The sequence below is a fragment of the Halobacterium sp. DL1 genome, assembly GCA_000230955.3.
GTDB lineage: Archaea > Halobacteriota > Halobacteria > Halobacteriales > Halobacteriaceae > Halobacterium.
The window spans coordinates 2,660,445-2,772,647 of sequence record CP007060.1; the positions used below are offsets into that span (position 1 = coordinate 2,660,445).

The following is a 112,203-nucleotide window of genomic DNA, read 5'->3' on the forward strand; positions in this document are numbered from 1 at the left end:
ATCGGCATCGAGGACACCGTCGCGGACAACGCCTCGAGTGCGCTGTTCGCGACCGGCGAGTCGACGCACCCCGTCGAGGGCCGGGACCTCTCGCTGGAGGCCGTGAAGCTGTACAAGAACGGTGAGGTCGTGGACTCGGGGGCTGGTGCGGCGGTGCTCGGCCACCCGGCCCGGGCCGTCGCGTGGCTGGCCAACACGCTCGAGGGCGTGGACGACCGACTGACAGCGGGCGAGGTCGTTCTCAGCGGGTCGATAACGCCCGCGGTGGACGTCGAGGCGGGCGACGTCGTGACTGCGGAGTTCGGGAGGACGGGGACGGTCACGCTCCGTGTGGCGTGAATTCACGCCCGTGAGGTGATGAATCGACTGTCCTGCCCGGGAAAGGAGGCAGTAGGTATAAGTGAACGACCGTGAATGTTACAGTCGCGCATGCCAGTTAGAACCAAGGAGGAGTACCGACAAGGTCTCCGAGACGGCCGAGAGGTCTACTACAAGGGTGAACTCGTCGAGGACGTCACGGAGCACCCGGCCACGCGGGGAATGGTCGAGACGCAGGGCGAACTGTTCGACCTGCAGAGCGACCCCGAACACGAGGACCTGCTCACGTTCGAGTCGCCGTCGACCGGCGACCCGGTTCCCATCTTCTACAAGAAGCCGATGTCGGAGGCGGACCTCGAGCAGCGCCGCAAGGCGTCGAAGCTCTGGATGGACTACACCTGCGGGATGTCCGGGCGTGCCAACGATTTCCTCGCGAACGGCGTGACGGGGATGGCCATCGGCCGTGAACTGTTCGCCGACGAGGACGCCGACCACGACTTCGCGCAGAACGTCGAGGACTACTACGAGTACTGCCGCGAGAACGACGTCTGCCTCACGCACGCGCTCATCGACCCCCAGATCGACCGCTCGGAGGCGTCGTCGTTCCGCCTCGAGGACGACAGCGCCGACCGACCGGGCGCGGTCCGGAAGGTCGAGGAGGACGACGACGGCATCGTCGTCAGCGGCGCGCGCATGCTCGCCACGCTCGGCCCACAGGCCGACGAGATCCTCCTCTACCCGTTCGGCTACTACGGCGAGGGTGAGGAGGACCAGGCGCTGGCGTTCGCCGTTCCCGCCAACGCCGACGGCGTCCGGCAGATCTGCCGGCCACAGCTCTCGCGCAACGACGAGCGCAACCACCCGCTGTCCAGCCGCTTCGACGAGATGGACACGTTCGTCGTACTCGACGAGGTCCACGTCCCGTGGGAGCGCGTGTTCATCGACGGCAACATCGAGGCCGCGAACGCGTGGCGGGACAAGACCGAGACCGCGTACGCGGGGCTGACGTACCACCAGACCGCCATCAAGGACCTCGCGAAAGCGGAGTTCGCGTTCGGCGTCGCGACGATGCTCGCCGAGAGCACGGGCATCGAGGAGTACTTCCACGTCCAGGCGAAGCTCGGCGAGATCTCGACGATGGTCGAGCAGATCCGGGCCTGCGTGCAGGCCTCGGAGGCACAGGCGTACGAGTTCGGCGACTGCCTCATCCCGGAGCCGCGCCCGCTGTTCGCGGTGACCGCGTCGTTCCCCGACCAGTTCCCGCGCATCGTCGACATCATCCGGGACCTCGGCGGGAGCGGCCTCATCGGCGTCCCCCACTGGGAGGACCTCGAGGCGGACGATCCGCTGGGCGGCGACGTGGAGACGTACTTCCGCGGGAAGGACATCGAGGCCAACGAGCGCCTCGGCGTCCAGAAGCTCGCCTACGAGATCGCCATCGGCTCGCTGGGTAGCCGCGAGGAGCTGTACGAGCGGTTCTACACCGGCGGCCCGATGCGCGTGAAGTCGAACATGTGGAAGAACCACCCGGACAAGGAGGCACTGAAAGAGCGCGTCAGGGAGTACGGACTCCAGGGCGCCGACGAACCTGCGGCGTCCGCCACCGAGCAGTCCGCCGCGGACGACGACGACTGATACCCCACGAATGTCACAACTGAGCGCAGCAATCGTCGGTCCCGGCAACATCGGGACCGACCTGATGTACAAGATACTCGACCGCGGTGAACGCGTCGAACTGGAAGCGATGGTCGGCATCCTCCCCGTCGAGGAGTCCGACGGCCTGCAGGCCGCCCAGGAGGCGGGCGTCGCCGTGGGCACCGAGGGCATCGACAGCGTCAGGGAGCGCGCCGACGACCTCGACCTCGTCTTCGAGGCGACGAGCGCGAGCATCCACGCGGACCACGCGCCCGTCTACGACGAACTCGGCCTGTTCGCCGTGGACATGACGCCCGCCGCCATCGGCCCGCTCGCGGTCCCCGTCGTGAACATCGACGACGTGGCCGACGAAGCGAACAACGTGAACATGATCACCTGTGGGGGGCAGGCGACCATCCCCCTCGTCCACGCCGTCGACCGCGTCTCGGACGTCAAGTACGCCGAGATCGTCGCGACCATCGCGTCGAAGAGCGCGGGTCCCGGCACCCGGCACAACATCGACGAGTTCACGCAGACGACGTCCAGCGGCATCGAGCAGGTGGGCGGCGCCGACGAGGGGAAGGCCATCATCGTGTTGAACCCCGCAGAGCCACCCATCATGATGCGAAACACCGTCTACACGGAGGTACCGGCGGACGCCGACGTCGACGCCATCCGCGACTCCGTCTCGCGCATCGAGGCGGAGGTGCAGGCGTACGTGCCCGGCTACGAGGTGACCCTCGACCCACTCGTCAAGGAGAACCACGACATCGACAGCGACGACACGAAGGTGCTGACGACGATGCTCCAGGTCGAAGGCGAGGGGCAGCACCTCCCCGAGTACGCAGGGAATCTCGACATCATGACGAGCGCCGCGCTCGGAGCCGCCGAGCGCGTGGCCGAGCGTCGCGGCGCCGACACCGCGGAGGTGGCAGAGTGAGCGACGACATCCGGCTGGTGGACATGACGCTTCGCGACGGCATGCACGCCGTCGACCACCAGTTCACGCCCGGCCAGATGGCGGACATCGCGGGCGCACTCGACGCCGCGAACATGGACGTGGTGGAGGTGTCCCACGGCGACGGCATGGGTGGGTCCTCTATCAACTACGGCTTCGCGGCCGCGTCCACCGGGGAGTACCTCGACGCCGTCCGCCCGGAGCTCTCGGACACCGAACTCTCGGTGCTCCTGCTCCCTGGCATCGGCACCGTCGAGGACCTCGAACTCGCGGCGAGCAAGGGCGCGGACGTGCTCCGCATCGCGACGCACGTCACGGAGGCGGACGTCTCCGCGGAGCACTTCGACTACGCGACGGACATGGGCCTGGAGGCCAACGGCCTCCTGATGCTGTCGCACATGGCCGACCCCGAGACCGTCCTCGAACAGGCCAGCCTGATGGAGGAGTACGGCGCGGACGCCGTCTACGTGATGGACTCCGCGGGCGCGCTACTCCCCGACGGTGTGCGGGAGCGCGTGAGCCTGCTCGACGAGGAGCTCTCGATAGACGTCGGCTTCCACGCGCACAACAACCTCGGACTGGGCATCGGGAACACGCTTGCTGGCCTCGACGCGGGCGCCGTCACCGTCGACGGCTGTCTGCGCGGCCTCGGCGCGGGTTCCGGCAACGCCCAGATGGAGGTGCTCGTTGGCACGCTCGAGAAGGCCGGCTACGACGTCGGCCCCGACCTGTTCGGGACGATGGACGCCGCCTCCGACGTGCTGGAACCGATGCTGACCGAAGAGACGATGCCGGAACTCGACAACGACTCGCTCATCCTCGGCTACGCCGGGGTGTACTCGTCGTTCCTCCGGCACACCCGGCGCGCCGCCGAACAGTTCGACATCGACCCGCGGGACATCCTCGTGGAACTCGGCGAACTCGGCGTCGTCGGCGGACAGGAAGACATGATCACGGACGTCGCGGCGCGTCTCGCGGAGGAGCGAGAGGACGCCGCGGAGGCAAACTAATGCAAATACGTAAGATTACAGGTACAAGTACGACACGAAAATCCATTAACTATAATACCGGCCCCACGGGAGGTGTGGCGTATGCCAACACGGCGTAGACAGTTCCTCAAGTCCGGACTGGCGGGTACGGCTGCTGTGCTCGTTGCGGGCTGCACGACGGGAACCACGGATGAGGAGACCACGACCACCACCGCGAGCGGCGGCGACGAGACGACGACGACCAGCGGCGGCGACCCGGACGGCGACAGCAGCGAGCAGGTTCGCATCGGGTTCATCCACCCGCTTTCGGGGGGCTACTCCACGCTCGGTGAGCCCCAGGAGGAGGGCGGAAAGCTCGCCGTCGAACAGCTCAACGCCAACGGCGGCATCGACGGCAAGGAGGTCGTCGGCTTCCACGAGGACTCCGGCGGCAGCGCGAGCACCGCCCAGCAGAAGGCGCGACTGCTCATCGACTCCAAGGACGTCGACGTGCTGACCGGGCTCGCGAACAGTTCGGCCGCGCTCGCCGTCCAGGAGATCGCCGCCGAGGAGGGCATCGTCTTTGGGAACCAGGCCGGCGCGGACCCGATCACGAAGTCCCGGTGTAACGAGTACACGTTCCGCTACGAGCTCCGCACCGGCCAAATCGCGCGCGCGGCGGCCCCGTGGGCCATCCAGAACCTCGGGACGAAGGTCTGGTTCCACGTCGCGGACTACGCGTACGGTAACGCGTTCCTCAACGGCTGGAAGGAGGTGCTCTCGGACTACGACTACACGGAGGTCAACACGACGAAGTCCCAGCTCGGCGCGAACGACTTCTCGTCGTACATCACCCAGATCCAGAACTCCGACGCGGACTTCCTCGCCCTCGGGATGGCCGGCGGCGACCTGGTGAAGTTCAACCAGCAAGCGTCGTCGTACAACCTCCGCGACTCCGTCGACATCATCGCCGGCACGAACGACTTCCGCTCCGTGCGTCTCGGCGGCGGGAGCGGCGTGGTCGGCACGTACTCCGGCGTGCGTTACTTCGAGGGCCTGGACAACGAGATGAACCGGCAGTTCGTCACGGACTACATCAACGCGTACGACAAGGTGCCCGCCAACCACGCGGAGTCCCAGTGGACGATGGTCCACGAGATCCTCGCGCCCGCTATCGCGTCCGCGGGGACGACGGACCCCGACCCCCTCATCTCCGAGCTCGAGGGCATGGCCTTCGACTCCCCGATGGGCGGCGGCAACCTGCGCGCCTGCGACCACCAGGCCGAACGCGACGTCCCCGTCGCGCGTGTCACCGAACCCCAGGACACGGAACTGCTCCAGGGGCACGGCAAGAACCTGCCGAGCCTGGAAATCCTCCAGACCATCTCCGGACCGGAAGCCATCGAGGCCTGCGATAGCATCGACTGCTCGCTATAATGAGCACGCTGGCCTCTGGCAGCGTACGTCGAGCGGGAGCCGTCGTTGGCGGACTGGTCGCCGTCCTAGTGGCGACGTTTGCGACGATAACGTACTTCGGCATCGACCCGGTGACGTTCGGCGTCCAGGTGCTCAACGGGCTCACGCTCGGGGGCATCTACGTCCTCATCGCCATCGGCCTGTCGCTCATCTTCGGCGTGATGAACGTCGTGAACTTCGCCCACGGGTCGCTGTGGATGCTCGGCGCGTACCTGGCGTTCGCCGTCGTCACGACGAGCATCGCGGTGCCCGGGTTCGGCGTCATCGTCGGGTCGTTCTGGCTCGCGCTACTCGTCGTGCCGCTCGTCGTCGGCGCCGTCGGCTTCGGCATCGAGTACGCGACGTTCCGGCCGCTGTACGGACGCAACCCCCTCTACCACATCCTGTTGACGTTCGGGTTCACGCTCGTGTTCGTCGACGTCGTGGAGTTCTTCTGGGGGAGCGGCTACAACTCTGTCTCGACGCCCGCATTGTTCCGTGGCGCAGTCCAGATGGGGCCGGCGTACTTCCCGAAGTACCGTCTGTTCGTGCTCGGCGCTGCGCTCGGCCTGTCGGCGCTCGTCTGGGTCGTTCTGAAGTTCACGAACTTCGGACTCGTCGTGCGCGCTGGCTCGCAGAACCGGATGATGGCGCGCTCGCTCGGCATCAACGTCTCCTGGTACTACACGGGCGTGTTCGTGCTCGGCGCTGCGCTCGCGGGCATCGCCGGCGCGCTGTCGGCGCCGCTGTTCCCCATCGTGCCGTCGATGTGGACGCGCGCCATCATCCTCGCGTTCATCATCGTCATCGTCGGCGGCCTCGGGTCGTTCCGGGGCGCCGTGGTCGCCGGCTTCGGCGTCGGCATCGTCGAGAGCCTCGGGTCGACGTACCTCCCGTCGCTGTCGGGGTACCTCGTCTACCTCCTGATGTTCACGGTGCTGCTCGTGCGGCCCTACGGCATCTTCGGCCGCGAGGAGAGCGTCGAGGCCGCGGAGACGAACGTCGAAATCGACCGCTCGCTCCCCATCATCGGCGCGAAGAGTCCGATATTCCTCGGGGCACTCGCGCTGTTCGCCGTCTTCCCGTTCGTCACCCAGGCGCTCGTCGGGACGTACTACGTCGGCGTGATGGTGCAGGCGCTCGCACTCGCGACGCTCGTGCTCGGTCTCGACCTCGTCACGGGCTACACGGGCCTCATCTCGTTCGGCCACGCCATGTTCATCGGCCTGGGCGCGTACGTCACCGCGCTCGTGCTGGTGAACGTCACGGGGCTGCTCCCGGTCGCCATCCTCGTCGCCATCGTCGTGACGGCGCTGCTGGCGTGGGCGGTCGGCTTCCTCGGCGTGCGCGTCGGCGGCGTCTACTTCGCCATGCTGACGCTCGCAGTAGCGCAGATCGTCCACGAACTCGTCTTCGACTTCGGGGGAATCACGGGCAGCAACGACGGCCTCGGATTCGCGATACCGCCGGTGCCTTTCCTCGAGCTCGGGGACACCACGACGCTGTACTACGTCAGCCTCGTGACCCTCGTGGCGCTGTACCTGCTGGCCGTGCGCGTGCTCCAGTCGCCGTTCGGCACGTCGCTGGTCGCCATCCGCGACAGCGAACACCGCATGGAGGCGCTGGGCTACGACGTGGACAAGTACAAGCGGCGTGCGTTCATGCTCTCGGGCGCCTACGGCGGCATCGGGGGCGTGCTGTACGCGCTGTACTTCACGTTCGTCGACCCCTCGATCCTCACCTGGACGGTGAGCGGCGACGCCATCGTGATGATGGTGCTCGGCGGCATGGGGACGCTGTACGGCCCCATCGTCGGCGCCATCGCGTTCGTCTTCCTGCGCAACGGGCTCTCCATCTACGTCTCCCACTGGGAGTTCGTCGCGGGCGCCATCTTCATCCTCGCGGTCATCTTCATGCCGCGCGGCCTCGTCTCGCTCCCGTTCAACCGCTTCCGTGGCGACGGCGCCGAAGGAGCGGGCGCCGAACAGGAGCCGCCGGAGCCAGCGGCGAACCCGCAGTCCGGGGGTGACAGCGATGTCGAGTGACCCGGTCCTCGAGACCCACGACCTGACGAAAGCCTACGGCGGACTGGTCGCCGTGGACAACGTCGACCTCGACGTCGGCCGGACGGAGGTCCGGAGCGTCATCGGGCCGAACGGCGCCGGGAAGTCGACGCTGTTCAACCTCGTCAACGGGTTCCTCGAACCGACCTCCGGCACCGTCGAGTTCGACGGCCGCGACATCACGGGACTGCCCGCCTACGAGCGCTGTCAGATCGGCATGGGCCGGTCGTTCCAGGTGAACGACTTCTTCGGGAGTCTCACAGTCCGGGAGAACGTGCGAATCGGCGTGCAGGCGACGTCGGGCAAGCGGACGAACCCGATCACGCCCGCACAGAGCCTCGAACCGGTCAACGACCGCACCGGGGAGATACTCGAACGGGTCGAACTCGCGCAGTTCGCCGACGAGCAGGCGAGCGCGCTCTCCTACGGGGACCAGCGCAAGCTGGAACTCGCGCTCGCGCTCTCCTCGGACCCGACGCTGCTGTTGCTCGACGAGCCCACCGCGGGCATCGGGCCCGACGAGACCCAGGAGATAGCGAGTCTCATCCAGCGCATTGCCGCCGACAAGGCAGTGCTGCTCACCGAACACGACATCGACATGGTCATGTCCATCTCCGACCGCATCACCGTCATCCACCTCGGCCAGGTGATCGCCGAGGGAACACCCGAAGAGATAGCCGCGAACGAGGACGTCCAGCAGGCGTACATCGGAGGGATGGACGATGACTGACCCGCTGCTCGAAGTGGACGGCGTCAGCGCCGGCTACGAGAGCAACGTCGTCCTCCGTGACGTCTCACTCGACGTCGACGAGGGCGAGGTCGTCTCCATCGTCGGCCGGAACGGCGCCGGGAAGACGACGACGCTGCGCACCATCATGGGCCAGCTCACCGTCGACTCGGGGCACGTCCGCTTCCGCGGCGAGGACATCACGAACGCCGCACCGAACGAGGTGTACCGTCGCGGTATCGGCCTCGTCCCGGAACACCGAGAGATCTTCCCCGACCTTACCGTCGCGGAGAACCTGGAGGTCGGCGGCGTGACGACCGACGACAACTGGCTCTCGATGGACGAGGCCTACGACTACTTCCCGCGCTTGCGGGAGCGCCGCTCGAACCGCGGCGCACAGCTCTCGGGTGGCGAACAACAGATGCTCGCCATCGCGCGGAGCCTCAGAGGCGCGACCGACCTACTGTTGCTCGACGAACCGACCGAGGGGCTCGCCCCCCAGATCGTCGAGTCCATCCTCGACATCATCGACCAGTTGCGCGCTGACGGCGTCACTGTCCTGCTGGTTGAGCAGAACCTGCAGGCGGTGCTCGAGGTTGCGGACCGCCACTACGTACTGGCAGACGGCGGCATCGTCTTCGAAGGCACGACTGAGGAACTAGAAGCAGCAGACGACGTCCGACAGCGCTACCTCGGCGTCTCCGACTAGAGGGGGCGCTGGCGGAGCGTCGGCGGCCGCATCTTCGCGGCCGCGCGGTGCTGGCGCGCGTCGAGAATTCTACGCAGAATCGTACTCGTCGAGAGCACCGCGCCCTCGAAGTCGAGGTCGGCGGGGGCGGCCCGCTCGACGCCGCAGTCGAGGCCGTGGGCGTCGAAAGCGGCGGCGAGGTCGTCCTCGTCGTGGTGCTGGTCGTGACCGAGGACGACGACGTCGGGGTCGATCTCCTCGAGGGGGACGAAGATGTCCGAGGGGTGGCCCACGTGGGCCTCGTCGACGGGGTCGAGGGCGGCCACCATGCGGCGGCGCTGCTCGTCGCCGAGCACCGGCGACGGCTTGTGCGTGACGTTCTCCGAGCGGGCGACGATGACGTGGAGTTCGTCGCCACGAGCGGCCGCCTGGGCGAGGTAGTCCACGTGCCCGGGGTGGAGCACGTCGAAGGTCCCCTGCGCGAGTACTCTGGTCATGGGGCAGTGTGTGCGTGTCGAGTAGGCCGCGCGCCCATTTCACGGTTGTGGTGTGGTGTCACGTGTACGTGGCGTTGATCTCGATGATGTTCGCTACGCTGACGACGCGGTCCGGGAGTTCCTCCCGGAAGTAGTCGCCCTTCAGGCGGCCCGCGGGCCCGGAGACGCTGATTGCGCCTGCCACGCGGCCGTCCGTCGTGGTGAGCGGCGCCGCGACGCAGCGCATGCTGTCGAGGCGCTCCTCGTCGTCGAAGGCGTAGCCGCGAGCGCGGATCTCCTCCAGTTCGGCCTCCAGTTCGTCGCGGTCGGTGGTCGTCCTGGGCGTGACCGCGGGGAGGCCGTGGCGTTCGTAGATGGCCTCCCGGGTGGCCTCGTCCATGTTGGCGAGCATCGCCTTCCCGAAGCCGGTGGTGTGGAGGTACACCCGCTTGCCCGGGTAGGAGTCGAGTTTCACGGCCTTCTCGCCGGTCGCCTTGTGGACGTAGACGCCGTAGCCGTGCTCGTGCATCGCGAGGTTCGCGTGCTCGCCGGTCTCCTGGGCGAGTTCCCGGATCTCGGGTTTCGCGATCTGGTAGAGCGTCTGGTTGCGCGCGTGCTCGCCGAACGTGAGGTGTCGGAGGGCGATTCGATACTCGTTTTTCGTCTCGTCCTTGACGACGTACTCCTCCTCGACGAGCGTCCGCAGGTGGTTGTGGACGGTGCTCTTCGGGAGGCCGAGGTGGTCGGCGAGTTCGGTGACGCGCGCGCCGCCGAGAGCCTCCAGCCCTTCGAGGACGCGGAACGTCGTGCGGACGGCGTCGACAGTGTTCTTGCCCCGGGTTGTCATTGTGCGGAACTATCCGTACGTTTGGTCACCACCACTATCAATGTTCGGCCATACTGAACGATTCCGGGGGTCGAAGCGTCACTGGCCCTAGATTTATCGGCCGGCGGAGCGACCTTCGACGTATGTCCGCCGGCACGACGGCAGACGGCGTCTACCGGTTCAACACCGCGGACTGGACGCTCGACTACAGCATGATGGTCCAGATGCAGCGCCCCGGCGAACCGTACGAGGGCCCGTGCCCGTTCTTCCTCGTCAAACACCCCGAGGGAACGGTGCTCTTCGACACCGGCGTCAGCCTCGAGATGGTCCAGAGCCCCGAGCAGTACGGCCAGCACGGCGCGCCCCACATGACCGAATTCGTCCAGACCTGCGAGACCGACGAGTCCCGGACGCCAGCCGCCCACCTCGCGGACGTCGGCTACGAACCCGGCGACGTCGACTACGTCGTGATGAGTCACCTCCACACCGACCACGCGGGCAACGTCGACACGTTCCCGGACGCCGAGTTCCTCGTCCACGAGGACGAACTCAAGTACGCCATGTGGCCCACCGCGACCGCCCAGGCGCTGTTCTACCTCGACGGCGACCTCGAACCGTTGCGCAGCCACGAGTACGACGTCACCGCGCTCACTGGCCGCCACGACCTCTTCGGCGACGGCAGCGTCGAGGTGTTCCCGACGCCCGGGCACTCGCCCGGCCACCAGTCCCTGCGCGTCGAACTCCCGGAGTCGGGGACGGTCGTTCTCGCGGGCGACGTAGCGAACCTCCGCGCGGGCTACCAGCAGGAGCTCCCCGCGGCGTTCAGCTGGTCGCTCGACGACGCCACTCACTCCATCCGGGCGGTCCGCCGGGAGACCGGCGGCGACGGCGGCGCCGTCTACCTCCACCACGACCAGGAGGACGGGGAGCGCTTCCCCGACCCGCCAGAGAAACTGGTGTGACAGCCGGCGGGAGCGGCGCGGCCCCCGCTCAGCCGAAGTTCTCCGCCTTCGCCTCGTCCGGGTCCCGGTCGGCCGCCGCGAGCACGTCTCGGGTCTCGTCGAGGAACTCCGCGAACCCGTAGACGAACACCTGGGCGTCCGCCGGGAACGAGACCGCGGCGTCCTCCACCGCCTCGTCGGCGTCCAGAACCTCGACGGTAGCACCGTCGTCCTCGAGGGCGCCCAGACGCTCCTCGTGGACCGGGTCGTCGTCCCGGTAGACCAGCACCACGCGCCCGCCGTCTTCGGCGACGCGCTCCGCGATGCCGACGCAGGGACCGATACCCGGTCCGCCGGCGAACAGCACGACCGAATCCTCGCCCTCGTAGTGGGTCTCACCCAGGGGACCCATGAGCTCCACCTCGTCGCCTGCGTTCCGTTCGGCCAGCCACTTGCCGAGGGTCGCGTCCTCGTCGGCGCCGACGGTGATCTCGAACGTCTCGCTCACCCGCGGCGAGGAGATGGTGTAGAACGCGTTCTCCGTCTCTCCGTCGAGGTCCGCGGACAGTTTGACGAACTGCCCGGGTTCGGCGTCGAACTCCCTGGGCGTCTCGAGTTCGACGACGACGGTGTCTGGTCCGGCCTGCGCGACGCTGGCTACGCTAACCGCTGTCTCCATACAGACGCAGTCTCGGCCAACCCCCAAAGGCGTTCCGTCGGTGACCGTCATCGGCCGCTCAAGAAGTATTAGTAACCCGCCCAATTCCCCGAAGTGACATCTTTATTATTTATCCTGGTCGAGGTTCCAGTTGTTATGCACGCAGCAGCTAAGACGACCATCGAACCACTCTAGAAGAGCTCTATCGAAATTACCAGAGGTGTTCGGAGAATCAGTTGCAGCTAGGGTGATTCTATCGGAACCCCCCACTCTTGCCCTCCTTATTCGTGTTTTATGGCTTTTCCCAGGTCTGCGGATCGATAGCCTATATGGAAACTATCGTTCTACAGCCATACCAGTTGTTCTGATATACGCAGCCTCCTTCGGCAAACCATGCGCCGCTCGTCGCGCTGGATTGTCGAGGAGCGGGGCGCGGGCCTTCAGAACGGCGACGGCCTCAGTCTATCCGTGCGTCGACGGGCGGCGACGCCCCGGTGGCGCCGGTGGACTGGATGATGTCGAAGGCGGTCATGAGGTCCGTGCGGGAGATGAGGCCGGCCATCTCGCCGTCGGCGTCCACCACGACGAGACGGCCGATGCCGTGTTCCTGGAGCGCGTCGATGGCGTCCATCGCGTTGCTGAACCGGGGGATGCTGTGGACCTCGCGGGTCATCACGTCCTCGACGCGGATGGCGTCGCGCTCGACCTGGTTGACCGACCGGGCGTCGTCCAGGGTCACCATCCCGACGACGTCGCCGTCGCGCGTGACGGGGTAGCCGGTGTGGCGCTGCTCGAACATCCGCTCCATCAGTTCGGCGACCGACGCGGTGGCCTCGACGGTGTGGACGTCCTCGGCGGGCGTCATCACGTCCTCGACGGAGACGTCCTGGAACGCCGCGTTCATCACCGTGCGCTGGGCCTCACCGGAGGCGCCGATGTAGATGAAGAAGGCGACGGCGATGAGGATGAGGTTGAAGCCGATGAGGCCGATGATGCCGAGCACCAGCGCGAACGCCTTCCCGACCTCGGCGGCGATCTGGGTCGCGCGGGCGAACGACCGCCTGCGAGCGAGGAGCGCGCGGAGGACGCGGCCGCCGTCCATGGGGAACCCCGGGAGCAGGTTGAACGCGGCGAGCGCCACGTTCATCAGCGCGAGGTAGCCGAAGACGAAGCGGACGAGGGTCAGCGCGTCCGGGAGCGCGAGCAACGCGACGTAGGAGACGGCGCCCAGGGCGATGCTCACGACGGGGCCGGCGATGGCGATGAACAGCTCCTGGCTCCACTCTTCGGGCTGCTCGGAGAGGCTGGCGATGCCGCCCAGCAGCCACAGCGTGATGGAGTCGATGGGGAAGCCGTAGCGCATCGCGACCAGGGAGTGGCCGAGTTCGTGAAGGACGACGCTGAGGAACAGCCCCACGGCGGCGACGGCGCCGAGCACCCACTCCGTGTTGCCGGCGGTGAGCGCGGCGGTGTCGAGGCCCGCGTCGAACGGCACCGCGTTCAGCGTGTCCGTCCACAGCTCGACCTGGGTGCCGATGAGGTAGGCGAACACCGGGAGGATGAGCAGGAACGTGACGTCGAGCTTGATCGGGATGCCGAACGCGCTCCCGATCCTGAAACTGCGCATACGCCCTCTTGGGACGAAACACGCTTAAAAGCGGGGGCGGGCAGGCTCCTCGCCAGCGAGTGAACTGTTAACGGGTTCCGCGCCGAAGCGGGGGTATGACCTGTCCGTACCTGGCCTACCGCAGCGAGGGCGACGGCCAGTCCTTCGACACCGAGCGGGCGTACTGCACCGCCGCTGACCGGTTCGTGCAAGCGATGCGCGCCGACGTCTGCAACGACCGCTACGACCTCGACCACGCCGAGGACTGCGAGATATACCTGGCACATGCCGACGGGGAGTCGTGAGTTACGAATCGTTCCTCGCCGGCAACCCCCTCGTCGTCACCGCGGCGCTGACCGGCGGCGTCCACGGGAAGGAGGCCAACCCGAACCTCCCGGAGACGCCCGAGGAGATCGGGCGAGCGGCGGCCGCTGCGGAGCGGGCCGGCGCGGCGGTCGTCCACGTCCACGCCCGGAAGCCGAACGGCGAGCGGTCGTTCGCCACGGAGCGCTTCCAGGCCATCGACGACGCCATCCGCGAGTACGCCGACGACGTCGTCATCCAGCACTCGACGGGCGGGACGGGTGCGCCCGACGACGTCCGCCACCAGCCGCTGCGGACCGACCCCCCGCCGGAGATGGCGAGCCTCGACATGGGGCCGCTGAACCGCTACGACCACCTCACCAGCGAGAACACCCGCGGCCTCGTCGACTCGCTGTACGACGAGATGCGCGAGCGCGGCATCAAACCCGAACTGGAGCTGTTCAACGACGGCCACATCAACGAGGTGTACGGGCTCCTGGAGCGCCGCGAGCTCGCGGACCCACTGTACGCCACGCTCATCTTCGGCCCGGGGACGCTCACCCGGCCGACCCCCGAGAACTTCCTGAACGCAATCTCCAATCTCCCGGACGGCGCGCAGTTCAACACGCTCGGGTTCGGCCGCCACCAGCTCCCGTTCGCTACGATGGGCGTGCTGTTCGGCGGCCACGTCCGCGTCGGCCTGGAGGACAACGTCTACTACCGGCGCGGCGAACTCGCCGAGAGCAACGCCCAGCTCGTCGAGCGCGTCGTCCGCGTCGCCGAGGAACTCGGCCGCGAGGTGGCGACGCCCGCGCAGGCCCGCGAGATTCTCGGGCTCTGAGCGCGGCGGGAGTCCCGTCCGAACGACTACGCCTAAGGCCCACGCCCGCCAACCCAGAGGTATGTCCGACTCAGACCACGTGGTTCGACGCGCCGACGAGGCGGAGTACGAGGACGTCGGCGCCGCCGACGGGATGCGGAAGGGCGTCCTCATCGACGACAGCGACGGCGCGCCAAACTTCGCGATGCGCCGGTTCGTCCTCGACCCTGGCGCCAGCGTCCCCGAGCACACCAACGAGGTCGAACACGAGCAGTACGTCCTCGCCGGCGAGTACACCGTCGGCATCGAGGGCGAGGAGTTCACCGTCAGCGAGGGCGACAGCCTCCTCATCCCCGCGGGCGCCGTCCACTGGTACCGCAACGAGGGCGACCAGGAGGGCGCGTTCATCTGCGTCGTCCCGAACGGTGACGACGAGATTCAGCTGGTGGAGTGAAACAGCCGCTGCCACAGCCGATAGTGGGTGGACTGAAAGGGGCCGTGCGCTCGCGCTTGCCTAGTCGGTCACGACGCAAGGACCGCAGTCCTCGTGAGCGGAGCGAACGAGGGCACGGGAGACCGCCGGTCTCCCGGAGGCCGAGGACCACAGCGAGTGAGCGGCCGCGAGCGCACGGGGGCTTTCGAGGAAGCGTGAGCAGTTGCTACCCACGTCTCACAAACAGACACAGAGAGCGAACGCCTGAAATACCGGCGTCCTCTACCTCAGGGCGTGTCTGAACAGGTCCAGCGCGTGGATACGCTCTTCCTCCACGAGACCGGCGGCGACTACGCCGTCGAGGCTCGCCGGGACGACGAGCGGCTGTTCCGCGCGAAACTGGAGCTGACCGAGCGGGACGCCGGCCCGCGACCGGGGAAGTTCCGCGTGCAGGCGGGTAGCGGCGAGGAGCCCCGCAGCCCCGACCAGTTCGTGGAGATAGCCCGGCGCGCCGGCCGGATCCGCATCAGCCAGCAGACCTCCCGGAGCGGGCGCCAGGAGCTCCAGGAGATGCTGGGCGCCTACCAGTTGGAGGCGACGGCGGTGCGGACGTGCCGGTACTGCGCGGGGAAGGGGCGGTACTCCCCGATCACGTCGGAGACGGCCATCAAAGCCGACGACGAGTACATCTGCCAGGACTGCGCGGTGCGGGAGCTGGAGCGCGAACTGGCGTTCAACGGGAACATGACGGGGGCGGCCCAGGCCCGCCTCGAGGAGCTGCTGTTCGAGGAGCAGGACCTCGGAAAGATCACGGGGCTGCTCGGCGGGAACCTCGACCCCGACCTGACGAAGTTCGACGAGGTGTCCGCGACGACGGACGACATCGACCCCGTGCCGGTGTCGGACCTCGACCTCCACCCCGACTTGCAGGGGTTGCTTGAGGACCGTTTCGACGACCTGCTGCCGGTACAGAGCCTCTCCGTCGAGAACGGCCTCGTCGAGGGAGACGACCAACTCGTGGTGTCGGCGACGGCGACCGGGAAGACCCTCGTCGGGGAGATAGCGGGCCTCAACCGGCTGCTCGAGGGGAAAGGGAAGATGCTGTTCCTCGTCCCCCTGGTCGCGCTCGCGAACCAGAAACACGAGGACTTCCGCGACGAGTACGGCCACCTCGCGAACGTCACCATCCGCGTGGGTTCGTCCCGAATCCGAGACGACGGCCACGCGTTCGACCCCTCCGCCGACGTCATCGTCGGGACGTACGAGGGCATCGACCACGCGCTGCGCACGGGGAAGGACCTCGGCGACATCGGCACTGTCGTCATCGACGAGGTGCACACGCTGAAAGAGGACGAGCGCGGCCACCGCCTCGACGGCCTCGTCTCGCGGCTGAAGTACTACTGCGAGGAGCGCGCCAAACAGTCCCGGAACTACGACGGCGCGCAGTGGGTCTACCTCTCGGCGACCGTCGGCAATCCCGGCCAGCTCGCGGCGGGTCTAGAGGCGAAGCTCGTGGAGTTCGAGGAGCGCCCGGTCCCCATCGAGCGCCACGTCACGTTCGCCGACGGCCAGGAGAAACCCGACATCGAGAACAAGCTCGTGCGCCGGGAGTTCGACAGCGAGTCCTCGAAGGGGTACAAGGGCCAGACCATCATCTTCACGAACTCCCGGCGGCGCTGCAACGAGATATCCCGGAAGCTCGACTACCCCTCGGCGCCGTACCACGCGGGCCTCGACTACGGCGAGCGCAAGTCCGTCGAGCGGAAGTTCGGCAACCAGGACCTCGCAGCCGTGGTGACGACGGCGGCGCTCGCGGCGGGGGTGGACTTCCCCGCCTCACAGGTAATCTTCGACACCCTCGCGATGGGCATCGAGTGGCTCTCCGTCCAGGAGTTCGAGCAGATGCTCGGGCGCGCCGGGCGCCCGGACTACCACGACCGCGGGAAGGTGTACATGCTCGTCGAACCGGACGCCTCCTACCACGGGTCGATGGAGGGCACCGAGGAGGAGATCGCGTTCAAACTCCTCAAGGGCGAGATGGAGGACGTCGTCACGCACTACGACGAGGCCGCCGCCATCGAGGAGACGCTCGCGAACGTCACCGTCGGCGGCACCGCCGCGAAGCGACTGAACGACCGCATGATCGGCGACGTGCCGACGAAGCACGCCCTGGGCAAACTCGTCGAGTACGAGTTCATCGACGGCGTGACGCCGACGCCGCTCGGCCGCGCGGTCACCACGCACTTCCTCGAACCCGGCGCCGCGTTCATGATTCTCGACGGCGTGCGCAAGGGGAAAGACCCCTACGACGTTGTGGCGGACCTCGAACTCCGGGGAGAAGAGTAGCGAGAGTTTAAGCGGAGCGAAGACTCTCGGAAGAAGCGAGCGGCGACCGGCGGGAGCCGCGAGTAGCGTCGTTCGGAGCGAGTGAGAACGATGGGAAAGTGAGCGGTGAGCGCAGCGAACCGAGAGCAGTAGTGCGGTTCGGAGCGAACGCCGCGAGCGGGAAATTTTGCAGTCCTACAGCAGGAGCAGTGCGGGCACGAACGCGATGCCGGCCCACGCGAGCAGAATCGCCAGTATCGCGCCCGGAAGGCCGCCGAGGGCAACCACGAGCAACACCAGCGGCGTCACCGCCACCTGGGCGCCCAGCCACTGCGCGAGGAAGATGACGAGCAGGCCCACGACGGCGTTGACGATGAACGGCTTGACCGCGCGAATCACGGCGAAGGCGCCGAACAGCGCCGCCAACACCACCAGCAGGAGTCCGACTTCGAGCAGCGTGACCATGGACGACCCTGTATCGCCGCCGCGAAAGGCGTTGCGGCCGCAGCGTCCGAACGAAACCCTTACGCCTCGGCCCGCGGTACGTTGCACTGCGGGACCGTGGGGTAGCTTGGTATCCTTCAGCGTTTGGGACGCTGTGACCCCGATTCAAATTCGGGCGGTCCCATACCATATAAGGCAGAGTCGGCGTGTTTTGCCGATTCTCGGCCGTTTCGGGAAATCGAGTAGCGGCGCTACTCGGAGGTGGTCAGCGTGAGCGCTCGCGTCGACGACGGGGTGAGCCACGACCTCGGCTGGTGGACGCCGCTCGACGCCGGCTGGGGGCAGCTCTACCATCTGATTCCCTGGCCGGCGTCGGAGAATCACCGATTGTTCGACATGGCGATTTCCCGAAATAGCCGGTAAGAAGAATTGCGATTTGACTACTGAGAGACCTACCAGTTTCAGATGATGTTTGGATCGCCGTGCAAGATGGAAAGCGCGTATTAGTCACGAAACGACCACAACAGTTCCATGAGACTATTCTTCGGCCTACAGGAAAATCAGGACGATAGCACCGGCGACGAGTACCAGAACAAGCAGGGGCAACCCGCGGCGAGAATGGTGACGCGAGGCCGTTTGAAGATCGGCTCGATGCTGCTGTTTCGTCTTGACGTTATCGTGATAGCTTCGCAGTATATCCAGTTTATTTCAAACGCTCCCTGTAGTCCGAGGCCATTTCCAGGCATACCAGAGAACTAGTGCAAGAAGAACAACTTCTACAGTGGCACCATAATACATATGCAACCAAGATTCGCCCACTAAATTGAATAAAGTAAAAGGAATATAGAGTATTGCCACGACGATATTCGTCCAGCGGCTCACTCTTGCCGGCAATGCCAGAGACAGGAAAATCATCAAACCCGGAATTGACACAAATACTAGTGCAACCAACGCCCATGTTGGCGTAATTTCGAACGTGAATACTTTTCCTATTAGTATATCCTCAATAGTCCCTGGCTTGTAAAACCCAAAAATATCTACATATACATATAAAAACATAAATGATGTCCACAATGCTGCTAGCTTCAGCTTCACGTTAACATCGATGTCTTCCAACCCCCCTTTGGGTGTACTAGAAGAACTCATAGCTCACGTTTCCCCACTCGCCATAGTCGATTCCCATAGAAGAAAATTGAGACAATCACACATAGTTAGCAGGTCGTGTATTGCTAATAGAGTTCGAGTAATCCAGTGAGGCGAATGGCATCCTGGCCAAGTATGTGTCAGAACAAATACCTACCAGATGGTGGTTCCCTGTACTTTGCAATCCAGCGGTTTGCCGGAAAAGACTGGATTGTTCGCCAGCCCGCCCCGGGCTCAGTCCCCGACCCGGGTGGTCGCGAGTTCTACGCCCTCGAACTCCTCGAGGAGCTCGAGGAACTCGTCCATATCGAACGGCTTCTGGAGGACACCATCCTCGTCTGCGTCGTGGTCGAGGTCCTGCGATTTGACGTAGTCTTCGTCCATACCAGTGAGAATGATCACTGGCACGTCAGCGAGTTCGGGATGGTGTTTGATTTCGTGGAGAATATCTTCTCCATCGGGGCCCGGCATCACGAGATCCAGGAGCGTGACATCTGGCCGGGGTGCGTTCTCGTACTCACCACCACGATTGATGAACTCTAACGCGGCTTGGCCATCAGTAACGGCGTGGAGGTCGACGTCGAGGACAGACCCGGCGAACGCCTCTTCGACGAGGCGCACATCTCCCGGATGGTCCTCAACGACGAGGACTGTTATTGGGGCGGTCATTGCACCTTCTATCGGCTATGTGGCGAAAGAGGGAGTGGCGACGGAGATAGCCCTCTCTCTATCGACCGTGCTATGATGATAGGTAATCTCGGCAAAAGGCTACGAACGTGTCGGGGAATGCTAGATTCTATGACAGAGAAGTTACCTGAAATGACTGATGAGGGGGTTACATATCCATCAATTAGAACCCATACCCCTCCCATTCCCGGTTACTCAAACCTGTCCCCGTAATCTCGAACATATCTGGATGCTCCAGCGCCACTAGCCCCGAGTCCGCCAGCATCTGACACCGCTCCCGAATCTGGCCCTGCGAGACCTACATCTTCTCGAGTCCAGGATGATCAGCCAGCAGATGCGGCGTCGACCCTTGCTCTCGCTCCGGTAGCACAGTCACCGTTCGTCCAACTGGCGAGCCCCCACGCTAGAGACGAACAGTTATGTGAGTCTGTACGATGCAACCAATTAGCAACAAATGGGGGAGAGGCCGGTCGACGACATCGACGTTCGCGACATCTCGCCGGAGGCGTGGCGGCTACTCCGCGTCGCGGCCGGGTTCGGACAGCGGGAAGTCGAGTCGGAGGTCGACGACATCATGCAAGCCCACGTTTCGATGCTGGAGAGCGACACGCGCATCCTCTCTGAGAACCGTCTCGAGGAGCTGTTCGGGCTGTACGAGGCGGAGTTGAGCGAGACCCAGCTTTGCGTGCTGGTGGAGCACTTCTGACAATGGCACGAACCACGAACCGAACGGCGCGGGCGAGCCAGGGGGAGCGAACGACCGGAGGACGACCACCATGACGGGCGGCTACGTGCTGACGAACCCGCGAACGGCCGGCGCCGTCAGCCTCGCCCTGGCCGCGACCGCAGCCATCGCCGTCGCGCCGACGCCGCCGGGACTGAGCAGCGCGGCGCAACTCGCGCTGGCGACGATGGCGCTGGCGGCCATCCTCTGGGTGACCAAGGCGCTCCCGCTCCCGGTGACGGCGCTTCTCATCCCCGTGACGCTGACCATCTTCGGCGTCTACGACCGGATGGAGCCGGCGCTGTCGGGGTTCGCGGACCCGCTCATCTTCCTGTTCATCGCGGGGTTCATGCTGGCGAAGACGCTCCAGGCCCACAGCATCGAGCGCCGGCTGGCGCTCTACCTCATCAACCGGCTGGGGCGGTCGCCGCGGCTGCTCATCCTCGCCATCATGCTCGCGACCGCGTTCCTCTCGATGTGGGTGTCGAACACCGCGACGACGGCGATGATGACGCCGGTGGCGCTCGGCGTTCTCGCCGAGGTCGTCGGCCGCGACACGCCCGAGGGCGAGACGTCGAACATGCGGGTCGCGACGCTGCTCGGCACGGCCTACGCCGCCAGCGTGGGCGGCGTCGGGACGCTCATCGGCACGCCGCCGAACGTCGTCGCGGTGGCGTTCCTCGACCGCCTCGCCGGGGTCGAAATCTCGTTCGCGGAGTGGATCGCCGTCGGGTTCCCGGTCGTCGTGGTGACGCTGCCGCTGACCTGGTACGTGCTGACGTTCTGGCTCTACCCGCCCGAGGTCGACGACGTGACGGACGCGCAGGCTCGGGCAGGGGAGTACCTCGACGAGGAAGGTCCGTTCTCGCCGCGCGCGAAGCGGGCGACCTACATCGTCGCGGCGACCGCCGGGCTCTGGATTCTGGGCGGGTTCGGCTTCCTCTTCGAGGGACTGCTCCCGTCGGCGTGGCAGGTGACGCTGTTCGGCGGCGAGGGGACGAACCTCTTCGGACTGGAGGGGCACCGCGGCATCCTCTACTACGTGGTGGTCGGCCTGCTCGCGGTTCCGGCCATCGTGCTGGCCGACGCCGACGACTGGGAGAACCTCGTGGACATCGACTGGGGGACCATCATCCTCTTCGGGGGCGGCATCTCGCTGGCCGACGCGCTCGGCGACACGAACGCCATCGCGTGGCTCGCGGAGGCGGTGTTCGGCACGGTCGTCGGGGCGCCCCTCGTGTTGATCGTCCTGGCCGTCGTCGTCTTCGGGGTGGTCGCGACCGAACTCACCTCCAACACGGCGACGACGACCATCCTGGCGCCCATCCTCATCGGCCTGGGGAGCGTCCTGTCGGGGTCGCTGGGCGTCGACCCGGTGACCGCCGCCGTCTTCCTCACCGTCACCGGCGCCATCGCCGTCAGTTTCGCGTTCGCGCTGCCCGTGGCGACGCCCCCGAACGCCATCGTCTTCGGCAGCGGGCACCTCGAACAGCGGGACATGATTCGAGCCGGCGTCACGCTGAACCTCCTGATGACACTGGTCCTCACCGTGCTGTTCGTCCTGCTGTTCCGCTTCGTTTGGCCGTATTTCCTCTGGTAGTCGGTCGCTCTACCGACGCCCGCCAGCGATTCTGGCCCCGCACCGCTCTCTCGGCGCCCGGCGGTGACCATTCCGGCACCTTCCGTGCTAATTATAACCACTAACATTTATGAAGATGTCTGATAATCACTCACACAGGACGTGTATCATTGATACACGTTTGCTAACAACCCATGGCAGACAAACAGAGCCGACGGACGTTTCTGAAAGTTGCAGGGAGTACAGGTGCAATTGGACTCACGGGACTCGCGGGCTGTACCGACGACGGCGGCTCCGGCGACGGTAACGGCGACGGCGGCTCCGGTGGCGGAGACAGCGGTGGCGACAGCGGCGGCGACAGCGGCGGGACGACCAGCGGCGGCAGTGAGATGGGGACCATCAAGCTCGGCGGCTCGATGAGCCTCACCGGCGACAACGCCGACCTCGGCCAGCTGTACAAGGACGCCTACGAGCTGACCATCCAGCGCATCAACGAGAACGGCGGCGTGGAGGCCGGCGACGGAAACACCTACGAACTGGAGCTGATCCTCCGGGACGACGGCACCGACGCCTCGACCTCGCGGAGCATCTACCAGGAACTCATCGACGTCGAGAACGTCGACTACCTCCTCGGCCCGTACGCGAGCTCGGTGACGCTCCCGGCCAGCGCCGTGGCCGCCCAGAACGAGAAGCCGATGGTCGAGGGCGGCGGTGCGAGTCCCGAGATCTTCGCCCAGGGCAACGAGTGGATCTTCGGGCTCCTCCCGACGGCCAACAAGTACCCCGGCTCGTTCATCGACATGTGTCTGGCCCAGGACTCCCCGCCGGAGTCCATCGCCATCCTCGCGGAGGACGACACGTTCAGCCAGTCCACCGCGGAGGGCGCGCGCGCCAAAATCGAGCAGAGCGACATGGAACTGGTCGTCGACCAGACGTTCCCCACGGACACCTCCGACCTCTCGACGAACCTCGGGCGTGTGCGGGACAACGACGCCGACGTCCTGCTGCTCTGTGCCCACCAGCAGCACAACATCATCCTGGCCAACCAGATGGAGAGCCAGGGCGTCAACGTCGACGCCGCGATGGGGACGGTCGGCAGCCTCAACGACTCGTTCAAGAACGAGGTCGGTGACAACGGGGACTACATCTACGGACCGACCTCCTGGGACATCAACGCCAACTTCGACGACCCGGTGTTCGGCGGCACCCAGAACTTCGTCGATGCCATCAACGAGAACTACGACGCCTCGCCGGACTACCACAGCGCGGCGGGCGAGGCCGTCATCATCACGTTCAAACAGGCCTTCGAGAACGTCGACGAACTCGGCCCGACGGCGGTCCGCGACCAGATCCGACAGGCCGAGTTCTCGACGGCCTACGGTACTGTCTCCTTCGACGACAAGGGCATCATCGACAAGAAGATGCTCAACCGACAGTGGCAGCCCGACCCGGGCCTCCAGACCGTCTGGCCCGAGAACGTACAGCAGACCGCACCCATCTACCCGATGCCCGACTGGGGTAATCGGTAACCCAGATGGCGATCGCGCAGTTCATCGTCAACGGCCTCCTCATCGGGGCGCTGTTCGCGGGCATAGCCGTCGGCTTCGCGCTCATCTGGGGCGTCGTCGACATCATCAACCTCGCTCACGGCGAGATGGTAATGCTCGGAGGGTACGTCTCCTTCTGGCTCCTGAGCTTCGCCACCGGGAGCACCAACGCATCGCCGACGGTGTTCCTGGCGACGATTCCGGTGGCCATCGCCGTCGTCTTCGTGGTCGGCTACGTGCTCCAGCGGGTGCTCGTACAGCGAGTCATCGGGACGGACATCTTCCTCACGCTGCTGGTCACGTTCGGCATCAGCATCGCCATCCAGCAGCTGGCGATCCAGGCGTGGACGGCGAACCCGCGGTCGATCCAGGCCTCGTTCGCCGACCCGTCGCTGACCGTCGTCGGTCTCGTCGTACCGAAGATGAAACTGCTCGCGTTCGCCGGGGCAATCGTACTCACTGTCGCCCTCTACGCGTTCCTCCAGAACACGCGGACGGGGCGCGCGATTCGCGGCGTCGCACAGAACCCCGAGGCGGCGGAACTCGTCGGCATCGACGTCGAGCACACCCGGGCGATGACGTTCGGTATCTCGTCGGGCATCGCCGGCGGAATCGGCGCGTTCGTCGCGACCATCCTCACCATCGACCCGCAGATGGGGCTCATCTACACGCTCAAGAGCTTCGTCATCGTCGTGTTCGGCGGCGTCGGCTCCATCCCCGGAGCGATGGTTGGCGGCCTGATGCTCGGCTCGGTCGAGGAACTGACCGTGGGGCTCGTCTCCTCGCGGTGGACGCTCGCGGTGAGTTTCACACTGCTCATCGTCCTGCTCGTCGTCAAACCGAACGGCCTGTTCGGTGAGGAGGCCGACCAATGAGCACGAGCGAACCCGAGGAGCGTGGCGGGCTCCTGCACTCCATCGTCCCCCCGAACCAGGTCGACCGGTTGTTCGACTTCTGTGGCGCCCACGCCTGGAAGCTACTGCTGGTCGGCGCGGTGGTCGGTGCGCTCCCGCCACTCGTGGGTCTCGAAGGAGGCTACTACATGACTGTCGTCACCGAGATGTACCTGTTCGCGATCCTCGCGCTCTCGTGGGACATCATCGGCGGTCAGACCGGCTACCCGAGTTTCGGGAACATGGCGTTCTTCGGCATCGGGGCCTACACCACGGCGGTCCTCGTCAAGGACTTCGCCGTCGCGTTCCCGATGGCGATGGTCGCCGCGGGTCTGCTCGCGGTGGTGTTCGCGACCGTCATCGGCGTCGTCGTGCTCAGACTCCGCGGGCACTACTTCGCCATCGCGACGCTCGGCGTCCTGCTGGCGGCCCAGCAGGTCTCCCGAAACCTGGACATCACTGGCGGTGCGAGCGGGAAGATCCTGCTCGACGTGCCGGAGGCCTCGGTGTTCTACTACCTGTTCTTCGGCGTACTCGTCGCCGAGATGGCGGTCGTCTACTACCTCTCGAACACGCGGTTCGGCTTCGTCCTGAACGCCATCCGCGACGACGAGGAGAAGGCGACCGCGATGGGGTTCAACACCACCTACTACAAGACGGTGGCGTGGATGCTGTCCGCGCTGTTCACCGGCCTCGCCGGAGGCGGGTACAGCCTGCTCAACACGTTCGTCAACCCGCAGACGGCCTACAACGGCGCGTGGAACGTCGAACTCATCGCGATGGCGCTGATGGGCGGATCCGGCACCGTCGCCGGCCCGGTCATCGGCGCGTTCGGTCTCCACACCGTCATCGAGTACGTCGAGACGGCCTTCGTCGGCTGGCAACTCGTCGTGCTCGGCGTCGCCATCATCGTCACCGTCATCTCCTTCCCCCAGGGCGTGGTCGGCACGCTCCGGGAGTACGCCAGCGAGATGGCGTACTACGAGCGCGGTGGAATGGCCGCCACCAGCGACGACGACGCGGAGGTGACCACCGATGAGTGAGAGTACGGACGCGGCCGCCATCGACGCCGACCCCGACCGCGCAGTGCTCCGGACGGACGGCGTCACCAAGCGCTTCGGTGGCCTCACCGCCGTCGACGACGTCGACGTGGAGGTCCACGAGGGCGAGATCGTCGGCCTCATCGGACCGAACGGTGCGGGCAAGTCGACGCTGTTCAACTGCATCACCGGCACGCTCCACGCCGACGAGGGGCGCGTCTACCTGCAGGGGGAGGACGTCACCGACTGGCCCGAGTACAAGATCGCGCGCGCCGGCCTCGGACGGATGTTCCAGGAGACCCGCGTCTTCGGCAACATGAGCGTCCGAAAGAACCTGCTGCTGGCCGCACAGAAGGGAGGCGCCGACGTCGGCAAACTCCTCCGGCGGCCCGACGACTCGCTGGTCGAACGCACGAACGAACTGCTCGAGTACGTCGACCTCGGCGGGCTCGCGGACACGCGGGCCGGCCGACTGAGCTTCGGTCAGCAGAAGCTCATCGAGTTCTCGATGGCGCTGATGGCCGAACCGGAGCTGCTGTTGATGGACGAACCGGCCGGGGGCATCAACCCCGCGATGCTGGAGAACCTCATCGACTACATCCGAACGGCCAACGAGGACGAGGAGGCGACAATCTTCCTCATCGAACACAACATGGACTTCGTCATGGAAATCGCCGACCGAATCTACGTCCTCGCACACGGCGAGCGAATCGCCGCGGGGACACCGGAGGAGATACAGAACGACCAGCGCGTCCTCGACGCGTACCTGGGGAGGGAGTGATCACTGTGCCAACGCCAGACACCGACCACGTCGGCGACACCATCATCGGGATGGAACACGTCACCGCGGGCTACGGCAACACGACCGTCCTCCACGACGTGAGCATCGCCGTCGAGGAGGGCGAGATCGCCTGCCTCATCGGCCCGAACGGGTCGGGGAAGTCGACGCTGATGAAGAGCATCTACGGCTTCGCCGACGTGAAAGCCGGCACCGTCTCGCTCCGCGGCGAGGAGATCACCGGCCGCTCGCCACAGGAAAACCTCGCCAACGGGGTGAGCTACGTCCTGCAGGACTCGAGCGTCTTCCCCCGCATGAGCGTCCACGAGAACATGCTCATGGGCGGGTACGTCTTCGACGACGACGAGCGCGCCAGCCGGCGCGCCGAGGAACTCTACGAGGAGTTCCCCCTCCTCGGCGACATCCGCGGCCAGTCGGCGGGCACCCTCTCCGGAGGCCAGCGCCGCCTGCTCGAACTGGCGCGTGCGCTGATGGTCGAGCCGGACGTGATGCTGCTCGACGAGCCCTCCATCGGGCTCGAACCGCGGTTCATCGACGACGTCTTCGAGCGGATCGAACAGCTCAACGACCTCGGGACGACCATCCTGCTGGTCGAGCAGAACGCCCAGAAGGGGCTCTCCGTCGCCGACCGCGGCTTCGTGCTCGCCAGCGGCGAGATCAAGTTCACCGGCACCGGCACCGAACTCCTCGAGGACGAAGAGGTCGGCCGACTCTACCTCGGGGGCTGACCGGGCGGTACCCCCGTCACGACTGTCGATTTCTGCGAACCATTAGGGGCTCACGACTGGCCGGCAGCGATTACCCTGTAACGCCAGTCTACCGCTCGCCCTGAAGACCAAAATTTGTCGTTTTTCGCGGGTAACGGCCGCGTTTTCCCGTAGGAAGCCGATTACATTGCGGTCGGTGAGCGAACGGCAGCGCATGGCGACGCAAACGACGACAGCAAGGGAGGGAGGGGAGTCAGTGCTCGTCGAACGGCGGTTCTCGCGGGTCCTCGCGTACACCGTTCTCACAGTGGGCGTCTACGGGTTCTACTGGCTCTACTCGGTGAACAAGCAGCTCAAACTCGCGTACGACGAGGAGTACAGCCCCGTGTGGCGCACGCTCGGACTGCTCGTGCCCATCTACGACCTGTTGGTCCTGTGGCGCATCTCGGACACCGCCGCCGAGCACGTCGTCGAGGACCAGACCGGACCGGTGTTGTTCCTGCTGTGGGTCGTCTTCTTCCCCGCGGCGATGTACCTCATGCAGGACGGAATCAACAAGAAGGCGGTGTGAATCGCGGCCAGACAGCTCCCGGCGCGAGCCGCCGCGGCTCACTCGAACTGCCTGACCTCGTAGACGCCCGCGACGCTGGTCTCCTCGACTGTCGCGGTCAGTTCCTCACCCTCCTCGAACGAGCGGTCGGCGACGAGCGTGATGGCCTCGATGGGGCGGCGCAGCAGGAACGACTTGACGCGCTCGAACCACGATGGGATGCCACCGTTCCGGCAGACGAGGACGTAGCGGGCGTCGGCGAGTTCCTGCATCGTCTGCGTGAGTTCGTGGTCGCCCAGTTCGTCGGGCGGCACGACGTAGACGACCTCCGCGCGGACCGTCTCGGTCATACGGAGTGGATGGCCGCGACGCGAATGAGTCTTACCCGCTCCGGCGAGCGCGGGCGGGACGAGGGTGTGGGGCGTTCTCCGTTCACTTCCACCCCGCTTTGCGAACCTTCTTAGGCGAGCACGCGCTACCTTACCCAGAATGGCCCAGGCCGCAAACCAGGAGCTCGTCGACAGGTTCGAGGAGTTCTACCGCCGGTACTACAGCGACGACGTCGCGGAGCTCGCGCGGGAGTACCCCCGCGAGTCGAAGTCGCTAGAGCTGGACTGGCGGGACCTCTACCAGATGGACCCCGACCTGGCCGACGACTACATCAACCACCCCGACCAGCTCGAGGAGGCCGCCGAGGAGGCCCTCCGGCTCTACGACCTCCCGGTCGACGTCAGCCTCGGGCAGGCCCACGTGCGCGTCTTCGGCCTCGAGGAGTCCACGGAGATCCGGGACATCCGCGCCGAACACCTGAACACGCTCATCGGCGTCCAGGGGATGGTGCGGAAGGCGACGGACGTGATGCCGAAGATCCAGCGCGCGGTGTTCGTCTGCCAGCGCTGTGGCGCCGAGACGGAGGTCCCACAGAGCGACGCCGGCTTCCAGGAGCCCTACCAGTGCGAGAGCTGCGAGCGACAGGGCCCGTTCAAGCTCGACCCCGAGCGCTCGGAGTTCGTCGACGCCCAGAAGCTCCGCATCCAGGAGTCCCCCGAGGGGCTCTCCGGCGGCGAGACACCCCAGAGCATCGACATCCACATCGAGGACGACATCACTGGCGAGGTCACCCCCGGCGACCACATCACCGCCACCGGCGTCCTCCGCCTCGACCAGGGCGAGGAGTCGACAGACTCCCCGGTCTTCGACCTCTACATGGAGGGGTCGTCCATCGTCGTCGAGGACGAGGAGTTCGAGGAGATGGACATCACCGAGGAGGACAAACAGCAGATCATCGAGATCAGCGAGCGCGACGACATCTACGAGCAGATGGTCGACTCGATGGCGCCCGCCATCTACGGCCACCGCGAGGCCAAGCTCGCGATGATGCTCCAGCTGTTCGCCGGCGTCACCAAGGAGCTCCCGGACGGCTCGCGCATCCGCGGCGACCTCCACATGCTCCTCATCGGTGACCCGGGTACGGGTAAGTGCGTCCGCGGCGATACCACGGTGACGCTGGCAGACGGGAGCGAACACGAGATCCGAGACCTGGTCGAAGCCAACCTCGACGACCCCAAATCCATCGACGATGGCGTCTGGGACGACGCCGACCTGGAAGTCCCGTCGCTCGCACCCGACGGGACGCTCGTCCAGCGCCGCGCGACGAAGGTCTGGAAGCGCGAGGCAACGGAGTCGATGTACCGCGTCCGGACGGCAAACGGCCACGAACTCACCGTGACACCGAGTCACCCACTCTTCGTCCCAGGGACGAACGGTCCCGAGGCTGTGCGGGCCGAGGAGTTGAGTGAAGGACAGTTCGTGGCGACCCCGAGGCGTCTAGACACAAACGGCGACGACAGCCTCGACGTTTCCTACCGCGAGGCAGAGTCGTACAACGCGGTCCACATCGACCTCCCCGACGAGTGGACGCCGTGGCTCGCACGCCTGGTCGGCTACGTCGCTGCTGAAGGATACGTCGAACAGCGCGACGACAACACGGGCTACGTCTCCGTGACGAACAACGACGAGGAGGTGCTCGACGACGTGAAAGACGCCCTCGACGAACTCGGCGCGAACTACGTCGAGCGCGAACCACACGACGGGAAGTCGGCACGGGAGGTGATCTGTGGGTCCGGCGAGCTCGTGAGTTTCCTCCACGAACTCGATGCGGGCCTGCTCGACGGGTCGGCAGACAAACGCGTCCCGAACGCCGTGAAGCGAGCGTCCGACGGAACCAAACGCGAGTTCCTCACTGCATTCGTAGAAGGCGAAGGGCACGTGGCCGCGAGCGAGCGCGAGATAACCGTCGCCTCGACCAGCCGAGAGCTACTCGAAGGCGTCCGGTCGCTGCTGCTGTCGCTCGACATCACGAGCCAACTGCACCCGCGAGAGAACGGGAGCTACCGGCTCCGCATCAGCGGCGAGATGTTCGAAAAGTACGTCACCGACGCCGGGTTCGTCACGGACCGGAAATCCGAAGCCGCAGCGTCGTTCGAGGAGACGAGCGGGAACACGAACACCGACGTCGTTCCCGTCGACGGCGGCGAACTCCGGTCCATCCGGAACGAGCTCGGACTGACGCAGGCCGATTGCGGAATCCCTCGCTCGACGTACCAGCACTACGAGCGGGGGAGCCGGAACCCGAGCCGTGGGAGTCTCTCTACGGTCGCGTCGGCGTTCTCCGAGGCAGTAGACGAGACAATGGCCGCCGACGGCGGGACGAACGTGTCGTCGAGAGTCGGCGCCGTGGAGGCGGCAGCGACCAATGATGTCGCCTGGGACCGCATCGAATCCATCGAGGAAGTCGACACCGACGAGGAGTGGGTGTACGACCTCGAAGTCGAGGGTACGCACAACTACCTCACCGACGGCGTGGTCTCGCACAACTCCCAGATGATTTCGTACGTCCAGAACATCGCGCCGCGCTCGGTGTACACCTCCGGGAAGGGGTCGTCCGCGGCCGGTCTGACGGCGGCAGCGGTGCGCGACGACTTCGGCGACGGCCAGCAGTGGTCACTCGAGGCAGGTGCACTCGTCCTCGCCGACCAGGGCGTCGCCGCGGTGGACGAGCTGGACAAGATGGCCGACGACGACCGGTCGGCGATGCACGAGGCGCTCGAACAGCAGAAGATCTCCATCTCGAAGGCGGGCATCAACGCGACGCTGAAGGCGCGCTGTTCGCTGCTGGGTGCGGCGAACCCGAAGTACGGTCGCTTCGACCAGTACGAGCCCATCGGCGAGCAGATCGACCTCGAGCCCGCGCTCATCTCGCGGTTCGACCTCATCTTCACGGTGACGGACAAGCCCGACCCGGAGGAGGACGCGAAGCTCGCCCGGCACATCATCCAGACGAACTACGCGGGCGAGCTGAACACGCAGAACGACAACATCGCGAACGCGAACCACTCGGCCGAGGAGATCGACGCCCAGACGGAGAACGTCGCGCCCGCCATCGAGTCGGACCTCCTGCGGAAGTACATCGCGTACGCCCGCCGGAACTGCTACCCGACGATGACCGACGAGGCCAAGTCGGCCATCGAGGAGTTCTACGTCGACCTCCGCTCGAAGGGCCAGGACGAGGACGCCCCCGTCCCAGTAACCGCCCGACAGCTCGAGGCGCTCGTCCGGCTCGCGGAGGCGTCGGCGCGGCTGCGGCTCTCCGACCGCGTCGAGGCCGAGGACGCCGACCGCGTCATCTCCATCGTGCGGTCGTGCCTGCAGGACATCGGCGTCGACCCCGAGACCGGCGAGTTCGACGCCGACGTCGTCGAGACCGGGCACTCGAAGACCCAGCGCGACCGCATCAAGAACATCAAGGGACTCATCAAGGAGATCGAACAGGACTTCGACGAGGGCGCGCCCATCGAGGAGGTGCTCGACCGCGCCGAGGAGATCGGCATGGACGCCGACATGGCCGAACACGAGATAGAGAAGCTCAAGGAGAAGGGCGAGCTCTACCAGCCGAACAAGGACCACCTCCGCTCGATCTGATGGACCGAATCTCCGCGCTCCGGAACGTCGAGGACGCGCTCGCGGATTTCGAGGATGGTGACGCCAGCCTCGGGGACGTCGAGGACCGCGTGCTCGGCGTGCTGCGGAAGTACGCCACGGAGTTCGAGGACGAGACGGTGGCGGCCTACCGCGCGACCGGCGACCCGAAGGTAGAGGACGTGGTCGTCGTGGCACCCTCGCCCGAAACGGCACGCGACCGCGTCGCCGCCCGCGTGACCGACCCGGTCCCCGAGTTCCGGGTCGAGCGCGCAGATTGATTCCCGCTTCCGAAAGTAATTTTTACGCCCGGTAGAAAGTTCAGATAGTGCTGCTGGTCGTCACGTACTCGCGGGCCGCCAGGCAGAGCCTGCGGAACGTCTGCCGGACCCACGAGGACTGTGTCGTGCGGCGCTTCGGCCGCGCGGCGCTCCTGGCAGGGACGGAGTTCGGGGCGTTCCAGGCGCTGCGCCTCCGGGAGAAACACGCTGGCGACGTGCAGGTCGAGCGGACCGTCCCGCTCAACGAGTTCAGCGACGTCCCCGAGCGCGTCCGGGACGCTGCCGCGGCCTACGAGTCCCGGGATGCCGCGAGTACGCCCTACGCGAAGTTCGCGGCGGGTTCTCCCCACCCCGCGCCGGAGTCGCTGCGCGGCGAGGAGCTATGAGGGTCTCGTTCGACGGCGTCGAGCGACGCGGAGCGGCTATCGACCTGCGAGCGGAACCAGTCTCGGCCGAGGAACTCGTGGCGGCCGTCCGCGACCCCGGCGACGACCGGGTCGTCTGCTCGCCACCCCAGACCGTCCACGAGCGCGTCGGCCTCCTCCACAGCGGCGTCCGGGTTCGACCCGTGACGGCCGTCGCCGACGCCGCACGGACGCGGCGGGCGAGCACTGAGTACGACGAGGAACTGCGCGCCGTCGAGGCGGAACTCGCGGCAGTCGAGGTGCCGGACGTGGACCTGGAAGCCGCCAGAGAGCGCGTCGCCGCGGCCGCTGCGGACGTCGACAGACTGGACGAGAGCGTGGCGCGAACGAGCGGCCGCGTCGAAGCGAAGCGGGAGGGCGACGCCGACCCATCGGACGCGGAAGCCGACCTGCAGAAGGCCACCCGCAAACTCGCCGAGGCGGAGACCGACTATCACGCCGCCCGCGAGACACTCGCCACGGCCCGAGAACGTGCCCAGGACGCTCGGGACGCCCGCCAGCGGCGACTCGAACTGCAGGACCGCCGGGAGAACCTCCGACGGGCGGCGCGACGGGCGCTCGCCGACGACTACGCCAACTCGTTCCGGTGCGCCGTTCGGGCGCTCCCCGTCGCAGCCGAACCCGTTCACCCACGAGAGTTCTCGGGGTCAGACTGGGCTGCGGCCTGTGCCGTGGCGCGAATCGCGCGGCCGTGCGCCCCGCTCGTCGTTTCGAGCGGGTTCGAAGACGCTACGAGAGCGCGGGCAGCCCTCGTCGCGCCCGTCCTGCTGGCGGAACTTTAAGCCCGAGACCGGGACCACCTCGGCCCATGCGACTGGAAACCGAGACGCACCGCCGGGGTGGCGTAACGCTCGTCGCGGTGCGGGTGACGAACGACGGCGACCAGCCACAGCGGGTCCGCGTGGCGAACCGCTCTGACGGCACGGTCTGGCCGCCGCGCCAGCGGGGCCTGCCCGAACCGGGCTGGGACGACGGTGGCTGGGAGGGCGTCCTCGACGCCGGGGCGACCAGGGCGCTCGGCTACGCAACTGCAGCGCCGCCAGCGGACCCACCGGTGGAGTTCGCGTGGACCGAGCGTGCTGCGGACGGCGAACCCACGACGACGGAGGCCTTCGCGGAGTTCGGTGACCCCCGTCCACCACGGGATGTGGTCGCACCACCGACCACGGCGCTCCCGAAGGACGTGCACGAGTGGCTCGCGGCCGTCTCGGAGCGCGCAACCGACGGCGAGGCGACCGACGCGGACCGCGAAGGCGTCGCGGCGCTGGCGGCTCGCGCGGGCGTGCTCCAGGCCCGGGTGGAGGAGTGATTCTCGCGGTCTGCGGCGGGAAGGGGGGCGTCGGCAAGACGACGGTGGCGCTGAACCTCGCGGCGGAACTCGAGGCCGTGCTGGTGGACGCTGACCTCGGGATGGCGGACGTGCCCGCCGGGCGAGGACCCGACCTCCACGACGTGCTCGCGGGCCGGGCGGACCCCGTCGAGGCGGTCCGGGAGCACGACGGTGTCCGATTGCTCCCCTGCGGACGGACGCTCGCCGGTGCTCGCGAGGGCGACCCGCGACGACTCGTCGACGCCGTTCGAGCCGTCGAGGAGGAGTACGGCGACGTAGTGGTCGACTGCCCCGCGGGCCTCCGCGCGGACGTCGGTCTCCCCCTGCTCGCGGCCGACGCCTGCGTCGTGGTGACGACGCCCGACCGGGCGGCGCTCGCCGACGCACTGCGGGCGCGCTCGCTCGCCGTCGAACTCGACGCGGGGGTGGCGGCCGTGGCGTACAACCGCGCGAGCGATGCCGACGAGGCGGTCGCCGACGCACTGGGCGCACCCGTCGTCGCCGTGCCGGAGACCGACGTCGTCGGGGAGACGCTCCCGACGGGGCGGCCGGTGCGGACGCTCGCACCGGCGGCGACGGCGGCAGAACAGTTCGAGCTGCTGGCGGCCCGCGTTCAGTCCTGCAGGTCGTAGTACGTCGAGCGCAGCGTCACCGGCGTTACGTCTGCGACGTCCGCGGCGTCGGCCTGCGTGAGCGCCGCCCCACAGTCCTCGGCGCCAGCGTAGAGGCACGCAGCGGCGACCCCACTCGGGTTGCGCCCAGAGAGGAGGTTCCGTCTCTCGGCGATGTCGACGTACTCGCGGGCGCTGCGCTCGACGTCCGTGGAGAGGTCGAGTTCGCTGGCGTACCGCGGGACGTAGTCACGGGGGTCGATGGGACCGGTCGGGAGGCCGAGGTCGCGGTTCATCGCGTCGTAGGCCGCCGAGAGCTCCGACTCGTCGCCGCGGGACACGTGCTCGATTTCCGCGAGCGTGCGGGAGAGGCCGTTCGTGCGGCAGACCGCGTACACAGCCGCCGCGGCGAACCCCTCGATTGAGCGCCCGCGGAGCAGGTCCTCGGTCTGGGCGGAGTCGAACAGCGCACACGCCTGGTCGCGGACGCTCCGCGGGAGCCCGAGCGCGCCGACGATGCGCCGGATCTCCGTGAACCCGTACACCTGGTTCCGGTCGGCTTTCGACCCGATGCTGGCGCGCTTGTGCTGGCGGCGGAGGCGCGCGAACTTCCGGCGCTTGCGGCCCTTCAGTCGCGTCGAGCGACCGATCTCCGTCGAGAGGCCCCTGTCGTGGCGGGAGCGCGTGAGCGGCGCTCCTGTGCGTTCGGGGTTCGTGTCGTCGTCGTCGAACGACCGCCACTCCGGGCCGCGGTCGATGCGGTCCTCGCAGACCACGAGGCCGCAGTCGGTGCAGACGCGTTCGGTCTCCTGCTTGCGCACGACGCCCTCGCACTCGGGGCAGTTCGCTGACTGGCTCATCGTACTCGAACGTAGGTCCGGTAGCAGTATTTAAACGCGGGACGAACCGCCCGAATTCGTCCATCAGACGCCGAAAGAACGTACCGGTCACCGGTACGCTTCACGGCGGAATAGCGTTTTGTCACCTCGAAACTGGTCGAAAATTTAAGTGGGTGAGCGGAGAACGAACGCGCATGGGACTGTCGGACATCGCGGACGGCCTCACGGTCACCACCCGCCAGCGCGAGCGCGGAGTGGCGAGCGTCGACCGCACCGGCGGGTCGCTCGCCGACCGACTGGCCGACGCGGCCGAGGACCTCCCGTGTTCGGCGGAAACGGCCGCAGAACTGGCCGAGGCGTACGCGGGCGGCGCGAGCGTCGGTACCGCCGCCTCGGAGACCGGTGTTGCGGCGACGACGGCCGCGAAGACGCTCCACCTGCTCGGCTTCGAGGGATTGACGCCGTTCTCGCCGCTCCAGCGCGAGATCCTCGAGGATTGGCTAGACGCGCGCTGCTCACGGGCCGACGCGGTCGAACTCACGGGGGCGAGCGACCGGGAGTTCGTGCTCGCAGCGTTCGTCGCGACGCACGACCCGCTGGACGGTGCTGCAGAAGCCGTCGAGAGCGCGCTCTCCTCGGCAGACGACGCGATGGTCGCCAAGCGGGACGCGCTCGCGGCCGCGATGCCCGACCCGGACTCAGGCTAGTTTCTCCCGCGCCGTGTCGAGCAGCGAGTCGTCCTCGAACTCGACGCCGACGGTCGTCTCGAACAGCGACTCCGCCAGCGCTGCGACGCTCGCGGTGAACGCTCCCGTACCGGTCAGCGCAGCGGGTTCTCCGGGAATACCCTCCTCCTCGTGTGTGGGGAGCGCGTGGTCGGTGTCGGCCGGCGCGTCGACGGTGCGGTTCGCGACCGCGAGGTCGAAGTCGCTGCCGACGTCCGCGAGACGGCCGCGAGCGCGCTGGAGGCTGTCGACGCCGCGGTCGCCCGGCGGCAGCACGGCGGCCACGCGACCCGCGCTCGTGACGGCGGCGACCGCCTGGTTGGCCGCGACGGGCGGCGTGTCCACGAGCACGTAGTCGTGGGAGGCGCCGAGGTCGGCGAGCACGCTCTGGACGCGTTCGGCGGCTTCCGGTGCCTTCGCCGCTGCGAGGCGCTCGAACGGAGCGAACGCGGGGTAGGTCGCGAGTTCACCGTCCGCGGCCGGCGCGAGGTCACAGCGCACGGCCGCGGGGTCGGCGTCGTCGGTGAGGAGCGCGGTGGCGTCGGGGTCGATGCGTCCGGAGACGTACTGGGAGAGCCCCTGCGTGGCGAACGCGGCGTCGAGGACGCCGACGCTCGCACCGTCGCGGGCGAGCAGAGCGGCGGTCTCGACGCAGAGGCGTGTCGCGCCCGCGCCGCCGGCGACACTGACGAGCGCGGCAGTGCGTGGCTGCATGCCCTATGTTCGATTCGCTATGGTACTAAAATTTAGTCGTTCGGCCGTACTGTGGCGACGGCCTGGACGCGAGTGACCTCGAAACGCGCGCCGCCGACCTCGCTCTCGACGGCCGCGACTTGCCAGCCGTGCGCGTTGGCGATACCCGCGACGATGGCGAGGCCGAAGCCGGTGCCGTCCTTGGCGGTCGTGTACCCGGGTTCGAACACCGCGTCCCGGTCGTCTGCGGGGATGCCCGGGCCGTCGTCCTCGACGTAGAAGCCCTTGCCGTCGTCGAGCGCGCCGACGGTGACCGTGACGGCGTCGCCACCGTGTTCGAGGGAGTTGCGGAACAGGTTCTCGAACAGCTGGACGGTGCGGTCGTGGTCCGCCTCGAAGCGGAGCGGGGAGGCGACGGCGAGCGTGGCGTCGCCCGTCTCCACGTTCCGCCAGCTCGTCTCGGCGAGGTCGCCGAGGTCGCAGGCCTCGGTGTCGCCGATGGTCTCCCCCTGGCGGGCGAGCGCGAGCACGTCCTCGATGAGCGCCTCCATGCGGTCGTGGGCGTTCGCCACGGTGACGAGGTGTTGGTCGTCCCGTTCGTCGCGGGCGAGGTCGAGGTGTCCCCTCGCGACGTTCAGCGGGTTGCGGAGGTCGTGGGAGATGACGTTGGCGAACTGGCCGAGGCGCTCGTTCTGCCGCTGGAGTTCGCGGCGGTGGCGCTCGCTGGGGGTGACGTCCGAGAACAGCAGCATCTCACCGAGCGACGTGCGGCCGACGGTGAACGGGTTGGCGGCGACGAGGAAGTAGCGGCGCTCGCCCGCCAAGTCGAGTTCGAGCACCTGCTCGTCGTCGTCCAGCGCGGCCGCCACGCGGGGGAGTACGACGGACAGCCGCTCGCCGTTCGTGTCGCCCTCGAGTTCCGGGAACAGTTCGCCGGCCATCCGGTTGTGGTCCTTGAGGCGGCCGTCCTCGTCGACGAAGACGACGGGGTCGTCGATGTCCCCGGTGAGCCGGATCGTCTGGAACCGCTCGGCGAAGACGTAGAGGACGCCGACCGAGAACGCCGCGACGCCGATGGGTTCGTAGGTCATGTCCACGAGTCGTGGGCTGGCGTAGCCGACGACGTTGAACGCGACGGGGAGCGCGGTGAGTGCCGCTAGCCCGGCGAGCGGCCGCGCGTCGATGCTCGTCCGGTCGAACAGCTCCAGGAGCATGAAGTAGCCGACGGCCGCCAGCGCGTACGCCAGCCCCGTCACGACCCAGTGCAGGGTGCCGCTGTGGACGACGACGTGCGGGAACGGCGACGTCGCGAACGACGTCGTGAAGTACGCGTGGTGGATCGGGTTCGTCACCTTCACGAGCGTGACGGCACCGAAGACGGCGAGCGCGGCCGCCCGGTAGCGGGGGTCGCGGTGCATCGTCCGGCCGCTGTACGCCGAGCAGAAGTAGAGCCACGCGCCGGTGGTGCTGAACCCGACGACGAGGCCGACGACGTGGAACGCTACCTTCAGGTCGGCGCCCGGCGCCAGCAGGAACCCCACTTGCGCGGCCGCCCAGCCGCCGCTAGTGACCAGCAGCGCGGCGAACCCCCGGCGCGTGTCCGCAGCGTCGATGCGCGAGACGTGGCAGAGGCTGACCGCGCAGACGACCGCCGCGGTGGCGAAGGCGGCGACGTAGGCGGCCAGTTGCGGGTCGATGCTCGCCATCGGTCAGGCGGCCCCCTGCCCGACTGGCGGCAGGCGCCCGGTCAATTCGCGGCCGCCGAGATGTCGTCGGCGATGTCGTCAAGTTCGTCGTCGGAGAGCTCGGGACGACTGCCGGCGACGGCGTGGATGGGGTTGCCGCCGTCGTCCTCGAAGCGCGGAATGACGTGGCCGTGTACGTGGGGGACCTCCTGGCCGGCTGCCGCGCCGTTGTTGAACGCGACGTTGCTGCCGTCGGCGTCCACGCTCTCCTCGACGACCGGCGTGAGGTCGTGGAGCGCCGCGAAGACGGACTCGCCGTCGTCCGCGGGCAGGTCGCCGAGCGTCTCGTAGTGGTCTTTCGGGATGACCAGCGTGTGGCCGGGCGCGAGCGGGTTGGCGTCGAGGAACGCCAGCACGTCGTCGTCCTCGTAGACGACCCGCGCGGGGATGTCCCCGGCGACGATGCTACAGAAGATGCAGTCCTCGGACATAGCGTACCCCAGGAACGCCGTCACCAAAAGGTTAGCTGCGTCGTGGCACCGAGTCCCGGAACTGCTCGCGGTCGACGACCCGGAACGTCAGGTCGCCGGTCGCCACCGCGGTGCCGTCGGTGCTCTCGGCGCGGCAGGCGACGGAGAGGTCCGGGCGGTCGACGGCGACCAGCGTCGTGGTCACCTCGACGTCGCCGCCGACGCCGACTGGCGCGAGGTGCGAGACGGACGCCGCACGCTCGACGACGCCGCTGCCCTCCGGGATGTAGCCCCGCAGCGACTCGCGGGCGACGACCTCGAAGCGCGCCAGCAGGTGTGCGGTGCCCAGCACCTGAGCCGCCTCCTCCGGCGCCGCGTCGGTCGCCGCGGGTTCGCCGGGCGGGTCGCGCTGGGGGCCGAACACCGGGATTGCGTGGTCGTCGTCGAGCGTGAACGTGGCCTCGCCGTGGACGTCCGCGTCGGCGAGCGCCTCGAACACATCGTCCATGGATGGGCGAACGCGGTTGTGGCTAGTATAGCTATCGGCGGCCAGCGTCGAGGACATCCCGGAGGTCGGCGACGTGCGCGTCGCGAGAGAGGTTAGTCGGGCGAACCAGACGGACTCGTAGGAGAGGTGAAGCTCGGGAAGTGGTACTCGCCTGTCACTCGGTCAGTGGCATGAAGACGCCGAAGACGAACGGACAGAGCACCATCCCGAGGACGCCCAGTACCTCCATGTCGAAGAAGATTGCCAGCTCCCAGCCCGGCAGGGAGCCGGAGCCGAGCGCGAGGCCCACCGTTCCCACGACGACGAGCGCGAGACTGGTCAGCGTGCCGTACTTCGTGAGTTGCGGGTAGTCGAGATCGCCGTATCGGCCCATACCGGGAGTGGCCCGTCGCTCGTCGTAAATCTTCTGTGTGCGGTAGGCCGGACAGCAGAAGGACTATGAGCGGCGGCGGGCTACGGCGGGTATGCTCAACAACGCGGCGGAACTGTTCGACCTGCTCGTCACCCTCGGGTGGGCCGTTCTGGGGGCGGGGCTGGTCGGCACCGGTCTGCTCGCCGAACTCCGGAGTCTCGCGACGTTCGGCGGCGGCCAGCTGATCTTCGGCGTCTGGCTCGCCGTCCTCGGCGGCGTCGCCATCGCGGCCGGCGTGATGCTGTTCACCGACAAGGTGCAGTCCCGGGTCGGCGGCGCGTAGGCTGTACAACCGATTACCCTTTTAGGTGCGAGCGAGTCGGCTGGCACATGAACCGATTCGGCGACGAGCCGGACCAGTACGAGCCCGCGGACGTGGAGGACCGGGTGTTCGACTACTGGGCGGCCGTCGACGCCTACGAGCAGACCAGGGAGCACCGGGCCGACGGCGAGGACTTCTTCTTCGTCGACGGGCCGCCGTACACGTCGGGCGCCGCCCACATGGGTCACGCCTGGAACAAGAGCCTGAAGGACGCCTACATCCGGTACAAGCGGATGCAGGGCTACGACGTGACGGACCGGCCGGGCTACGACATGCACGGGCTCCCCATCGAGACGAAGGTCGAGGAGGAGCTTGGCTTCGAGTCGAAGAAGGACATCGAGGAGTACGGCGAGCAGAACTTCATCGACGACTGCAAGGAGTTCGCCGAGGAGAGCCTCGCGCAACTCCAGTCGGACTTCCAGAGCTTCGGCGTCTGGATGGACTGGGAGAACCCGTACCGGACCATCGACTCCTCGTACATGGAGTCGGCGTGGTGGGCGTTCGACCAGGTCCACGAACGCGACCTCGTCGAGCGCGGGAAGCGCTCCATCAGCCAGTGCCCGCGCTGCGAGACGGCCATCGCCAACAACGAGGTGGAGTACGAGGACGTCGAGGACCCCTCCATCTACGTCACCTTCGACCTCGACGACCGCGAGGGGCGTCTCGTCATCTGGACGACGACGCCGTGGACCATCCCGGCCAACGAGTTCGTCGCCGTCGACGAGGAGACGACCTACCAGAAGGTCCGGGCCACCAGAGACGGCGAGGAGCACGTCCTGTATCTCGCCGAGGAGTGCGTCGACGACGTGCTCTCGGTCGGCCGCTACGACGATTACGAGGTCGAGGAGTCCCTCCAGGGCAGCGACCTCGTCGGCTGGTCGTACACGCCGCCGCTCGTCGAGGAGGTGCCCGCGAACCCCGCCGACGCCGAGGGCGTCCACGAGGTGTACCACGGCGACTGGGTGGAGGTCGACCGCACCGGCCTCGTCCACTCCGCGCCCGGGCACGGCGAGGAGGACTTCGAGCGCGGCGAGGAACTCGGCCTCCCCGTCTTCTGCCCGGTCGGCGAGAACGGCGTCTACACCGACGAGGGCGGGAAGTACGCCGGCCAGTTCGTGCGCGACGCCAACGACGACATCGTCGCGGACATCGAGGCGAAGGGCGCGATGCTCGCCCACGAGACCGTCTCCCACTCCTACGGCCACTGCTGGCGCTGCGACACCGGCATCGTCCAGATCGTCACCGACCAGTGGTTCATCACCATCACCGACGTGAAGGACGAACTCCTCGAGAACATGGAGGACGCGGACTGGTACCCGCAGTGGGCCCGCGACAACCGCTTCCGGGACTTCGTGGAGAACGCCCCGGACTGGAACGTCAGCCGGCAGCGCTACTGGGGCATCCCCATCCCCATCTGGACGCCCGAGGACTGGAACGGTGAGATGGACGACGTGCTCGTCGTCGGGACCCGCGAGGAACTCGCGGAACTCGCCGACCAGGACGTCGACCCTGACACCATCGACCTCCACAAGGACACCGTCGACGACCTCACCGTCACCAAGGACGGGACGACGTACACCCGCGTCCCCGACGTCTTCGACGTCTGGCTCGACTCCTCGGTGGCGTCGTGGGGGACGCTGAACTTCCCCTCGGAGACCGAGGACTACGAGGAGCTCTGGCCCTCGGACCTCATCATCGAGGCCCACGACCAGACCCGCGGCTGGTTCTGGTCGCAACTCGGCATGGGAACCGCCGCCGTCGGCGAGGTGCCGTACAAGAACGTCGTGATGCACGGCCACGCGCTGATGCCGGACGGCCGCTCGATGTCGAAGTCCAAGGACATCCGCATCGACCCCCAGGAACTCATCGACGAGTACGGCGCGGACCCGATGCGGCTATTCGTGCTCTCGGTCTCCCCCCGGGGCGACGACATGCGAGTGTCCCACGACGAGGTGGGGAACCTCCAGAGCGACCTCAACATCCTCTGGAACGTCTTCCGGTTCCCGCGGCCGTACATGGAGCTGGACGACTTCGACGCCAACGTCCCGACCGGGTTCGGCGGGAGCGGTGACGGCGTCTCCATCGACGACGTCGAACTGGAGACGGTCGACGAGTGGCTCCTCTCGACGCTCCAGCGCGTGAAAGCGGACGCGACCGAGCACTGGGAGAACTACGAGCAACACCGCGCGCTCGAGGAGGTCCTCTCGTTCGTTACGGAGGACCTCTCGCGGTACTACGTCCAGGTCGTCCGCGAGCGCATGTGGGAGACCGAGGACTCCCCGTCGAAGACCGCGGCGTACGCGACGATGCAGCGAGCGCTCCTCGAAGTGACTGCTCTGCTGGCGCCGTACGCACCGCTCGTCACCGAGGAGCTCTACCAGCACCTCTCGGGCGACGAGGGCTACGACACGGTCCACATGTGCGACTGGCCGGCGGTCGACGAGTCGCTGCGCCACCCCGACCTGGAGGCCGCCGTCGACGTCCTGCGGGACGTCGAGGAGGCGGGCAGCCACGCCCGTCAGCAGGCCGGCCGGAAGCTCCGCTGGCCTGTCACGCGAATCGTCGTCGACGCCGACACCGATGCCGTCGTGGACGCGGTCGAGGCCCACGCCGACCTGCTCCGGGACCGCCTCAACGCCCGGACCATTGAGGTCGTCGAACCCGGCGAGAGCTGGGGCGAACTCGCGTTCAGCGCTCGAGCCGACATGAGCGAACTCGGCCCCGCGTTCGGCGACGACGCGGGCCGCGTGATGAACGCGCTCAACGACGCGCACGTCGAGAGCGCGGACCTCGAGGCCCTCGCCACGCAGGTCGGCGAGGCGCTCGGCGAGGACGTCGAACTCACCGAGGAGATGGTCGAGTTCGTCGAGGAGACGCCCGAAGGTGTCGCTGGCGCCAACTTCGAAACTGGCACCGTCTACGTCGACACGGAGCTCACCGAGGACGTCGAGAGCGAGGGGTACGCCCGCGAGGTCATCCGGCGCGTCCAGGAGATGCGCAAGGACCTCGACCTCGAGATGGACGCCGAGATCCGCCTCGACGTCGCGGTGTTCGACGAGCGCGTCGGTCGCCTCGTCGCCGAGCACGAGGACCTCATCAAGGAGGAGACCCGCGCCCGCGAACTGGGCGACGTCGAGGACGGCTACCGCGAGGAGTGGGACGTCGAGGGCGTGACGCTCGCACTCGAGATAGCGGAACTGTAGCGGGCTGCCGCGGTCGTCTCTGCGTCGTGGCTCTCCTGGGCGTACGTGCGCCGTACTCACGCCGGGACGGTTCGCTCGAATCCAGTCGGGACGGGTAGATTGATGGGTGGACGCACGCACGGTCGAGCATGGCAGCGCCCAGAGACATGGCAGCGCCCAGAGTCAGCCTTCGTGCGGGCGTGCGGGACGCGCTCCCGCTTCTGGCTGGCGAACTGCCGTTCGGGATGTTGATCGGCGTCGCGGCCGCCGACGTCGGCTTCTCGCTCGACCAGGCTGTCGCGATGTCAGTCGCCGTCTTCACGGGTGCGGCCCAGCTAGCAGCGATCCAGTTACTCAGCGAGGAGGCCCCCATCGCAGTAGTCGTCCTAGCGGGCCTGGTCGTCAACATCCGCTATCTGGTGTTCGCGGCGTCCGTCGCGCCGTACTTCGCACCGCTGCGGCGGCGGTGGCGGTGGTCGCTGGCCTACCTCGTGACCGACCCGGTCTACGCGCTCGCCATCGCCCGGTTCCGCGACGGTGACGTCGCGATCCGGTGGTACTTCCTCGGAATCGCTGCACCGATGTGGCTGGCCTATCAGGTCGGCACGGTTCTGGGCGTCGTGGTGGGCGCCCGTCTGCCTGCAGCCCTGGGCGTCGACTTCATTGTCCCGCTGATGTTCCTCGCCATCCTCGTTCCGATGGTCTCGGACGCCTCGTCAGCGCTGGCCGCGGTGGCCGGCGGAATCGTCGCCGTCCTGGGCGCCGACGTCCCGCTGGAACTGGGACTCGTCGTCGGCACAGTCGTCGGCACGCTGGTGGGAACGCGGGCCGGAGAGGTGACTGACGCGTGAGTTCCACACCGGACCCAGCGGTCTGGCTCGCCGTCCTGGTGCTCGGCGCCGGCACTCAGCTCTACCGTGTCTCCTTCGTCGAAGCGGTCGCTCGCTTCGGGTCCCCGCCGGAGTGGGTGGAGCGCCGACTCGAGTACGTCCCGGTGGCAGTCCTGGGAGCGCTGACGTTGCCGGCCGTGGTCTACGCCGGACCGGGGACGACTGTCGAACTACCGAAACTACTGGCGGCGCTCGTCGCGACGCTGGTCGCCTGGCGGACCGAGAGCGTCCCTGCGACCATCGTCTTCGGGATGGGGACGCTGTGGCTACTGCGTCTGGTCTCCGCCCTCCCGAACGGGATGTAGCAGTCGCGGTGAACGTCGACCAGTAGCCGCCGGACGGTCGACGGTCCCCCTTCTCACAGCGTCGCTTCGACGACGTACCCCCACTGTTCGTAGCCCTGGCCGTCGTAGAACTCGTGGACCCCCTCCTTGTCCAGTGGCGACGCCAGCGCCAGGTACTCACAGCCCTGCTCGCGCGCCCACGACTCCACGAACTCCAGTATCGCGGGGCCGTAGCCCTCGCCGCGCCGAGGTTCGTCCACCACGAGGTCAAGCAGCCACGCGCCCCGTCGGTGGTGGAGCAGGGACTGCACCGCCACGCCCGCGACGGCCACCAGGTCGTCGTCGACGTAGCGGCCGAACAGCCGGTAGTCGTCGTCCGCGGTCCATGCCAGGACACCGTCGGCGTCCCGGTCGCTCCACAGCTGGCGCAGAATGGGCACGGCGTCGCGACGGTCGGCCTCGCTCGTGAGTTCGCGCGTCGTCGCCATACCGGGAGCGGGTCGGCCCGCGAGAAGAAGGTGGCGGCGTCTACTCCAGCGCGTCGGCGATGGCGGGCGCGGCGCTCACCGTCGAGACGGCGCGTTCGAGCGTGTCCGTGCCGTAGACCGCTTCAGCGCCCGCGTTCGCGAGTTTGAGGCGGGCGTTCCCGGCGAGCAGCGGGTGGACGCAGGCGACGTAAACGCGGTCCGGGTCGTCGAGGGCGGCGATAGCCTCGCTCATCGTGGAGCCGGTGGCGACGATGTCGTCGGTGACGACCACGTCGCGGCCCGAGACGTCGATGTCGCTCGGCGTAACGGTGACGTCGCTGCCGGAGTGCCGGACCTTCTCGAAGTGGTCCGTGTCGCCGCGGCCGTAGCCGTCGCGGACGGACGCCGCGAGGCCGGTCGCGCCGGCGTCCGGGGCGAGGAAGACGGGGTCCGAGAGGTCCGCGGGGAGCGGGTCTGCGAGGCGGGGCGCGGCGTCGACGGCCGTCGCAGGCACGTCGAAGAAGTCGAGGACGGCCTGCTCGTGGGGGTTGACGGTGAGGACCCGGTCGGTGCCCGTGGAGACGGCGCGCGCGACGGCGCGGGCGGACACCGGCTGGCCGACCTCGAAGGCTTCGTCCTGTCTGGCGTACCCCATGTACGGGAGGACGGTGACGACCTCGCTGGCGCCGGCCTCGCGGGCGGCGTCCTGCAACTGGAGCAGTTCGACGTGGGAGTCGCTGGAGTCCGTCGAGGCGACGACGACGGCCCGGTCATCGACCGCCGGCACGCGGACCAGTTGCTCGCCGTCGGGGAACGACTCGTACTCGACGCGCCCGAGGTCCGCCCCCAGCGCCGCGGCGAGCGCGGCCGCGAGCTGCTGGGTCGAGGACCCGCTCAGTATCATGTGGAAGTCGAGTTCAGCCGTCGGCTTACGCGTTTCCCTCGGCGGCGACGGCGAGGGCGCGGGCGCCCCGGAGCCCCAGGCTGCGGTGACGGACCCCTTCGCCCGCGTCGACGGCGAGCGTCCCCGGTTCAGTGAGGATGACGTGGGCGTCCGCGGCGTACGCGACGTCCGCGACTGACTCCTCAACGGGGAGGTCGACACGTTGCCAGTCGCCGCCGTCGTGGGCGTAGAGGTCGTCCGCGGTGGCTGCGTGGGCGCGGCCGAGGTCGCCAGCGCTCGCGGTCGCGGGGTCGCTCGCCACCACCGAGAACGCCCCCTCCAGCGCGTCCATCCAGCCGTTGCCCAGGTAGAAGAGGCCGTCCGGGGTGGCGGCGTGCGGGACGCCCGCGGCGGCAACGTCCTGGGCGTCGTCGAGGCCCGCTGGTGCGAAGCCGTCGTCCGTGAGGCGGTGGACGCCGTCCGCCGCCGCGACGAGGTCGGCGTCGAGCGCGCGCACCTCGGCGTCGACCGTCCCGACCGTCGTCCAGTCGCCGTCGTAGCGAGCGACGTGACCGTCCTCGCCCGCTGCGAGCACGTCCCCGTCGAGGTTCGTGACCGCGACAGCCGGCCCGAACCCCGTTCCCTCGAAGCCGTCCGCGTCGCCGACCAGCACGTCCTCGTCGGTGGCGGCAGCGACGCCGTGTGCGGTCGCCGCCACGTCGCGGCCGGTACACCGCTCGACGAGGCTGAACTCGCCGACCGTGTCGCCGGAGACGCGGGCGACGGCGACGCCGAGGTCGGCCGCGACGTACGCCTCGACCGTGTCGGCCTGGGCCACGTAGACGCGTTTCTCTCGGACGCTCGGCATACGTGAAAGTGGGCGGGCGGGCGGCGAAAGCGTTGCGGTTCTCTCGAAAACACTTTGGGGTGGAAGTCGTACCACGGGGTATGCGACGTCGGACGGTGCTCGCTGCGGTCGGGTCTCTCGCCCTCTCTAGCGGCTGTTCGCAGATTCTCGGCGACGACCCGGTTCGGGTGCGGGTGATGCGTGCCCCAGCGGACCGCGCCGAGGACGCCGGGGCCCACTGCGCGCTCGCGAACTCGGTCGTCGTGGACCACCCCGTGCTGGAGCGCGTGCTGACCTCCGCGACGACGGCGCCGCGGGGCGAGTGGGTGACGAAAGGCACCGACCGCGAGACGGGCGAGCGCATCGCCGCGGACCTCCAGGAGCACTGCGACAGCCTCGGCGGCGTCTTCCACTACGCCGACGACACGTTCGTCGTGGCCGTCGAGCTGAACGGTGAATCGATGTTCTCTGACAGTAACTCGCCCAGTTCGGAAGCGATTAGGGCGCCGCGTCCGGACAGGTCTTCATGAAGGTGTTCGGGTCGAGCGGGACGCGGGGCGTTGCCAACGAGGAGCTGACACCCGGGTTCGTGCAGCGCGTCGCGAAGGCCGCGGGGTCGGTGTGGCGCGCCGACCGGGTGGCCGTCGCCCGCGACACCCGGACGACCGGCCGGATGCTCGAGAACGCCGCGGCGAGCGGCCTCCAGAGCGTCGGCGCGGACGTCGAGCGCCTGGGCGTCGTGCCGACGCCGGGTGCGCAGGCGTACGGCGAGAGCGAGGGGGTTCCCGTCGTGATGGTGACCGCGAGCCACAACCCCGCGGAGTACAACGGCGTGAAACTCGTCGGCGCCGACGGCGTCGAACTCGCGGTCGCCGACCTCGAGCGCATCGAACGGAAGTTCACCACCGAGCAGTTCGACGACGCGACGTGGGAGGAGGTGGGCGACGACGTGCGCGTCGAGTCCGCAGCGCGCCGCTACGTCGACCAGCTCCTCGACGCGGTGGACCGCGAGACCATCGCGGCCGCCGACCTGACGGTCGCCCTGGACCCCGGGCACGGCGCGGGCGCGCTCACCAGCCCCGAGTTCTACCGGCGACTCGGCTGCTCGGTCGTCACGGTCAACGGCCAGCCCGACGGCCACTTCCCGGGGCGCGACCCCGAGCCGGTCCGCGAGAACCTCTCGGACCTCGGGCGACTCGTGCGGGCGACGGACGCGGACGTCGGCATCGCCCACGACGGCGACGCCGACCGAGCCATCTTCTACGACGAACACGGCGAGTACGTTGAGGGGGACGCGACGCTCGCAGCGCTCGCGGAGGCCGAACTCGAGGAGGGCGACACCACCGTCTCCGCGGTGAACGTGAGCCAGCGCCTCGTCGACGTCTGCGACCGCACGGGCGCGGACCTCGACCTGACGCCCATCGGCAGCACCCAGATCATGACCCGCATACAGGAGCTCCAGGCCGAGGGTGAGTCCGTCCCGGTGGCGGGCGAGGGCAACGGCGGCATCATCTTCCCGAACTACCGGCTGACGCGGGACGGCGCCTACACCGGGGCCCGGTTCCTCGAACTGCTCGCCGACCGCCCCGCCAGCGAGGTCGTCGAGCCGTACGACGACTACGCCAACGTCCGCATCAACGTCCACTACGAGGACGACGCGGAGCGCGAGGCGCTGCTCGACGCCGCCGAGGAGACCGCACTCGGGGCCGACGCCGACCGCACCACCATCGACGGTTACCGCCTCGACTACGGCGACTCCTGGGTGCTCGTGCGACCCTCGGGCACCGAGCCAGTGGTGCGCATCTACGCGGAGGCGCGCAGCGAGGAGCGCGCCAGCGAACTGGCCGGCGAGTTCGCGACCGCGCTCCGCGCGGCGAAAGCCGGCGTCTGAGCGGCGAGAAGTAGCGCGTTCTCAGTACGTCTCCAGCGCCTCGCGGAGTTCCTGTTCGGCCTCCCGGGCGGCTTCGAGGTCGGACTCGACGCCCGCCGCAATCTCCTCTTTCTCGCTCGGCGTGAGTTCGTGTTCGGCGACGGCGGCCGTCTGCAGGCGCTCGTAGTCGTCGTCGCGGACCCGAGCGCGGACCGCGTGGAGCGCGGCGACGACGTCCTCGTCGGCGACCCGCGCCACGACCGATACGAGTTCGTCGAGCCGGTAGCGCAGTTCGTCGGCGGGCGCGGCCGGCCAGCCGACGGTCAACGGCTCCGCGGAGAGCCGGTCGAGGTACGTCCGGTTGCCGCCCACGGCGCGCTTCAGCGCCCGCGGGTTGGCGACGTAGTGGTCGAGTTTCGACTGCGAGTAATCGGCGTACTCCAGCAACTGCGAGAGCGGTTCGGTGCCCGCCTCGTGGTCCGTGACGAACGCGGCGAGGTCCTCGGGCACCGGTTCGAACTCTACCAGCGAGTAGGAGGCCGCCGTCTCCACGAACGCCAGCACGTCGCGCGCCGGTTCCTGGGCGCGAAGTTCGCGGAACGAGTCGCGGACCGCCTCGTCGTACGTCTCGATGGGATTCCGGAGGTCCTCGACCGGCGCGTCGAGGTCCGCGGCCCCGAGTCGCTCGAGGCGTTCGAGGCGCTCGACCTCCGCGGCGTGCTCGTCCGCCCGCTCCGCGACCGCCTTGCGGGTCTTCGCGTACCGCGACTTCGCGTCCTCCAGATGGTCGAGACGGCCGACGAGGTCCCGGGCATCGGCGAGTCGTTCGCGGGCTTCCGCGAAGTCCGCCTCGGAGAGCCGCTTCTTCTTGAACAGCGTCAGCAGCGACTCGAAGGCGTCGCGCTCCGGGAGGTCCTCGTCTAGGCCCTCGACGAACGCCACGAGGTCGTCCTGGAAGGCGAGGTAGGACTCGAAGTCGCCGGTGCCGGTGGCGTCGTCCTCGTACTGGTCGAACAGCCGGTCGAGTTCGTCGAGCGCCGCGCGGAGGGTTTTCAGGCGGGACTCGCCGACGTCCGCGACCGCCTCGGCGGCGTCCTCGCGGGCGTCCCGGGCGCGGCGGAGGTCCGCGACGAGGCCGTCGGGTGCGGCCTTCGCGTCTGGCATGTCTGGAACGTGTGCGCTCTCGCAGATAGGCTTTCTGTCGTTAGGATTTGTGTGTCCAGTTGAGCCTGTCCGGGGGAGTTGTGAGTACGACACCTAGAAAGCACTGAGCGACCAACAAGAGTGAAGCGCGCAGCGAGTCGCGGGAGTGCAGCTACCTGGGGCTTTCTCGGTGTTCTCGCCCACGAATCAGAAGGTCGTCCCAGAGAAAACGACTCGTTCAGTACACGTCGTCGGGGTCGAACACCTGCTCACCAACAACCTCGCCGTCGAGCGTGCGGTAGAAACACGACTCGTAGCCGGTGTGGCAGGCCCCACCAGACTGCTCGACGACGTAGAGGAGCGCGTCGCCGTCGCAATCCACGCGAATCTCCTCGATTGTCTGGGTGTGGCCGCTGGTCGCGCCCTTCTCCCAGAGTTCCTCGCGGGAGCGGGAGTAGTAGTGCGCGCGGCCCGTCTCGGCGGTGGTCTCGACGGCCTCGCGGTCGGCGTAGGCGAGCATCACCACCTCGCCGTCGGTGTCCTGGGCGACGACGGGGACGAGGCCGTCCTCGCCGAAGTCGAGTTCGACGTCGAAGTCCATACCGGACGAGCGGGCCGCGAGCGGTTAGTCGTTGCGCGTCGCGAGAGCGCCCGCCGCGCGGCGGTCTCGGCTCAGGCCAGCCCCATCGCTTCCAGCGCGTACTGGAGGATGTCGCCACCCGTCAGCGCGACGAGCAGGCCGACGAACAGCGGCACGATGAACGGCACGCCGGGGGTCACCCAGACGTCGTCCTGCTCGGTGACGACGTTGAGGCCCTCGCGGAGCTGTGCGGGCGTGGTGCCGTAGGCGCTGCTGTCGATATCTTCGAGGAAGGCGGCCGCGCCCCACGGATCGCCGCTGCCGTCCGTCGCGACGGCGCCGTCTGTCGGGTCGTTAGACTCCGCGGGGAGCGTGTCGGGGTCCCGGAGCGCGGCGTCCTCGCGGAGGTCGCCGAGAGAGACGCCGCGCCACCGGAGGTACATCCGGAGCGCGTCGAGGTCGAGGCCGGAGCGGGTGAACCCGGACTCGGCCTCGAGGAGGCTGCCGTGGGTGTCGGTCAGTCGCCCGACGGGGAGGCGGCGTCCGACGAACATCACGTAGGAGAACTCGCCGGCGAGCGCGTTCCGGACGCCGAGGAACACCGGGTACGTCAGCCCGATGAGCACGGCGTTGGTGAGCACGGTCATCGAGAACACGCCGAGGACCGTCTGAACGGCCGGGAGCGCGTGGCCCGCCACCTCGTACTGTGGGTAGGTGGGGAAGAGGACGGCGAGCACCATCAGCGCTCGGGCGTCGGCGCCGCCGAACCCGCCGACGTACCAGAACGCGTACGCCAGCGGGACGATGAACAGCAGGCTGAAGGCGACCTGCACGACGAACCACTGGAAACCGTTGGGGGTCCCGAGCGCCAGCAGCCCCTCCCAGAGCAGGAGGACGGCGCCGAGCACCACGAACGGCGGCCAGAGGTCGTTCGTGACGCGGCGCGTCTGCAGGTCGCAAATCGCCGCCCAGCCGAGCGCGGGGACGACGAGGAGCCGCAGCAGGTCGGGTATCGAGGCGTCCACTACCGGGTGTCGGGGACGCCGTTCGCTTAGGTGTTACCCTTGGAACGTGGCCACGGCCACACGGCTGCCGGCGGGTCTCGACGCCGTCCGGACGGAGCCGGAGTTCTTCCGTCTGGGAGCGGTATGGTACTGTACGCATGATTACAGCCTGCTTCGCCAGTGACTGCCCGCCGAGGCGGCGTCCGCCGGCCGACCGGACTGCACAGGTCCGGGGGGCGCAACCGGCCGGCAGGAGGCGTCCCGTGAGCGGCCGCGAGCGCTGTGCTCGAACGGCCGCGACCAGTGCACGCCGCCTCGACGGGGGGCCGCGATGTCCGTCCACGTAGACGGCCGGAAGCTGTTCTTCGGGCTGCTGCTCGCGGTGTTCGGGCTGCTGGTGGCGCAGCTCCTCCAGCCGTTTCTGACGTTCCTGCTCGCCGCCCTCCTCTTCGCGTTCGTGCTCGCGCCGCTCCAGCGGCGCCTCGCACCCGAAATCGGTGACGGTCCGGCGGCCTTCGCGCTCGTCGTCGGCGCCGCCCTGGCGGTAGCCGCCCCCGTCGCGATACTCGTGCGAACGCTGCCGGCGGACGTGAGCAGCGTCTCCCGGACCGTCCAGGACCTGTTCACCCGGCGGCGGATCGACCAGCGCCTCGACCGACTGCTCGGCGTCGACGTCCCGGTGGAGTCGCTGGTCTCGGACGTCCCACGGCAGCTCGGCGACATCCTCGTGGGCGACATCTCGACGCTCGTGAGCGGCGCGACCCACGCCTTCCTGGGGCTGGTGCTGCTGGTGTTCCTGCTCTACTACCTGCTGAAGGACGGCGACCGGCTTGTGGCGTGGATTCGCGACGTGACGCCGCTCGACGACGACGTGCAGCAGGCGCTGTTCGACGGCGCGGCCGAGACCACGTGGGCGGTGCTGAAGGGGCACGTGCTCGTGGCGTTCGTCCAGGGGGTCGTCGCCGGCGTCGGCCTCTTCGTGGTCGGCATCCCCCACGTCGTCTTCTGGACGGCGGTGATGATGGTCGTGGAGCTGTTCCCGGTCGTCGGCGTCGCCGCGGTGCTCGGCCCCGCGGTCATCTACCTCGGGCTCACGAACCGCCTGCTGGAGGCCGGCTTCCTCCTCGTGTACGGCCTGACCGCCGTCGCCGTCGTCGACGACCTCCTGCGGGCGAAGGTCGTCGGCCGGGGCTCGGAACTCCACTCTGGCACGGTGCTCCTGGGCGTCTTCAGCGGCGTCTACGTCTTCGGCGTGATGGGGCTGTTCTACGGCCCGATCGTCGTCGGCTTCTTCAAGCAGCTGGTCGTCCTCTTCGAGGAGAACTACGGCGGGACGTGACGGGTGGTCGCGAACGGCGTTCCCGGACCCTACCCGTCCCTCGACCCTCGGTCGTCGAGGTACGTCATCGCCTCCTCGTCGGAGATCTGACCGAAGTCCTCGTAGAACTGGCCGACAGCGGTGAAGTGCGGCGGACTCTCGACGACGACGACCTCGTCGGCGTCGACCCAGAGGTCCTCGAGGACGCCCGGCGCGGCGACGGGGACGGCGAGCGTCACGTGCTCCGCGCCGGCCTCGGCGACCTGCCGTAGGCAGGCCTTGACGGTCGCGCCGGTGGCGATGCCGTCGTCGACGACGACCACGCGTTTCCCCGCGATGTCCGGCGGGTCCCGGCCGTCACGGTACTGCCGGATTTTCTCGCGTGCGTTCTCCGTCTCCCGCTCGCGTTCGCGCTCGACGTACTCATCGGAGACGCCCAGGCGCTCGATGACGTCCTCGTTCAGCCAGCTACTGCCGTCGGCGGTGGCGGCGCCGACGGCGAGTTCGGGGTTGTCGGGCGCGCCGATCTTCGACGCGACGACGACGCCGAGTGGCGCACCGAGAAAGTCGGCGACTGGACGCGCGACGGGGAGTCCGCCGCGAGGGATGGCGAGGACGACGTCCCCATCCACGTCCTCCCGGTCGATGAGGTCGGCGAGCTGTCGGCCGGCGTCGGTTCTGTCGTGGAACACGAGTTGACACCGCCCGTCAGTACGCGGCCTACTCACTAGGCGTTGGCGCCAAAACGGGGACGACGAGGAGAGAGCGGCGGGCCCCGGAACGGACGGTGGGCGTCGGTACACCCGGTGGAAAAGTGCGTCCAGCCGTCCTGCCGGACCGGGGCAGAGTCTGGTAGCTGGGTCGCGTGGCCTTCAGATGACGCGGTTCTGCAGGTAGTCGAGGTGCTTTGCGTTGTAGACGATCTTGACCTCGTCCGTCTGCGCCGAGCCGATGCAGGTGAGGCGGACGTCCTTCTCCTCGACCTCCTCGTCGGAGAGGATCTGCTGCATGTCCATGTCGATCTCGCCGTCGAAGACGATTGCCGCGCAGTTCGCACACGCGCCAGCGCGGCACGAGAAGGGCCAGTCGTAGCCCTGCGCCTCGGCTGCCTCGAGGATGTACTCGCCCTCGGCGACGTCGAGCGTGCCGTAGTCCTCCTCGTCGAGGCCCGCGTCGGAGGCCTTCTCGAAGAGGTCGTCGTCGTCCATGTCCCAGCCCTGGTCGTCCAGCGTCTCGTAGTTCAGGTATTCAACCGTCGGCATCGTCCGTGGGTTCGAGGCCCGCAGTCATAGTAGTTTTTGTTCGAAGCGAGGGGTTGATACGGCGCTACGGCGCGTTCGTGGCGGCGAGCGGAGTTCAGCGCCGGGCCGCGAGGCTTTTGGTCCGGAGGGCGAAAGCAGCCGGCATGACCTTCGACTCCTTCGAGGTGGTGCCGGCGGTGGACGTCCAGGACGGGGAAGTCGTCCAGCTGGTGGCCGGCGAGCGCGGGACGGGACGACAGTACGGCGACCCGGTCGAGGCCGCAACGCGGTGGGTCGAGGCGGGCGCCGAGACGCTCCACCTCGTCGACCTCGACGGCGCCTTCGAGGGCGCGCGCGCGAACGCCGCGGCCATCGAGGCCATCATCGACGCGACGGACGTCGGCGTCCAGGTCGGCGGCGGCATCCGCACGGTCGGGGACGCGACGGACCTGCTGGAGCGCGGCGTCGACCGCGTCATCCTCGGCACCGCCGCCGTCGAAACCCCCGAAATCGTCGGCGAGATCAGCGCCGAGCAGCCCGGCAGCGTCGTGGTGAGCCTCGACGCGAAGGACGGCGAGGTCGTCGTCGAGGGGTGGACGGAGGGGACCGGTATCGACCCCGTCGAGGCCGCCGGCCGCTACGCCGACCTCGGTGCGGGCGCCATCCTGTTCACGAACGTCGACGTCGAGGGCCAGCAGACGGGCGTGCGGACGGAGCCGGTCCGCGAACTCGCGGACAGCGTCGACATCCCGATAATCGCGAGCGGCGGCGTCGCTGACGTCCAGGACGTCGTCGAGCTGAAGGAAGCGGGCGCGGCAGCCGTCGTCGTCGGCACCGCGCTGTACGAGGGGAACTTCACGTTAGAGGCGGCCCGTGCCGCCGTGGAGTAGAGGTACCCGCTACACCTCTGCGACGAGACCGACCAGCGTCTCCAGTTCCGGGTGCCCCCGGTACTGGACCGTGTTGTTCTCCGCGTCGTAGTCGACGACACCGGCCGAATCCAGTCGAGGGAGCGCCGAGTGGTGGAGCTGCACGCGCGCCTCCTCGTCGGCCGTGTCACTCCGCTCGCTGACCGCCGCAGAGAGTTCCCGGAGCGACGCCACCTCGTCGGCAGACTCCAGGAAGTAGACTAGCGTCGAGCGTCGGTGCTGGTCGGCGAGGAGCGCGAGCAGTTCGTCTTTACTCTCGTGGTCGAGGGAGTGTTGATATTCCATTGGTGGGTGACCCGTCGGGCCCGTGTGCGCAGCGTGTGAACGGTATGTCAGACGCCCGTCAGACGAATAATGGTACCCCTTTTTCTCATCTCCCAAGGCACTCAATTGAGTGTTGTGAAGTGAAACAAAGTTTCAATTAATCCTCTCAGAGGTGCAGAACTCGCGGTTCCGCTGGTGGACACCCGGAGATTGCCGGGCGTGGCTGTCGAACCCCGTCGAACTACCAGATGGCTATTGAACAAGCCATATGTCGCTCGCTCGCCTCCCGCCCGTATGACCGACTTCTCCCCACAGGAGCTCCCCGCGACCCCGGACGTGGCGGGTGGCGAGTGGGACGCAGTGGACCCACGCGAGGCGCTCACCTTCGACGCCGAGACGGAGACCTACCGGGCGTCGTTCGACGGCGACGCCGAGTCGATGCCGCTGGCCATCGTCTCGGTGGTCTCAGCGGTCTCGAACACGCCCCCAGTGGAGCTGCCGCCGCTCTACGACTCCGTCGACGCCGACGGCGTCGTCGCAGTCCAGCCGCCCGAGGCGTCGACCGCCTGACTGGGGACACCGACGACAGCCGCCCCGACTCCCGAAGTGCGAGTTCGTCCTGTGACACGGTCTCACGCGAGCGGAACGACCTTGTGGGAGCGCGAGAACAACGAGTCATGACCGACCGAACTGCGGCCGTGACCCGGGAGACGGCCGAGACGGACATCGAGGTGACTCTCGACGTGGACGGCGACGGCGACAGCACGGTGGACACCGGCATCGGCTTCTTCGACCACATGCTGACGTCGTTCGCCAGGCACGGCCTCTTCGACCTGACCGTGCGCTGCGACGGCGACCTCGAGATAGACGACCACCACACCGTCGAGGACGTCGGCATCACACTCGGACAGGCCTTCGACGAGGCCCTCGGCGAGAAGCGCGGCATCGAGCGGTTCGCGGACCGGCGCGTCCCGCTGGACGAGGCCGTGGCGAGCGTCGTCGTCGACGTCTCCGGGCGGCCGCTGTACGAGTTCGACGGGGAGTTCAGCCAGGCGCGCGTCGGCGAGTTCACGAGCGTGATGGCGCGGCACTTCTTCCGGTCGCTGTCGACGCACGCGGGCCTCACGCTCCACTGCGGGGTCGACGGCGAGAACGCTCACCACGAGATAGAGGCGCTGTTCAAGGGCGCGGCGCGCGCCCTCGACGACGCCACGCGCATCGACGGCCGGCGCTCGGACACGCCCTCGACGAAGGGCGAACTCTAGACCGTCCGCAGGCCGCCGCTTGTCTCCTCGACGTCACCGTTCTCCACGGCCGCTTCGAGCGCGTCCTCGAACGTGCGCTCGCGGAGGTCGTAGGCGTTCGTCGCGAGCGACCGGAGGTCCGCTCGCGGCATCGCGCCCTCGCGGTTCTGGAGCAGACGGATCACCTGCGCGTAGCCGTCGGGCCGCCGTTCCTGGGGACTCGCCTCCGAGCCGCCGGACTGGATGGTGACACCCTCGCTGTCCGCGTCACGCTGGCTGACCGACTCGCTGACGGAGTCCGTCTCCTCGGCGGGTTCGGCATCGGGGACGGAGTCGGACGTGTCGCTGGCCCCCCGCGGGTCCGGTTCGTCGTCGGGCGAGTCGGCGGCGCCCTGGCTGTCACTCGACGCAGTCGTCCGTTTCGCGTCGTCGAGCAGCGGGTCGACGACCGACTGGAGCGTCTCGCGGCAGTCCGAGCAGAGCGCGAGGCGGCGGGCGCCGCCCGCGGCCGACCCGGGGACGACCTCGAAGACGCCCTCGGCCCGCTCGCCACAGAAATCACAGCTGTCGAGTTGGCGCATACGACCCACGTGGGAGCGCGGGGGCAAAAGTCTGCTCGCCACCCACACCGTTTTCACGGCACGCCGTCTCGGTTCGCGCATGTTCGAGGACATCATGCAGAAGTTCGAGGGGAGCCCCGGCCAGCAGGCCGTCATCCGCCTCCTCCTCGAGCGCGGGTTCTCCGTGAACGACGAGGGTCGGGTGGTCTCCGGCGACATCGAGATTCCGTACACGCAAGTCGCCCAGGAGGCGGGCGTCGACCGCCGGGTCGTCGACTCCACGACGGAGGCAATTCTCGCAGACGACGAACTCCGGCGCATCTTCCAGAACATCAGCCAGATTCCGAGCCTGATGGACCTCGCGCCCGTCCTCGACCTGCACGTCGTCACCGTCGAGGTGGCCGACGCCGACGAGCCCGGCATCGTCGCGCATGTCGCCGGACTGCTCGCCGACCGCGACATCAGCATCCGCCAGACCATCAGCGAGGACCCGGAGTTCACGGACGAACCGCGGCTCTACCTGGTGACCGACGAGGCGCTCCCGGGCGAGGTGGTGACCGAACTGATGGAACTGCCGTTCGTGCGGTCGGTCGAACTCTCCTGACTCGACTGGCGCCTAGTTCCTGTTGACGACGCTGGCGATGATGAAGAGGTAGCCGACGGTCGTGATGGCGTAGTTGACCGTCAACAGCAGGACGGCGTCCGCGAAGTCCTGGCCGAACGCGGAGACCGTGGTGGCGATTGCAGCGGCAACGACGATGCAGAACCCGACAGAGAGGGTGAGCATCTCGCGGCGCTCCGTCTCCAGGTAGGCGTTGGCGGCGATCGCCACCATCGCCAGCCCCGAGAGGGAGAGCGCGACGCTCGACGCGATGTAGAGGAAGTCCGGAGTCGTCAGCTCGGCCATCTGAGTCCTGATTGCGAGAGCGCGTGCTTAACCCTTGTGGGCGGAACCGCAAGCGGCAACTCTCTCGGGCCCGGATGCGGTGGTGTGACCGACGCGTACCGGACCGTCGCCGGCCGGGGGGAGGCCGACTTCGAGGTGCAGGGCTCGGAGTTCGTCGGCTACGCGTCACCGGCGGCGACCGTCGAGGACGCCGAGGCGTTCGTCGCCGACGTGGAGGAACGCCACCCGGACGCGACCCACAACGTCCCCTGCTACCGGGTTCGGGTTGAGTCCGGGGGTCCCGGAGACGGCCACCTCCTGCGGGAGTACCAGTCCGACGACGGCGAGCCCACCGGCTCCGCCGGAAAGCCAGCGCTGAACGTCCTCCAGCAGCGCGACGTGGAGAACGCCGTGGTGGTCGTCACGCGGTACTACGGCGGGACGAATCTCGGCGTCGGTGGCCTCGCCCGCGCCTACTCGCGGGCCGTCAAGGAGGCCGTCGACGACGCCAGTCTCGTCGAGCAGCGGCCACAGGAGCGATTCGATGTCAGCGTGGCGTACGACGATTCGGGCACCGTTCGCGGCATCCTGGAGAGCGCGGACTGCGAGTTCGACGCCGACTACGGCGAGCGCGCGGCCTTCGACGTGACCGTCGCCCGCGAGGAGAGCGGCGCACTCCGCGAGCGCATCCAGAACGCGACCAGCGGCCGGGCCGAAGTGGAGTAACGTTGCTCTGCTCCGGGTTGCGCAACGCCTTTGCGCGCGCCGGGCGACAACCGCCCCATGAACCGCGTCGAGGCCGGCGACTACCACGAGTTCTCGCGGCTCTCCCACCCGGCCGTCTCCCCGGACGGCGAGCGCGTCGCGTACGTCAAGCAGGCGCCCGACTCGGACACCGATTACGAGGCGACCGTCCACGTCGCGTCGGTGGGCGGTGACGAGTCCCGACGGTTCACCGTCGCGGAGGGCGTCGACAGCGAACCGACGTGGAGCCCCTCGGGAGACCGTCTCGCGTTCGTCTCCACTCGCGGAGCCAGTGACGACCGCCCGCACTTGTGGGTGCTCCCCGTCGACGGCGGCGAGGCCGAGCAGGTGACCGACGTCGTCGGCGGCGTCTCCAACATCGCGTGGGGGCCAGACGGCGACCGCATCGCGTTCGTGCAGTCCGTCCGCCCGGAGGAGCGCGAGCGTGACCTCGACCTGGACACCGACGAGGAGTACGAGCGCGAGGACCCGGACCCCAGGGTAATCGACCGACACGTCTACCGCGCGGACGAGTCGTACGCCGACGGCGCGCGCTCCCACGCCTACCTCGTGGACCTCGAAGGGAACGAGGTGTCCCGCGTCACCGAGGGCGTCGCGGACTGCCTCGGGCCAGCGTGGGGCGCCGACGCGCTCTACTACCCGATTCGTCGAGGGGTCGACGCCGACGACCGGCTGGAGTGGGAGCTGGCGGCCGTCGACCCTGCCACCGGCGAGGAGACCGTGGTGACGACCGTCGAGGGGTGGGGACCCAAACTGGCGGCCCACGCCGGAGACGAGGGCGACAGAATCGCGTACACGACGCGGCCCGCGGACGACCCGACGCTCTCGCAAATCGAGGTCGACGTCTACAACCGCGCGAGCGGCGACGTCGAGCGCGTCACCGCCGACCTCGACCGCACGCTGGAACTGTGGAACCCGAGTCACGCACCGGCGTGGAGCCCGGACGGGGACTACCTCTACGTCTGCACGCCCGACGAGGGCGGCTACGCGCTGCGGCGCATCGACGACGATGGCGTCGAGGTCGTGTTGGGCGGCGACCGACACGTCCACGGCTTCTCGGTCGCGCGGGACGCCGTCGGCGTCGTCCAGTCGGAGTGGGACCACCCGGGCGACGTGGTGGCGGCGACGCCGGGCGGCGCCGAGGAGAACCGGCTGACGCGAGTCAACGCGGACTACCTCGACGACCGCGCGGTCGGCCAGCCCCAGGAACTCCAGTTCGAGGCGCCGGACGGCGAGAAAATCCAGGGCTGGGTGCTGACGCCGCCCGATTTCGACCCGGACGAGGAGTACCCGCTGGTCGTGGAGATCCACGGCGGCCCACACCGGATGTGGTCGACGACTGGGTCCATGTGGCACGAGTTCCAGACGCTCGCGGCGCGCGGCTACGTCGTCTTCTGGTGCAACCCGCGCGGCTCCGCGGGCTACGGCGAGGCGTTCATGCGGGCCATCGAGCGCGACTGGGGGGACGCCACCCTCCAGGACGTGCTGGCAGGCGCCCGCGAGGTCGCCGACCGCGACTACGTCGCCGACGACGCGTTCGTCACGGGCGGGAGCTTCGGCGGGTTCATGACCGCGTGGGCGGTCGGGCACACGGACTTCTTCGACGCGGCGGTCGCCCAGCGCGGCGTCTACGACCTCACGGGCTTCTACGGTTCGACGGACGTCTTCCAGCTCGTCGAGGGGGACTTCCGCGCGGTCCCCTGGGCGGACTACGAGTTCCTCGCCGAGCAGTCCCCCGCGACGTACGCCGACCTCGTGGACACGCCGACGCTCGTCGTGCACGCCGAGGACGACTACCGAACGCCCGCGAACACCGCGGAGCTGTTCTACCGCGCGCTCAAGCGCCAGGACGTCGACACCCGGCTGGTGCGCTACCCCCGCGAGGGGCACGAACTCTCGCGGTCGGGTGAGCCCGGTCACGTCGTCGACCGCATCGAGCGCATCGCGCGCTGGTTCGACGGGTACGCGGAGACCCAGGACGCGCCGCGAGCCCTCGACCGCGAGCGCGGCGACGGCCTCTCGGTCGGCGAGGACGAGGCGTGAAGAGTCGGTAGTTCTCGGTAGCGCTACGGGGGTGCGTTTCCACGGGAGTTCTGAGCCGGGAAACCGCAGTACAGAGTGGTGGAGCGGAGGTGAAGCGAAGGGGTTCGAACGGGCCGGATTCGGGGCGCTCTCTCGACCCGAAACGGTCCTGCGTGGCGCTCAGTCGACGATGATGTCGGTGTCCTCGCTGGCCGGCTGCGGGCCCGTGTCCTCATCGGGCTCCTCGGGCCGCATCTTCTCCTCGTAGCGGTCGATCCAGTTGGCGAAACACTCCGGGCAGAGTCGCTGGCTGTCTATCTGGGAGCGGTCGACGGTCACGCGGACGGTCCGCGAGAGCGGGTTCGCCACCGCGTCCCCGCACCAGTCACACGGCTCCGTGTCGGCGTCGTCACTCATGGCGTGGACGTGGACGGGTGGCATCTTCAACCTGCGGGTCTCACCAGCCACGGCTGAGAGACTGACGGCAGAACGGAGAGGCGTCGATTCGGCCCGGTTGCGGGGCTACGTCGTGCGGAACGCGCGGTCGCCGGCGTCGCCGAGGCCGGGGACGATGAAGCCGTCGTCGTCGAGGTGGTCGTCGATGGCGACAGTGAGGAGGTCCGCCGACGGGAACTGCTCGCTGACGCGGAGCAGTCCGTCGGGAGCGCTGACGGCCGACAGCACGAAGAGGTGTTCGACGTCGTCGGGCGCCTCGTCGGTGACGTAGTCGAGGACGGTCGTCATCGTCGACCCGGTGGCGAGCATCGGGTCGGCGACGATGACGGTGTCGTCCGAGGAGATCTCGGGGAGTTTCACGTAGTCGATGGTGATGGGGAACTCGCCCTCGTCGTTCATCCCGGCCTCCTCGTCGCGGCCCGCGCTGATGACGCCCTGCTTCGCGCGGGGGAACGCCTTCAGCAGTCCCTCGACGAACGGCGTGGCGGCCCGCAACACGTTGATGATGACGACGTCGTCGAGGCCCTTCACGCGCTCGCCGGTGGTCTCGGTCAGCGGCGTCTGGATGGAGACGAACTCCGTGTCCATCGCGCCGTCGATGATCTCGTAGCCGGAGATGCGGCCGAGTTTCACGAGGCCCTTGCGGAAGCCGACCTGCTCGGTATCGACGTCGCGGAGCCGCGAGAGCGTGTCTTTTGCCAGCGCGTGTGTGATGACGTGGGCGTCGCCGCGGTCTTCGATGGGCATACCTAGTGGCGGACCCCGCGACTGCTTAAAACCCGCTATGGCTCGCGGCCCGCGTGCGCCGTGCCCACACGATGCCGACAAGGGATTTAATTCTCCACACGCTAGACGCGACAACCATGGAGGAGAGTGTCGCCGGGTTCAAGCGGCGCGGCGACTGGGGAGACATCGTCGAACACGGGGAGCGCGTCACGCACGCGCTCCGCGAGGCCGGCGCCGAGGAGGCGTACGGCGATGCGTTCGACGAGTGGAACGAGTGGCGCCCGAAGGCCCACGAGCGCATCGAGAACGAGGTCAACGAGAAGACCGCCGACCAGGCGAGCGTCGACGAGGGCGAGGGCGAGAAGGCCGGGAAGGACCCGAACGAGGACCTCCAGGCCGCGGGCGAACAGCTCACGGAGTCCTACGAGCGCCTCGGCGACGGCGAGGAGGAGGAGGCCGTCGACAAGTGGCAGGACTCCCTCGGGCACGTGAAGCGCGCGGCCGACACCGCGGGCCGGAAGGTGCTCCGGAAGGTCGAGAACGCCGTCTACCAGAACGTGATGACGCAGGTCGCGCCCTACTACTTCGACAACGACCTCGTGAGCGCGAACATCCAGCGGGTGCGCAGCCAGGAGGAGTTCACGTTCGAGGTGAACGTCAACGACGACGACATGAAGGACGCGGTCCGCGACTACCTCGAGTCGTTCGAGGATATCGACCGCTGGCACGTCGACACCGAGCGCGAGACCGACACCGCGGAAGCGGCCGAGGGCGTCGAACCGCCCGAGCAGAACGGCGACGCGAAGTCGACGACGAACTGAGTTCTCGGGTGACCGTTCCGAAGGCGGCGAGCTCTCGCTGTGTCGGTACTCTCTTGGTCGGGCCACCCAGAGGTGGGGGTCAATGAGTGGAACGGCCCTCGCGACGCTCGCGGTCGCCGCACTGGCGAGCCTGTTCATGGCGTGGGCCATCGGCGCCGGCTCCTCGGGGTCGACGCCGTTCGCCCCGGCGGTCGGCGCGAACGCCATCACGGTGATGCGGGCCGGCTTCGTCGTCGGCCTGCTCGGACTCGCGGGCGCCGTCTTCCAGGGCGCGAACGTCTCCGAGGCGGTCGGGCGGGAGCTCATCGTCGGGGTGACGCTCTCCCCGCTGGCGGCGACCACGGCGCTCATCACGGCCGCCGCGCTTGTCGCCGTCGGCGTGTTCGCGGGCTACCCGATAGCCACCGCGTTCACCGTCACGGGCGCCGTCGTCGGCACGGGCCTGGCGATGGGCGGCGGCGCGGCGTGGCCGAAGTACCAGCAGATAGCGACGCTGTGGGTGCTGACGCCGTTCGCCGGCGGCGGCATCGCCTACGGGATGGCGCGGGGGCTCCGGTCGCTCGACGTCGACCGCGTCACCGTCCCCGTGCTCGCGGCCGTCGTCGGCGCCATCGTCGCCAACGTCCAGTTCGTCTTCCTCGGCCCGGCGGGCGTGAGCCGGTCGTTCGCGCGGGCGACAGCTGTCGCCGCCGGCGAGTACGAACTCGCTGTACACGTCGCCACGACCGTCGCGGTGGCGGTGGTCGTCGCCGTCCTGCTGCGCCGCGACATGGACCGTGACGCCGAGCGCGGGCAGCGCCACTTCCTGCTCGCACTCGGCGGCCTCGTGGCGTTCTCCGCGGGCGGCAGTCAGGTCGGCCTCGCGGTCGGCCCGCTGCTCCCGCTGGTCGGCGACGACGTGCCGCTGACCTACGTTCTGGTCGGGGGCGGCATCGGCCTGCTCGCCGGGTCGTGGACCGGCGCCCCGCGGATGATCAAGGCGCTCGCGCAGGATTACTCCTCGCTGGGGCCGCGGCGCTCCATCGCCGCGCTCATCCCGAGTTTCGCCATCGCCCAGACCGCCGTCTTCTTCGGCATCCCCGTCTCGTTCAACGAGATCATCGTCAGCGCCATCATCGGCTCCGGCTACGCGGCCTCGACCGGCGGTGGCGTGAGCAGCCGTAAGATGCTGTTCACGGTGCTGGCGTGGGTCGCGTCGCTCGCGCTCGCGCTCGGCATCAGTTACGGCGCATTCGTCGCCATCGACGCGGTCCTCTGACGCGGTCCTCAGACACAGCCCGCTGATTGCTCTCCGTACAAGCTGGCTCTTCCGAGAACCGGTTGCGAGTGGAGTTAGGGCGGTCTGCAAGCCGGTCGGCCGGCTTCGCCTACCGCTCGCCGTCGGCCGCGAGCGACTCGTGGTCGACGTCCTCGGCCTCCTCGGCCGGCAGTCGCTTCACGCGGGCCTTCATGATGCGCGTGTTCTCGACGTGCTCGACGGTGAGTTCGACGTTCTCGAAGCGGAACGACTCGCCCTCCTCGACGAGGCGGCCGGCGCGGTTGAAGATGAACCCCGCGATGGTCTCGAACTCCTCGCCCTCCGGTAGTTCGATATCGAGGGCCTCGTTGACCTCCTCGATGTTCACCTCGCCGCGAACGCGGACGGTCTCCTCGTCGACGAAGTCGAGGGGGAGTTCCTCCTCGCCCTCGAGTATCTCGCCGACGATCTCCTCGGTGATGTCCTCGGTCGTGAGCAGCCCCTCCGTGGTGCCGAACTCGTCGATGACGACGACCAGCTGGACGCGCTCGTCCTGCATCTCCTGGAGCAGGTCGTCGACGTTCTTCGACTCGGGGACGTGGAGCGTCGGCTCGATGAGGTCCTCCAGTTCGACGTTCTCGCTCTCCCCGTAGAGGTACTCGCGGACGAGGTCCTCGAGACTGACGACGCCGATGACGTTGTCGAGTTCGCCGTCGTAGACGGGGATGCGCTCGTGGCCAGCCTGCGTGCACGTCTGGATGGCCTCCTCGATGGTGGCGTCCTTCGAGACGGCGGTCATGTCGAGTCGCGGCGTCATCACCTCCTTGGCGATGGTGTTGTTGAACCGGAAGATGCGCTGGAGCATCTCCCGCTCCTCCTCGTCGATGACGCCCTCGCGCTCCCCCGTCTTGATCATGTCCTGGATCTCCGAGCGCGTGACGTACGACGTCTCGATGGCGGCCCGGCCGCCGGTCACCTGGTTGACCGCACGGGTGAGGTAGTCGAAGAGCACGACCAGGGGGTAGAGGAAGCGCTCCGACCACTGCAGCGGCCCCGCGATGGTGAGCGCCCACGACTCCGTGTTCTCGACGGCGTACGACTTCGGCGCGCTCTCCCCGAACAGGAGGACGAGCGCGGTGACGCCGAACGTCGCCGCGACCACCGCCTGCCCCTGGGAGAGGTAGTAGCCGAGCAGGCCGGTGGCAATGGAGGACATCGCGATGTTCACGAGGTTGTTCCCGACGAGGATGGTGACCAGCAGGCGGTGTGGGTCCTCCTTCAGCTCCGCGACCGCCTCCGCACCGGGTTTCCCCTCCTCGAGCATCACGTCGATGCGGTGGCGTGCCAGCGAGAACATGGCGATCTCCGAGGACGAGAAGAACCCCGAGAGCACCATCAGGATGACCATCGTGACGATACCGCTGCCGACGACCACGTCCTGCGTGAGTTCGACGCCAAACAGCGCTACCGCCAGCAGAGACAACAGTGAGCCCATTCCGTAGGGGTTGTTTTCTGCTGGGCGGATTAATACTTTGCTCAACGAAGGCGCGGCGACCGCCGCGGGCGAAGCGTTTACCCGGGAATCGGGCGAAATGGCGGATATGAGCGCGCGAGAGACACCAGCCCGGCCGGCCCACAGCGACGCCCACCTCACGCTGTACAGATTGCAGGCGTGCCCGTTCTGCGAGCGCGTCGTCCGGAAACTCGACGAACTGGACGTCGACTACCACTCCCGATTCGTCGAACCGCTGCACTCCGAGCGCAACGCCGTCCAGCGGATCGTCGGCGTGCGAACGGTGCCCGCCATCGTCGACGACGAGACGGGCGTGGCGATGGCCGAGAGCGCGAACATCGTGGAGTACCTCGAGGCGACGTACGGAGGGGGTGCGTGATGGACCTGGAGTTCGACGTCGTCGACCTCCCGGACGCCGACCACGTCGAGGCGGGCGAGGAGGCACCCGACTTCACCCGCCCGCTCGTGAACGCCGAGTACTGGGAGGACGTCTCGCTGTCGGACCTGCTCGCCGACGGACCCGTGTTGCTCGTGTTCACGACGATGGACGGCGCGTTCCCCGCGACGTACGTCTGGAACGAACTCCGGGACCGCGGCGTCGAGGAGTACGGCGCGCAGGTCGTCGGCGTCTCCGTCTCCTCGCCGTACGAGCACAAGACCACCATCGAGGAGCGCGGCATCGAGGCGTTCACGGGGCTGTTCAGCGACCCCCAGAACGGCGTCGCCGAGGCGTTCGGCGTCGAACACGACCTCGACGGAATGGCGGGCGTCAGCGAACCGCGGCCCGCGGTGTTCCTCGTCGAACCAGACCGCACGGTGGCCTACGCGTGGGTCGCCGAGGAGTGGCCGGAGTTCCCGGACTACGACGCGGTCGAGGCGGCGCTCGCGGACCTGTAACCCTTTTACTGGGCGACCCAACGCTCGACCATGCGCGTGACCGACGACGAACTGGCTGCGGCCGCCGACGCGATTCGTGACGGCGGGCTCGTGGTCTACCCGACGGAGACGGTGTACGGGTTAGCTGCGGACGCGCTCGACACCGACGCCGTCGCCGGCGTGTTCGACGCGAAGGGGCGGTCCCGGGACGACCCGCTGTCGTTCGCGTTCCCCGACTGGGAGGACGCCCTGGCGTACGTCCGCGTCGACGAGACGGAGCGCGAGTTCATGGCCGAGTTCCTCCCCGGCCCGGTCACCGTGGTCTGCGAGAAGCGCGAGGGCGTCCCCGACGTCCTCACCGGTGGTCGCGACAGGGTGGGCGTCCGCGTCCCCGACCACGAGGTTGCGCTGGCGCTCCTCGAGCGCGTCGCCCCCGTCACGGCGACGAGCGCGAACCGCAGCGGCCAGCCGAGCGTCACGGACCCCGGCGACCTCGACCCGGCGTTCGTCGACGGCGTCGACGCGGTGCTGGACGGCGGGGAGACGGCGGGCACCGAGAGCACCGTCGTGGACGTCGCGCGCGGCGAGATTCTCCGTCGCGGGGCCGACGCCGACACCGTGGAGGCGTGGCTACAGCAGCGAGCGTAGCGTCTTCGTCTCGACCCCGCACTCCTCGCGGTAGTCGCAGGCGCCACACTTCGCGTCGTCGTGGAGTCGCGGCGGCGGCCCGTCGAGGCTCCGTGCGGCGCGGAGCGCGCGCCGGTAGGTGGCCTTCCGCCGAGTGGTGAGGCCAAGTTCTCTGACCACGCCGTGCCGGGCGTACTCGACGTACGCGCTCTCGACGGCCGTCTCCTCGCGCCAGGACAGCGCCTTCGCGGCGGCGACGGCGCGCACCGACTGGGGCTCCCAGACCCCCTGTTCGGGTGGACTCCCGTGCGTGACCACAGAGACCGCGGGCGGACCCGTGTGAACTTTCCCCGCACGGCCGTGTGCGTCCTTCCCACGCAGGAACGCGTCGCTTTCCGCGGGGCCGGCTACCCGGGGGTGGCGGTCGAGGCTGGCGCGCAGGTTCGACCGGAACTCAGGGGGTGGTACCGCGAGGTCGAACGTCGCCAGCGCGGCGTCCGAGGCGACCGCGAGCTCGTCGTACCGCGTTGCAACGTCACGGGCGTTCTCGTACTCCGCGGGCGGGTCGCTCTCCTCGCGGCGAGCGTAGTAGAGCTGGCGCGGACAGTAGGCGGCGCGAGCGAGATCACCGAACGCGACGGAGTCGGGCACGGGTGGGGTTGGTCCCGGTCTCGTACTTGAACCTTCGGCGGCTCACCGCCTGCCTGTTCGCCACCATCGGACGACGCGCTCGGCCACGCCGGTGAGGTGGGCCTGCCCGAACACCGCGACGGCGAGCGCCCCCAGCGAGTTGTACAGCAGGTCGACGACGGTGTCGTCGAGGCCGTGCTGGGAGAGCGGCATCTCCATCCCCGTCCGGGCGGCGACGACGTCGAGGCCGAACTCGAAGAGCTCCCAGACGACGCCGAACGAGAGCACTACGACGAAGATGTAGACGAACGCCACCTCCCGAGGGATGATGATGTCGCGGTGGTGTAGGTCGATGGCTCGCACCGTCGTGTAGCCCACGCCGGCGATTAGCGACGCCGAGAGCGCGTGCGTGACGTGGTCCCACCACTCGATGTGGGAGTAGAGCCCCGAGGAGCCGAGCGAGTGGAGCAACACCGCAGTCGTGAGCCAGAGCGCGAGCCAGGGGTCCAGCGAGAGGTCGTAGTTGCGCTCAAGGACGGCGGGGACGAACGTGATGACCAGCGCGACGCTGCCGTTCATCACGGCCTTCGGGTTGCCGGTGAGCAGACCGTATCCGACCATCGCCGCGAGGACGAGTCGCATCGCCTGCGTGATACGGCGCTGGTTCGCACCCGACGGGCGCGGGAGCAGCGTCACCGGACCACCCGCTCGAGCGCGCTCCGGAGCCAGCGGTCGCGCCGCCGGAAGTAGGCGTCGAAGAGCACGCCCGCGGCGAACCCCGCGAGGGTCACCCAGAGGAACTCCGTCATCAGCGCCTCGTTCGTGGAGAGGTAGGCGGTGCCGAGGTACTGGTCGGCGGTCCACCTGACGACCGCCCACACCGCGCCGGACGCGAGCGTGGCCATCACGACGAGCGCGACGGCGAACCAGTGCGTCACCTCCATGGCCGTGAACAGGTGGAGCTCCACGACCACGACGAGGGCGACTGCGGCGAGCGAGAGATAGACAGCGAACGTGCCGCCCGTGCCGCCGAACAGCCCGCGCGCCAGTATCGGGAGGAGCGCGAGCACGAGCAGTTCCCACGGCAGCATCGCCCGCCACGACCGGAACGCGACGGGCGGGACGAGGACGACGGCGGCGACGCCGGCGACGAACAGCAGCCACTGGCCGTCGAAGTCGAGGGCGCTCTCAACGAGGGCGAGCGCGAGCACGCCGACGAACACCCACGCGATGACGGCGTTCGCCAGGCTGTCACGGAACAGCCGTTCGAGGACGTCTCCGGAGGACGCTACGGCGAATCGGTCCTCGGCGGAGTCGGTGTTAGTGGGGTCGTCCCGCTCCGGCCCTCCCTCGTTCATCTGTTGGTCACGTGTTCCGTTGTCGGTATACGCCCGTCGGTGGGGTGGGCGCGGAGGGGGACTCGCCCCGGCTTAGAAGTCGATGTCGGTCTCCTGGCCCTCGGTGGCCTCGTCGAGGCCGTCCTCGTGGACGGTGCTGGTGAGTCGCTCGGACAGTTCGCGGTCGCGGAGCGCGTTCTCGAACTCCGCGCGGTAGCGGTCGTTGACGCTCCGTATCTCGGCTCTCGTATCGAGGGCGCGGACGCAGCGGCGGATCTCGGCGCGGCTGGCGTCCAGCTCCTCGGCCAGTTCGCCCGGCGTCGCGTCGGTCTCTCGGAGCTCTCTGAGCCGGTCGACGTCGAAGGGGACGTCCGTGTCCGACTCCCGGAGGAGGTGGAGGTCCATGCGGGTGCGAGCGACCGCGTCGGCGTCGAGGTCCTCGACGTTCTCGGCGATTTCCGCGTCGCTCTCGCCCGCGTAGAACTGCTTGACGACGGCCGCCAGTTCGTCGTCGTCGAGGTCGGTGTCGAACTCGAGGCCGTCGCGCATGTCGGCGACCGCCTGGTGGAGGCGCTCGTCGACCTCCGTCTCGGAGCTGAGGGACCCGTGAGTGTCCGCCTGGGACTCCGTGACCGTTTCGTCGTCGGCGACATCGATGAAGATGTCACGGAGTTCCTCTGTCTTCTCGTCCATGCAGTACTCCGATACTGTGTTCGTCCGCGACTAAATGTCTGTTGCCTAAATTCAGGCCGGGTCGCCCTCAGCGGGGCGTTCACCGGGGTTCGCGTGGCCCCGTTCGAACGCCAGCAACGTTTGTTCGATTGTTGGCAAGGTTTAAGCGGGTCGTAGCCCGGTCTTCTGGTATGTATTCGCTCACGCTGGCCCAGGCGGGGGCCGAGACGCGCCCCACGTTCTGGCGCATCGGTCACGTCGGCGAGGCGCTGTTCTACTACCTCGCCTTCGTCGCCGTCGCCATCTTCCTGTTCGGCGTCTATCGGCGGTTCAGCACGTACGCGGAGGGGAGCGAGGACCCCATCGACAGACTGTCCGACCTCCCGTCGCGGGTCGTCGAGGCGGGCAAGCTGGTCGCCACCAACGAGAAGCAGTTCGACCGCGACCTCACCGCGGGCCTGATGCACACGTTCATCCTCTGGGGCTTCCTGACGCTGCTCATCGGGACCACCATCCTGATGATAGACATGGACATCTGGACGCTCTTCGCCGGCCAGCCCTCCTTCTTCGTCGGCGACTTCTACCTCGCGTACTCGTTCGTCCTCGACGCCATGGGCTTCCTCTTCGTGGTCGGTGTCGGGATGGCGCTGTACAAGCGCTACTGGCGGCGCAACGACCGCCTCTGGGGCAAACACACCAGCGCCGAGGACGGCCTGTTCGTCTGGACGCTGTTCCTGCTCGGCGTCGGCGGCTACGTCACCGAGGGGGTCCGCATCCTCGGGACGAGCGCGACCCGCAACGTCTCCTTCGAGACGGTGAGCTTCGTCGGCTGGTTCGTCGCCGACGTCCTCCAGGCCGTTGGCGTGAGCCCCGAGGGAGCGGCCGCCGCCTACCCCGCGGTCTGGTGGAGTCACGCGCTGCTCGCGCTCGCGTTCGTCGCTACCGTGCCGTACGCCAAGCCGTTCCACATGATATCGAGTTACGCGAACCTCGTCGCCCGCGACGAGGACGCCGGCCGCCGCCTCCCCCGAGTTCCCGAAGACGCCAGCCCCGAGGAGATCGGTCCCTCCGAGATAGAGGACTTCTCCTGGAAGCAGTTGCTCGACCACGACGCCTGCACGAAGTGCGGACGCTGCTCGTCGGTCTGCCCGGCGAAGGCCGCCGGCCGCCCGCTCGACCCTCGTGACGTCATCCTCGACCTGAAGAACTACCGGGAGGACCTGGAGGCGGGCCGGACCGACGAAGTCGACATCGTCGCCGACGGCGGCACCTCCGTCATCGACGCGGAGACGATGGACTCCTGCATGTCCTGCATGGCGTGCATGGACGCCTGCCCCGTAGACATCGAGCACGTCACGCAGTTCACGGAGATGAACCGCCGGCTGACCGAGTCGGGCCAGATGAACAAGAACGTCGAGGACGCCGTGATGAACGTCTTCCAGAAGGGGAACACGTTCGGCGACCCCGACCGCAAGCGTCCCGACTGGACCGAGGAACTCGACTTCGAGGTGCCCGACGCCCGCGAGGAGGCCGTCGAGTACCTCTGGTACGTCGGCGACTACCCCTCCTACGACGACCGCAACCAGCACGTCGCGCGCTCACTCGCCCGCGTCCTCGAGGAAGCGGACGTCTCCTACGGCATCCTCTACGAGGACGAGCAGAACGACGGCAACGACATCCGCCGCGTCGGCGAGGAGGGCCTCTTCGAGATGGTCGCCGAGGAGAACATCGAGGCGTTCGAACAGTGCGACTACGAGAAGGTCGTCTGCACGGACCCCCACTCGTACAACACGTTCTCCAACGAGTACGACCAGTTCGGCTTCGAGGACGCCGACTCCGTCTACCACTACACGCAGGTCGTCGAGAACCTCGTGAACGAGGGCGCACTCGGCCTCTCGGGTACGGAACTCGACGACACCGTCACGTACCACGACCCCTGCCACCTCGGGCGCTACAACGGCGAGTTCGAGGCGCCCCGCGAGGTCATCCGCGCGACGGGCGTCGCGCTCGACGAGATGCCCCGCAACCGCGACGACTCGTTCTGCTGCGGCGGCGGCGGCGGTGGCCTCTGGATGGACTTCGAGGAGGACCCCAAGCCGAGCGAGGAGCGCATCCGGGAGGCCCTCGAGGACACGGACGCCGGTTCCGCCGTCGACCGCTTCGTCGTCGCGTGCCCGATGTGCATGACGATGTACGAGGACGGCCGGAAGACCGGCGGCTTCGAGGACGACATCGAGGTCACGGACATCACGGAACTGCTCGTCGAGGCCCTCGACGCGAAACGAGGGGTCGAATCGGGCGCCACGTCCGCCGCGGCGGACTAGCGCGGCCCGGCTATCGCCGTCCGAGCAGGACGCCCACGAAGAACGCGAGTAGTGCGACACCGAGCAGTTTCTTCCTGTCGCCGAAGCGCACGAACCGGGTTCCCTCCTCGCCGATCTCGAGCGCGCCGACCGGAGCGGCACTCATCCCGCCGCCCATCCCGTAGCCCTCACCGGCGCCCTGCGCCGACTCACCTTCGACCGATTCGTCCTCGGCCGACTCGTCACTCGGCTCGCTCGTCCCGCCGCCACCGCCGAACCCCCACGAGACGCGCGCGACGGGAATCACGGTGCGGTCCTCGCGCTCGACGGGGTCGCCGTAGACGGTGGCGACATCGCCGGCCTCGGCGAGTCGTTCGACGAGCGACGCGAGCACGCTGTTCGTCTCTGTGTGCATGGGAGAACGTACGGCAGCCAGCGGGAAACGCCTTCGGCCGTCAGCCGCCCAGCCGACCGCGTGCGGTCAGTTCAGCCACTCCTCGGCGAGCAAGCCGTAGCGGTACTCGTCCACCCACTCGCCGTCGCTGAAGATCTCGTCCCGCAGTGTCCCCTCGCGGACGAACCCCAGCGACTCCAGAACGGCCGCCGACGCGTCGTTCGACTCGTAGACGTACGCTGCGACCTTGTGGAAGCCGCACTCCCGGAACAGGTAGTCCAGCAGGAGTTCGATGGCCTCGGTCACGTAGCCGTTGCCCTGGTGCTCCGGCGCTATCCAGTACATCAGGAAGCCCGACTTCGTGTCCTCGAACACCCACGGGAGGGCGACGACCCCCACGGGCTCTGGGTCGCCGCCCGCACCGCTCGCTTCTCCCGTGGACTCGCTGCGCTCGTCCACGCAGACCAGGAAGCGGTACTCGTCGTCCTCGACCTCCTCCGCGATGTCGCCGCGAGACCGGATGGTGCTCGACCCGAGCGGCCGCCGTACGTCGGGGTGGTTGTGGCCGTACTGGAGAAACTCGTGGTCCTCCCCTTCGATGGGGTGGAGGGAGACGCTGTCGCCGGACGCGAACGCGGGACCTGGCATACGTCGACTACCGAAAACCGACGGAATAGGTCTTCCCCTGGTGTGCGTGGGAGTGACTCGGCTACCGTCAGTCCAGCCACTCGTCGGCCAGCAGGCCGTACGTGAACATGTCCTCGTACTCGCCGTCGACGACGCTCTCCTTCCGGCGGCGGCCCTCCTGGACGAAGCCCAGTGATTCGAGGACCGCGGCGGAGGCCTCGTTGGAGACGTTCACGCGGGCGGTCACCTTGTGGAAGCCACACTCCCGGAAGGCGTAGTCGAGGAACAGGTCGGTCGCCTCGCTGACGTAGCCGTTCCCCTGGTGTTCGGGGGCCACCCAGTACATCAGGCTCCCGCGCTCGTCGGTGCCGCTGACGTAGCCGAACGCGACGACACCGACGGGTTCGCGTCCCCCGCCGTCTGCAGAACTGGCGCAAATGAGGAAGTGGTACGACTCGTCTTCGAGCATCTCCTCGACGTCGCTCAGCGTGCGGATGGTCGTGTCGGTCAGGGGCACGCGGACGTCGGGGTCGTTGCGGCCGCGCTGGACGAACTCGTGGTCCTCGGGTTCGATGGGGTGGAGGCTGACGGTGTCACCCGTCGCGAACGCGGGTCCTGGCATACACGACCGTTGGACTGCGGGGGGTTATGTGTTCGCTGAAGCGACTTTCACTCGACGCGCTGTCAGGAATCCAGCCACTCCTCGGCGAGCAGCCCGTAGCGGTAGCTGTCGCGGCGCTCGCCGTCCACGAACGTCTCCTTGCGGTGGACGCCCTCGCGCTGGAAGTCGAGTTTCTCCAGCACGCGCTGGGAGCCGACGTTCGTCTCGAGGACGATGGCGTACACCTTCGCCAGGCGGCGCTCCTCGAACGCGAAGTCCAGAATCAGCTCCGTCGCCTCCGTGACGTAGCCGTTGCCCTGGTGTTCCGGCAGCACCCAGTACATCAGCATCCCGGACCCGTGTTTCGTCCGTATCCACGGTATGTGGACGGCGCCGACGGGTTCCTCGTCGTCACTCCGGCAAACCAGGAACCCGAACCCGTCGCCGTCGTCGGAGACGCTGTTCTCGAAGTACTCCCGGATCTGCTCGCCGTTGCGCGGGTCGACGTCCGTCAGCGGGCGGCGGATCTCGGGGTGGTTGCGGCCGCGCTGGAGGAACTCCAGGTCCTCCTCCTCGATGGTGTGGAGGGCCACGCTGTCGCCCTCGGCGAAGACGGGGCCCGGCACTCAGACCCCCTCCCACTCGTCGGCCAGCAGACCGAAGCGGTGGATGTCGACGTGCTCGCCGCGGACGAACTTCTCGTCGCGGAGGCGTCCCTCGCGCTCGAAGCCGAGTTTCTCGAGGACGCGCCGAGAGCCGTCGTTCGGTTCGATGACCTCCGCGCGGAGCTTGTGCAGGCGGCGCTCGGCGAACGCGTACTCGCAGAGCAGGCCGACGGCCTCGGTGGCGTAGCCGTTGCCCCACTGGTCTGGGTCGAGGTAGTAGGCGATGGTGGCGGTGCCGGTGACGTCGTCCTCGTCGAACAGCGCCACCATCCCCAGCGGCTCCTCGTCGCGACAGACGATGAGGGTCGCGCCGTCGCCGCTGGAGATGGCGTTCTCGAAGAACTCCTCGAGCTGTTCGGCGTTCGCCGGGCGGTTCAGCGTGAGCGGCTGGCGCACCGCGGGGTCGTTGCGGACTCGCTGGACGAACTCGAGGTCCTCCTCCTCGACGGTCCGGAGGGTGACCCTGTCGCCGTCCGCGAACATGGGACCGGGCATGGCTAGGGAACGACACTACGGGAAGTTAGCTGTTCGCTGAACGGAGTTTCACTAAGCGCCCCGATAGTTCGGTACGGTACCAGCTACCACTCCGTAAGTGCGTCGCGGCCGTGTGAGTGGGTGAGCACGCCGAGGAACGTCGCGACGCCCGTGAGCGCGAACGCGCCGCCGACGTAGAACGCCCACTCCATGCCGAACTGCGACATGAGCGCGCCGCCGAGCATCGGCGCGAGCACACTCCCGGGCCGCCAGACGAGTTCCCGGACGCCGAACGAGGAGGCCACGCCGGCGCCGTCGCTGCCCTCGTCGGCGAACAGCGCCATGCTCGCGGGCTCCCGGAAGGAGTCCGCGACGCCGAGCAGGCCGTTCACCACTAGCAGCGGGACGAACGCGGGCGACAGAGACCCGAGCACGGGGAACAAGGTGGGTGCGCCGAGGGCGGCGCCGACGGCAGGCGTAAACGGCACGGTGAGTGCAACGAGGCCGTACGCCGTGCCGCCGACGGCGACGAACAGCGAGCGCCCGTAGCGGTCCGAGAGCGTGCCCGTGTGCGGTTGGCAGAGCATGTTGGTGAACTTCTCCGCGCCGAGCACGACGGCCACCACGACGCCGCTGTAGGCCAGTCCGCCCTCCGCGACGGTGAGGCCGGCGAACACTGACACCCACGAGCGCACGAGCGTCACCGCGACGGCGTACTGCGACCGGAAACTCGTCAGCGTGAGGATGCGGCGGTTCACCGCGAGGTCGCTGAACGGGAACCCCCGGATGCGGGTGTCGTCGGCGTCGAGGAACATCCACACCGCGACGAACGCGACGACGAACTGGGCGCCGAGGAGGTAGAACACCGGCCCGAAGCCGTAGAGGTCGTAGAGGCCACCGGCGGCGGCGAACCCGAGCAGGGAGGCCGCGAACCGCCAGGCGTTCGCCTTCCCGATGTGGTTCGCGCGCGTCTCCTTCGTCGCGAGTTCGCCGACGAGCGCGAGGCTCAACAGCCCCATCCCGGTGGCGAGGATGCCCTGGCCACCGCGCACGGCGACGAGTTCCCACGACGAGTCGACGACGACGAAGGCGGCCGAAACGACCACGCCGAACCCGAGTAATGCGAGGAGCACGTCGCGCTTGTCGTAGCGGTCGCCCGCCCACGCGAGGGGCACGACGGCGACGGCCTGCGTCGCCGTGAACCCCGTGAAGAACAGACCCAGCATCAGCCCCGACGCCCCCAGTTCGTTGGCGTACTTCGGGAGCAGCAACGCGAGCGCGCTGAAGCCGAACCCGCCCGCGAACCGCGTGACGTACAGCGCGTAGAACTGGAGTCGGTCGCGGTTCACAGTCGCGGGTGTCGGGGTGCGGCCAAGACTGTTGTGAAACCGGGCGGCGACGATGGGTTTCGGACCGCGCACCAACCGATAGATTCAGCCAGCGCGACAACCGGTCGCCTGGCGGTCGCAGGGAGAGCGAAGCGCTCCCGAGACCTCAGGAATCTCCGATTCCTGGCGGATTGTAAGGGCGAGCGCACCTCGACGAACCCGGACGAAGTGAGCACCGAACGACTGGAGGGAGTGAGGCGCACAACGAGTCCCGGGAGTCGAGCGGTGCGAGGGCTTACAGGCGTCAACGTCGGCAACTGCAGTTCTGTAGGCGTCTACGATGACTGTCCGCCGGTTCCGCGAATCCTTTTGTCCCTGGGCCCGGAGTCCCGTCCATGAACCTCACGGACCGACCGCGTCGCCTGCGCCGGGACGGCGTCCGCGGCCTCGTCTCGGAGACGACGCTCTCACCCTCGGACTTCGTCGCGCCGGTGTTCGTCGACGCCACCGCCGACGAGCGCCGCCCCATCGAGTCGATGCCGGGCCAGGAGCGCGTCCCGCTCGACGACGCCGTCGCGCGCGTCGAGGAAGTCCTGGAGACGGGCGTGGAGGCCGTCATGCTGTTCGGCATCCCCGAGTCGAAGGACGAGCGCGGCACCCGCGCGTACGCCGAGGACGGCGTCGTCCAGGAGGCGACCCGCCGCATCACGAGCGAGACTGACGCCTACGTCGTCACAGACGTCTGCCTCTGCGAGTACACGAGCCACGGCCACTGTGGCGTGGTCGAGCACGACGCCGCCGAGGACCCAACCCTAACAGTGCAGAACGACGAGACGCTGGACCTGCTGGCGAAGACGGCCGTCTCGCACGCCGAGGCGGGCGCAGAGATGGTCGCGCCCTCGTCGATGACCGACGGGATGGTCGCCGCCATCCGCGAGGCGCTGGACGACGCCGGGTTCTCGGACGTGCCCATCATGTCCTACGCGGCGAAGTACGAGTCGGCGTTCTACGGGCCGTTCCGGGACGCGGCGGACGGTGCACCCGCGTTCGGGGACCGGCGGCATTACCAGATGGACCCGGCGAACCGCCGCGAGGCGAGTCGAGAGGTCGCCCTCGACGTCGAGCAGGGGGCGGACGTGCTCATGGTGAAGCCCGCGCTCCCGTACCTCGACGTCGTCTCGGACGTGCGGGAGCAGTTCGACCGACCGGTCGCGGCGTACAACGTCTCCGGGGAGTACGCGATGCTCCACGCTGCCGCCGACCGGGGGTGGCTCGACATCGAGGCGACCGCTCGCGAGAGCCTGCTATCCATCAAGCGCGCGGGGGCAGACCTCATCGTGACCTACTTCGCGGAGGACGTAGCGAAGACACTCTGAGCGCGGGTGTCGACGGGGTCGTGGCGAGGGTGCCGGACCGACGCGGTAGTTGCGGGAATGCTTGACCGGCGCTACGGTCAGTCCAGCGTGACCCAGGTGAGGAACCCGATGCCGAGCAGTTCGAGGCCGTGGAACAGGAGCATCGCGTGCCACGCGACGTCCGGGACCGCGGTGCTGAACCAGACCGATAGCTCCGGGTCGACGAGGTAGTAGTAGAGCGCGAACAGGTTCTCGCCGAGCAGGAGCACGGCGAACACGAGGAGGCCGAGCGTGTGCTTCGAGCGCAGTCGCAGGTAGTTCTTCGTCCAGACGGCTGCGAGCGCGGCCAGGAACACGACGTTCGCGGCGGTCGCGAACCGCGCGAAGTCTATCAGTTCGGTCATCTGCGGGTCACCCGTCGTGGGTCGTCGCGTGGGTCGCGTGTGTGTCCGGTCATGGTCAGTCCAGTTTGTCGATGATGCGCTCGATGGTGTCCCAGTGGTCGCGGGCCGTCTCCGAGGGGAGGTAGACCGCGCCGTAGTCGTCGCCGCTGGCCGTCACCACGTCGTTGTCCGCGAGGACGTCGAGGTGGTGGCGGACGGTGTCGTAGTTGAGGTCGAGGCCCTCGGCCAGCTTGTTGGGGTTACGCGGGTGGTCGTCGAGCGCGCGGAGAATCCGGACGCGGTTCACACTGCCACGAGTGCTCGACAGCACGTACCAGAGGACCGCCTCCATTGGTAGCGACGTCCGACAGCGAGTAGATAAGGCCGTCGGCTTCGGCCGGTGTCCCCCCGTCGGCTCACTCCTCGACGACGAACTGGCCGGCGATCTCCGTGACCTCGGCCATCGTCTTCGGTTCGTCCACGGCCATCGGGAACGGTGAACTGGCGTTCAGTTCGTTGAGGAACGCCGCGTGGCGCGCCTCGACGCTGTGGATGCCGATGGCGGCCGAGAACACCGCGTCGTTCGATACGGTCGGTGCGGCGCCCTTGTAGGCCGCGACGCCCGTGTTCTCGAGGGCTCTGGCGACACCGAGGAACTCGCTGGGCGTCTCGTAGCCGAAGTCGTAGGTGGCCTCCTCGACGGGCGTTCCGCCGAGGTCCTCGACGGTCTGCGCGATGGCGCTCACGTGGGCGGCCTCGTGTTCGCCGACCATCTGGAGGTGGCCGGGGACCTTCATCCGCACGTGGTCACCGAACGAGGAGAGCGCGTCGGCCCCCATCAGCTCCTCGTCGCTGAACCGCTCCAGACCGTCGCGGTAGAACGCGTTCTCCAGGTGCTCGAGCGTCAGCGCGTAGTTGAGCACGTTCACGTCGCTCGTGTCGTCGTCGGCCTTGCGGTCGTGCGTCGGGCGGTCTTCGCCGGTCTCGTAGACGCTCGGGTCGACCTCCGAGGTGACGAACTGGCCCGCGATCTCCAGCACTTCCGAGACGGATTTGGCCTCGTCGACGGCCGCCGGGAACGGGGAGTCGTCGCCGACGAAGTTGAGGAACGCCGCGTGGCGCGCCTCGACGCTGTGGATGCCGGCCGCCGCCGCGAGCACCTCGTTGTTGACGACCTGTGGTGCGGCCCCGGCGTAGGCCGCGACGCCCGTGTTCTCGAGGGCCTTCGCCACCGCCAGGAACTCGCTCGGCGTCTCGTAGCCGAACTCGTACTCGCCCTCCTGGACGGGGGTCCCGTCGAGCGCTTCGACGGTCGAGGAAAGCGCCGACACGTGAGCGGCCTCGTGGTCACCGACCGTCCGGAGGTACTCCGGCACCTCCATCCGGACCGTCTCGCCGAACGAGGAGAGCGCGTCGGCGCCCATCACCTCCTCGTCGCTGAACGTCTCCAGGCCCTCCCGGTAGAACGCGTTCTCCAGGTGTTCGAGGGTGAGCGCGTAGTTGAGGAGCGGGACGTCCGGCGCGGGCTCGGGCGCCGCCGTCGTCGTGGTCGATTCCGTCGTCGCCCCGCCGCCGGAGTTCTGGCCTGCGCAGCCGGCCATTGTGGCCGTGCCGACCGCCGCGGCGAGTCCGAGGAACCTGCGGCGGCTGTGCCGGTCGTCTGCGTCGTCGGGTTGGGTCATAGTGCATCCACACCGTCACCCTTTCCACTCATGACGGTTTTCCGAGTTCTTCCGGGATTCTGGGGGAGCTACGAGCCTACTCCGCCGGAACTCGGACCCAATTTCGTCGGAAGTGTGGCGGACTGGGCCGATGTCTGCAGCCGTCAGCCGAGGGTGGCTCCCTCCGCTTTGGGACGGCGCGCGGGCCCGAACCAGCCCGCTTCCGGCAACACTTTCCACAACGTTCGTCCAGTCCCAGTGGACGAGCGTCCCGTTTTCTGGACGGAATACAACCTTATATCCACCTAATACGCTTGTAGTTCGGACGACCGTCCACCTACTACCCTTATAATTGTGCGATTGTCGAGCAAACCTTTAGGTGCGAAGACGTTGTGCCACTGTTCTGTCCATGTTCGAAACGAACACGCTAGATTCGCCCGAAACTCGCAACGTACGTCCACTGGTGGAACCATGGTGAACGCCACCGTCGCCAACGGCATCAACGCCGTCTGGGTGCTCGTCGTCACGTTCCTCATCTTCTTCATGCAGCCGGGGTTCGCGCTGCTGGAGGCCGGGCAGGTGCGTGCGAAGAACGTCGGTAACGTCCTGATGAAGAACATGACCGACTGGGCGCTCGGCGTGCTGGTGTACTTCCTCGTCGGCGCCGGCGTCGCCGGCGTCGTCGGAATGTTGACCTCCGGCGCGGCGTTCGACCTCGCGGCGGCGTTCTCCTACATCGGGGCGCCCGGGTCGAACGGCTGGATCAACTGGGTCTTCGGCGCCGTCTTCGCGATGACGGCGGCGACCATCGTCTCCGGCGCCGTCGCCGAGCGGATGGACTTCCGCGCGTACGTCCTGTTCGCGGCCACGCTGACCGGCCTCATCTACCCCGTCGTCCAGGGGCTCACCTGGAGCGGCGGGCTGCTGGCGCTGGCCACCGACCCGGCCAACAACGGGTTCGTGGCCGACGTGCTCGGCGTCGGCTACCTCGACTTCGCGGGCGCGACCGTCGTCCACATGTGCGGCGGCCTCGCGGGCCTCGTCGCCGCGAGGATGGTGGGCCCCCGCCGGGGCCGCTTCGACGAGAACGGCGACAGTCAGCCCATCCCCGGCCACTCGATGCTGCTGGCGGTGCTGGGGACGCTCATCCTGGCGTTCGGCTGGTACGGCTTCAACGTCGGCACGCAGGCGACGATACTCTCCGTCGCCGACGACGGGAGCGTCGCCTTCATGGGTGCCGCGCTCGGCCGCGTCGCGCTCGTGACGACCCTCGGCATGGGCGCCGGCGCTGTCGCCGCCATGCTGGTGTCGACCGCCCGCCAGGGCAAGCCCGACCCACTCTGGATGGCCAACGGCCTGCTCGCGGGCCTGGTGGCCGTGACGGGCGCGGTCCCGCACGTCACCTGGTGGGGCGGCCTCGTCATCGGCGCCATCGGGGGAGCGCTCGTGCTGCCGACCTACCGCTGGGTCGTCGACTCCCTCAAGATCGACGACGTCTGTGGCGTCTTCGCGGTCCACGGCGCCGCGGGCGCGGTGGGGACCATCCTCATCCCCGTCTTCGCCGCCGACTCGGCCGGAGCCTCGATTCTGGGCGACGCGTGGGCGTTCGGCGGCCTCGACCAGCTAGCGATGCAGGTCGTCGGCGTCGCGGTCATCGCCGGCTGGACCATCGCCGCCTCGGCTGTGGTGCTCGCTATCGCGGACGTGCTGTTCGGCCTCCGGGTCAGCGACGAGGAGGAGGACCTCGGGCTGGACCGCGGCGAACACGGCGTCACCGTCTACCCCGAGTTCGTCGGCGACTCCGCCTCCGACCGGACCCCGGCCGCCGTCGACGGCGGCGAGGTGCGTGCGGACGGCGGGGACGTCGATGACGACGACCTCCGCACCGATGGTGGTGTGGACGAACTCCGCACCGACGGCGGTGAGGACGTTGCTGAAGCCGATGCTAGTACCCCGAACGACGGCGGCATCAAGATGGTCGTGGGCGTCGTCCGCCCGGACCGCCTCCGGGAGGTGAAGACCGCGCTCGCGCAGGTCGGCGCGCCGAGCATCACGGTGACGAACGTCTCCGGGCGTGGGAGCCAGCCCGCCAAGACTGGGCAGTGGCGCGGCGAGGAGTACACGGTCGACCTCCACCAGAAGGTGAAGGTGGAGTGCGTGGTCGCCGACATCCCCGCCGAGGAGGTCGTCGAGGCCATCCGCGAGGCTGCCGACACCGGCGAGCCCGGCGACGGGAAAATTTTCGTCCTCCCGGTCGAGAGCGCGGTGCAGGTCCGGACCGGCATCGAGGGACCGGACGCGGTCTGAGCCGGCGAGCGTTCCGGTGACGGCCGCACGGTCCCCGACTCACGTGGGTTCGCGGCAGTAGACCCCCATTCTCTCCGTTCACGACGCCCCGAGTAGCGACGCCGCCGCCGTCGTCTCCCGCAGCGCGGCCGACGTCGAGCGCGCGACCGACCTGTAGTCTCCCGCTGTGGGCGTGCCACGTCCGTTCGATTTCTACTTGTCAAACGTCTCGGTTTCTCACGAAATACAACCTTATACTGACTGTATTCGCTTGTATTCCGTTCGCTCTGTAACCCATCGGCTATATTATTGGACGATTGTCTGGCGAAGTTTTAGGTGGTGTGAGCCCGTACCACGAACTGCCGATGCACGAGACGAACGGTCACAGTTCGACTGCGAACCGTCGCGCTCGTCCACCAGTGGGTCGCGCGTCGACCCGGAGGTGAGACCGACGCACGAACAAGCCGGGTTGTTACTTTCACGGCCGCCGGACGTGCCTCCGGGCGGCCGGTGCTTCTACCGCCGCAGCCCGTTTTCGTACCCGTTCATGAGGGTCGGTCCCGAACGCCGACCCGACACCTATTTTCCGCGACCCTGCCAACCTCCGCCCATGAATCGGGAGAGCTCGCGCGAGAGCTACGACCGCGCGCTCGACGTGCTCGTCGGCGGCGTGAACTCCGCCGTGCGCGCCGCCCCCCAGCCGTACCCGACGTTCGTGCGGAAGGGCGACGGCGGCCACGTCGTCGACGTCGACGGGAACCGCTACGTGGACTGGGTGATGGGGCTCGGCCCGCTGCTGCTCGGCCACGACCTCCCGGACCCCGTGCAAGCGGCCGTCCAGCGCCGCACGAGCGAGGGGCCGATGTACGGCATGCCGACCGAACTCGAGGTCGAGCACGCGGAGTTCGTCGCGCGCCACGTGCCGAGCGTGGAGATGGTTCGGTTCGTGAACTCCGGGACTGAGGCGACCACGTCGGCAGTACGACTGGCGCGGGGCTACACCGGTCGCGACAAGATCGTCGTCATGCAGAGTGGCTACCACGGCGCCCAGGAGTCCACGCTCGTCGAGGGCGACGCGGAGCACCACGGCCCGTCGAGCGCGGGCATCCCCGCGTCGTTCGCCGAACACACTATTCCCGTGCCGTTCAACGACGCCGACGAGGCGACGCGCGTCTTCGAGGAGCACGGCGACGACATCGCCTGCGTGCTCGTCGAACCGCTGCTCGCGAACAAGGGCATCGTCGAACCCGTCGACGGCTTCCACGAGACGCTCCGTGACCTCACCCGCGACCACGGCGCGCTACTCGTCTGGGACGAGGTCATCACAGGCTTCCGCGTCGGCGGCCTCGGCTGCGCGCAGTCGAAGTACGGCGTCACGCCCGACCTCACGACGTTCGGGAAGATCGTGGGCGGCGGCTTCCCGGTGGGCGCCATCGGGGGCCGCTCGGACCTGATGGAGGAGTTCACGCCGGTCGGCAACGTCTTCCAGGCGGGGACGTTCTCCGGCCACCCCGTGACGATGGCCGCGGGCCACGAGACGCTGCGCTACGCCGCGGAGAACGACGTCTACGAGCACGTGAACGGTATCGGGCGACGGCTCCGCGAGGGGCTCCAGGAGATAGTGGCCGACCAGGCCCCCCAGTACACCGTCGTCGGCACGGACAGCCTGTTCAAAGTCGTGTTCACGCGGGGCGGCGAGGCCCAGTCCGGCCCCTGCGAGGACGGCTGCCGGCAGGACCCCGACTGCGAGCGCTTCGACGCCTGCCCGAAGAACGGCGCCGACGTCGGGAACGCCGCCGTCGAGCGCTGGAACCGCGTGTTCCGCCCGCAGATGCTCGACCGGAACGTCATGCTCTCCCAGAACCAGTTCGAGTCCCAGTTCGTCGCCTACGGCCACACGGCGGAGGACGTCGAGCGCACGCTGGACGCCTACCGCGAGGCGCTGTAGGGCGCCCACCCGGATAGGACGTTTTCAAGAGGGGCGAGTGCCAACCACGACTGTGAGCGAACTCCGAGTCGACTCCCGCTGGTGGTACTGGGTCGCCGCCGTCCCGTCCATCACCGCGTTCTGGGTGTTGAGCGCCGTCTGGGTCGCCGTCGTCGTGCTGGTGGTGCCCGAGGCCGCCACGTCGACGACGAGTTCGGCCGTCGTCTCCATCCCCGCGGTGGCGCTCGGCGCCCCCGCTCTCGTCGCGTTTCTCGTGCTGCCGCTCGCGCTCATCCAGGACTCGCGGGCGGTCGAGGCGGCGGGCGGTCGCTGGTCGGGACTGGGCGCTCGCGCCGCCCAGGTCGCGGCCATCGTGGACGTCGCGCTCGTCGCGGGCATCTACCTGTTCTTCGAGGGGAACCCGAACGTCATCGATCCCGACCCGCTGGGCACGCTGCTCATCGTGGGGGCCGTCGTCGCGGGCACGTGGCTCTGCGTGCGCTACCTCCGCGAGCGCGCCAGCCTCGTCGCGATGCCGGGGTCACTGCGGGAGTGGCGCTCGGAACTCGGCGGCGGGTCGGCGCGGCGGTAGTCGCCTCGGCCGTCGTTCAGGGAGCCTCGTCGACCAGCCTGCTCGCCGGAGTTCCGGCGATGAAACTGCCGGAACTCCCCGGCGGCGAACGCAGGGGGTTTCAATGGCGCGCGCCGAGGGAGCAGTATGAGCAACGAACCGATGCGCCTCGCCTCCCGTGGCTCGGACCTCGCGCTCCGGCAGGCCGGCGAGGTCAAGAGCACGCTGGCCGACCGGCGCCACGAGGTGGACGTCGTGGAGGTCGAGACGAAGGGCGACCGGGTGACCGACGCCCTCATCAGCGAACTCGGGAAGACGGGCGCGTTCGTCCACGCGCTCGACCAGGAGGTGCTGGAGGGCAACGTCGACGCCGCCGTCCACTCGATGAAAGACGTGCCGACGGAGATGCCCGACGACCTCTTCGTGGCGGCCGTCCCGCGGCGCGGCAACCCCGCGGACGTGCTGGTGACCCCCAACGGCGCGACGCTCGACGAACTGCCCGCCGGGAGCGTCGTTGGCACCGCGAGTCTTCGCCGGGGCGCACAGGTGCAGGCGCGCCGACCGGACCTGACCGTCGAACCCATCCGCGGCAACGTCGACACCCGCGTCGAGAAGCTGCTCGCGCCCGCCCTGCAGGCCGAACACGAGGCCCGCACGGAGGCCGAGAAGGAACGCAAGGCCGAGGACGGCCGCCAGCAGGACAACGGGGACTACTCCGAGAGCATCCGCGGCGGTATCCAGAACGTCCAGGAGAACCGGGACGACGAGGAGGACGGGTCCCGGAAGAACGCGGAGTACGACCAGACCGTCGAGGAGTGGTTCGAGTCGCTGTCGCCGCTCCAGCAGTCCGCGATGGGACGCGAGGTCGAGACGGAGTACGACGCCGTGGTGCTGGCGCGCATCGGCCTCGAGCGCACCGGCCTCATTCACCACGTCGGCATCGCCGAGTTGTCCAAAGAGAGCCACGTCCCGTCGGCTGGGCAGGGCGCGCTCTGCGTCACCGCGCGCCGCGACAGCGACGTCGTGGACGACCTGCGGGACGCCCTCGACCACGTCCGCTCGCGGGTGGAGACGACCGTCGAGCGCGTCGTCCTCGAGGAACTCGGCGGGGGCTGCATCGCTCCCATCGGCATCTACGCGCTCGTGAAGGGCGAGATCGTCCGGACGTCCGTGCAGGTGTTCAGCCGGGACGGCAGCGAGCGGGTCGCGGAGACCCGGGACCTCGACGCCGAGAACTACGCCAGCGAGGCCCGCGAGTTCGCGGCCGACCTGCGCGAGCGCGGCGCCGCCGACCTCGTCGAGGCGGCCCGCCGGGAGGACTGAGATGCCCGGAACCGTGTACCTTGTCGGCAGCGGGCCCGGCGACCCGGAGCTCCTCACGGTGAAGGCGAAGCGGCTGCTCGACGATGCAGACGTCGTCCTCCACGACAAGCTTCCGGGCCCCGTGATCCTCGAGGCGATTCCCGAGGCGAAGCGCGAGGACGTCGGGAAGCGCGCTGGCGGCGAGCGCACCTCCCAGGCCGAGATCAACGAGCGCATGGTCGAACTCGCCGAGGACGGCGACGACGTCGTGCGCCTGAAGGGCGGCGACCCGTTCGTCTTCGGGCGCGGTGGCGAGGAGATGGAGTATCTCGCAGCGCACGGCATCCCATTCGAGGTAGTGCCTGGCGTCACGTCCGCAGTGGCCGCGCCGGCCGCAGCCGACATCCCAGTCACGCACCGCGACCACGCCTCCAGCGTCTCGTTCGTCACGGGCCACGAGGACCCGACGAAGCCGGAGTCCGCGGTAGACTGGCAGGCGCTCGCCGACACCGGCGGCACCATTGTCGTGCTGATGGGCGTCGGCAGACTCCCCGACTACACCCGGGAACTCCGGGACGCCGGGATGGACCCCGAGACGCCCGTCGCGCTCGTCGAGAAGGGAACTCGCCCCGGGCAGCAGGTCGCCACGGGGACGCTCGAAAGTATCGTCGAGGCCCGCGACGAGGCCGGCATCGAACCGCCCGCCGTGACCGTCGTCGGCGGCGTCGCCGGGCTCTGGGCCGAGGCCGAGGACGAGCGATGAACGTCGCCGTCTTCCGCCCGGACGACGAGCGCCTCGCCGACGCCGTCGCCCTGCTCGAATCGCTGGACGCGACTCCCGTCCCGGACCCGATGCTCGCCGTCGAACCGACGGGCGCGGTCCCCCGGAACGACGCCGACTTCACGCTCCTCACGAGCAAGACCGGCGTCGAACTCGCCGCGAGCGAGGGGTGGGAACCGGGCGATACTGTGCTCTGCGCCATCGGCGAGGCCACTGCCGAGTCGTGCCGTGACGCCGGCTGGACGGTAGACCGAATCCCCGAGGAGTACACGAGTTCGGGGCTCGTCGCCGCACTCGCAAACGAGGTGGCCGACGCGCGCGTCGAAGTCGCCCGCTCGGACCACGGCTCGGACGAACTCACCGACGGACTGAACGACGCCGGTGCGTTCGTACACGAGACTGTGCTATACGAACTCGTCCGGCCCGCGGGTGCCGGCGAGTCCGCCGAACTCGCTGCGGCCGGCGACCTCGACGCCGCGCTGTTCTCGTCGTCGCTCACGGTCGAGCACTGGCTCGACGCCGCCCGCGAGCGCGGCATCGAGGCCGACGCGCGAGCGGGACTGGACGACGCTGTGGTCGGCTGCATCGGCCCGCCGACCCGCGAGACGGCCGAGTCGCTCCGTATCGACGTGGACGTCGTGCCAGAGGACGCGGACTTCGAGCAGCTAGTCCGAGCGGCCTGCGACGCGGCCTGAGTTCTCGCAGTAGCTGATTTTCGGGAGCCCCCTGTATTCGAGACGGCCGAATCTGCCGATTTCGAGAGGAAGAGTCATCGATGCGGCGTTTTTCTCCAGCCTGGAGAAGTTCGTCGATAGCGGCACGGTGAATTCTGATAAATTCTATGTCGCGATATAGAATTACGCTCGGCGCGCATGGAAGCGCCTCCAGCGAAGCTCCGGACGTGGCTGTTCGGCGGCCGATACACCGAGATTCTGGATTTTAGTAGCCTGAATCGCCAGTTTTGGGTTCGTCGAGGCGGGAGGCCCGCAGTTTATACCCGATGGCGCGCAACATTCCCTCGATGGACGCACCGGTCCCGGAACTCGAAGCGCGGGCGGACGCCTGTGCGGACGCCCTCCGCGACGCCGACAGCGTGTTGCTGGCCTCCCACATCGACGCGGACGGCCTGACGAGCGCGGGCATCGCGTCGACGGCGCTCGAACGCGCGGAGATCACCCACGACGTGGTGTTCTCGAAACAGCTCGACAGCGAGGAGATCGCGGGCATCGCGGCCCACGACCACGACACCGTGCTGTTCACGGACTTCGGGAGCGGGCAGCTGGATATCATCGCAGAACACGAAGACAGGGGCGACTTCACGCCTGTCATCGCCGACCACCACCAGCCCGCGGACGCAGACACGAAGTTCCACCTGAATCCGCTGCTCGAGGGCGTCGACGGTGGGAAGGAGCTCTCCGGCGCGGGTGCGAGCTACGTCCTCGCGCGGGCGCTGCTGGGCGCCGACGCGACGGACCTCGCGGCGCTCGCGGTGGTCGGCGCCGTCGGTGACATGCAGACGGTGAACGGCGAACTGGTCGGCGCGAACGTCGCCATCGCCGAAGAGGGCGTCGCTGCGGGCGTGCTGGACACCGCGAAGGACCTCGCGCTGTACGGCACGCAGACGCGCCCGCTGCCGAAACTACTGGAGTACGCCAGCGAGGTGTACGTCCCCGGCATCACGAACGACCAGGGAGGCGCGATGCGGTTCCTCGACGGCCTCGACGTGGACCTCCACGACGGCGGCGACTGGCGGACGTGGGCGAGTCTCGACCACGACGAGCGCCAGACGGTCGTGAGCGCGCTCGTCAAGCGCGCAGTGCGCAACGGCGTCTCCGGCGAGAAGGTGACGGATCTCGTGGGGACGACGTACACGCTCGTCGAGGAGGAGGCCGGTACCGAGCTCCGGGACGCGAGCGAGTTCTCCACGCTGCTGAACGCGACGGCACGCTACGAGCGCGGCGACGTGGGTCTCGCGGTCTGCCTCGGCGAACGCGGCGAACCGCTTGAGGCCGCTCGTGAGCTGCTGCGCACCCACCGCCGGAACCTCTCCGAGGGGCTGTCGTGGGTGAAAGACGAGGGCGTCACCGTCGAGGACGACCTCCAGTGGTTCCACGCGGAGGACCGCATCCGTGAGACCATCGTCGGCATCGTCGCCGGAATGGCCCTGGGCGCGGAGGGCGTGAAAAGCGACCTCCCCATCATCGGATTCGGGAACAAGAACGACGAGGAGGTGAAGGTGTCGGCCCGCGGCACACCCGCACTCGTGAATCGCGGACTCGACCTCTCGGCGGTGATGGGAGCGGCCTCGCAGGCGGTCGGCGGCGACGGCGGCGGCCACACGGTCGCCGCGGGCGCGACGGTACCGAAAGGCGAGGAGCGCGCCTTCCTCGACGCTGCAGGGGAGGAAATCGCAGCTCAACTCGACTGACTACCAGGTCGCGTCGCAGACCCGCAGCCAGTTCTCCGAGGCGATCTTCCGGACGTCAGACTCCGAGTAGCCGGCGGCGCGCAGTGCGCCGAGAATCCCGGGGACGCCGGTCACGTCGCCGATGACGTCGAGCACCGTCGCGCCATCGAAGTCCGAACCGAGGGCCACGTGGTCGACGCCCATTCGGTCGACGAGGTGGTCGACGTGCTCGACGACGAGGCCGAGAGAGTCCGCGTCTCGGCCGTCTTCGGGCCGGAGCGCGCCCGCGGAGAAGGTGAGGCCGACGACGCCGTCCGTGTCGGCGACGGCGTCGAGCTGTTCGTCGGTGAGATTCCGGGAGAGCGGGCACACCTCGTGGGCGGCAGTGTGGGAGACGACAAGGGGCGCCGTCGATACGTCGTGGACGTCCCAGAACCCCTGTTCGGGGAGGTGCGCGCAGTCCACGAGGACGCCGCGGTCGTTACAACGCCTGACCAGCCGCCGTCCAGCGCCCGTGAGGCCGTCGCCGATGTCCGGCGAACTCGGGTACCGAAACGGCACGCCGTCCGCGAACGCGTTGGGGCGGCTCCACGCTAGTCCGAGCGATCGCAGACCGGCGTCGTAGTACGCCCCGAAGTTCGACATGGAGGGGTGGATGGCCTCGGCGCCCTCGAAGTGGACGACAACGCCGAACGATTCGCCCTCGACGCAGGCCCGGAAGTCCTCGGCAGTTCGGACGAGGATGACACGGTCGTCCGCTGCGAGTTCCCCGAGGAGTGAGAGCATCTCGTCGGTAGCGCGCTTCGCGTACGGCCACGCGAGCGGCGGCGGGCACTCGATCCGGTAGCCGTCCGCGGTCTCCGTGCGGTTTCCACCCGCGTCGGGCGCGAAGCGGGGTTCCGAGGGGACGAACAGCGCGAAAAACCCGGCTGCGAGTCCGCTCGCGTTGGCTCGTGGCAGGTCCAAGTGACCGTTGTCGCGGCCGTCGAGGAACTCACCCGGGGTCGCCTCTCCGCGCCAGAGGGCGAGCAGGGCGTCGTTGTGTCCGTCAACGACTGGGAGCGCGTCGGTCATTCGGTTGTCCCTAGCGGATATAGAGGGGCAAGAAGATTGGTGCTGCGGCAGGGTGGCGGGTTTCAGGCGTTCTCGCGGCCAGTAGCGCCCATCGGAGAGCCTGAATCCCGTGGTCTGCTGTGGGCGTTTCTCCCTGAACCCCACTAATTCTATATCGTGGTTTTCAGTTTATAGAGGAAAAGTAGATGACTGCAGAAGACAGCCAAAACAGTGGGTAGAGTGGCTGGATCGACTACTTCCTAGATTCTGGAGCGCGTAAATCGAGAATGGAGCTCGTAGGGTGGGAACGAGCAGAGGAGAATCGGTTTTCCGAGCCAACCAGTCTGGCCGGTGCGCCTCGGGCGTACAGAAACAGAAGGCGTAGCGAACTACTCCCCAGTAACAGGTGGTGATTGGCCACCGAACCCACCAATCAGTTTGGGGAAGGCACAAACGCGAGTTGTCCGGGGGAGCCCGGTATTCTCGAATAGTCCGAACGCACTCACGGATTCAAGCAAATGAGGAGGAGAGGAGATCGAGAAACGAGTGCAATGGTAGACGACTGGAGACAGATCGGTACCGACGCCGGTGTTAAGCGTGGAGAATCAGGAGTGGCGTGTCGTCGCTGGAATCTCGAGGTAGGTCCACCGCGATCGACCAGGGTGCAGACCGGAAACAGCCATTCAAGAAGGAGTCGTGCGCGCGAGACCGCCCCGAGCGCTCGGAACCCAGGGGAGCATCGAGGAAGTATTGGACAATTGCCTGCCGAATTCAGGAGATTCGGCCCTGTTACTGCCATTCTCACAGCCCTATTCGTGGTTCCGTCGGTTCTGAGCCAGTAGACGGCGAGACAGGCGAACCCCCGCCCGAAAAACAGCGCCTCTAATCCTGCCGCGGTGGCTTTCTATATCGTGGTATAGAATTTATCGAGACCCGACAGAGTCGCTAGTCTCATTCCGGATATCGGCTGCAAAGACCCGCTACTCCCCCTCAGACCGAGAATTGCAGTGGTCTTGTCCCCATGAACGCTGTCTCGTACCCCTCGTGGCGTGCGACCTGGGGTGGCGCACCGACGCCGAGGACGAACTCGTCGCCGGCCTGGACAGAAGGTGTGGAAGCGGCGTAGTGGTAGCCGAGTTCCGGATCGAGGGACGGCGACAGGGTAGCGTCGAGCAACATCACGCTCCCACGGCGGAGCGTGCCGAACAGCGTCATGAACGGGAGCGGCGTCAGTGACGGCGTTCGCGGGGAGACCACGACAGCGGTCTCGTCGCCGTCTCCAACCACGGTGACCGCAAACGTCGCGTCACCCATCGTGCGCACGCCGACCCGGTCACCCGGGAGAGCATCGACAGCGGGCGTGCTCGCAATTGGGACGCCGTCGAGGGGTCGCGGCTCCAGAGACCCCTTCTGTCCACCGCGTTTCGGTTTATCGAATCCGATGTCGGGGGTGTCGCTGGAGAGCCCCATCGATAGCTGGAACGTCGCATCAGCGCCTATACCGGCTATTTCGCCCGTGTACCGCGTGCTCGACGGAGCGGTCCTGACCCGAACGTCGTAAGTTCCCGGGCCGCCGAGTTCGACGTTGTCGCCGTAGTGGAAGCCGAGGCGCTGGGAGAGCATCGGCCAGCCTGCGGCGTCGTAGAACTCCTCGCCCCCTTTCGAGACTGTGAGCCGGGGTTCCGCGCCACAGAGTACGCGGCCGGTCGCGTCGTCCCAGACGACCGCGAGCAGGTGGACGTCGCCGTTCGCCCCGACCTGGCTCGTTCGCGCCCCCGTGACCACCCAGAACCGGAGCGGATGGGTGAGACAGAGCGCGCAGCGCAGCCGACCGGATTCGGCGACGTCAACGAACCGGAGCGGAGCGGTGTGCGTCGGGACGTAGACCCCCTCCGGACGGTCAGTCGCGGTCGCCGGTAGGATCGGCTTACCCGACGACGAGCGGCTCGAACAGCCAGCGAGGCCGGCGAGCCCCGCGAGGAACGCTCTTCGACGGATTTCCGGTGAGTTCGGCCACACGAGAGGCTATCCGGGCGGGAGAAACAAGGCCGTTACGCAACACCCAATAAATCGTATGTCGCGATATAGAATTCTGAGGTGGTGGTGTGGTCAGCACACAGTAGAGAGCACGGAGAACGCACCTACGCGCCGATGTCGTGGTCCTCGGCCCACTGGAGCAGCGGTTCGAGGCGTTCGTTGAGTTCCGCACCGTCCTCGGTGATGTCGTACTCGACGCGGGGCGGAATCTCGTCGTAGCGCTCGCGGGAGAGGAGACCGGCGGCAGTCAGGTCCTCGAGGCGCGCAGACAGCGTGGAACTGCTCACGTCGTCGAAGAACGCGTCGGAGAGTTCGCCGTAGCGGACGGGGCCGAGATGGGCGACGGCGCAGACCACCTGCATCGCGTACTTCCGGCTGAGCAGGTCGACGACGCCGTCGAGCTGGCAGTAACAGTTCTCGAATTCGGTGTCGGGAGCGGGAGTGTCGGACATGGCTTCGGTTCCTCGCAGTTGGTTCGGTGCTTCGGACTCGACAGTACAAGTACTTTCGTCTTCGAAGTATCGTGTATGCCGGAGAACGCGGCCGAACGCGATGCGGTCCAGCGCGAGAATCAGACGAACGACCACTGGCTCGGCGGAGGCAGCGTCCTCGAAGCGCCGCTCCCGGACACGTTCCGGGAGACGATGAGCGGATTCTTCGGAGGTGGGAAGCCGGTGACGCTCGGCGAGTGGGTCGAGGAAATCCGGTCGCTCGCTGGCGGTGGCGTCGACGTCGAACAGCTCTGCCACGCGGGCGAGGAGACGCCACACCGCGCGGAGCGGGGCGGCGAGACGACGTACTTCCAGTGTTTCTACGACGCGGTGGCGCTCGCGCACATCGTGGACGGGGCGGTCGACATCCGGACCGAGAGCCCCACTGGCGAGGAGGTGCGGGCACGAGCGACGGGAGACGGTATCGAGACGACGCCAGCCAACGCCGTGGTCTCCTTCGGCGTCGCGGCGGGCGCAGGTTCGGCGAGCGACGAGCCGACCATCGGGGAGGTCTACGACGCGGTCTGTCCGTTCGTGCGAGCGTTCCCGTCCCGAGAGGAGTACGAGAAGTGGGCCGAGGACGTCGACGCCGAGACAGTCGGACTCCCGCTGGCCGCGGGCGTGCCGGTCGCCGCCGCGCTCGTGGAATGAAGGGCGGGAGTGTGCTGGTGCACTTTGGGTCCTGCTGGGATACCCGACACTCACGACCCCCCGTGCGCTACTGGCGTCCATGAGAGGGACGCCGTGAACGCCGTCGACCTCGTCGAGGACTACCTCCTCGTGTGGATCCTGGCCGCCGTCGTGGCCGGGTTCGCGGCGCCGGAGTTGGCCGTGCTGACGGAGTACTCGACGGTCATCCTCGCGGTGATGATCGGGAGCATCTCGCTGACGCTGTCGCTGGCGGAGTTCCGGCGCGTCGACAGACGCTCGCTCGGCGTTGTCCTCCTCGGGCACGCGGCGATGCCGTTCGTCGCGTTCGCGGTCGCACGAGCGCTCGGCCTCCCGCCCGCGCTCACGACGGGGTTCGTCGTGCTCGGCGCGGTGACGCCCGAACTCGTCACGCCGGTGATGACCGAACTGTCAGGTGGCGACACGGCCCTCTCGACTGCCGCCCTCGTCGTCATCGGCGTCGGAAGCCTCGCGTTCGTGCCCGCAGTCCTCGACGTGCTCGTCGGTGGCGTGGGCGTTCGGTCAGTCGTCATCGTCGAGCAGCTAGCGGTCGCCGTGGTCGGTCCGATGGTGCTCGCCGTCGCCCTCCGGACGCGCTACGAGCAGCGGGTCGGCCGCTACGACCGCGTCTACCCCGCCGTCTCGTCCGTGATGGTCGTGCTCGTGATGGCCGGCGTAGCGGCCGCGAACGCCAGCATCGTCCGGGAGAACCTCGGACTCCTCGTGTCCGTGGGCGGTGGCGTCGTCGCGGTGAACGCCGCGGGCTACCTCCTCGGCTACGCTGTCAGCGCGGGCGGGACGCAGCCGACGCGCATCGCGGCGACGCTGTCCGTGGGAATGCGGGACTTTGCGGTGGCGGCCGCCCTTATCGTGGCCGCCGGACTGCCGACCGTCGCGTCGCTGCCCGCCGTCGCCTACGGCGTCGTGGAGATGGCGTCGAGCGCGGGGCTGGCGCGCTACCTCTCGCGAGACGGCTAACCGACGGGCACTTGCCGCGTCCCGTGTAACGTCCGGCCAATGAGCGAGTTGACGCCCGAGGAGTTCGAGGAGCAGAAGTACGTCGACTACTTCCCGAAGCTCCAGACTGCCTACAAGCGCGCGTTCAACGAGATGAACGAGAACTACGACTCGGACCTGGTCCACGGCATCGACCAGACGATTCTCGCGGAGGCCGAACCCCACTACGAAGGCGACGGCGAGTTCACTCTCGACCTGCCCGAGGACCCGGCAGCGGAACTGGACGGCGTGCTGGCCAGCGACGAGAAGATCGAGCACATCCTCGAACTGTACCTCAAGGAACTCGAACGGCAGTTACAGAAGATGTTCGGCGTCGGCGAGGCCGCACGGGCGGGCGACGAAAAGGCCTAAGCCCCGCGGGCACCAACTCCGGCCCATGAGCACCGAGACTCAGGACGGGGACGACCTGGAGGAGCGCGTCAACAACTTCCTCCGCCGGAACTTCCCGCAGATTCAGATGCACGGCGGCACCGCGGCCATCCAGAACATCGACCGCGAGGAGGGCGTCGTCGACCTCCAGCTGGGCGGCGCGTGTTCGGGCTGTGGCATCTCCCCGATGACGATCCAGGCGATCAAGTCCCGGATGACCAAGGAGATTCCCGAGATCGACACCGTTCACGCCGACACCGGCATGGGCGGCGGCGACAGCGGGATGAGCCCGTCGTTCCCCGGCGAGGACGCCGACAGCGAGGACCGCGAAGAGGACGAAGGCCCCCAGGCCCCGTTCTGACCGGTCAGTCCTCCGTCCAGTAGTAGATCTCTTCCTTCTCGACCCCGCAGTTCGGGCACTCCTCCGGGAACGAGTCCTGGAGGTCGCCCATCTCGCCGCAGTTCGAGCAGCGCCACATCAGTTCGGCCTCCCCGAAGTCGTGGCCCGAGCGCTCGTGTCCGATTGAGAGCGAGGAGATGCCGTCTCGCGTGGTGACGTAGAAGCCGTCCTCGTCGAAACCCCGGACGGTGCCGAGTGCTTCGCCGTCGTCGGTGTACACTGTAGCGCCGAGTCCGAGACGTGGTGGGTCGTCACTCATACCCTGACATTCGGCGCGGCACCGCATAAACCCAGGCGCCGGCACGGGCGCCACTCCGGCCTCGGTCCATCCAGGCCGCTGGTCACGTTCGACTGGTAACTATCTGGATTCCACCTGGATAGCAGGTAAGGCGCTGCTACCCCACGTACGTTGGCCTTACTAATGCAGTATGGCGCCCAGTGAGTTGCTATGGCCCAGCAAGGGGCAGTCGCAGCCGACGACTACACTGTCCGACTCGCCCAGTCGGAAGATAGAGAACCGTTCCTCTCGCTCTACGAGGAGGTCTGGGGGCGCTCGCGGAGCGAGCAGTGGTTCGACTGGCGGTTCGTAGACGACCCGTACGCCGGAGCAGTCGAGATGGTCGTCGCGGAGCACGACGAGACGCTCGTCGGCGCCGAGCCCCTGCTCCCGATGCCGCTCGTGGTCGGCGGCGAGCCGGTCGACGCCCGCCAGCCCGTCGACTGGATCGTCCACCCCGACCACCGCCGCCGCGGCGTGTTCACGCGGATGACCGAAACGCTGCTGTCGGCGTTCGAGGACCGCGCCGAACTGCTGTTCAACTTCCCGACCGAGGCCCTACGCCCGGGCCTCGAGAAGTTCGACTGGACGACGGTCTCCGAGCAGACGACGAGATACCGCATCCACGACCCGGACTGCCTCACGGCCGGTGGCGAGGGCCCGAGCTCGACGGTCCGGGAGCTCCTCTGTCGCGTCGGCGCGCCGGTGGTCAGGGGTAGCGTCGGCGCCATCGACCTGCTCACGCCCTCTCCGGGCGGCGTGTCCGTCGAGCGCGTCGACGGCGTCGCGACGGACGCCATCCACACCGTCTACGCCGACACCCGTCCAGAAGCCATCCACGTCCCCCGGGAACCGGCGTTCGTCGACTGGCGGTTCGCGAACCCGCGGTGGGAGACTGCCACGTACGTCGCGCGCCGCGAGGGAGCCCCCGTCGCGACGCTCGTCGTCGCCACGGCGTCGAAACCCGACGCCACCGTCGGCTACCTGCTCGACATCCAGCCGATGACCACCGACCCGGAGCGCGCTCCCGCGTTCGCCGCCGCCCTCGACGCCGCCCTCGCCGACCTCGACGTCGACGCCGTCCAGGCACCGACGACTCCCTACCCGGCGGTACTCCGACGGCGCGGCTTCCTCTGCGACGACAACGCCGTGCTCTCCCGATTCTCCACGCCGGCGACCCACGTCGTCAGGCCGCTACCCGAACCCGACGCCGACGGCTTCGCTCGCGACGTCTTCGACGACGAAGAGTGGCTGCTCACGCTCGGCGACAGGGACATCGAGTGAGTCGAACAAGGCACTGCCCGCGAGAGCCGCGACTCGCTACATGAAGTCCGCGATGCCGCCCTGCTTGTTCTCGTCCACAACGCAACTCGAGCTCTGAACTGCTAAATACAGGTAGTACCGTTATCGGGACAGAATTCTATCTCTCTAAATATCGTCAGAATTCGCCGACTGAATACAGAGATGTCCTCAGTCACCAAAGCAGACTGGAACAAACCGAATTGGGTCATCACCAGCCCACAGCCGTCAGCTGACGCACGAAGACATCGACCATCTCACCACAATCTGCACAGTAACGCTATAGGAGTTCCCTCGCTGATAACGGGTAATGGACGGTAGGAACTGGGGAAACTATGACATATTTGGGCGAAGATTCATTGTGGTCCTCGGCGGGGTTTTCCTCCTACTCGTAGTCAGCTTTCCATTCCTCCCCGTTGTTGACGATGCCTCCTCCGAACTCTGGCTCGTACTAAGTATCTTAGTTGGTATCCCGGGTCTCGTCCTGTTGTACGGTGGCTATCGGTTGCCCCACACAGACATCCGCTCTGAACTCTATCCTACGGTCGGCAACTGGTGTCTCCGCGGCATTGTAGTCGGTCTCGCGATCTTGCTGCCGATCTTTCTTGTCAGTGACGACCCGAATATCGTCGGAAATGGCCTCTTGCTCACAGGACTGGGCAGTCTCGCGGGCTTCGGTGCGGGGACGTACGACGCGCGGGCCAAAACACGACAGCTCGAACTCCAAGAAACAGTCGACCAATTGGAAACCTCGAACGAGCGGCTTGAACGACACCAGCAGTACACCGACGATATTCTCGATGCAATCGATGACGTGTTCTACGTTTTGGACGAAAATGGCGCTCTCCTCCGGTGGAACAAAAGCCTCTCGGAGGTCTCTGGCTACACGGACGAGGAAATATCAGCAATGACTGCTGCCGACTTCTTCACGGATAGTGACCGTGATACAGCTCTGGCTGCGGTCCGCAACGGCCTCGAGAGTGACTCCGTAGATGTGGAACTCGAACTGCGCACCAAGGATGGCGATACCATCCCCTTCGAGTTTGTTGGGTCTACGCTCGAGAACACGTCCGAAGACCCTATTCTGGCCGGCATCGGGCGCGACGTTACGAACCGGGTCGAGCGCGAACAGGAGGTCCAGCGCGTCCGCGAGCGGATGGAATACGCCCTCAATGCAACCGATTCGGTCGTCTGGGACTGGAATGTCGAGGACAATCAGGCCTCGTTCTACCCCTCTGCGGAGTCGCTATACGGAACCACAGTCGAAACCTGGGAGGATTTTATCGGCGTGATCCATCCGGAGGATAGACAGAAGGCCCAGGAGGCTATCGAGAACGCGCTGGAAACGGGCGAGCCGAAGCACGAAGAAATTCGGATCGTTCGAGACGGAGACGTGCGGTGGATCGAAGCCCCCGGGTACCCGGTCCAGGATGATAACGGTCCGACGTTGATGATTGGCGTGGCCCGAGACATCACCGAGCGGAAGACATACGAGCGCAAACTCGAGGAATCTAACGAGCGACTCGAACAGTTCGCGTACGCTGCGTCCCACGACCTCCAGGAACCACTCCGGATGGTGTCGAGTTATCTGCAGTTGATCGAAGACCGATCCGACGAGGAACTGACCGAGGAGACCGAAGAGTTCCTCGAGTTCGCCGTGGACGGGGCCGACCGCATGCGTGACATGATCGATGGGTTACTAGCGTACTCAGGCGTGGAGACCCAGGGAGAGGCGTTCAAACCGGTCGACCTCAACAAAGTGATTGGAGAGGCCCGCGACGACCTCGAGATGCGTATAACGGAAAGTGATGCCGACGTGACCATCGAGGAACTCCCTCGTGTGGTGGGCGATGAACATCAGCTGCGTCAGGTGTTTCAGAACTTGTTGAGTAACGCGATCGAGTACAGTGGGAACGAGCCGCCACGGGTGAATATTTCCGCCACCCAGAACAGTTCGATGTGGGAGATATCGGTTCAGGACGAGGGGATAGGGATTGAGCCGGAAGAACACGACCGTATCTTCGAGGTATTCCAGCGGCTTCAATCTCGGGACAATTACGGTGGCTCGGGCATAGGCTTAGCACTCTGCGAGCGAATCATCGAACGTCACGGCGGCGAAATCCGTGTCGAATCCGAACCGGGCGAGGGAGCGACGTTCTCATTTACTCTCCCAGCGGAGGATGAGCATGGCAGGTGAGCAGGGAAGCGCCGAGCCGGCTGACATCCTCCTCGTCGAGGACAACCCTGGTGATATACGTCTCACGAAAGAGGCATTCAAGGACGCGCAGATAGCGAACACACTCCACGTTGTCGAAAACGGTGTCGACGCTCTCAATTTCCTTTTCCAACGAGACGACTACGCCGATGCACCGCGTCCCGACATCGTGCTATTAGACCTCAATCTCCCCCGGAAGAGTGGCCACGAGGTGCTTGAAGAACTGCACGGTGATTCGAACCGAAGGCGCATTCCGGTAGTTGTCCTCACGAGTTCGGACGCTGAAATGGACATCGTCAAGTCCTACGACCTCTGTGCGAGTGGGTACCTGACGAAGCCGGTTGATCCTAACGAGTTTATTGAGATGATACAGGATCTAGAGCGGTTTTGGCTCTCGATTATGCGGTTACCGGCTGACACAGATGCTGATTGAAAAGCGGGATGTATACAGTGTATCGGCCCGGTTACCGCTGAAATCTGATACACGAAAGGCGAGCAGTGTGCAAGTCTGCTAACCGGTTGGTCCAACCAACAGGGGTTGGAATAAAGGCGCCGCGCGTGGCAATCTACATGAAATCCCCAATAGTCGATGGCCGATTCTTGTCGTTCTCGAAGACGGACTCCAGTTTCCGGTCGAGGAGCGCGAGGCGCTGCTTCGTGTACTCCCGGCAGTCGTAGTCCTCCGCGACCTGGATAGCGGTGTCCATGTACTTGTTCACGGAGCCCTCGTGGACGGTGAGGTTGACGCGCCCGCCGCACTCCCGGCAGTCCCCGGTGAGTGGCATGCGGCGGTACTTCTCACCGCAGTCCAGGCAGCGCGTCTCCTGCCGGCTGAACGCACGGAGGTTGCCGATGAGGTCCGGGAGGAAGTGGTACTCGATGACGCGCTCGGCGACGTCCGTCTCGTCGACGGCGCGGAGCTTCCGCGCGAGTTCTAGCTGGGCGTCCATCTTGTCCATCATCGAACCGAGGGTCTTGTACGCCGACAGCTCCGGGCCGAGGTGGATGGTCGACGTGTCGTGGGTGTGGCCGAACCCGGTGTACTCGTGGTCGGTGCCGAGCGTCGACTCCGCGATCTGGACGAGGTCCTCAACCTCCTCGGGGTCCGCGAGTTCGCGGGTCGCCTCGAAGAACTCCATGGGGTACTCCGTCGCGATGTCCATGTTGTGGGCCTCGTCGTCGATCTCGCTCGGGTCGATGCGCGAGGACATCACCAACGGCGCGTCCATCTGCCCGCCGCGCTTGTCCGGCAGGAACGACTTCGAGAAGTTCAGCAGGCCGTCCAACAGGAGCATCACGCAGTCCTCGTCACCGTCGCACTGCTTTTGCGATGTGTCGTTTGCTATCAGCGAGTGGGTATCGGTGACGGTGAGACAGTACGTCTGGTCGACATCGGCCTCTACGATGGATACGTCCTCGACTTCATCGACGAAGTAATCGCCGCTGCCCCCATCGAAGACACGTCGGCTACTGGGTTCGATCTGCGCTACGTGGGCAGCCAGCCGTTCTCGCTTACGGGAGAGGTGGAGGTCGATGGTCTCAGCCAACCGGACTGCGTCCGACGAAGTGACGTGGATTACGTAGGACTTCGCCGACAACGCTTCGTCGTCAATGTCGTAGAAGTCGGGGAACTTCTCGACGAGCGGGACAGGGTCATTCGTGCTTACTCGTGCCGCAATTCCGAGTCGCGTGAGCAACGCGAGCAGGTCCTCTTTCAGTTCACGGCTGACCGTGGTAGCAGCCACATCCAGAGTGTTCTTGTCGACGGTGCCATCGCCACTGAAATACCCCCCAAGGAATGCGGAAACGTGGTCGTCAGGAGCGTCGAAGATGCAGGGAGGGACGCGTTTGTCAGCCGCTCCTGCTCCGCAATCGAGGACGGTCTCGAAGAAAACGCGAGTGAGGCGACCCGAGACAGTCACCTTCACGTCGTTTTCGCGATACGCCTCAACGCCCAGTGTAGACGCGAACGTCTCGACGAAGAAGTCGCGGGCCTCTGCCTCGACACCGGAGATGGTCGTCTGGTGAATCGTTCCCTTTGGGGTCTCTTGCTCTCTCGTGAACCCCTCTGCAGCGTAGTAGCCGAGGAGTGTAGCAAAGTCCTCATCTAGGGACACGAAGCGGTCGACCTCGACAGTGTCACGCTTCATCCCGAGCGTCACGTCGTTCGGAATACGGGCGGCGACAGCTGCCGGCGATCCGAGGAGGTCGACGAGGAGCGAAACCGGCAGGCTCTCCCGGTAGAGGTAGTTGCTCAACGCTTTCTTCGTTAACCCGAGGAATTCAGCGGTACTCTTCAGCGGGTAGAACTGGCCGTCCCAGTCGTCAGCAAGCACCTCCGAGAAGAGGTCGTACAGCACGTCCTTGTCAAGTCCCTTCACCATGAGTGACTCATTTGGGACCTCGTCGCTCTCGGCAAATTCTTGGAGTAAGTCGAATCGCGCGGGAGATCCAGGTACGTCTACGTGTGTCGGAGTGACGAGTGAGTTAGCGTCCGTGACGTCGCTGGCTCGCTTCGAGTGGAGATTGCCCTCGTCGAAGACGTGTACCTCGTGGTCTGGCGTCACCGTCAGTTCCCGCCCGCTCCGCGTCCTGATGCGGACCATGTGGTCCGGCGCCGGATGCTTCGAGACGGTCTCCACCGGCTTCCGCACCACCTCGCCATCCTCAGTTACGGATGGGACGATCACGTCACCGTCGAGTTCCTGGACGAGTGTGCCGAAGTCGTCCTCGTCGGCCGTTTCGGGGTCGAGTCGGTCCTCGACGAGCGTCTCGATGGTATCGTGGCGCCATTCTTCTGCCTCGTCCTCGTACCAGACCTTCGTCTCCGGGTGGAAGCAGTTCCGCCGCTTCGACGCGTGGAAGTACGGGTGTGCGTAGCCGACGGCCGCGGAGGTGAAGCCGACGACGCGGCCGACGACGGCGGCGGAGGTGTGAGGCGCCATCCCGAAGACGAGTTCGCCGACGAGGTCGTCGCGCTCCTCGAACTCGTAGAAGGCGTCGAGGCCGTAATACTGGGTGAGGAGGTCGTCGACGAAGTCCGCGGTCTTCAGCATGTGTTCGGCGGCGCCGTCCGAGAGCACGACGTCCTGGACGCGGAGTTCGACGAGCTGGTCGTCGTGTTCGAGCGGGTCGCCGTGGATGTCCTCGTCGTAGCCCAGGTCCCGGAAGTGCTCGACGGTGACGTCGAGTTCGCTCGGGCGGACCGACGTCACCGGGAGGTCGGTCATGTCGTAGCGGACGGTGCCGTCCTTGAACGCGGAGACGTCGTGTTTCGCGCGGAGGACGCCCTTCTCCATCGGTTCGGGGACCTTCTCGGAGGACATCAGCCCCTGGACGCCTTTCAGCACGTCGAAGGCGTTCTCGCGCTCGCCGACGTTCTTGAGCGCGCTGCGGTACTCGTCCTGGACGTCGACGGTCTGCGTCTCGACGTTGTCGACGTCGCGCTCGCAGCTGGGGCATTCGACGCGGCCGGACTCGTCGGGTTCGGCGACGGCGCCGCAGTCCCAGCACTCGTAGTGGGGGTCCGTCCACGTGCCGCAGTCCGAACAGCGCGCCTCGTACGTGTGTTCGTCGCAGTCCGGGCAGACGCGCTCACCGAGTTGCACGTCGACCTCGCCGGGCGTGTCGCTCATGTCGGGGGCGTGGCGGGCGGCCTCGCCGACGTCGCGCTGGGGGCCGCCGGCCTCGCCGATGGGGAACAGCGTGTGGACCGCCGGCGAGAGGTCGCGGGACTCGGACTTCTCGGGCCGGCCCATCCGGTTGCCGATGCGGGTCGGGGCGCGTTCGCGGACCTCGAAGGGAGCGACCTCGTTGACCGCCTTCATCGCGTTCGGCCACTCGCAGGCCTCGCTGGGCAGGTCGTCCCACTCGCGGTCCAGCGACTCGGTGATTCCCAGCGTGCGGGCGAGTGGCACCCAGTCGCTGATGCGGACCGCCTCCTCACCCTGGTGGTGTTCGACGATGAGCGCTTCGAGCGTCTCGCGGACTGCCGCCGAGTTCTGCAAGACGAGGTCGTCGTCCTCGATGCGGCCGTCCGCGACGGCTTCGGCCAGGGTCTCGAACTGCTCGACGGTGATGTCGTGCCAGAGGTAGTTGTACGCGGGGTGCAGCGGCGCGTCGTACTCCGTCGCCCACTCTATGGCCTGGTCGGCGTCCGGGGCTTCGAGGTCGACGTACGGGGAGTCCCGGAGCGCCTGGACGTCGGCGCCGGCGGCCTCGAACTCCTGTATCCACCACTCGGGCGCGTAGGAGGCGGGCGCGAGTTCGTGGTTGTTCTCCACGAACTCGCCGTAGTTCACGAGGTACTCGCCGACGTCGAGGATCTCCACGACGCCGTTGCGCACCTCGAGGGCCTCTTCGATGCCGTCGATGCGGCGCACGTCGCCGTTCGCGAGTTTCACGGTCGGTCCCTCGATGGAGTCGACGGGGACGACCCCCGCCGCCTTCCCCGGGAGCTCCGTCTTGATCTGGGTGCCCGTCGCGAGGAAGTCGTCGAGGAGATGCATCGTCGCCGGGTGGACGCCCGCCGTCGCGTTGCCGTGGTTGCGGGCGCGGCCGTAGCGCAGGCGGAACCCGCCCTCCTTCGAGGGGTGGCCGAAGACGGGGCGCCCGGCGATGAGGTCCCGGAGGAACTTCCCGGACCCGTCGACGCGGGGTGGGCCCTCGGGGTCCTCGCTGGCGCCCTCGGGGTCGTCGCCCGCGACGTCGCCGCTCGCCTCCTCCGTGGCCGCCGCCTGGTCGGCCTCGCTGTCCTCCCCGATGGTGCCGTCGATGAGGTCCTGGAGCCACGGCCACTCGACCTCGTCGAGGTTCCGGGTGTAGCGCTGGATCTTCGGGGCTTTCAGCGCGATGCCCTCCGCTAGCACGAGGCACATTCCGCCGCGAGCGGCGTTCGTCTCGATGCGCTCGAGGTCGCGGAAGCCGTCTACCTCCTCGTTTCCCGTCGCTTCGCCGTCGAGCATCACCGGGCAGTTCCGGGCGATGAACTTCGTCTCCTTGGCCATCGGGGAGTACTGGAGACCGGTCTCGGAGTCGTACAGCGAGACCTCCTCGGCGTAGCGTTCGACCTCGTCGTCCCGCGGTTTGAACTCGTCGATGTCGAGGAGGGAGCGGGCGTAGTCGGCGACGAGCACGGAGAGCGCCTGGGCGGTCCCGCCGGCGGAGCGGATCGGGCCGGCGTAGTAGACCGCGACGTACTCGGTGCCGTCGTCGTTCTGGTTCACCTCGACGCGGTCGATGCCCTCGATCGGTGCGGCGACGACCCCCTCGGTGAGGAGGGCGACGGCCGTCCGGACCGCTCCCTCGACCTTCCCGGCGTCCGTCTCGTAGTCGCCCACGCTTCCCTCGACGAAGTCCTCGACGAGTTCGAGTGCGGCCTCCTCGCGGCTCATCTGTCCCTCGAGTTCGCGGACGCGTTCGGCGACGCCGTCGATGCCGAGGATGTTCTCGACGCGGTCGGCCATGTCCTTGGCGACCGGAATCTCCACCTCAGGCTTGGGGTCCTCGCCGCGCTCCTTCGCGCGTTCGGCGACGTCGAAGGCTTCGTCCAGGCGGGATTCCAGCGACTCGAAGTAGGCCTCGTCTACCGGCCGCATCTACAGCCAGAGGTCGAGGTCGGTGGCCTCGTCGTATTCGCGCACCAGTTCCGTGTCGAACTCGCGGACGTACACCTCCCCGGCGAAGACGGTGGCGCGGTCGAGGTGACCGGCCAGCGCCTGTCCCGAGCGCCTCGATAATGTTGCGTGTGTGTGCGCGAAGGGGGCGTCGTCCAGTTCCGAGATGTTGCCGACGCAGGCGGCGACTTCCAGGGGCTCCTCGTAGCGCGCGGCCTTGTACTCGAAGTCGTCCTGGTCGTAGTACCAGAGTTCGGCGTCCTGGACCGCCCCCATGCCGGAGAACCAGGCGGCGTCGATGCCCTCCTCGACGGCCAGCGACTCGAGTTCTTCCCGCCAGTCGGCGCCGTGGTCGAGTCGAGCGACGAACTCGCGGCCGCCGCTGACTTCGCGGACGTTCATGGAACCGTCAACAACCCGAGTGAGCAAAAGTCCTGCCGTCTCAGCGCCGCGCCGACAGCGGTGTGGCGCGAGACGCCGTCGTGTCTCTGTCGACAGCGCTCTAGCGCCACGCCGACAGCGGTGTCGCCGCGTCAGCCGTCATGGATACCCAGGCCTCGTCCTGTGAGATGTCCGCGATGACGAGTCGGGAGTTCGGCCCGTCGTCGTCTAGCGAGGCCATCACGTCGGTCCCGGAGGCGTCAGACGTCGGCTGAGCGGCGTCGGTCGTCATGACATATGGTACAACGCCACACCCATTACTTAAACGCATCGCCTTGACAGGAGTTCGTGCTATGCGTTAACATATTTTGCCGGGAAGCGAATTGATACAGTACCGTGAGAACGTAATATACACCATTGTTATCCGAAGAAGCGGTAAGTTTATCACTATAGATTAGTAACCTGTGGGTGGATGACAGATACTGACAACCTTTCGCGGCGCCGGTTCCTCCAAGGAACGGGAGCCGCTGCGACCGCAGCCGCCCTGGCTGGCTGCACCGGTGGCGACGGCGACGGTGAGGACACGACCGAATCGACGACGGCCAACAACACGGACGACACTGACGACGGAACGACGACCACGCAGTCGTACGACGCGAGCAAGACCGTCCGCTCGACCAACTCGACGATGGACACCCTTGACCCGGTCAAGGCAACCGACACGGCGTCGGGGACGGTCATCCAGAACCTCTTCGACGCGCTGACCAACTACCCGAACGGTCAAACCAACGTCGAGAACCTCCTGGCCGAGTCGCTCGACATGAGCAACGACCAGACGACCCTGACGTTCTCGCTGAAACAGGGCGTCACGTACAGCAACGGCGACGAGGTCACCGCACAGGACGCGGTGTACTCTTTCGAGCGACTCGCCGCCTCCGACAACTCCCGGCGTGCGAGTTTCCTCCTCGACGACCTCGGTGTCGTCCACGAGACGGAGACCGAGACGCAGGACGGCGAGGAGACGGAAGTGTACGTCCCCGGCAGCATCGACGTCAACGCCACGGACGACTACACGCTCGAGATCAACATCAAGCAGCCGTTCTACGCGGCCACCGCGATGCTCGCGTACTCCTCGTTCTCGCTGGTCCCGGAAGGGATCGTCGGCGACATCGAGGGCTACGACGGCCAGATGGACTACCAGGAGTTCGCGACCGCGAACCCCGTCGGTGCGGGTCCGTACACGCTCGACACCTGGGAACAGAGCACGGAGGTCCGCATCGCCTCCCGTGACGACTACCACGGCGAGACGCCCAAGAACGCGGGCAAGCACTACGCCATCTTCCAGGAGACGAACCCGGCGTACACGTACGCGACGGTCAACGTCAACGCCGACGGGCCGGTCGTGCCGACGAACAAGTACGACCCGAGCCTGAAGAACATCGAGGGCACGGACGACCGTGGCCGCCCGTACGGTACCTACGGTCCGATGTCCGAGAACGACCTCACGGCGGACTACTACGAGGTCGCGTCCCTCGCAACCCGCTACGTCGCCTTCAACTGCAAGCAGGTCCCCAAGCCTGTCCGCGAGGCGATCGGCTACGCGCTGAACCAGCAGATCATCAACGAGCAGATCATCACGGCGCCAACCAAGGAGGCGTACTTCTTCACGCCGCCGTCCATCTACCCGGGCGGACCGGCGAAGTACCAGGAGCGCCAGACGAACTACAAGTACGGCTACCAGCAGTCCGACATGGAGTCGGCCACGCAGGTGCTCGAGGACGCCGGCTACACGCAGAGTAGCCCGTACACGCTCTCGTTCGACATGTCCAACGGCTACGCGACCCAGGCGGGTGGCGAGGCCATGTACTCGCTGCTCCGCGACCAGTTCTCCGACGCTGGTCTCGAGATCGAGCTGAACACCGCCGACTGGAGTACGTTCCTCAACCGCGCACGGAGCGGCAACGTCGGCATGTTCTACCTCGGTTGGCTCGCCGACTACCCGGGTCTGGACAACTTCCTGAAGCTCCTGAACCCGCCGGCCACGATCACGGACAAGTCCGACAACGTCGGCTACGTGAACTGGACCGCGGACAACGGCGACTTCGCCGGTCAGGCCGAGGAAGGCTGGCAGATGATCACGGACAACTACGGCATCTCCGAGGAGGAGGCCCAGGCACGCGCAGAGGGTGGCTGGATGATCGAGGAGGCGTCGATGAAGGACGCCGTCATGCTGCCGATCCTCCACACCATCGACCAGTACTTCTCGTACCAGTGGACGGATTCCCCACGCGCAGGTGCGATGGGTGGCTCCCGGTCGAAGGACCACACGACCAAGATCGGCGACCGCGGCGACCACGAGTAGCGACACCAGCAGTCCGGTGAACCGCCCTGTATTTTTCGTAATACAGAACACGACCGTTTGCGTACCGCGAGTAGACCCTCTAGTCCCCGCGAAACGCAAGAATACGCGACACCGCAAGAGATAAACCGAAAGATTAGACAGATGCAAGCGAGTAACACTATTCGAGGCAGACACCCATGAGCCGGTGGAGCTACTTCGCGAAACGACTCGTACTGTCGATCCCAGTGATACTGTTCGGGACGACGATCACGTTCTTCGTCATCTACGCGGGGCCGATTGACCCCGCGTACGCCATCCTGGGACAGCAAGCAACGGCGGCGCGAGTCGAGGAGATCCACCGACAGCTCGGGATGAACCAGCCGATGTGGGAGCAGTACTTCGACTTCGTCGTGAACATGTTCACGTTCAACCTCGGTAACTCGTGGGTCATCCGGCCCGACTACACGGCCTACGAGGTCATCATGTCCTACGCGCCCCGGACGGTTCTGATGGGCGCGTGGGCGGTCCTGCTGCCGCTGTTCATCGGTATCCCGCTCGGGTTCTACGCCGGGCTGAACCCCAACACGCTGGGCGACTACACGGCATCGTTCAGCGGCATCATCTGGCGCGCGATGCCGAACTTCTGGCTCGCGGTCATCATGCTGATGGTGCTCTCCCAGTCCCAGGATTTCCTCTTCGGCTTCGACTGGGAGAACTTCATCGTGAGCACGGACGTCGCGGGCGCGCCGGAGATGAACAACCTCTGGAACTTCGACAACTTCCTGCGCGCCTCGAAGATGGTGATACCGGCCGCACTCGTCCTCGGCTCCGCGTCGATGGGCAACGAGATGCGTATCGGCCGGACCGCGTTCCTGGAGTCGAAGAACTCCAACTACGTCGAGATGGCGCGCGCGAAGGGGCTCCCGGGCCGCACCATCGTCTGGAAGCACATCTTCCGTAACGCGCTCATCCCGCTGATTCCGGTCATCACCGCTGAGGCCGGCCTGCTCGTCGGCGGCGCCGTGCTCGTCGAGACGGTCTTCGGCATCAACGGCATCGGCTGGCTGTTCTTCACCGCGATGACGTCGGGAGACCTGCCCCTGGCAGGTGCGTTGATGTTCTTCTTCATCCTCCTGATTGTCGGCATCAACATCCTCCAGGACTTCCTCTACACCGTGGTCGACCCACGAGTCGGCTTCGAGGGTAACTGACAATGGCTATCGAAGATCCGAAAAGCGACAGTATCGTCCACCGGATTCGGAAGAACCCGGGTCCAGCAGCCCGATGGGGGGCCGTCGCAGCGGTCCTCCTCGCGGTCGAGTTCGGCGCCCTCTGGGGCGGCATCATGTCCCTCCCGTGGGACGTCCCGTTCGACGTGCTGGGGGACGTCCTCCCGTCGGCCATCGCCGGCGGTATCGCCGGCGTTGCGTCCGTGTTCGCGGACGTCGGCAACTGGCTCGCGGACCTCCCGACGCTGCTGGACCGCGAGCTCATCCCCAACCAGGGGTACGAGCTTCCGGAACAGGGCTGGCAGGGCACGTTCATGGGTCTCGAACCGGCCCACGCCTGGCTGATCCGCGTCGGCGTCGTCTACGCGTACGCGCTGTTCTTCGCGTACTGGCTCTGGCGCGGCTACTTCGTCTTCCGGCGCCACTACCGGTACGCCGACTGGACGCCCGCAGACGACATGATCGACCGGTTCCGCAGCCACAACTGGGGGAAGTTCGGCCTCGTGCTCGTCCTCCTCCTCCTCATCATGGCGATGTTTGCGCCGACGGTGAGTCCGACGAACGCGGACCAGAACCTCAAGAACCCCGCCCAGAACACAGTTACGTACTACGACGAGGACGTCGGCGAGGTGCGGGAGACTAGCGTCACCACGGCGAACCTGTTCTCCTCCTCGAAGGGCGTCACGCAGAACTTCGGCCTCTGGTCGTACGACAACTACGACAGGTTCCACCCGGCCGGGACGATGAGCCAGGCGTCGAACGGGAAGGACCTGTTCACGTTCATGGCGTACGGCGCTCGGGTCTCGATATTCATCGGCGTGTTCGCGGCCATCGTCGCCGGCGGTATCGCGCTGTCGCTGGCGTTACTGACCGCGTACTACCGCGGGCTCTTAGACCTCGTTGCGGTGCTCACAAGCGACGCGTTCTCGGCGATGCCACAGTTGCTCGTGCTCATCATGCTGGTTTCGGTGCTCGCCGACCACTGGATAAGTAGCATCTACAGCGGCGGCTTCCTCATCGCGTTCCTGTTCGGTATCTGGGGGTGGATGGGGCTGTGGCGCGCCGTGCGTGGGCCGGCGTTCCAGGTCGCCCAGAACGAGTGGGTGCTGGCGTCGAAGGGCTTCGGCGAGCGGCCGTGGAACATCGTCCGCAAGCACGTCGCCCCCTACGTCATCGGCTACCTGCTCATCTACCTCTCGATGTCCGTCGGCGGCTACATGATCGGCGCGGCAGGCCTCGCATACCTGGGGATCGGCGTCGAAGCGCCGACCCCGGAGATGGGGCGCGCGATTGCGCGCGGCCAGTCACTCATCACCACGCAGTCCTGGCACATCTCGGTCGTGCCGGGGCTGGCCATCACCGTCCTGGTGCTCGGGTTCAACGCGCTCGGTGACGGCATCCGTGACGCCATCGACCCGAAGACCAGCGGCGACGACGCGGCTGGCGAGGCCGCGGCCGCAGGAGGTGGTGGGTGATGAGTCGAGCCGAGTACGACGACGAGCAGCGCGGCGGTCAGGAGACGCTGCTTCGCGTCGACGACCTGCAGACGGCGTTCTTCACCGACAAGGAGACGATCCGCGCCGTCGACGGCGTGAGCTTCGAGATCAGCCGCGGCGAGTCCGTCGGCATCGTCGGCGAGTCTGGGTCCGGGAAGTCCGTGACCGCCCGCTCCATCATGGGGCTGGTCGACACCCCCGGCCGCATCATCGGCGGTTCGATCGAGTACAAGGGCGAGAACCTCGTCGGGAAGTCCGACGAGCAGTGGCGGCAGTACCGCGGCAGCGAGATTGCGATGGTGTTCCAGGACCCGCTGTCGTCGCTGAACCCCGTCTACACGGTCGGTAACCAGATCAAGGAGGCGCTGCGCCTCCACCAGGGGCTGCGCGGAAAGAAGGCCGACGAGGCGGCCATCGAACTCCTCGAAGACGTCGGTATTCCGGACGCACCCCGGCGCCTGAAGGAGTATCCCCACCAGTTCTCCGGGGGGATGCGCCAGCGCGCGGTCATCGCCGTCGCGCTCGCCTGCGACCCCGACCTGCTCATCTGCGACGAGCCGACGACGGCACTCGACGTCACCATCCAGGCCCAGATCCTGGAGCTGCTCCACGAACTGAAGGACGAACACGACATCGGCATCATGTTCATCACCCACGACATGGGCGTCATCGCGGAGATCAGCGACCGCGTGAACGTGATGTACGCGGGCGAGATGGTGGAGTCTGCACCCGTCGAGGAGCTGTTCGAGAACCCGAAACACCCCTACACGCAGGGGCTGCTGGAGAGCATTCCCAGCAGGAACGAGCGCGGGACGGACCTGCGGACCATCGAGGGCGACGTGCCGACGCCGAACGAGCGGGCGACGTACTGCCGGTTCGCGCCGCGGTGTCCGAAGGCGTTCGACGACTGCGAGCAGGTCCATCCCGTCCAGGTCGAGGTCGAAGAGGGAGTCGACGACCACCGGGCCGCGTGTCTGCTCTACCCGGATGACGTCTCCCAGAACGAGGCCGTGGAGATCCACCGGTCTCGCGAGGACAAGACGAGTTCGGAGGTGTCTGAATGACGTCACTCTACCAGGAGAAACGAGAGCGAGGCGGGAGCACGGTGACCGGCGAGACGCTCGTCGAGGTGAACGACCTGCGGACCTACTACGGGTCGGAGGGCGGGCTGTTCGGCGGCAACCCCGTGAAGGCCGTCGACGGCGTCGACTTCGACATCCAGCACGGCGAGACGCTCGGTCTCGTCGGCGAGTCCGGCTGTGGGAAGTCCACGCTCGGGCGCACGCTGATGCAACTCGAGACCGCGACGAGCGGCGAGGTGCGCTACGACGGCACCGACATCACGTCGCTGTCCGGGAAGAAGCTCAAGGAGTGGCGCCGGAACGTCCAGATGGTGTTCCAGGACCCGGACGGCAGCCTCAACGACCGGATGACGGTCGGCGAGATCATCAAGGAGCCGCTGAACGTCCACGACTGGAAGACTCCCGAGGACCGCCGCGACCGCGTCCGTGAACTGCTGGAGACCGTCGGCCTGAGCGAGGAGCACTACTACCGCTACCCGTTCCAGTTCTCCGGCGGGCAGCGCCAGCGCGTCGGCATCGCCCGCGCGCTCGCGCTCGAGCCGGAGTTCCTCGTGCTCGACGAGCCGGTGAGCGCGCTGGACGTCTCCGTGCAAGCGAAGATCCTGAACCTCCTCGACGACCTGCAGGAGGAGTTCGGGCTGACCTATCTCATCATCGCCCACGACCTCTCGGTCGTCGAGCACATCTGCGACCGCGTCGCCGTGATGTACCTCGGGAAGGTGATGGAGATCGGGCCGGTCGACGACATCTTCGACGACCCGGCGAACCCGTACACGAACTCGCTGCTGTCGGCGATTCCGGAGCCGGACCCGACCATCGAGAAGAAGCGGATGACGCTCCGCGGCACGCCGCCGAGCCCGCGGGACCCGCCGAGCGGCTGCGTGTTCAGCACACGGTGTCCGCTGAAAATCCGCCCGCCCGAGTACGAGGACCTCGACGACGAGGTCTGGGAGGGCGTCGAGATATTCCGGGAGGTACTACGCGAACGCGGCGACCTCTCGAAGGGGGTCAGGGAACGCCTCAAGGACCTGCTCGGGATGGAGACCCGCGGGATGGACACCGAGGAAGTCCTCGAGGAGGCGTTCGAGAACAAGACGGTCCCGAACGAGGTCCAGCAGCACATCGACAGCGCCATCGAGCACGTGCGCCGGGACGACCTCCAGTCCGCCCAGGAGGAGCTCCGCGAGGAGTTCGGCAGCATCTGCGAGCAGGAGATGCCCGAGCAGTACGTGGTCGGTGACAACGGCCGGACGAGTCAGTGCCACCGACACGCGGAGGAGTACCAGGACACCCAGGCGTACATCTCCGACCACGGCTACGAGCGCTGAGATGGTCGACCGCGAGTCGGACGGCGCGGCGCGCGGGTCGACCGGCACGTTCGCACAGCCCGGTGAGTCCGGCGTCGACGACGCCGACCCCGACCGGGTCGCACAATTTTTCGACGCGGTGGCGTACGCGGCCGCGACGACGGTGGTGTTCGGCGTGTTCTCCGGAGTCGTGACGCTCGCAGTCGGCGGGCGGTTCGCGCCCGGCGTGAAGTTCGGCCTGTTCGTCTTCGGCTGGGTCGCGTTCGGCTACGGGACGCTGCTGCTGTGGCCCGAGGCGGCCTGGAAGGACGACGACGACGAGGGGCGCTCGGTCAGCCTCTTCGACCGCGCGGGGGGACCGCCAGACACGGGCTTCCAGCGCTTCGTCCAGCGGCTACCGCCGGCGCGATTCCGGCAGATACCCCACCGTCAGCGGCTCTCGACCGGTTCACGGGTGCTGTTCGCGGCGGTCGGTATGATGGTGACGTCCATCGTCCTCGAGCAGTTCTTCGGCATCGGCCCCTGAACCGCTCCAGTACGTCCGCGACGTACGTCGGCGGTGTCGACCGGCCGACGTCCCTCCGTCGGTGACGGGGCCAGGAGCGGCGAACGCAGTGGCACGGAAGGTTCTTGAAGGCGAGTGGACAACACGCGGCCATGGAAGACCAGCCCACCGAGGAGGAGCCGGCGACGCCCGAGAGCGACGACGCCGAGTTGCGACAGCGAGTCGAGCGGTACTCCGGTGGAACCGAGTCCCTGAAGCGAGCGTGGCAGCAGACCCTCGACGACATGGACGCCATCGCTGAGGAACACCGCGAGGCCGGCCACGACGTCACGGCCATCCCGGCCGTCGAAACCGGCCCCATCGGCCGGGACACGAACGACCCCGACGGCGAGTTCGGGATGGAGTTCGTCGTCGCGGACAACCACGCCGAGGAGTTCGAGGCGGCGTTCGCGGCCGGCGACTACCCCGAGTACGACGTCTACCGGGGCG

At 67.4% G+C, this 112,203-nt stretch carries 117 protein-coding genes and 1 tRNA gene (2 of these 118 running past the window's edge); 71 read left to right on the top strand and 47 right to left on the bottom strand.

The window, feature by feature from the left end:
- The 8 genes from HALDL1_15840 to HALDL1_15875 form a co-directional block, all read left to right on the top strand.
- Positions 1-339 carry the 3' portion of a 2-keto-4-pentenoate hydratase gene (locus tag HALDL1_15840; protein AHG04899.1) on the top strand. The gene continues 441 nt to the left of window position 1, outside the view, so the window shows 339 of its 780 coding nt (coding positions 442-780); its start codon lies beyond the left edge, outside the window; its stop codon occupies positions 337-339.
- A 90-nt stretch (positions 340-429) separates the two neighbouring features.
- The gene (locus HALDL1_15845; GenBank protein AHG04900.1) at positions 430-1,953 is read left to right on the top strand and encodes an MFS transporter; all 1,524 of its coding nucleotides are present in this window, start codon (positions 430-432) and stop codon (positions 1,951-1,953) included.
- 10 nt (positions 1,954-1,963) lie between these two features.
- Complete coding sequence (locus HALDL1_15850) at positions 1,964-2,893, top strand: acetaldehyde dehydrogenase (GenBank protein AHG04901.1); 930 nt, start codon at positions 1,964-1,966, stop codon at positions 2,891-2,893.
- Positions 2,890-3,921, top strand: a complete 1,032-nt coding sequence (locus HALDL1_15855; protein ID AHG04902.1) for a 4-hyroxy-2-oxovalerate aldolase — start codon at positions 2,890-2,892, stop codon at positions 3,919-3,921. Before HALDL1_15850 ends, HALDL1_15855 begins: the two co-directional genes overlap by 4 nt.
- A 135-nt stretch (positions 3,922-4,056) precedes the next feature.
- Positions 4,057-5,316 (top strand): hypothetical protein, encoded by a 1,260-nt coding sequence (locus HALDL1_15860; protein AHG05414.1) that lies wholly within the window; start codon positions 4,057-4,059, stop codon positions 5,314-5,316.
- Positions 5,317-5,384: 68 nt separating this feature from the next.
- The gene (locus HALDL1_15865) at positions 5,385-7,379 is read left to right on the top strand and encodes a branched-chain amino acid ABC transporter permease (protein ID AHG04903.1); all 1,995 of its coding nucleotides are present in this window, start codon (positions 5,385-5,387) and stop codon (positions 7,377-7,379) included.
- Positions 7,369-8,127 (top strand): amino acid ABC transporter ATP-binding protein, encoded by a 759-nt coding sequence (locus tag HALDL1_15870; GenBank protein ID AHG04904.1) that lies wholly within the window; start codon positions 7,369-7,371, stop codon positions 8,125-8,127. The genes HALDL1_15865 and HALDL1_15870 overlap by 11 nt, the downstream gene beginning before the upstream one ends.
- On the top strand, positions 8,120-8,833 hold the full coding sequence (locus HALDL1_15875) for an ABC transporter (protein AHG04905.1): 714 nt from the start codon (positions 8,120-8,122) through the stop codon (positions 8,831-8,833). Before HALDL1_15870 ends, HALDL1_15875 begins: the two co-directional genes overlap by 8 nt.
- Here the strand turns inward: HALDL1_15875 and HALDL1_15880 are convergent.
- Complete coding sequence (locus tag HALDL1_15880; GenBank protein AHG04906.1) at positions 8,830-9,309, bottom strand: FAD synthase; 480 nt, start codon at positions 9,307-9,309, stop codon at positions 8,830-8,832. The genes HALDL1_15875 and HALDL1_15880 overlap by 4 nt on opposite strands.
- A 58-nt stretch (positions 9,310-9,367) precedes the next feature.
- Positions 9,368-10,135: an IclR family transcriptional regulator gene (locus HALDL1_15885; protein AHG04907.1), complete on the bottom strand. Its 768-nt coding sequence runs from the start codon at positions 10,133-10,135 to the stop codon at positions 9,368-9,370.
- 122 nt (positions 10,136-10,257) lie between these two features.
- On the opposite strand from HALDL1_15885, the gene HALDL1_15890 reads away from it, so the two are divergent.
- Positions 10,258-11,076, top strand: coding sequence for a beta-lactamase (locus tag HALDL1_15890; protein AHG04908.1), 819 nt, complete (start codon positions 10,258-10,260; stop codon positions 11,074-11,076).
- Positions 11,077-11,104: 28 nt separating this feature from the next.
- On the opposite strand, the gene HALDL1_15895 is transcribed toward HALDL1_15890, so the two are convergent.
- Positions 11,105-11,734: an oxidoreductase gene (locus tag HALDL1_15895; protein AHG04909.1), complete on the bottom strand. Its 630-nt coding sequence runs from the start codon at positions 11,732-11,734 to the stop codon at positions 11,105-11,107.
- Between the two features lie 436 nt (positions 11,735-12,170).
- Positions 12,171-13,340, bottom strand: coding sequence for a metalloprotease (locus tag HALDL1_15900; protein ID AHG04910.1), 1,170 nt, complete (start codon positions 13,338-13,340; stop codon positions 12,171-12,173).
- Positions 13,341-13,435: 95 nt separating this feature from the next.
- Here HALDL1_15900 and HALDL1_15905 point away from each other — a divergent pair, with 95 nt between their 5' ends.
- From HALDL1_15905 to HALDL1_15920, 4 genes are all read left to right on the top strand, one after another.
- Positions 13,436-13,624, top strand: a complete 189-nt coding sequence (locus tag HALDL1_15905) for a hypothetical protein (GenBank protein ID AHG04911.1) — start codon at positions 13,436-13,438, stop codon at positions 13,622-13,624.
- A complete protein-coding gene (locus HALDL1_15910) occupies positions 13,621-14,463 on the top strand; it encodes a hypothetical protein (protein ID AHG04912.1) in 843 nt (280 codons plus the stop codon). The genes HALDL1_15905 and HALDL1_15910 overlap by 4 nt, the downstream gene beginning before the upstream one ends.
- Before the next feature lie 61 nt (positions 14,464-14,524).
- The gene (locus tag HALDL1_15915; protein ID AHG04913.1) at positions 14,525-14,896 is read left to right on the top strand and encodes a cupin; all 372 of its coding nucleotides are present in this window, start codon (positions 14,525-14,527) and stop codon (positions 14,894-14,896) included.
- Between the two features lie 273 nt (positions 14,897-15,169).
- Positions 15,170-17,221 (top strand): DEAD/DEAH box helicase, encoded by a 2,052-nt coding sequence (locus HALDL1_15920; GenBank protein ID AHG04914.1) that lies wholly within the window; start codon positions 15,170-15,172, stop codon positions 17,219-17,221.
- Positions 17,222-17,395: 174 nt separating this feature from the next.
- On the opposite strand, the gene HALDL1_15925 is transcribed toward HALDL1_15920, so the two are convergent.
- Positions 17,396-17,665 carry a hypothetical protein gene (locus tag HALDL1_15925; protein AHG04915.1) on the bottom strand — a complete coding sequence of 90 codons (270 nt, stop codon included), beginning with the start codon at positions 17,663-17,665 and terminating at the stop codon, positions 17,396-17,398.
- A gap of 90 nt (positions 17,666-17,755) precedes the next feature.
- On the opposite strand from HALDL1_15925, the gene HALDL1_15930 reads away from it, so the two are divergent.
- From HALDL1_15930 to HALDL1_15940, 3 genes are all read left to right on the top strand, one after another.
- Positions 17,756-17,828: transfer RNA gene (locus tag HALDL1_15930), tRNA-Pro, on the top strand.
- A 77-nt stretch (positions 17,829-17,905) separates the two neighbouring features.
- Positions 17,906-18,067, top strand: a complete 162-nt coding sequence (locus HALDL1_15935; GenBank protein ID AHG05415.1) for a hypothetical protein — start codon at positions 17,906-17,908, stop codon at positions 18,065-18,067.
- Between the two features lie 108 nt (positions 18,068-18,175).
- Positions 18,176-18,403 (top strand): hypothetical protein, encoded by a 228-nt coding sequence (locus HALDL1_15940; GenBank protein ID AHG05416.1) that lies wholly within the window; start codon positions 18,176-18,178, stop codon positions 18,401-18,403.
- Between the two features lie 618 nt (positions 18,404-19,021).
- Here the strand turns inward: HALDL1_15940 and HALDL1_15945 are convergent.
- Positions 19,022-19,468: a histidine kinase gene (locus HALDL1_15945; protein ID AHG04916.1), complete on the bottom strand. Its 447-nt coding sequence runs from the start codon at positions 19,466-19,468 to the stop codon at positions 19,022-19,024.
- A gap of 460 nt (positions 19,469-19,928) precedes the next feature.
- On the opposite strand from HALDL1_15945, the gene HALDL1_15950 reads away from it, so the two are divergent.
- From HALDL1_15950 to HALDL1_15985, 8 genes are all read left to right on the top strand, one after another.
- Complete coding sequence (locus HALDL1_15950) at positions 19,929-20,180, top strand: hypothetical protein (GenBank protein AHG04917.1); 252 nt, start codon at positions 19,929-19,931, stop codon at positions 20,178-20,180.
- 70 nt (positions 20,181-20,250) lie between these two features.
- Positions 20,251-21,798, top strand: coding sequence for an anion transporter (locus tag HALDL1_15955; GenBank protein ID AHG04918.1), 1,548 nt, complete (start codon positions 20,251-20,253; stop codon positions 21,796-21,798).
- A gap of 173 nt (positions 21,799-21,971) precedes the next feature.
- Entirely contained in the window at positions 21,972-23,306 is a 1,335-nt protein-coding gene (locus HALDL1_15960) for a branched-chain amino acid ABC transporter substrate-binding protein (protein ID AHG04919.1), read from the top strand.
- A 5-nt stretch (positions 23,307-23,311) separates the two neighbouring features.
- Positions 23,312-24,199, top strand: coding sequence for a branched-chain amino acid ABC transporter permease (locus HALDL1_15965; protein ID AHG04920.1), 888 nt, complete (start codon positions 23,312-23,314; stop codon positions 24,197-24,199).
- Entirely contained in the window at positions 24,196-25,260 is a 1,065-nt protein-coding gene (locus HALDL1_15970) for a branched-chain amino acid ABC transporter permease (protein ID AHG04921.1), read from the top strand. The genes HALDL1_15965 and HALDL1_15970 overlap by 4 nt, the downstream gene beginning before the upstream one ends.
- Complete coding sequence (locus HALDL1_15975) at positions 25,253-26,038, top strand: branched-chain amino acid ABC transporter ATP-binding protein (protein AHG04922.1); 786 nt, start codon at positions 25,253-25,255, stop codon at positions 26,036-26,038. Before HALDL1_15970 ends, HALDL1_15975 begins: the two co-directional genes overlap by 8 nt.
- Positions 26,035-26,784 carry a branched-chain amino acid ABC transporter ATP-binding protein gene (locus HALDL1_15980; protein ID AHG04923.1) on the top strand — a complete coding sequence of 250 codons (750 nt, stop codon included), beginning with the start codon at positions 26,035-26,037 and terminating at the stop codon, positions 26,782-26,784. Before HALDL1_15975 ends, HALDL1_15980 begins: the two co-directional genes overlap by 4 nt.
- Before the next feature lie 235 nt (positions 26,785-27,019).
- On the top strand, positions 27,020-27,334 hold the full coding sequence (locus HALDL1_15985; GenBank protein AHG05417.1) for a hypothetical protein: 315 nt from the start codon (positions 27,020-27,022) through the stop codon (positions 27,332-27,334).
- 38 nt (positions 27,335-27,372) lie between these two features.
- On the opposite strand, the gene HALDL1_15990 is transcribed toward HALDL1_15985, so the two are convergent.
- Positions 27,373-27,663, bottom strand: coding sequence for a hypothetical protein (locus HALDL1_15990; protein ID AHG04924.1), 291 nt, complete (start codon positions 27,661-27,663; stop codon positions 27,373-27,375).
- Between the two features lie 3,630 nt (positions 27,664-31,293).
- On the opposite strand from HALDL1_15990, the gene HALDL1_16005 reads away from it, so the two are divergent.
- From HALDL1_16005 to HALDL1_16025, 5 genes are read left to right on the top strand one after another with little or no spacing between them, the layout of a single operon-like run.
- Complete coding sequence (locus HALDL1_16005) at positions 31,294-31,572, top strand: hypothetical protein (protein ID AHG04925.1); 279 nt, start codon at positions 31,294-31,296, stop codon at positions 31,570-31,572.
- A gap of 47 nt (positions 31,573-31,619) precedes the next feature.
- A complete protein-coding gene (locus HALDL1_16010; protein AHG04926.1) occupies positions 31,620-31,958 on the top strand; it encodes a hypothetical protein in 339 nt (112 codons plus the stop codon).
- The gene (locus tag HALDL1_16015; GenBank protein ID AHG04927.1) at positions 31,955-32,779 is read left to right on the top strand and encodes a hypothetical protein; all 825 of its coding nucleotides are present in this window, start codon (positions 31,955-31,957) and stop codon (positions 32,777-32,779) included. Before HALDL1_16010 ends, HALDL1_16015 begins: the two co-directional genes overlap by 4 nt.
- 26 nt (positions 32,780-32,805) lie before the next feature.
- Complete coding sequence (locus HALDL1_16020; protein ID AHG04928.1) at positions 32,806-33,306, top strand: hypothetical protein; 501 nt, start codon at positions 32,806-32,808, stop codon at positions 33,304-33,306.
- The gene (locus tag HALDL1_16025; protein ID AHG04929.1) at positions 33,303-33,959 is read left to right on the top strand and encodes a chromosome partitioning protein ParA; all 657 of its coding nucleotides are present in this window, start codon (positions 33,303-33,305) and stop codon (positions 33,957-33,959) included. The genes HALDL1_16020 and HALDL1_16025 overlap by 4 nt, the downstream gene beginning before the upstream one ends.
- On the opposite strand, the gene HALDL1_16030 is transcribed toward HALDL1_16025, so the two are convergent.
- Positions 33,941-34,798, bottom strand: coding sequence for a transcription initiation factor IIB (locus HALDL1_16030; protein AHG04930.1), 858 nt, complete (start codon positions 34,796-34,798; stop codon positions 33,941-33,943). The genes HALDL1_16025 and HALDL1_16030 overlap by 19 nt on opposite strands.
- Before the next feature lie 173 nt (positions 34,799-34,971).
- Here HALDL1_16030 and HALDL1_16035 point away from each other — a divergent pair, with 173 nt between their 5' ends.
- The gene (locus HALDL1_16035; GenBank protein ID AHG04931.1) at positions 34,972-35,484 is read left to right on the top strand and encodes a hypothetical protein; all 513 of its coding nucleotides are present in this window, start codon (positions 34,972-34,974) and stop codon (positions 35,482-35,484) included.
- On the opposite strand, the gene HALDL1_16040 is transcribed toward HALDL1_16035, so the two are convergent.
- From HALDL1_16040 to HALDL1_16060, 5 genes are all read right to left on the bottom strand, one after another.
- Entirely contained in the window at positions 35,476-36,216 is a 741-nt protein-coding gene (locus HALDL1_16040) for a hypothetical protein (GenBank protein ID AHG04932.1), read from the bottom strand. The genes HALDL1_16035 and HALDL1_16040 overlap by 9 nt on opposite strands.
- 32 nt (positions 36,217-36,248) lie before the next feature.
- Entirely contained in the window at positions 36,249-37,901 is a 1,653-nt protein-coding gene (locus tag HALDL1_16045) for a histidine kinase (GenBank protein ID AHG04933.1), read from the bottom strand.
- A 41-nt stretch (positions 37,902-37,942) separates the two neighbouring features.
- Positions 37,943-38,371, bottom strand: coding sequence for an HIT family hydrolase (locus HALDL1_16050; GenBank protein AHG04934.1), 429 nt, complete (start codon positions 38,369-38,371; stop codon positions 37,943-37,945).
- 31 nt (positions 38,372-38,402) lie between these two features.
- Entirely contained in the window at positions 38,403-38,858 is a 456-nt protein-coding gene (locus tag HALDL1_16055) for a thioesterase (GenBank protein ID AHG04935.1), read from the bottom strand.
- 154 nt (positions 38,859-39,012) lie between these two features.
- Positions 39,013-39,231 carry a hypothetical protein gene (locus HALDL1_16060; protein AHG04936.1) on the bottom strand — a complete coding sequence of 73 codons (219 nt, stop codon included), beginning with the start codon at positions 39,229-39,231 and terminating at the stop codon, positions 39,013-39,015.
- Positions 39,232-39,322: 91 nt separating this feature from the next.
- Between HALDL1_16060 and HALDL1_16065 the strand changes: the two genes are divergently transcribed.
- The 4 genes from HALDL1_16065 (at position 39,323) to HALDL1_16080 (ending at position 43,969) form a co-directional block, all read left to right on the top strand.
- On the top strand, positions 39,323-39,553 hold the full coding sequence (locus HALDL1_16065) for a hypothetical protein (GenBank protein ID AHG04937.1): 231 nt from the start codon (positions 39,323-39,325) through the stop codon (positions 39,551-39,553).
- A 47-nt stretch (positions 39,554-39,600) separates the two neighbouring features.
- A complete protein-coding gene (locus tag HALDL1_16070; protein AHG04938.1) occupies positions 39,601-42,795 on the top strand; it encodes an isoleucyl-tRNA synthetase in 3,195 nt (1,064 codons plus the stop codon).
- 146 nt (positions 42,796-42,941) lie between these two features.
- On the top strand, positions 42,942-43,625 hold the full coding sequence (locus tag HALDL1_16075; protein ID AHG04939.1) for a branched-chain amino acid ABC transporter permease: 684 nt from the start codon (positions 42,942-42,944) through the stop codon (positions 43,623-43,625).
- Positions 43,622-43,969, top strand: coding sequence for a branched-chain amino acid ABC transporter permease (locus HALDL1_16080; protein AHG04940.1), 348 nt, complete (start codon positions 43,622-43,624; stop codon positions 43,967-43,969). The genes HALDL1_16075 and HALDL1_16080 overlap by 4 nt, the downstream gene beginning before the upstream one ends.
- Positions 43,970-44,022: 53 nt before the next feature.
- On the opposite strand, the gene HALDL1_16085 is transcribed toward HALDL1_16080, so the two are convergent.
- Genes HALDL1_16085 through HALDL1_16095 form a run of 3 tightly spaced genes read right to left on the bottom strand, consistent with a single transcriptional unit; the run spans position 44,023 to position 46,166 of the window.
- The gene (locus tag HALDL1_16085; protein AHG04941.1) at positions 44,023-44,436 is read right to left on the bottom strand and encodes a GCN5 family acetyltransferase; all 414 of its coding nucleotides are present in this window, start codon (positions 44,434-44,436) and stop codon (positions 44,023-44,025) included.
- Positions 44,437-44,476: 40 nt separating this feature from the next.
- Positions 44,477-45,319 carry a ribose-phosphate pyrophosphokinase gene (locus HALDL1_16090; GenBank protein ID AHG04942.1) on the bottom strand — a complete coding sequence of 281 codons (843 nt, stop codon included), beginning with the start codon at positions 45,317-45,319 and terminating at the stop codon, positions 44,477-44,479.
- Between the two features lie 25 nt (positions 45,320-45,344).
- On the bottom strand, positions 45,345-46,166 hold the full coding sequence (locus tag HALDL1_16095) for a hypothetical protein (GenBank protein AHG04943.1): 822 nt from the start codon (positions 46,164-46,166) through the stop codon (positions 45,345-45,347).
- 80 nt (positions 46,167-46,246) lie between these two features.
- On the opposite strand from HALDL1_16095, the gene HALDL1_16100 reads away from it, so the two are divergent.
- A complete protein-coding gene (locus HALDL1_16100) occupies positions 46,247-46,675 on the top strand; it encodes a hypothetical protein (protein AHG04944.1) in 429 nt (142 codons plus the stop codon).
- Positions 46,672-48,036, top strand: coding sequence for a phosphomannomutase (locus tag HALDL1_16105; GenBank protein ID AHG04945.1), 1,365 nt, complete (start codon positions 46,672-46,674; stop codon positions 48,034-48,036). Before HALDL1_16100 ends, HALDL1_16105 begins: the two co-directional genes overlap by 4 nt.
- Positions 48,037-48,057: 21 nt before the next feature.
- Here HALDL1_16105 and HALDL1_16110 read toward each other — a convergent pair whose 3' ends face one another.
- The 3 genes from HALDL1_16110 to HALDL1_16120 form a co-directional block, all read right to left on the bottom strand.
- Positions 48,058-49,179, bottom strand: a complete 1,122-nt coding sequence (locus tag HALDL1_16110) for a hypothetical protein (GenBank protein AHG04946.1) — start codon at positions 49,177-49,179, stop codon at positions 48,058-48,060.
- 217 nt (positions 49,180-49,396) lie between these two features.
- Positions 49,397-49,759, bottom strand: a complete 363-nt coding sequence (locus tag HALDL1_16115) for a phosphoribosyl-AMP cyclohydrolase (GenBank protein ID AHG04947.1) — start codon at positions 49,757-49,759, stop codon at positions 49,397-49,399.
- Positions 49,760-49,830: 71 nt separating this feature from the next.
- Positions 49,831-50,763, bottom strand: a complete 933-nt coding sequence (locus tag HALDL1_16120) for a peptidase A24 (GenBank protein ID AHG04948.1) — start codon at positions 50,761-50,763, stop codon at positions 49,831-49,833.
- A 310-nt stretch (positions 50,764-51,073) separates the two neighbouring features.
- On the opposite strand from HALDL1_16120, the gene HALDL1_16125 reads away from it, so the two are divergent.
- Positions 51,074-52,081: a hypothetical protein gene (locus HALDL1_16125; protein ID AHG04949.1), complete on the top strand. Its 1,008-nt coding sequence runs from the start codon at positions 51,074-51,076 to the stop codon at positions 52,079-52,081.
- Positions 52,082-52,110: 29 nt separating this feature from the next.
- On the opposite strand, the gene HALDL1_16130 is transcribed toward HALDL1_16125, so the two are convergent.
- Positions 52,111-52,752 carry a phosphoribosyl transferase gene (locus HALDL1_16130; GenBank protein ID AHG04950.1) on the bottom strand — a complete coding sequence of 214 codons (642 nt, stop codon included), beginning with the start codon at positions 52,750-52,752 and terminating at the stop codon, positions 52,111-52,113.
- 180 nt (positions 52,753-52,932) lie between these two features.
- Positions 52,933-53,322, bottom strand: coding sequence for a ferredoxin (locus tag HALDL1_16135; GenBank protein AHG04951.1), 390 nt, complete (start codon positions 53,320-53,322; stop codon positions 52,933-52,935).
- 143 nt (positions 53,323-53,465) lie between these two features.
- Between HALDL1_16135 and HALDL1_16140 the strand changes: the two genes are divergently transcribed.
- On the top strand, positions 53,466-54,191 hold the full coding sequence (locus HALDL1_16140; protein ID AHG04952.1) for a 1-(5-phosphoribosyl)-5-[(5-phosphoribosylamino)methylideneamino] imidazole-4-carboxamide isomerase: 726 nt from the start codon (positions 53,466-53,468) through the stop codon (positions 54,189-54,191).
- 9 nt (positions 54,192-54,200) lie between these two features.
- Here HALDL1_16140 and HALDL1_16145 read toward each other — a convergent pair whose 3' ends face one another.
- Positions 54,201-54,515 carry a hypothetical protein gene (locus HALDL1_16145; GenBank protein ID AHG04953.1) on the bottom strand — a complete coding sequence of 105 codons (315 nt, stop codon included), beginning with the start codon at positions 54,513-54,515 and terminating at the stop codon, positions 54,201-54,203.
- 273 nt (positions 54,516-54,788) lie between these two features.
- On the opposite strand from HALDL1_16145, the gene HALDL1_16150 reads away from it, so the two are divergent.
- The gene (locus tag HALDL1_16150) at positions 54,789-55,064 is read left to right on the top strand and encodes a hypothetical protein (protein AHG04954.1); all 276 of its coding nucleotides are present in this window, start codon (positions 54,789-54,791) and stop codon (positions 55,062-55,064) included.
- A gap of 107 nt (positions 55,065-55,171) precedes the next feature.
- Positions 55,172-55,759: an imidazoleglycerol-phosphate dehydratase gene (gene hisB, locus HALDL1_16155; GenBank protein AHG04955.1), complete on the top strand. Its 588-nt coding sequence runs from the start codon at positions 55,172-55,174 to the stop codon at positions 55,757-55,759.
- On the opposite strand, the gene HALDL1_16160 is transcribed toward hisB, so the two are convergent.
- A complete protein-coding gene (locus HALDL1_16160) occupies positions 55,756-56,319 on the bottom strand; it encodes a hypothetical protein (protein AHG04956.1) in 564 nt (187 codons plus the stop codon). The genes hisB and HALDL1_16160 overlap by 4 nt on opposite strands.
- 79 nt (positions 56,320-56,398) lie before the next feature.
- Between HALDL1_16160 and HALDL1_16165 the strand changes: the two genes are divergently transcribed.
- A complete protein-coding gene (locus HALDL1_16165) occupies positions 56,399-56,902 on the top strand; it encodes an amino acid-binding protein (GenBank protein AHG04957.1) in 504 nt (167 codons plus the stop codon).
- A 12-nt stretch (positions 56,903-56,914) separates the two neighbouring features.
- Here the strand turns inward: HALDL1_16165 and HALDL1_16170 are convergent, their stop codons facing one another.
- The gene (locus HALDL1_16170) at positions 56,915-57,196 is read right to left on the bottom strand and encodes a hypothetical protein (protein ID AHG04958.1); all 282 of its coding nucleotides are present in this window, start codon (positions 57,194-57,196) and stop codon (positions 56,915-56,917) included.
- 93 nt (positions 57,197-57,289) lie between these two features.
- On the opposite strand from HALDL1_16170, the gene HALDL1_16175 reads away from it, so the two are divergent.
- Both HALDL1_16175 and HALDL1_16180 read left to right on the top strand, forming a co-directional pair.
- The gene (locus HALDL1_16175; protein AHG04959.1) at positions 57,290-57,910 is read left to right on the top strand and encodes a hypothetical protein; all 621 of its coding nucleotides are present in this window, start codon (positions 57,290-57,292) and stop codon (positions 57,908-57,910) included.
- A 57-nt stretch (positions 57,911-57,967) separates the two neighbouring features.
- Entirely contained in the window at positions 57,968-59,992 is a 2,025-nt protein-coding gene (locus tag HALDL1_16180) for an acylaminoacyl-peptidase (GenBank protein ID AHG04960.1), read from the top strand.
- A 159-nt stretch (positions 59,993-60,151) separates the two neighbouring features.
- On the opposite strand, the gene HALDL1_16185 is transcribed toward HALDL1_16180, so the two are convergent.
- Entirely contained in the window at positions 60,152-60,388 is a 237-nt protein-coding gene (locus HALDL1_16185) for a hypothetical protein (protein AHG04961.1), read from the bottom strand.
- Positions 60,389-60,493: 105 nt separating this feature from the next.
- A complete protein-coding gene (locus HALDL1_16190; GenBank protein ID AHG04962.1) occupies positions 60,494-61,174 on the bottom strand; it encodes a uracil phosphoribosyltransferase in 681 nt (226 codons plus the stop codon).
- Between the two features lie 116 nt (positions 61,175-61,290).
- Here HALDL1_16190 and HALDL1_16195 point away from each other — a divergent pair, with 116 nt between their 5' ends.
- Positions 61,291-61,974 carry a hypothetical protein gene (locus HALDL1_16195; GenBank protein AHG04963.1) on the top strand — a complete coding sequence of 228 codons (684 nt, stop codon included), beginning with the start codon at positions 61,291-61,293 and terminating at the stop codon, positions 61,972-61,974.
- A gap of 82 nt (positions 61,975-62,056) precedes the next feature.
- Positions 62,057-63,232 carry a sodium-dependent phosphate transporter gene (locus HALDL1_16200; GenBank protein ID AHG04964.1) on the top strand — a complete coding sequence of 392 codons (1,176 nt, stop codon included), beginning with the start codon at positions 62,057-62,059 and terminating at the stop codon, positions 63,230-63,232.
- A 109-nt stretch (positions 63,233-63,341) separates the two neighbouring features.
- Here HALDL1_16200 and HALDL1_16205 read toward each other — a convergent pair whose 3' ends face one another.
- Positions 63,342-64,706, bottom strand: a complete 1,365-nt coding sequence (locus tag HALDL1_16205) for a DNA-binding protein (GenBank protein AHG04965.1) — start codon at positions 64,704-64,706, stop codon at positions 63,342-63,344.
- A 106-nt stretch (positions 64,707-64,812) separates the two neighbouring features.
- On the opposite strand from HALDL1_16205, the gene HALDL1_16210 reads away from it, so the two are divergent.
- Genes HALDL1_16210 through HALDL1_16220 form a run of 3 tightly spaced genes read left to right on the top strand, consistent with a single transcriptional unit; the run spans position 64,813 to position 66,248 of the window.
- Entirely contained in the window at positions 64,813-65,103 is a 291-nt protein-coding gene (locus HALDL1_16210; GenBank protein ID AHG04966.1) for a glutaredoxin, read from the top strand.
- Positions 65,103-65,621, top strand: coding sequence for a peroxiredoxin (locus HALDL1_16215; protein ID AHG04967.1), 519 nt, complete (start codon positions 65,103-65,105; stop codon positions 65,619-65,621). Before HALDL1_16210 ends, HALDL1_16215 begins: the two co-directional genes overlap by 1 nt.
- A gap of 30 nt (positions 65,622-65,651) precedes the next feature.
- Complete coding sequence (locus HALDL1_16220) at positions 65,652-66,248, top strand: tRNA threonylcarbamoyladenosine biosynthesis protein (protein ID AHG04968.1); 597 nt, start codon at positions 65,652-65,654, stop codon at positions 66,246-66,248.
- Here the strand turns inward: HALDL1_16220 and HALDL1_16225 are convergent.
- The 4 genes from HALDL1_16225 to HALDL1_16240 form a co-directional block, all read right to left on the bottom strand.
- Complete coding sequence (locus tag HALDL1_16225) at positions 66,231-66,878, bottom strand: hypothetical protein (protein AHG04969.1); 648 nt, start codon at positions 66,876-66,878, stop codon at positions 66,231-66,233. The genes HALDL1_16220 and HALDL1_16225 overlap by 18 nt on opposite strands.
- Before the next feature lie 42 nt (positions 66,879-66,920).
- Positions 66,921-67,499 (bottom strand): hypothetical protein, encoded by a 579-nt coding sequence (locus HALDL1_16230; protein ID AHG04970.1) that lies wholly within the window; start codon positions 67,497-67,499, stop codon positions 66,921-66,923.
- Between the two features lie 50 nt (positions 67,500-67,549).
- Complete coding sequence (locus HALDL1_16235; GenBank protein AHG04971.1) at positions 67,550-68,215, bottom strand: hypothetical protein; 666 nt, start codon at positions 68,213-68,215, stop codon at positions 67,550-67,552.
- 72 nt (positions 68,216-68,287) lie between these two features.
- Positions 68,288-68,887, bottom strand: coding sequence for a hypothetical protein (locus tag HALDL1_16240; GenBank protein ID AHG04972.1), 600 nt, complete (start codon positions 68,885-68,887; stop codon positions 68,288-68,290).
- A gap of 185 nt (positions 68,888-69,072) precedes the next feature.
- On the opposite strand from HALDL1_16240, the gene HALDL1_16245 reads away from it, so the two are divergent.
- Complete coding sequence (locus HALDL1_16245) at positions 69,073-71,190, top strand: Fe-S oxidoreductase (GenBank protein ID AHG04973.1); 2,118 nt, start codon at positions 69,073-69,075, stop codon at positions 71,188-71,190.
- Positions 71,191-71,200: 10 nt separating this feature from the next.
- On the opposite strand, the gene HALDL1_16250 is transcribed toward HALDL1_16245, so the two are convergent.
- The 6 genes from HALDL1_16250 to HALDL1_16275 all read right to left on the bottom strand — a co-directional run bounded on the left by HALDL1_16250 (position 71,201) and on the right by HALDL1_16275 (position 75,279).
- Positions 71,201-71,584: a hypothetical protein gene (locus tag HALDL1_16250; GenBank protein AHG04974.1), complete on the bottom strand. Its 384-nt coding sequence runs from the start codon at positions 71,582-71,584 to the stop codon at positions 71,201-71,203.
- 66 nt (positions 71,585-71,650) lie between these two features.
- Positions 71,651-72,211, bottom strand: a complete 561-nt coding sequence (locus HALDL1_16255; GenBank protein AHG04975.1) for an acetyltransferase — start codon at positions 72,209-72,211, stop codon at positions 71,651-71,653.
- Between the two features lie 67 nt (positions 72,212-72,278).
- Positions 72,279-72,812 (bottom strand): acetyltransferase, encoded by a 534-nt coding sequence (locus HALDL1_16260; protein ID AHG04976.1) that lies wholly within the window; start codon positions 72,810-72,812, stop codon positions 72,279-72,281.
- 62 nt (positions 72,813-72,874) lie between these two features.
- Positions 72,875-73,417, bottom strand: a complete 543-nt coding sequence (locus HALDL1_16265) for an acetyltransferase (GenBank protein ID AHG04977.1) — start codon at positions 73,415-73,417, stop codon at positions 72,875-72,877.
- Positions 73,418-73,951, bottom strand: coding sequence for an acetyltransferase (locus HALDL1_16270; protein ID AHG04978.1), 534 nt, complete (start codon positions 73,949-73,951; stop codon positions 73,418-73,420).
- An 83-nt stretch (positions 73,952-74,034) separates the two neighbouring features.
- Positions 74,035-75,279 (bottom strand): MFS transporter, encoded by a 1,245-nt coding sequence (locus tag HALDL1_16275; GenBank protein AHG04979.1) that lies wholly within the window; start codon positions 75,277-75,279, stop codon positions 74,035-74,037.
- 374 nt (positions 75,280-75,653) lie between these two features.
- Here HALDL1_16275 and HALDL1_16280 point away from each other — a divergent pair, with 374 nt between their 5' ends.
- Positions 75,654-76,634, top strand: coding sequence for a delta-aminolevulinic acid dehydratase (locus HALDL1_16280; protein AHG04980.1), 981 nt, complete (start codon positions 75,654-75,656; stop codon positions 76,632-76,634).
- A 77-nt stretch (positions 76,635-76,711) separates the two neighbouring features.
- Here HALDL1_16280 and HALDL1_16285 read toward each other — a convergent pair whose 3' ends face one another.
- The 3 genes from HALDL1_16285 to HALDL1_16295 all read right to left on the bottom strand — a co-directional run bounded on the left by HALDL1_16285 (position 76,712) and on the right by HALDL1_16295 (position 78,678).
- Positions 76,712-77,017 (bottom strand): hypothetical protein, encoded by a 306-nt coding sequence (locus tag HALDL1_16285; GenBank protein AHG04981.1) that lies wholly within the window; start codon positions 77,015-77,017, stop codon positions 76,712-76,714.
- A gap of 55 nt (positions 77,018-77,072) precedes the next feature.
- Positions 77,073-77,348, bottom strand: coding sequence for a DNA-binding protein (locus HALDL1_16290; GenBank protein AHG04982.1), 276 nt, complete (start codon positions 77,346-77,348; stop codon positions 77,073-77,075).
- 64 nt (positions 77,349-77,412) lie between these two features.
- Positions 77,413-78,678 carry a hypothetical protein gene (locus tag HALDL1_16295; protein AHG04983.1) on the bottom strand — a complete coding sequence of 422 codons (1,266 nt, stop codon included), beginning with the start codon at positions 78,676-78,678 and terminating at the stop codon, positions 77,413-77,415.
- Between the two features lie 450 nt (positions 78,679-79,128).
- Here HALDL1_16295 and HALDL1_16300 point away from each other — a divergent pair, with 450 nt between their 5' ends.
- The 7 genes from HALDL1_16300 to HALDL1_16330 all read left to right on the top strand — a co-directional run bounded on the left by HALDL1_16300 (position 79,129) and on the right by HALDL1_16330 (position 87,952).
- Positions 79,129-80,964 carry an ammonium transporter gene (locus tag HALDL1_16300; protein ID AHG04984.1) on the top strand — a complete coding sequence of 612 codons (1,836 nt, stop codon included), beginning with the start codon at positions 79,129-79,131 and terminating at the stop codon, positions 80,962-80,964.
- Positions 80,965-81,553: 589 nt separating this feature from the next.
- Positions 81,554-82,891: a glutamate-1-semialdehyde aminotransferase gene (locus tag HALDL1_16305; GenBank protein AHG04985.1), complete on the top strand. Its 1,338-nt coding sequence runs from the start codon at positions 81,554-81,556 to the stop codon at positions 82,889-82,891.
- A gap of 52 nt (positions 82,892-82,943) precedes the next feature.
- Entirely contained in the window at positions 82,944-83,462 is a 519-nt protein-coding gene (locus HALDL1_16310; protein AHG04986.1) for a hem operon protein, read from the top strand.
- 126 nt (positions 83,463-83,588) lie between these two features.
- The gene (locus tag HALDL1_16315; GenBank protein AHG04987.1) at positions 83,589-84,764 is read left to right on the top strand and encodes a porphobilinogen deaminase; all 1,176 of its coding nucleotides are present in this window, start codon (positions 83,589-83,591) and stop codon (positions 84,762-84,764) included.
- A 1-nt stretch (position 84,765) separates the two neighbouring features.
- A complete protein-coding gene (locus HALDL1_16320) occupies positions 84,766-85,506 on the top strand; it encodes a uroporphyrin-III C-methyltransferase (GenBank protein ID AHG04988.1) in 741 nt (246 codons plus the stop codon).
- Positions 85,503-86,219 carry a uroporphyrinogen III synthase gene (locus HALDL1_16325; GenBank protein ID AHG04989.1) on the top strand — a complete coding sequence of 239 codons (717 nt, stop codon included), beginning with the start codon at positions 85,503-85,505 and terminating at the stop codon, positions 86,217-86,219. The genes HALDL1_16320 and HALDL1_16325 overlap by 4 nt, the downstream gene beginning before the upstream one ends.
- Before the next feature lie 326 nt (positions 86,220-86,545).
- On the top strand, positions 86,546-87,952 hold the full coding sequence (locus tag HALDL1_16330; GenBank protein ID AHG04990.1) for a recombinase RecJ: 1,407 nt from the start codon (positions 86,546-86,548) through the stop codon (positions 87,950-87,952).
- Here the strand turns inward: HALDL1_16330 and HALDL1_16335 are convergent, their stop codons facing one another.
- From HALDL1_16335 to HALDL1_16345, 3 genes are all read right to left on the bottom strand, one after another.
- Positions 87,953-89,005 (bottom strand): peptidase, encoded by a 1,053-nt coding sequence (locus HALDL1_16335; protein AHG04991.1) that lies wholly within the window; start codon positions 89,003-89,005, stop codon positions 87,953-87,955.
- A 969-nt stretch (positions 89,006-89,974) separates the two neighbouring features.
- On the bottom strand, positions 89,975-91,003 hold the full coding sequence (locus tag HALDL1_16340) for a hypothetical protein (protein ID AHG04992.1): 1,029 nt from the start codon (positions 91,001-91,003) through the stop codon (positions 89,975-89,977).
- Between the two features lie 122 nt (positions 91,004-91,125).
- A complete protein-coding gene (locus HALDL1_16345) occupies positions 91,126-91,473 on the bottom strand; it encodes a transcriptional regulator (GenBank protein ID AHG04993.1) in 348 nt (115 codons plus the stop codon).
- Between the two features lie 75 nt (positions 91,474-91,548).
- Here HALDL1_16345 and HALDL1_16350 point away from each other — a divergent pair, with 75 nt between their 5' ends.
- The 4 genes from HALDL1_16350 (at position 91,549) to HALDL1_16365 (ending at position 93,928) form a co-directional block, all read left to right on the top strand.
- On the top strand, positions 91,549-92,163 hold the full coding sequence (locus HALDL1_16350; protein AHG04994.1) for an alkylmercury lyase: 615 nt from the start codon (positions 91,549-91,551) through the stop codon (positions 92,161-92,163).
- A gap of 93 nt (positions 92,164-92,256) precedes the next feature.
- On the top strand, positions 92,257-93,159 hold the full coding sequence (locus tag HALDL1_16355) for a sodium-dependent transporter (GenBank protein AHG04995.1): 903 nt from the start codon (positions 92,257-92,259) through the stop codon (positions 93,157-93,159).
- 39 nt (positions 93,160-93,198) lie between these two features.
- Positions 93,199-93,549 (top strand): hypothetical protein, encoded by a 351-nt coding sequence (locus HALDL1_16360; GenBank protein ID AHG04996.1) that lies wholly within the window; start codon positions 93,199-93,201, stop codon positions 93,547-93,549.
- Between the two features lie 25 nt (positions 93,550-93,574).
- Positions 93,575-93,928 carry a nitrogen-fixing protein NifU gene (locus HALDL1_16365; GenBank protein AHG04997.1) on the top strand — a complete coding sequence of 118 codons (354 nt, stop codon included), beginning with the start codon at positions 93,575-93,577 and terminating at the stop codon, positions 93,926-93,928.
- A 4-nt stretch (positions 93,929-93,932) separates the two neighbouring features.
- Here HALDL1_16365 and HALDL1_16370 read toward each other — a convergent pair whose 3' ends face one another.
- A complete protein-coding gene (locus HALDL1_16370) occupies positions 93,933-94,226 on the bottom strand; it encodes a hypothetical protein (GenBank protein AHG04998.1) in 294 nt (97 codons plus the stop codon).
- Positions 94,227-94,415: 189 nt separating this feature from the next.
- Between HALDL1_16370 and HALDL1_16375 the strand changes: the two genes are divergently transcribed.
- The 3 genes from HALDL1_16375 to HALDL1_16385 all read left to right on the top strand — a co-directional run bounded on the left by HALDL1_16375 (position 94,416) and on the right by HALDL1_16385 (position 98,191).
- On the top strand, positions 94,416-95,528 hold the full coding sequence (locus HALDL1_16375; protein AHG04999.1) for a hypothetical protein: 1,113 nt from the start codon (positions 94,416-94,418) through the stop codon (positions 95,526-95,528).
- Between the two features lie 325 nt (positions 95,529-95,853).
- The gene (locus tag HALDL1_16380) at positions 95,854-97,740 is read left to right on the top strand and encodes a histidine kinase (GenBank protein ID AHG05000.1); all 1,887 of its coding nucleotides are present in this window, start codon (positions 95,854-95,856) and stop codon (positions 97,738-97,740) included.
- On the top strand, positions 97,724-98,191 hold the full coding sequence (locus HALDL1_16385) for a chemotaxis protein CheY (protein ID AHG05001.1): 468 nt from the start codon (positions 97,724-97,726) through the stop codon (positions 98,189-98,191). Before HALDL1_16380 ends, HALDL1_16385 begins: the two co-directional genes overlap by 17 nt.
- Before the next feature lie 133 nt (positions 98,192-98,324).
- Here HALDL1_16385 and HALDL1_16390 read toward each other — a convergent pair whose 3' ends face one another.
- The 3 genes from HALDL1_16390 to HALDL1_16400 form a co-directional block, all read right to left on the bottom strand.
- Positions 98,325-103,355, bottom strand: coding sequence for a type III effector protein (locus tag HALDL1_16390; protein AHG05002.1), 5,031 nt, complete (start codon positions 103,353-103,355; stop codon positions 98,325-98,327).
- Complete coding sequence (locus tag HALDL1_16395; GenBank protein AHG05003.1) at positions 103,356-103,775, bottom strand: DNA-binding protein; 420 nt, start codon at positions 103,773-103,775, stop codon at positions 103,356-103,358.
- A 100-nt stretch (positions 103,776-103,875) separates the two neighbouring features.
- Complete coding sequence (locus HALDL1_16400) at positions 103,876-104,046, bottom strand: hypothetical protein (GenBank protein AHG05004.1); 171 nt, start codon at positions 104,044-104,046, stop codon at positions 103,876-103,878.
- Between the two features lie 180 nt (positions 104,047-104,226).
- Between HALDL1_16400 and HALDL1_16405 the strand changes: the two genes are divergently transcribed.
- The 7 genes from HALDL1_16405 to HALDL1_16435 form a co-directional block, all read left to right on the top strand.
- Positions 104,227-106,116: a peptide ABC transporter substrate-binding protein gene (locus HALDL1_16405; protein AHG05005.1), complete on the top strand. Its 1,890-nt coding sequence runs from the start codon at positions 104,227-104,229 to the stop codon at positions 106,114-106,116.
- Between the two features lie 176 nt (positions 106,117-106,292).
- Positions 106,293-107,306 (top strand): peptide ABC transporter permease, encoded by a 1,014-nt coding sequence (locus tag HALDL1_16410; protein ID AHG05006.1) that lies wholly within the window; start codon positions 106,293-106,295, stop codon positions 107,304-107,306.
- A gap of 2 nt (positions 107,307-107,308) precedes the next feature.
- Positions 107,309-108,799: a peptide ABC transporter permease gene (locus HALDL1_16415; protein ID AHG05007.1), complete on the top strand. Its 1,491-nt coding sequence runs from the start codon at positions 107,309-107,311 to the stop codon at positions 108,797-108,799.
- Entirely contained in the window at positions 108,799-109,884 is a 1,086-nt protein-coding gene (locus tag HALDL1_16420) for an ABC transporter ATP-binding protein (GenBank protein AHG05008.1), read from the top strand. Before HALDL1_16415 ends, HALDL1_16420 begins: the two co-directional genes overlap by 1 nt.
- Positions 109,881-111,230, top strand: a complete 1,350-nt coding sequence (locus tag HALDL1_16425; protein AHG05009.1) for a peptide ABC transporter ATP-binding protein — start codon at positions 109,881-109,883, stop codon at positions 111,228-111,230. Before HALDL1_16420 ends, HALDL1_16425 begins: the two co-directional genes overlap by 4 nt.
- Position 111,231: 1 nt before the next feature.
- Positions 111,232-111,735 (top strand): hypothetical protein, encoded by a 504-nt coding sequence (locus HALDL1_16430; GenBank protein ID AHG05010.1) that lies wholly within the window; start codon positions 111,232-111,234, stop codon positions 111,733-111,735.
- Between the two features lie 131 nt (positions 111,736-111,866).
- Positions 111,867-112,203: the 5' portion of a hypothetical protein gene (locus tag HALDL1_16435; protein AHG05011.1), read on the top strand. It continues 257 nt past the right edge of the window; only the first 337 of its 594 coding nucleotides appear in the window; it begins with the start codon at positions 111,867-111,869; its stop codon lies off the right edge, out of view.

Coding starts and splice junctions, on each gene's coding strand:
- HALDL1_16300 (AHG04984.1), top strand. CDS start 79,129: ATGGTGAACGCCACCGTCGCCAACGGCATCAACGCCGTCTGGGTGCTC.
- HALDL1_16035 (AHG04931.1), top strand. CDS start 34,972: ATGGGACTGTCGGACATCGCGGACGGCCTCACGGTCACCACCCGCCAG.
- HALDL1_16385 (AHG05001.1), top strand. CDS start 97,724: ATGAGCATGGCAGGTGAGCAGGGAAGCGCCGAGCCGGCTGACATCCTC.
- HALDL1_15890 (AHG04908.1), top strand. CDS start 10,258: ATGTCCGCCGGCACGACGGCAGACGGCGTCTACCGGTTCAACACCGCG.
- HALDL1_16185 (AHG04961.1), bottom strand. CDS start 60,388: ATGAGTGACGACGCCGACACGGAGCCGTGTGACTGGTGCGGGGACGCG.
- HALDL1_16100 (AHG04944.1), top strand. CDS start 46,247: ATGCGACGTCGGACGGTGCTCGCTGCGGTCGGGTCTCTCGCCCTCTCT.
- HALDL1_16285 (AHG04981.1), bottom strand. CDS start 77,017: ATGACCGAACTGATAGACTTCGCGCGGTTCGCGACCGCCGCGAACGTC.
- HALDL1_15990 (AHG04924.1), bottom strand. CDS start 27,663: ATGACCGAGACGGTCCGCGCGGAGGTCGTCTACGTCGTGCCGCCCGAC.
- HALDL1_16095 (AHG04943.1), bottom strand. CDS start 46,166: ATGCCGAGCGTCCGAGAGAAACGCGTCTACGTGGCCCAGGCCGACACG.
- HALDL1_16240 (AHG04972.1), bottom strand. CDS start 68,887: ATGGACGAGAAGACAGAGGAACTCCGTGACATCTTCATCGATGTCGCC.
- HALDL1_16055 (AHG04935.1), bottom strand. CDS start 38,858: ATGGACGATGTGTTCGAGGCGCTCGCCGACGCGGACGTCCACGGCGAG.
- HALDL1_16210 (AHG04966.1), top strand. CDS start 64,813: ATGAGCGCGCGAGAGACACCAGCCCGGCCGGCCCACAGCGACGCCCAC.
- HALDL1_16370 (AHG04998.1), bottom strand. CDS start 94,226: ATGAGTGACGACCCACCACGTCTCGGACTCGGCGCTACAGTGTACACC.
- HALDL1_16020 (AHG04928.1), top strand. CDS start 32,806: ATGCGACTGGAAACCGAGACGCACCGCCGGGGTGGCGTAACGCTCGTC.
- HALDL1_16410 (AHG05006.1), top strand. CDS start 106,293: ATGAGCCGGTGGAGCTACTTCGCGAAACGACTCGTACTGTCGATCCCA.
- HALDL1_16030 (AHG04930.1), bottom strand. CDS start 34,798: ATGAGCCAGTCAGCGAACTGCCCCGAGTGCGAGGGCGTCGTGCGCAAG.
- HALDL1_16430 (AHG05010.1), top strand. CDS start 111,232: ATGGTCGACCGCGAGTCGGACGGCGCGGCGCGCGGGTCGACCGGCACG.
- HALDL1_16205 (AHG04965.1), bottom strand. CDS start 64,706: ATGGGCTCACTGTTGTCTCTGCTGGCGGTAGCGCTGTTTGGCGTCGAA.
- HALDL1_16085 (AHG04941.1), bottom strand. CDS start 44,436: ATGGCGACGACGCGCGAACTCACGAGCGAGGCCGACCGTCGCGACGCC.
- HALDL1_15925 (AHG04915.1), bottom strand. CDS start 17,665: ATGGTCACGCTGCTCGAAGTCGGACTCCTGCTGGTGGTGTTGGCGGCG.
- HALDL1_15940 (AHG05416.1), top strand. CDS start 18,176: ATGAGACTATTCTTCGGCCTACAGGAAAATCAGGACGATAGCACCGGC.
- HALDL1_16115 (AHG04947.1), bottom strand. CDS start 49,759: ATGGACTTCGACGTCGAACTCGACTTCGGCGAGGACGGCCTCGTCCCC.
- HALDL1_16200 (AHG04964.1), top strand. CDS start 62,057: ATGAGTGGAACGGCCCTCGCGACGCTCGCGGTCGCCGCACTGGCGAGC.
- HALDL1_16145 (AHG04953.1), bottom strand. CDS start 54,515: ATGGAATATCAACACTCCCTCGACCACGAGAGTAAAGACGAACTGCTC.
- HALDL1_16230 (AHG04970.1), bottom strand. CDS start 67,499: ATGCGACTCGTCCTCGCGGCGATGGTCGGATACGGTCTGCTCACCGGC.
- HALDL1_15960 (AHG04919.1), top strand. CDS start 21,972: ATGGCAGACAAACAGAGCCGACGGACGTTTCTGAAAGTTGCAGGGAGT.
- HALDL1_15955 (AHG04918.1), top strand. CDS start 20,251: ATGACGGGCGGCTACGTGCTGACGAACCCGCGAACGGCCGGCGCCGTC.
- HALDL1_16235 (AHG04971.1), bottom strand. CDS start 68,215: ATGAACGAGGGAGGGCCGGAGCGGGACGACCCCACTAACACCGACTCC.
- HALDL1_16065 (AHG04937.1), top strand. CDS start 39,323: ATGCTCAACAACGCGGCGGAACTGTTCGACCTGCTCGTCACCCTCGGG.
- HALDL1_16255 (AHG04975.1), bottom strand. CDS start 72,211: ATGCCAGGTCCCGCGTTCGCGTCCGGCGACAGCGTCTCCCTCCACCCC.
- HALDL1_15970 (AHG04921.1), top strand. CDS start 24,196: ATGAGCACGAGCGAACCCGAGGAGCGTGGCGGGCTCCTGCACTCCATC.
- HALDL1_16105 (AHG04945.1), top strand. CDS start 46,672: ATGAAGGTGTTCGGGTCGAGCGGGACGCGGGGCGTTGCCAACGAGGAG.
- HALDL1_16405 (AHG05005.1), top strand. CDS start 104,227: ATGACAGATACTGACAACCTTTCGCGGCGCCGGTTCCTCCAAGGAACG.
- HALDL1_15845 (AHG04900.1), top strand. CDS start 430: ATGCCAGTTAGAACCAAGGAGGAGTACCGACAAGGTCTCCGAGACGGC.
- HALDL1_16350 (AHG04994.1), top strand. CDS start 91,549: ATGCCGGAGAACGCGGCCGAACGCGATGCGGTCCAGCGCGAGAATCAG.
- HALDL1_16305 (AHG04985.1), top strand. CDS start 81,554: ATGAATCGGGAGAGCTCGCGCGAGAGCTACGACCGCGCGCTCGACGTG.
- HALDL1_15850 (AHG04901.1), top strand. CDS start 1,964: ATGTCACAACTGAGCGCAGCAATCGTCGGTCCCGGCAACATCGGGACC.
- HALDL1_16015 (AHG04927.1), top strand. CDS start 31,955: ATGAGGGTCTCGTTCGACGGCGTCGAGCGACGCGGAGCGGCTATCGAC.
- HALDL1_15875 (AHG04905.1), top strand. CDS start 8,120: ATGACTGACCCGCTGCTCGAAGTGGACGGCGTCAGCGCCGGCTACGAG.
- HALDL1_16270 (AHG04978.1), bottom strand. CDS start 73,951: ATGCCCGGTCCCATGTTCGCGGACGGCGACAGGGTCACCCTCCGGACC.
- HALDL1_16390 (AHG05002.1), bottom strand. CDS start 103,355: ATGCGGCCGGTAGACGAGGCCTACTTCGAGTCGCTGGAATCCCGCCTG.
- HALDL1_16165 (AHG04957.1), top strand. CDS start 56,399: ATGTTCGAGGACATCATGCAGAAGTTCGAGGGGAGCCCCGGCCAGCAG.
- hisB (AHG04955.1), top strand. CDS start 55,172: ATGACCGACCGAACTGCGGCCGTGACCCGGGAGACGGCCGAGACGGAC.
- HALDL1_16180 (AHG04960.1), top strand. CDS start 57,968: ATGAACCGCGTCGAGGCCGGCGACTACCACGAGTTCTCGCGGCTCTCC.
- HALDL1_16220 (AHG04968.1), top strand. CDS start 65,652: ATGCGCGTGACCGACGACGAACTGGCTGCGGCCGCCGACGCGATTCGT.
- HALDL1_16040 (AHG04932.1), bottom strand. CDS start 36,216: ATGCAGCCACGCACTGCCGCGCTCGTCAGTGTCGCCGGCGGCGCGGGC.
- HALDL1_16365 (AHG04997.1), top strand. CDS start 93,575: ATGAGCACCGAGACTCAGGACGGGGACGACCTGGAGGAGCGCGTCAAC.
- HALDL1_16090 (AHG04942.1), bottom strand. CDS start 45,319: ATGATACTGAGCGGGTCCTCGACCCAGCAGCTCGCGGCCGCGCTCGCC.
- HALDL1_16395 (AHG05003.1), bottom strand. CDS start 103,775: ATGAACGTCCGCGAAGTCAGCGGCGGCCGCGAGTTCGTCGCTCGACTC.
- HALDL1_15895 (AHG04909.1), bottom strand. CDS start 11,734: ATGGAGACAGCGGTTAGCGTAGCCAGCGTCGCGCAGGCCGGACCAGAC.
- HALDL1_16260 (AHG04976.1), bottom strand. CDS start 72,812: ATGCCAGGACCCGCGTTCGCGACGGGTGACACCGTCAGCCTCCACCCC.
- HALDL1_16075 (AHG04939.1), top strand. CDS start 42,942: ATGGCAGCGCCCAGAGTCAGCCTTCGTGCGGGCGTGCGGGACGCGCTC.
- HALDL1_16400 (AHG05004.1), bottom strand. CDS start 104,046: ATGACGACCGACGCCGCTCAGCCGACGTCTGACGCCTCCGGGACCGAC.
- HALDL1_16315 (AHG04987.1), top strand. CDS start 83,589: ATGAGCAACGAACCGATGCGCCTCGCCTCCCGTGGCTCGGACCTCGCG.
- HALDL1_16325 (AHG04989.1), top strand. CDS start 85,503: ATGAACGTCGCCGTCTTCCGCCCGGACGACGAGCGCCTCGCCGACGCC.
- HALDL1_16125 (AHG04949.1), top strand. CDS start 51,074: ATGTCCGTCCACGTAGACGGCCGGAAGCTGTTCTTCGGGCTGCTGCTC.
- HALDL1_16110 (AHG04946.1), bottom strand. CDS start 49,179: ATGCCAGACGCGAAGGCCGCACCCGACGGCCTCGTCGCGGACCTCCGC.
- HALDL1_16280 (AHG04980.1), top strand. CDS start 75,654: ATGAACCTCACGGACCGACCGCGTCGCCTGCGCCGGGACGGCGTCCGC.
- HALDL1_16060 (AHG04936.1), bottom strand. CDS start 39,231: ATGGGCCGATACGGCGATCTCGACTACCCGCAACTCACGAAGTACGGC.
- HALDL1_15880 (AHG04906.1), bottom strand. CDS start 9,309: ATGACCAGAGTACTCGCGCAGGGGACCTTCGACGTGCTCCACCCCGGG.
- HALDL1_16380 (AHG05000.1), top strand. CDS start 95,854: ATGGACGGTAGGAACTGGGGAAACTATGACATATTTGGGCGAAGATTC.
- HALDL1_16190 (AHG04962.1), bottom strand. CDS start 61,174: ATGCCCATCGAAGACCGCGGCGACGCCCACGTCATCACACACGCGCTG.
- HALDL1_15915 (AHG04913.1), top strand. CDS start 14,525: ATGTCCGACTCAGACCACGTGGTTCGACGCGCCGACGAGGCGGAGTAC.
- HALDL1_16415 (AHG05007.1), top strand. CDS start 107,309: ATGGCTATCGAAGATCCGAAAAGCGACAGTATCGTCCACCGGATTCGG.
- HALDL1_16360 (AHG04996.1), top strand. CDS start 93,199: ATGAGCGAGTTGACGCCCGAGGAGTTCGAGGAGCAGAAGTACGTCGAC.
- HALDL1_16295 (AHG04983.1), bottom strand. CDS start 78,678: ATGACCCAACCCGACGACGCAGACGACCGGCACAGCCGCCGCAGGTTC.
- HALDL1_15900 (AHG04910.1), bottom strand. CDS start 13,340: ATGCGCAGTTTCAGGATCGGGAGCGCGTTCGGCATCCCGATCAAGCTC.
- HALDL1_16320 (AHG04988.1), top strand. CDS start 84,766: ATGCCCGGAACCGTGTACCTTGTCGGCAGCGGGCCCGGCGACCCGGAG.
- HALDL1_16050 (AHG04934.1), bottom strand. CDS start 38,371: ATGTCCGAGGACTGCATCTTCTGTAGCATCGTCGCCGGGGACATCCCC.
- HALDL1_16375 (AHG04999.1), top strand. CDS start 94,416: ATGGCCCAGCAAGGGGCAGTCGCAGCCGACGACTACACTGTCCGACTC.
- HALDL1_16345 (AHG04993.1), bottom strand. CDS start 91,473: ATGTCCGACACTCCCGCTCCCGACACCGAATTCGAGAACTGTTACTGC.
- HALDL1_16335 (AHG04991.1), bottom strand. CDS start 89,005: ATGACCGACGCGCTCCCAGTCGTTGACGGACACAACGACGCCCTGCTC.
- HALDL1_16330 (AHG04990.1), top strand. CDS start 86,546: ATGGACGCACCGGTCCCGGAACTCGAAGCGCGGGCGGACGCCTGTGCG.
- HALDL1_16425 (AHG05009.1), top strand. CDS start 109,881: ATGACGTCACTCTACCAGGAGAAACGAGAGCGAGGCGGGAGCACGGTG.
- HALDL1_16140 (AHG04952.1), top strand. CDS start 53,466: ATGACCTTCGACTCCTTCGAGGTGGTGCCGGCGGTGGACGTCCAGGAC.
- HALDL1_15905 (AHG04911.1), top strand. CDS start 13,436: ATGACCTGTCCGTACCTGGCCTACCGCAGCGAGGGCGACGGCCAGTCC.
- HALDL1_15965 (AHG04920.1), top strand. CDS start 23,312: ATGGCGATCGCGCAGTTCATCGTCAACGGCCTCCTCATCGGGGCGCTG.
- HALDL1_16045 (AHG04933.1), bottom strand. CDS start 37,901: ATGGCGAGCATCGACCCGCAACTGGCCGCCTACGTCGCCGCCTTCGCC.
- HALDL1_15950 (AHG04917.1), top strand. CDS start 19,929: ATGGGGGAGAGGCCGGTCGACGACATCGACGTTCGCGACATCTCGCCG.
- HALDL1_16005 (AHG04925.1), top strand. CDS start 31,294: ATGGACCGAATCTCCGCGCTCCGGAACGTCGAGGACGCGCTCGCGGAT.
- HALDL1_16135 (AHG04951.1), bottom strand. CDS start 53,322: ATGCCGACGGTTGAATACCTGAACTACGAGACGCTGGACGACCAGGGC.
- HALDL1_15870 (AHG04904.1), top strand. CDS start 7,369: ATGTCGAGTGACCCGGTCCTCGAGACCCACGACCTGACGAAAGCCTAC.
- HALDL1_16290 (AHG04982.1), bottom strand. CDS start 77,348: ATGGAGGCGGTCCTCTGGTACGTGCTGTCGAGCACTCGTGGCAGTGTG.
- HALDL1_15975 (AHG04922.1), top strand. CDS start 25,253: ATGAGTGAGAGTACGGACGCGGCCGCCATCGACGCCGACCCCGACCGC.
- HALDL1_16160 (AHG04956.1), bottom strand. CDS start 56,319: ATGCGCCAACTCGACAGCTGTGATTTCTGTGGCGAGCGGGCCGAGGGC.
- HALDL1_16250 (AHG04974.1), bottom strand. CDS start 71,584: ATGCACACAGAGACGAACAGCGTGCTCGCGTCGCTCGTCGAACGACTC.
- HALDL1_16215 (AHG04967.1), top strand. CDS start 65,103: ATGGACCTGGAGTTCGACGTCGTCGACCTCCCGGACGCCGACCACGTC.
- HALDL1_16150 (AHG04954.1), top strand. CDS start 54,789: ATGACCGACTTCTCCCCACAGGAGCTCCCCGCGACCCCGGACGTGGCG.
- HALDL1_16420 (AHG05008.1), top strand. CDS start 108,799: ATGAGTCGAGCCGAGTACGACGACGAGCAGCGCGGCGGTCAGGAGACG.
- HALDL1_15885 (AHG04907.1), bottom strand. CDS start 10,135: ATGACAACCCGGGGCAAGAACACTGTCGACGCCGTCCGCACGACGTTC.
- HALDL1_16195 (AHG04963.1), top strand. CDS start 61,291: ATGGAGGAGAGTGTCGCCGGGTTCAAGCGGCGCGGCGACTGGGGAGAC.
- HALDL1_16070 (AHG04938.1), top strand. CDS start 39,601: ATGAACCGATTCGGCGACGAGCCGGACCAGTACGAGCCCGCGGACGTG.